The organism is Mycobacterium tilburgii (genome assembly GCF_902168065.1).
GTDB lineage: Bacteria > Actinomycetota > Actinomycetes > Mycobacteriales > Mycobacteriaceae > Mycobacterium > Mycobacterium tilburgii.
Genome location: NZ_LR655699.1, coordinates 1 through 84,874 on the forward strand (window position 1 = coordinate 1; position 84,874 = coordinate 84,874).

Here is an 84,874-nt window from a genome sequence, read left to right on the forward strand (position 1 = left end):
CTTTTTCGGCACGGTCCGGCTTACCCGGCGTACAGGTAGCCGACCGCCGCGGCGATCACACCGACACCACGAATTACAGCAGCGGCCAGGCCTTCTCGAATCGGTACTCGGCGTCGATGTAGCCGAACAGCGGATCGAAGCCAAGAAACGCGCCGAGTACCGCGTACGCCGTCCCGAGGTGATGAACTCGGGCAACAGGCAGCGGTAGTCGAAGTCGTCTCGATAGGTGATCGACGCGGCGGTCGGCTACCTGTACGCCCGGACTTTTTCGGCACGGTCCGGCTTACCCGGCGTTCTGGTGCTCAAGCCCGCGGCGGGTGGTCTGCTGGTCGGGTTGTTGGGCCTGTTGATTCCCGAGATCCTCGGCAGCGGCTACGGCTGGCGCAGCTGGCCGCCAACCGCGACGCGCTGCTGTACATCCCGCTCTGGATCGTCGCGGTGCTGCCGTTCGCCAAGATCGTCGCGACGTCGCTGTCGATCGGCACCGGCGGGTCGGGCGGCCTGTTCGGTCCCGGAATCGTGATCGGCGTCTTCGTCGGGGCGGCCGTCTGGCGGCTCGGCTAGCTGGCCGGCCTGCCCGGGGTTCCCGACGAACCGGTCATCTCGTTCTCAGTGGTGCCCGGCGCGATCATCGCGGTCGGTATCGCTGCCCTGCTACTGTCGCGCACCGCCGTCACGATCTACCAGGCGCAGCGACTCAACCGCGAGGCCGCCGAGGCCGAACGCGCACGCTCACGTCCGAAAGCTGGTTAAGCCCTGCGCGCGGTGGCGGCGGCACCCTTCTCGATCTTCTTACCCTCGTGCTGCAGCTGCCCGCCGGCGCTCTCCAGATGCGCGCGGACGAACCACTGGAACTTCTCCAGCGGTCCGGCCTGCCCGATCAGCAGGTCCTGGGTGACCTGGTCGAGTTCGTCGGTCTCGTCGATGGCTTGCCGGATGTCCTCGATCACGCCGGTGTAGACCAGGTCCAGCGCGGCCAGGTGCGCCTGGACGGTGTCGCGGCCGACCGAGTAGTCGTCCCAGGTGCGGTCCCGGATGATGGCGCCCGGAGTTCCTTCGGGCGAAGCGCCAAGGGCCGCAATGCGTTCGGCCACATCGTCGGCGAAGCCGCGCACCGCCTCGACCTGCGGGTCGATCATTTCGTGCACCCCGATGAAGTTAGGGCCCACCACATTCCAGTGAATGTGTTTCAGCGTCAGATGGAGGTCGTTGTAGGTGCTCAACTGCTTTTGCAACAACTTGGCGAGTCGCGCGGCCTGCTTGTCACTCAAGCCCGGAATGGTGAACTGCGTCATCGATCACTCCTGCGTTTCGTATGTGTAGCCGTTGATTTCCGACGAATACCCGAAGGCACCGCCCGAAAACACCAGCTGGTCATAGCGCGCGGAGTCGCTGAATCGGCAGCCGCGCGCCCCGGCGCGGCTCGTAGGCCAGGCCGCTGGCTTCCAACAACCGCACCACCCGGTGGCGGTGTGGCCGCATCGGCTCGAGCAACTCGAGCATCAGCTCGTCGTCGCCCGGGCACCCCGCCAGCGTCCAGCCGATTATCTTCGGGATGTGGTAGTCGCCGACCGACAGTACGTCGACGTCGCCGAAGTCCCGCTGCAGCGAGCGTCTCGGCGGCCGTCCACTCCCCCACTCCTGGCAGTGACGTCAGCGCTGAGCGGGCCTGCTCCGCGGGACGCGCACAGGCCACCGCCGTCCGGACCCGCCGCGGATCGACGTTGGCGCGCTGGAACTCCCATGACGGGATGCGGCGCCACACCTCGGCGGGCGGTGGCACCCGCATGCCGGCCGGGACCGGACCGGGAGCCGGTGTGCCATACTTGGACACCAGCACCCGCCACGACTTGAACGCGTCGGCGCCGGGCACCCGCTGCTCGATGATCGCCGGGATGCGGGCCTCCAGCACCTGCCCGGTGGGGTCCTGCCGCAGATGGGGGACGCGCCGGTGCGCGGCCGCCACGGTCGGGTGGGTCGGCACGAAATCCTCGGCGCCCTCGCCCCACGCCCGGCACCGCACCTCGTCGGAGGCCGCGCGGCCGATGTGCGCCGTGACGGGTCCGCTGGGCAGCAGGCTCGTCGCCAGGATGGTGCCGTCGCCCGGGAGGCGAAAACACGGTTCCCCGGCGCAGCGGCGCCAGGGTGTGCCCGAAGCTGACCGCCCTGGGGAAAGTCACCGTGCGTGCCGTGTTCACCACCAAACTCCGGATTCCCGCCGCCACCGACGCTGATTGACCGTTCACTGCCTGCCACGACACTATTGCGATGTGATGACGCCTTTTGACGCTCCCAATGCAGAGCTGGTCTGGATGTTCATCCAGAGCCTGACCGGAGGCGGCGACCTCGACGAGGGTTTCGCATTACTCAGCGACGACTTCACCTGCTGGAGCCTGTTCACCCGCGGCACCTACGACAAGGATGCGCTGCGCTGCGCCGCCGACCGCCGCAGGCACGGCCTGGATCTCACGATCGACCTGCTGCGCTGCATAAACGAGGGCGACACGGTGGTCATCGAGGCCTATGCCGCCGGCACCAACTCCGAGGGGATGCGCTACGACACCCCGTTCGTGTGTATCTTTGAAACTCGCGATGGGGTGATTGTGTCGATGCGCGAATACGGCGACACCCGGGCCCAGGCCAAACTTTTCGCCGAGTGACCGGCGGGCGTTACCCGGCCGCACAGGCTCCCACGCTGATGTCGGCTTTGTTCGGGTAGAACACGACGTGCCCGGCGATCTCGGCGACCGCCCTTGAACGGGCAGTAGCTGACCGTTTCGGTGCGGGTGAGCCGGTCCTGCGCCACATCGGCCAGCGGGGTGTAGTACACCACCGGGATGGGGGCTTCCCGCAATTCCAGTGCGGCCGCGGTGTCGCGATGAGCTCGCCGTTAACTTGCACCTGGACCCCGTTGTTGGGCCGGGGTGATGGTGATCGGGTGCCCGGCGTTGGGTTCCAGGCAACTTGCCGAACACCGCGCCCGCGATGAACGCGCCGTGCGGTGTGCCGCCCCCGTCACCGACGCCGTAAGTGGTGGACACGCACATCGCGACAGCGGGCAGGCCCGTGTCGGCGAGTTTGGGTTTGGCGCTCATGCAGCGCCCCCGTACTGCTGAAGGAAACGCGCGGCGTACTGGTCGAGGGTAGCCCAGTTCCTACGCCTTGCGGCACCACTTCAACGAGGCCTGCACGAAGCGCAGCGGGTTGTAGATGTCTTCCTGCCGACGCCACAGGCCGTCGCCAGCGTAGGTGATGATCGAGATGTTGGTCGCCGCGATGATGCTGCCGCCGGGATCCTTCATCGGGTTGTCGATTTCCATGATTGTTGGAATTTCTCGAACGCGGCAGCGAGTTCGCTGCGCGAGAACGGGCCGACGTTCATAGCGCGGCCTAGGTTTTCACTTTTGCAGCGCCGTTGCTGCTCATCGGCGGAATGTAGCCTGGCCTTGATCGTGCCCAAGCCCTGCCTGGATATGGAGGACAAGAAATGGCGGATACCCAAAAGGCGATTCTGGCCGGCGGCTGTTTCTGGGGCATGCAGGACTTGATCCGCAAACAGCCCGGCGTGGTCTCCACCCGCGTCGGCTACACCGGGGGCGACGTGCCCAATGCGACCTATCGCAACCACGGGACGCACGCCGAAGCCATCGAGATCATGTACGACCCATCGGTCATCGATTACCGCACCCTGCTGGAGTTCTTCTTCCAGATCCACGATCCGACAACGAAAAACCGGCAGGGCAACGACTGCGGCACCAGCTACCGATCGGCGATCTTCTACGTCGACGAGGAGCAGAAGCGCATCGCACTGGACACCATCGCCGACGTCGAGGCGTCCGGGCTATGGCCCGGGAAGGTCGTCACCGAGGTCAGCCCCGCCGGCGATTTCTGGCAGGCCGAACCCGAGCACCAGGACTACCTGCAGCGCTACCCCAACGGGTACACCTGCCATTTCATCCGTCTGGGTTGGAAGCTGCCGCGTCGCGCGTCGGCCAGCCAGCAGCCGGATTAGCGGTGCGGCACCGTAATTCGGCCCGCCGTCCTTGGGAAGAAGGCGACGCCGCGGCAGTGCCAGCGCTCAGCCGGTGCGTCCGGTGGTCTCAATGGAAGTGGCGCAGCACCGTTCGAGGCACCACATCCATCTCGACATTGACGAACGCGACGCCCACACACCGTCGGGTGCCGCCGCCGAACGGGACCCAGGACAGGGCGTCCGGTTTCGAGTGGATGAACCGCCACGGGTCAAAGCAGCCCGGATCGGGAAAACAGGTCGGGGTTGTTGTGCAGTTGCGTGATGCCGACGATCATCGAGTAGCCGCGCGGGATCAGCCACTCGCCGAGTTGGTAGGTCTCCGGGTAGACGTGTCGGCCAGCGAAATCGATTACGGATCTTGCCCGTTGGGCCTCCAGGAGGGTTGCCTGGCGTAATTCGTTGTCGTCCCCCTCGACCAGCACCGCCAGCAGCTCGTCGCCAATTTCCTTGTGTGACATCGCCGAACCGTCGTCGTAGCTGCTGCGCAGCAGCAGTGCCAGCACATCGTTGCGGTCGGCGAAGTTCGGGTCGGCCCGCTCGGCCGAGATCAGCTGCTCGATGACGGCGTCATACTGCTCGCGCCACCGATCCAGCCTATGCCACGGGCTGAATCGTCCGTAGTTCCGTTTCGGTTTGGGTAACGACGCCAGCCGCGAGCCCAGCGTGACCCAGGGCGGGATGAGCCGGCGCAACTCGTCGTGTTCGGCGCCGTCGGCGCCGAACACGGCACGCAGGATCGCGTTGAAGATGATCTGCATCATCGGGGTGAGCATGGCGAAGGACTGCCCCTCGGGCCAGTCGGTGGTTTCGCGCAGCGTCTCTTCTTCGAAGATGGACTCGTAGTTCTTGATGCTCTTGCCGTGGAACGGCGACGCCAGCAACCGGCAGCGGCGGTGTTCGTCGCCTTCCAGCGCGAAGACCGAACCGCAGCCGAACAGCCTGCTCAGGTTGGGCTGGATTTCGCCGAGTTCTTCTGGGCTGGTGGTGAAGATCTGCTTGGCCAGCTGCGGATCACTGACCGCAATGACCCGTCCGAACATCGGAAGCCGCAGCGTGAAAACGTTGCAGTAGCGCCGCGACAGCCGCCGGATCATCGTGCGGCACCAGCGCGAAGCCGAGGCCCTGCACCAGCCGGGGTGCCGGGACGGCCGGCGGCAACCTGACTGCGGATACCGGTGGGGTGGCGGTGACCAGTTCGCTCATGACGTAATTGCTCCAAACGTCTGCCGCGGCATCCGGGCTGGTACTGCGATGTACCACGGACCTGTCCCGTACAGGTATTTTAGTAGTATTGAGCTTGACAAGGGCGACTGACGGGCAGAATATGCGTCGAAAGGGCCGCCGATATGTCATCCGCACCAACGGCCACGGTGATTGTCGTCGACGGTGTGGATGCCGGTGCGGATAGCAATGCGGCTGCCTCAGACCTGTTCCGCATGCGGTCGCTTGACGGCCTCGCGATCGCGATCAACGAGCGCTGCTACCGCGCTAGCACGGTCGCCGACATCGTGCGTCACGCGCGGACGTCCAAGCGCGCGTTCTACGACCACTTCGCCAGCAAGGAGGAGTGCTTACTCGAGCTGCTGGCCAACGACCTCGAGACGCTCGGGGCGAGTATCGTCGCCGTCGTCGACCCGGAAGCCGACTGGCAGCAGCAGATCCGCCAGGCGTGCGATGCGGTTATCGACCCGAAACCAGCTCAAAGGGAGCATCGCCGAGGTTGACCTCGGCACCGTGATGGCGGTCGTCAAGATTCGGCTCGACGGTGATCAGGTCGTCACGTCCTCGATCACCAAGGCTGCGGCAGAAGATCTCGGCCTGGCCGTCGGCCCGCCCGCGACCGTGTTCCTCAAGTCCACCGAGGTCACTATCGGGATAGACTAGCGCCACGGCATGACCTCGACCATGCGCGCCGAGCGCTTCTACGCCGATACCAAAACGGTTGCCCTGGAAGACATTCCTATCCCCGAGCCGGGCCTGGCCGCCCTACGCCCCGGCGATCGTCACCTTGGACGAAGGCTACCAGATACTCACCAACATCGTCGGGGTGGCGCCGCGGAGCTAGCGATCGCTATGCGCGTGCGCGTGCAATTCCACGACGTCGGCCCGGACCTTACGCTGCCCTGCTTCACCCGCGAACGGTAGCCGGCCGTGAGTCCCCGACGTACGACCAACGGCCTTCCGGTGACGGCCTACCTGGTGTTTGGGTGTCCTGGCGGCCAACGACGAACGGCTGACCGCCGGCGAGATCAAGCTGCGGGCCGAGTCGTCGGTCGGCCACTTCTACTGGTCGCCGTCGGCTCGACGAGGCGCTCTGGTCACGCCAGCGGTCCCGCGAACTGGGCATCATCGGAGACTCCGAACAGCGCTTCCCGTTCGCCGTGCTGGACTACACCATCCGCGGGCTGTACGCCGAGATCTCCAACATCACGCAGTTGCGTGACGAGATCGCCGGCGGCACCAGCCGAGAACCGGTCAGGCGAGTGCCGCGGACGAAGCGACAGAGATTCGCCGTCGGGAACGGCGGGGTTAGCCGCGTAGGCGGTGCCGCGCGGCTCGCGCACCCACAGACTTTCGCCGGCACCGATCGTCGTGGCCTCGGCGATCAACTGACGTTTGAGGACCTTGTGCGTCGCGGTGCTGGGCAGATGTGCGGCCAGCCCGCACATAGCGGGGCCAGTCCTTCGGTGACAGGTCGGGCTGCGCGCCGAGGAAGGCCTCGAACTCGGCCGGGTTGAGGGTGTGGCCGTAATTGAGCACGATGGCCGCCATCACCTGATCGCCCACCCGGCCATCCGGGACGGTATAGACGGCGATACGGTTGATCGAACTGTGGCACAACAGGATTCGCTCGATCGGGGCTCGGGCGTGGCCAGGATGTTAGGCGGGCGGCGCGGCGACGTAGTTCATGTAGGTCGCGCCGTAGCGGCGGACGTCGTCGAGGAAGTTGCGCGCCGAGAATTTCGCCGGCACGATCGCGGCGTCGGAGCACACCGCGGGGGCCACCCCGCGACGACCGCGTTGGAGTAAAACTATCGTCATGGATACGTAGCAGGTTGCGCGGTCAAACCGAAGCGCTGCACCAGGTTAGTGCCGGCGAACATCGCCATCAGGTGCGACACCTGCACGGCCTTCGGGTTCCCGCTGGCTCCCGACGTGAAGATCATCATAAACGCGTCCGTCGCGGCGACCTCGCGATACGGCACCAGTTCACCTGCGGCCGCGAGGAATTCGGTCCACTGTGGCGTCGACGTGTCGAGGATCCGCACGGCACCCAGGTCCAGACCGTCCGGCAGCGCATGGTGTTCGGCGTCGGTCACCACGAATTGGCAGTCGGCGCGCGATGTCGGCGGCCAGCGCCGCACCCCGCCGGGTATCGTTAAGTCCGCACAACACATAGCCGCCCAGGCCGGCCGCGGCCATCTGGTTGAGCATCTCGGGAGTGTTCCCAGCAGCACGCCGACGTACATCGGATGCCCGGGCTCGTCGGCACCGATTAGGGCTGCTTCATCTGCTGGTCGATGAGCGCCCCCGGCGGCGTTCACCAGCACGTCGAGCCCGCCGAGCCGTTCAGCGGCGTGCTCGACCATCGCCGACACCGCGTCGGTATCGCGGACGTCGCCAGCTCGTGGTGGTTCGAGTGCCGCCCGCGCATGACCGAACAACCAGGTGCGGTAGGAGTGCCCTCGCAGCGTAGCCGACAACTCCGCGCACGCTAACTCGGCTTCCCGCGCGAGCCTGGAATCGGCAATTTGCACGGCGTCCACATCGAAGCGGATCGCCGCTTCCGAAATCCGCCCCAGGCCAACCTGATTCGTCCCATGGCGTTCGTCCGCTGCCCGACCGCGATCACCAGCACGAGACGACGCCGCTCGGCACGGGACAGCCCGCCGCCGGTGCGGCGCACCCACTCCAGGCCGCCGAGTCGCTGCAGATCGGGCCGGTGCACGGTCAATTCCGTTGCCGTCAGGGTGTTCTGAGGAACACGTCGTTGAGCGTGACGGTCCGGAGGTTCCGGTCGCGGATGATGTCGACCAGTTGCGAATACACGTGCGTGACTGGCAGGTGGTTGAGGTGCCCGATCACGATCGACTGGGGGGTGAAGTATTCGTCGGCCATCTTGAGGATGTATTCCTCGGTGATCAGCGTGGAGTCCGACAGCGAGCCCGACCACAGCGTGGGGACCGTGTAGCCGAGATAGGACGCGACGGCAACGACGGTGGCGTTGCGCTTGGCGTACGGCGGTCGGTAATATGGCTTTGCGCCGATGCCGTAGGTCTTCTTCAGGAAGTCGTCGTTGCGTTTGAGTTCCTCGGCGACCTTGGTTTCCGACACCGAAGTCAGATCCGGGTGCGACCAGGTGTGGTTGCCGAGCTGGATCTGTCCCGATTCCACCAGCGGTCGCAGCAAATCCACATTGTCGGTCCAGGAGCTGTAGATGCCGTTTACGAAAAACGTCATCCGAAGACCGGTGTCCTTGGCGAGCTGGGTATAGGCGCGCACGACGTCGCTGTTGACCCCGTCGTCCAGGGTGAGTGCGAGCAGGTCGCCATCGCCGGGGAGCTTCGTCAGCGCGCCTCCGCCGGGCAGTGGGATGCGGGCGCTGAGCGGCGGCGGCGGTAACAAGCCGGCGGGCGAGGAGGCCGCGGGCCCGGAGGTCGCGGCCGACCCGAGCGACGCCTGGGCGAAGGTTCGGGGTTGCGGATCGACGATCAGGCGGGCCGCGCCGACGGTGGCGACCGCGGCCGCGGAGAGTGAGCCCAGGAAACGGCGGCGCTTCATCTCCTCCATGACACGCCCCCATTTGCGGGGCGGTGGCGCGGCGGCGGGCCCGCGGTCGGGTTGCCTACCTTGCCAAACTTCGCAGCCACAGCAGCGAACCGTACCACCGCCGACGCCAATATGTCGGTTTCGTTACGGGAGGGTCAGCTGTGAATTTGCGGCGAAAACCGCGTAGAGCTGCGATGGTCTCGAGCCGGTCACGGATCAGTGCGGCTCGCCGGGGCCCCGTTGCGGCAACGGGGTTGGCGTAACACCGGGCGTCCCCAGCGTCGCGGCGAGCCACGGCAGCGACGCTTCGAATGCCTGGGCGGCGAACGGCCAGTCGTGGTTGCCCGGCTGGGTCACCACCGCGCAGCTGATTCCGTTGGCCTTGGCGATGACACACAGCGCGTGGGCGGCCGCGTCCTGGCCTTCCGGGTTGGCCGCGGTGGTACTGGCCAGGGTCGGGTCGGCGGCCTGCGCGACGTTGTGAGCGCCGGGCGGGGTGGGGATGTCGAACCATCCGGACACCCCAGTGTAGCGGCCGTGCCTGGTCATGACGGTGAGCGGATCGAATTCGATCCAGGCGGCGGTGTCACCGCCGAACAGCTGGGCGATGGTCTGGTCCTTGCCGCCGATGTTGGGCCGGAGATCGCCGGCGATGTCGACGAATGCGCTGAACAACTCCGGGTGCATGGCGGCCAGGTTGACGGCGCAGGTACCGCCCATCGACCAGCCGGCGACACCCCAGTTCGCCCGGTCTGCGCTGACGCCGAAGTTGGACACCACGAACGGCACCACCTCTTTGGTCAGGTGGTCGGCCGCGTTGCCGCGGCGGCCGTTGACACACTCAGTGTCGTTGTCGAACGCGCCGGTGGCATCGGGGAACACGAAGACGGGCGCGAAACCGTGATGGCGGGCGGCGAATCCGTCGATGGCGGTGAAGGCGCCACCCGGCCCGAGCCAGTCGGACGGCAAGTTGAACGCCGAGCCGATCATCATGACCGTCGGCAGCCGGGGTGGCGGGTTACTGTTGAACCACGCCGGGGGCAGGTAGACGAGTTCCTGCCGGTGCGGGAAGAGGGATTTGTCGGAATCGATGTTGACGGGCACGACGACGCCCTTGTCCGGCTTGGTCCCGGCCACCTGCATGGCGGTGACCTGCAACCGGTCGATCTGATCGGGCAGCGGCCCGGACGTCACGTGGCTCCACGCGGCGAACACGGTGGGGAAGTAGCCGACCCACAGGTTCAAGGACATACCCGCGCACAACACGCACAGTGGAACCGACGCCACCGCCAGGGCCCGGCGCCACCAGCGTGCGCCCCGCCAGCCCAGCAGCAGGACCGCGGCGGTGACCCCGCTCATCGCGATCCACAGCCACAGCGATTTCGGTGCCGGGTCACCGGCCACGCCGAGCGAGCCGATGTACCAATACGCCAATGCGGCGACGGCCACTCCGACGATCAGCGGCACCGGCAACGCGCGCCGCCGCCAGTCGATGACGACCACGGCCACGAACAGCGCCAGCGCCTGCGTCGCAAGCGGCAGCCAGCCGTGCAGCAGGGACAGTTGTCCGACTAAGTGGGGCAAGCGAGCGGACCTCAGAAGCTATGAAACCCGGTAAGCCAGACCAACTATCCCATATCGCCCGAACGGACCGCGCTCGCGAAAGACCGCAACCGCAAGCTGTTTGCGACGACGAAGACGCTGGAGAAGGCCATCGCGGCACCGGCCAGCATCGGGTTGAGTAGGCCCGCCGCCGCGAGCGGGATCGCGGCGACGTTGTAACCGAACGCCCAGAACAGGTTCATCTTGATGACGGCCAGCGTCTTGCGGGACAGCCGGATCGCATCCACGGCGGCGCGCAGATCGCCGCACACCAGCGTCAGATCGGCGGCCTCGATGGCCACGTCCGTCCCGGTGCCCATCGCCAGGCCCAGATCGGCGGTCGCCAATGCGGCGGCGTCGTTCACCCCGTCGCCGACCATCGCGACGACCTTGCCGTCGGACTGCAGGCGGGCAATGACGGCAACCTTGTCCGCGGGCAGCACCTCGGCGATGACGTGGGCGATCCGCAGCTCGCTGGCGATGCGGTCCGCCACGGTCTCGTTGTCGCCCGTGAGCAGGACAGGTGTGAGCCCGAGCCGCTTCAACTGCCGGACGGCCTCGGCGCTGGTGGGCTTGACGGTGTCGGCGATGACGAGGATCCCGCGGGCGCTGCCGTCCCACCCGACGACGACCGCGGTTTTGCCTTCGCTTTCGGCGCGACCCTTGACCGTGACCAGCTCGGGAATCAGCGCAGGGTCCAGGTACTGGGACCAGTCGGCCAGCAGGCTCTCCCGGCCGACGACGACAGTGTGACCGTCGACGACGCCGTGCAGGCCCTTGCCTTGCACATTGGTGAAACCTTCGACCGCGGGCAGCGCACCGAGCTCCGCGCCGGCGGCTTTCACGATCGCCTGGGCGACCGGGTGCTCGGAAGCGTACTCGACCGCTCCCGCGTAGCGCAACAGCGTCGCGCGGTCGACGCCGGGCGCGGTGACGACGTCGACAAGGTTCATCCTGCCGGTTGTCACGGTGCCGGTCTTGTCCAACACGATGGTGTCGACCGCCCGGGTGGATTCGAGCACCTCGGGTCCTTTGATCAGGATGCCGAGCTGAGCCGCACGGCCCGTTCCCACCAACAGCGCGGTCGGCGTGGCCAGCCCCAACGCGCACGGGCACGCGATGATCAGCACCGCCACCGCGGCCGAGAACGCGGCGGCGACACCGGACCCCGCAACGAGCCACCCCGCCAGGGTGGCCAGCCCGATCGCGACGACGATCGGAACGAAGACCCCGGAGACGCGGTCCGCGAGTCGCTGGACGCGGGCCTTCCCCGATTGCGCCGTTTCGACCATCCTGGCCATCTGCGCCAGCTGGGTGTCCGCGCCGACGCGGGTGGCCCGCACCACGAGGCGCCCACCAGCGTTGACGGTGGCGCCGGTGACGGCGTCGCCCTCGCCGACCTCGACCGGGACGGACTCGCCGGTCAGCATCGCGGCGTCGACGACCGACGAGCCGGACACGACGATCCCGTCGGTCGCGATTTTCTCACCGGGGCGCACCACGAACACGTCGTCGACCCGCAGCTGCTCGATCGGGATGCGCATTTCGGTGCCGTGCCGGTCGGGACGCAGTACCGCGACGTCCTTGGCGCCGAGCTCCAGCAGGACGTGCAGGGCCGCGCCGGTTCGCCGCTTGGCGCGCTTCTCGAAATACCGCCCGGCCAGAACAAACAGGGTCACCCCGGCGGCGACTTCGAGGTAGATGTTGCCGGTCGGGTCGCCAGGGGCGGCCGTCAACGTGAACCCGTGGTGCAGGTGCGAGTGGCCGGCCGTTCCGAAGAACAGGGCGTACAGCGACCAGAGGAACGCCGATAGCGTGCCGATCGAAATCAGGGTGTCCATGGTGGCCGCGCGGTGCCTGAGGTTGGTCCAGGCGGCGGCGTGGAACGGCCAACCCGCCCACCCGACCACAGGCGCGGCCGGCGCAAGTGACACCCACTGCCAGTATGGGAACTGCAGCGCGGGGATCATCGCCATCGCGATCACCGGCGTCGCAAGTGCTATCGAGACGACCAGACGGGTGCGCAGCGACGCTAGTTCCAGCTCGTCGGCCGGGGCGGCGTGCTGGTCCGGTTGCGGCAGCAGGGCGGTGTATCCGGCCTTTTTGACCTGGTCGAGCAACATCTGCGGGTCGTATCCGGCCGGCACGGCGACGGTGGCGCGTTCGGTCGCGAAGTTCACGGCGGCGGTCACGCCATCGAGGCTGTTGAGCGCTTTTTCCAGCCGGGCCGCGCAGGAGGCGCATGTCATGCCGCTGATGTTCAGCTCCAGGCTGCTGGCCGCGCTGGGTGTCATGGCACTCCTTCCTATACCCCCTGGGGGTAAGTTGACTAGCTCTCTTATACACTCGCAGGGTGCGCGCGCCAACAATCCGCGTCTCCCGATACCGAACGATTGTGCCTGTCCGCCGTAGGCGGGTGAGCGGCCGGTCAGGGCTGCGACAGCAACAACAGCACCTACCCGTCCGGAGACGGTTCGGGGAAGTCGCTCAGATCGAAGCCGTAGTACTCGCGTTCGGTCGGGGTGATGGTGTCGATGACCTTGCCTGGTGGCATCCGCCGGTAGTCGCCCGGGTGGTCGGTATCGGCCACGGTCATGGCGGGCAACGCGGCGATGGTGCGCTGTTCTTGAAACCACATTACGCCCAACGGGATACCGACGATTGCGTACATCATCAGCAGCAAGACGAGCACCGGTTCCCACGCGATCTCCCAGCCGAGCCGGCGTTGCGACATCGGCAGGTCTTCCAGTCGCACATCCAACTGACGGCGCCCGAGGCGAAAGACGTACCACGCCAAGATGCGGGCCACTACCATGCAGCTCAGGATGATCAGGCCTATGATGCCCGACACCCGGAAATAGAACGTGCTGTCACCCTGATTGGTCGTCGCGGCCAACATCACCGCTGGGATCGGCGCGGTGATCAGCAGCAGCAAGGCGTAGGACGGGTGGCTGGTCAGGTAGGGATACGTCACGGTCCAGGCGCGGTTGGCCCCGTACACGGTCACGGGGCCGATGTCGGCGTGCACCATCGGCCTCCACGGACCTTCCACCACCTGCGGCCGGACCAGTGAGCGCACGAACAGGAAACCGAAGATCACCGAGACGACGAGGGAGCCCCAAAACGCCCCGTCGAGCCGTTCGCCCGTCCCCGGCACGCCGAATGCCCCGTGAATATCGATGACTTTGCCGATGAAGAAGGTCAGCGGCATCACGAAGAACAGCTCGGTCAGCCAGATCGGAATAGGCTGCGGAATGCGCGAGCCGATTCGGTCAAATGCCAGGATGCGTTGCCAGATTAACCTAAGGACGCCCATAGCGGTGCATATTAACTGGGAATTGTCGCGATACGACCGTGTTCGGAGGCATTGCCGACAAACGCGATATGCCGCCCACTCACCGACCTGCCGGAGCCGGACGGCGCCCCGGTCGGCGTCCCCGGGAAGCGGAATGATGCTGTTGCTGCGGCGGATCGATCAGTTTGCTTGGTCGCGGTGTCCTGCCGCCGTTTCGTGTCCTCGCCCGGCTGGGCCCACACGTCGCGGCATGGCCCGATCGGGCGGGTCTACGCTGCCCGATAGCGGAAGGAGACACCATGACTGTCGTCATCGTCAACGCCGGACCTCACCAGGTGAGTCGATCGGTCGAGGTCGCCGCGCCAGCCGCGGAGCTTTACGAATTGGTCGCCGACCCGCGACGGCATTCCGAGCTGGACGGGTCAGGCACGGTTCGCGGCAACATCACGGCACCCGCGGTCCTGACGGAGGGCTCGAAATTCTCGACCAGCATGAAGATGCTGGGTCTGCCGTATCGCATCACCAGTACGGTGACGGCGCTCAAGCCGCACGAGTTGATCGAATGGCGCCATCCGCTCGGGCTGGATCTATGATTTCCTCAGCTTCACTAGCTTCACTGCCGTCGCGCGCATTGGGCACGATGGAATCATCGCCGCCATTCTCATTGCGCTGTACCCGATTTGGCCGCGCGTGTCGGCGCTCGGCAGCGCGTGGCGATCGTGCTGTTCCTGGGGACGCTGAGCTTTCTGTTCACCACGCCGGGCGTGGTCGCGCCGGATTGCCGGTGCTGTCGGCACTGCCGAGTCAATTTCTGCTCAAAGACCTAGTGCTGATCGGCGTGGCGTTATGGACGCTCGGCGAGGCGCTACGCAAACAGCGTTCCGCGGACCAGCCTCTTGGCTGAGCTCATCGCGGCCCGGTAGGTCTGCGGCCGCAGGATGTCCGCCTGCTCCGACAGACTCCGGGCCAGCGCGCAGATGGCCGCCACCGCCGACCGTGCGTCGGTCTCGGTGGACAGGCCGCCGCGCTTGCCGGCATCGGCGACGATTTCGGCGATGACGTCGCGCAACGTCTTGGATCCTGTGTAATCGGTTGCACCAAGGCCGAATTGGGCCGTGCTGCCGGCGCGCAGTGCGCGCAGGAAGCCGATCAGGTAAGGATAGTCGCGGATCAACCGAACGGACTTGTCCAGCACGGCGTCGATCCGGTCGGCGGCGTGGTCGTGGTGCGTGGCGGCCGCGCGCAGCCGCGGCGCGACGATCGCCTCGATCTCCTCGCCGGTCGCCGCCAGCAGCTCCGACTTCGTCGGAAAATAGAAAATAGTGGTACAGGCTGCCCGCTGGTCATGCCCGCCGTCCGGACGATCTCTCGGATGGTGGCTCGCGAGTAGCCGACCTCGGCCACGCAGCGCATGGCGGCGGTGGTGATCCGTCGTCGGGTCTGTTGACCATCCGCACCGATCGGACTGCCCAGCGTCGTCACGTGTCGTAGGGGCGACGCAGCCGATTACCGCGCCGAATCCGCCAGATGCGCCTGCGCCCGGATCAGGTAGTAATCGACCGTGAGGCTTTCGCCGAGGCGCCACCCGCGCCACCTGGCCAGCGGGCACAACCCCGCGCCGACCGCGATGCCGGCCAGTTCGCCGTACGGTGCGAGGCCGCAACGGGAGAGCAGCACCATCGTTCCGCTGGCGGCCACCGCTGGCGTCGCATATAGCGTGTTGCCGCCGAAGATCACCGGCGTGCGGTGCACCGCCAGATCCCGCAGCGCTCCACCACCGACGGCGCTCACAGTGCCCAGTAAAACCGCGGGGAACCAAGACAAGTCTTACAACGCACGCCGTCGTCGGTCGACGTGCGCGCCAATCGTGTCACGGATCCCCAGTGGGCCAGCACTTTACGACCCGGCTGGCAGCGCCGGCGCATCGAGAACTTCCAAATCCCTGATCGCCGGTGGCCAGTCATCGGAGGATCTGGTCGCCGACGCCTGGACGAGTATCACCCGCAAGCTGCCGTGATGCGCCACGACGGCGACGGCACGACGGATCCGGCCCAGCGCGGCCGCGACATCAAGCTGGCGGACTTCGACAAGATGGGAGGAGCTCGGGGCTCGGGTCGACGACGTCGTGACCGACCGGGCCACCGCCGAGGCGCTCAAACCGCGGTACGGCTATTTCTGCAAACGCCCGTGCTTTCACGACGAGTATCTGCAGGCGTTCAACCGCGACAACGTGACGCTGGTCGACACCCGGTCGAGGCGTGCAGTGCATCACCGAGTCCGGTGGTCGTGGTCGACGACCTACGAGCTGGACTGCCTCATCTTCGACACCGGCTTCAAGGGGGGCACTGACCATTGCCGTCGCACCGGGTTCGAACTGATCGGCCGCGACGGCATAACACTCACCGAGCGGCGGCGCGACGGTGTCCGCACCTTCCAGGGCCTGTGCGCCAACGGTTTTCCGAATTGCTTCATCGAGAGCATCGCCCAGGACGGGTTGACGGTGAACTTCCCGTATCTGGACAAATGGACCTTGTTGTGCGCGATACCACAAGCTCGGTTCTCACGGCGTTAACTTTGCTGCTGCACACTTGTAAAACAGCTGCGGTGCAATGTATGTGAAGTCGGCTGACTAGGTCGATAGGAGAGGAGGGGTTGACACTGTGGTGACACTGCAGACTTTGATCAACCAGGGCTCTACCAACCTCGACGTAGTGGCCCCCATCAAGGAGCGCGCGTGTGGCGCGCTGCAGGCAGTCCTGAGGAGCAGGTCACGCGAGCAGGCTGGTGAGGTTCGGGTCATGGCTCGAGGCGCGGAGCGCTGCTGACGCCCTGACCGGGTCGATAGAATCGCCGGCGGTGCCGCGGTCTCGTTGGCCCTACGCTGGCTGGCGATGGGAGTTTCGACGTGCCCCCGAGCGGATCTCGGTGACGGTCGGCGTCGTTTGCGCCATCCCGCAGGAGTGGGATTATCTGCGCAGCATTCTGTCGATCGATCATCACGAGCGGATCGCACACCTCGGCTTTGACGTCGGCACACTGGGCGCGCACCCGGTGGTGTTGGCGGCGGCGGGGATGTGCAAGGTCAACTCCGGATTGGTCGCGACCTTGCTTGCCGACCGATTCGGTTACCGGCCAATCGTTTTCACCGGTGTTGCAGGGGGATTGGATCCGCAGCTACGCTCGGTGACATCGTCGTCGCCGATCGCGTGGTGCAGCACGACTCGGGGGTCATCGAGGACGCGCGATTGCGCGCCCTATCAGCCCGGGCACATCCCGTTCATCAACCCGACCGAACGGTTTGGTTACCCCGTCGAACCCGGGCTTCTCGGCCGCGTGCAACGCCACCTCGCGGGGTTCACCCTGCCGGACCTGCCCGCTGCGGCGGGCGGCACCGGGGTGGCGCCGCGGGTCGCGTACGGGACGGTCCTAAGTGGCGATCAATATCTGCACTGCGAAGCCACCCGTAACCGGCTGCACGACGAATTCGGTGCCCTGGCCATCGAAATGGAGGGCGGTGCACTGGCGCAGGTGTGCGAGGTGTTCGCGATTCCGTGGCTGGTGATCCGCGCACTGTCCGACCTGGCCGGCGTCGACTTCAACCTGTTCGCCGAGGCGATCGCGAACAGCTCGGCGCGGGTGCTGCTGTACCTGTTGCCGGCGCTGGGCTGACCGGGCTGTCGCCGGCCGCGCGTTCGCGTTCCCGCCGCCGCGCCGGGAAGCCCGCAAATTGGCGACGTTGCCGCACTTCTTCGCGTTGCACCACACCCCCGCTGTTGTTCTTGGAGCGGTTGTAGAGGGAGGTGCCGCACGGGTCGTTGTGACATTGCTTGAGCCGTCGCCAGGTGTCGGCCTGCTGGCCCAGCAGAATCTCACCCCACAGCGCTGAGGCCAGCCAGCGCCAGCCACTGCCCGCGGGGTCCAGGCGCACCTGGCCGGCTGCGGACAACGCGAACGACGCGGTAATCGAATGCGGGCCCGGCCCGGCGGGTTCTTCCCGGCGCACCAACTGCGCGACGGTGTCGCGCAGCGTGCGCAGTTTCGGCAGATCCGCCGCGGACAGCCGCGGTGGTCCGACGGGCACGCCGCGACGGCGCCGTCGACCCAGTGCTGCGCGAGTGCGAGGTCGGCCAGCAGGTCCGGACCGTAGCGGGCCGACTCGGTTGCCGCGCTCGCGGTTCAGGCATCGGACGCCACCATCGTGGTCAACAACGCCGGCATCTCCGGCGCCACCCAACTGCTCGGCAGCGAACTGCACGAGTTCCGCGAGGTCTTCGAGACCAATTACTTCGGCTTACTTCGACGCCCTGCGGGTGGCGCAGGCCTCGCGTCGATCCTGGCCGAAAACGGCGGCGGCGAACTCGTCGACATCAGCTCGGTGCTGGCCTGGGTCGGCGGCTTCGGTGGTTACGGCGACTCCAAGACGGCCATCTGGTCGCTGACTAACTCGCTGCGGTCGAGCTCGACAAGCAGGGCACGTTGGTCACCGCGGTCCACCTCGGCCTCCACCGACACCGACATGACCGCCAATTTTGCTGTGCCGAAAAATGATCCGCGCGACGTCGCCCGCCAGATCGTGGACGGCACCCGGGATGATCAGGCAGAGGTGCTCGCCGACGAATCCAGCCTCCGGGCCACTGGTCTGCGGCGCCGAGCCGCCCGACGCCCTGCACGCGGCGCTGCTCACCGACGCGGAATGGCGACACCACAGGACTGGCTCGACTACCGGGACCCGTTCGGTGACTGGCACCGGGATCCGTGCGACGAAATGATCAGCGCCGCAGAAGAAGCCGCGCCCGACTCGGAGCGCCGCGAATCCTGAGCTAACGCCGCCGCGCCCCGTTTGGCCCGGACCGGTGGTTCCGGCTGTGCATGCCGTCTGGTAGCTGTAGGTTACGAGTCACGGACGTTAAGACGACAGCGTTACACCACGACTCGGCACGCCACCTCGGTGAAGCGCGTAAAGGTGAACTTGATAGCTCAGGCGTTGGCGCGGACGACCGACCGGCTGGCCAATCCGGCGCGGCTGTCGGACACCGACCGGCTGCGCGCCGCCGTCTCCGGCAAGACGGTGCTGGTCACGGGGCCTCGTACGGGATCGGCGAGGCGACAGCACGCCGCGGCCGGAGCCACGGTGCCAGTCGTCGCCCGATCGGCGGAACGCTCGACGATCTCGCAGCGGCGATCAATGCCGGCGGCGGCCGGGCCGTCGCGTACCCGACCGACCTCAGCGACGAGGCCGCCGTCGATGTGCTGACCAAGCAGATCACAGAAAACCACGGCCCGCTCGACATCGTGGTCAGCAAAGCCAGCAAATCGCTGCGCCGGTCACTGCACCAGCAGTACGACCGCCCGCACGACTTTCAGCGCACCATCGACATCAACTATCTGGGCCCGATCTGGCTGCTGCTGGGACTACCGCGGCGGTCATGTCGTGAACGTCTCAAGCGTCGGGGTGCGAGTGGTGCCTGAGCTATCGCGAGCTGCAGGTCAAGACCGAAGCGCTGGCACACCGGCTCGTCGACGCCGGGGCCGGGCGAAGCGGTCGGCATCATGTGCCGCAACGCCCGCGACTTCGTGGCCGCCGTATTCGCCACGGCCATGGTCGGGGCCGACGTGGCGCTGGAGAACACGGAGTTCCCCAGCGATGCGCTCGCCGATGCGCTCAGCGCGCACCGGGTGACAACGATGTTCTGTGACAACGAGTTTGCCGAACAGGTTCGCGATGCAGACCCGTCGATTCAGGTGATCGACCCGGCTGAGACCCAGCCACCTCGGGCGCCCCCGCGCCCCAAGGTCGCGCCGTCGGGTCGCATCGTGCTGCTCACATCGGGCACCACCGGTATCCCAAGGGTGCGCCGCGCACACCCCGGATCAGCACCAGACTGGGGGCCGGCGTGACGATCCTGGAAGGCACCCGCCTGCGCACCGGTGCACGGATTGCTTTGGCAACACCGATGTTTCACGGCCTCAGGTTCGGCATCATGACACTTTCGGTCAGCCTGGGCGCCACCATGCTGGCCCGTCGCCGCTTCGACGCCGAACACACTGGCGCAGGCGTCGCTGCAACGCACCGACGCGATGAGCGTGGTGCCGATCATGCTGGCGCGGATCCTGGGTCTGCCGGAGCGGGTGCGCTCCCGCAACCCGCTGGGATCGTTGCGGGTGGTGATCTCCAGCGGAGACCGGCTCGATCCCAGCCTGGCCCGGCGGTTCATGGACGAGTATGGCGACGTCCTCTACAACCTTTACGGCTCGACGGAAGGATCGGTGCCCTCGCGACCCCGCCCGAGCTGCGGGCCGCGCCGGAGACGGTGGGCATCCCGTCGGACCCCGGGGGTGACCGGCCGCATCTTCGTCGGCGGCGAGCTGGGCTCGAACGGTTACATCGGCGGTGGTGGCAAGACCGTCATCGACGGGCACACCAGCATCGGCAACATGGGCTATGTCGACAATGCGGGCCTGCTCTACATCGTCAGACGCGAGGACGACATGATCGTGTCGGGCGGTGAGAACGCGTATCCGCGGGCGCTGGAAAACGCCCTCGCCGAGCATCCCGACATCGCCGAGACCGCGGTCATCGGGGTGGCCGATGAGCAGTTCGGGCGACGACTGGCGGCGTTCGTCGTCCCGCGCCAGCGGCGCGACGTCGACGTGGCGGCGCTGCGAGAGTTCCTCAAAGGCAAGGTTTCCCGTTTCTAACAGCCCCGCGACATTCACCTGGTCGACAGCATTCCGCGCAATCCCGCCGGCAAGGTCATCCGCAGGGAGCTGGCGACCTAGCGGTCCGGCTCGTCCTCGGACTCATCGATCGGCTGCAGCACTCCGATCGTCTTATTCAGCCAGTTCGGCGCCAGCCAGGAGATCGCGGTGGCGCCCGCTGTCGCTCCGACCACACCCGACCAGGCGACCGGACCCAGCGGTGTGCAGCCGAAGAATTGGCTGACCACCGGGGTTTGGATAATGCCGACCAGGACGCCCGCACTGCCCAGCGCGGTCGCCACCACCAGCGGGCTGTGCTGGCGGGTCAGCAGGGTCTGCGCCAGTTGTGTGGTCACCAGGGCGGCCAATCCCATTGTCGCCGTGCGGCGTTCGCTGCCGGGGGTGTAGCGTCCGATGCCCCAGGCCGCCGTGGCGCCGGCCGCGGTGACCACACCGCGGCTGATGATCTGGCGCATCAGCGGGGCGTCGAGCGACGGCCGCGGTCCGGTCAGCACGGCGAGACGGTGTGCGGCGCGCGCGTTTTCGGCCTCCTCCTTGCTGTCATACTCCGCCTCGTTGGGCTCGACGTACTGCGATGTGACCGCGACCGCCAGCGCCGGGAACATGTCGGTGAGCAGGTTCACCAACAGCAGCTGGCGGGTCCCCACCGGTGCGCGCCCCTGACCGAAAGCGGTGCCGATGATGGTGAACAGCACCTCGCCCACGTTGCCGCCGACCAGGATCGTGACGGCATCGCGCACCCCGGCCCACATGCCGCGGCCCTCGACCAGCGCGTCCAGCAGCACGCTGAGATCGCGGTCGGTCAACACGATGTCGGCCGCACCCCGGGCGGCCGACGACCCGCGCCCGCTGACGCCGATGCCCACGTCGGCCATCCGGATCGCGGCGGCGTCGTTGGCGCCGTCGCCGACCATCGCCGTCACCCGCCCACAACGCTGCAGTGCCGCGACGATCTGCACCTTCTGCTCCGGGCTGACCCGGGCGAAGACCTGCACGTCGGCGACCACCTTGGCGCAGGCGTCCTCGTCGAGGCCGGCCAGCTCGGTGCCGGTGACCACCCGTGCATCGGCCGGTAGGCCCAGCTGACGGGCGATCGCCCGCGCGGTGATCGGGTGGTCGCCGGTGATCAGCACGACGTCGCGGCCCGCCGCCTCCAGCGCTTCGATCAGCGGACGGGACGAGGCCCGGGCGGTGTCCGCCAAGCCGACATATCCCAGCAGTTCGAGGTCATGGGCGGTGGCGGCGATGGCGTCGACATCGGTGTCCTCGTCGTGGGTGGTGCCGTTCGGCCACGGTCGGCGCGCCACCGCCAGCACCCGCAGGCCTCGCTCGGCGAGTCCGCGTACCACCGACTCCGCATGTGCGCGGTCGGCCGCCGGGTCAGTGAACCGGCAGCGGGGCAGCACCACCTCCGGAGCACCCTTGAGCATCAGCACCGGCGAGTCCGGGTCCGCGCCGAAGGTGCCGATCGCGGCGGCATAGCCACGGCTGGACTCGAAGGGAACCTCGGCGAGCAGCTGCCACCCCGAATTGTTCTTGGTCAGCAGGAAACTCGCGGCGGTGATGATGGCCTCGTCGGTGGCGTGCGCGTGGCCCTGCCCGTCCTGGGGCTGCGAGGACGCCCAGGCCGCCGCCCGCAGCACGGCCGCCGACCGAGGGTCCTCGGCTTCCGGGAAGGGATCGCGCGGGCGGGCGTCGTACGGCACCGCGCACAGCACCCGCAGCCGGTTCTCGGTCAGCGTGCCGGTCTTGTCGAAACAGACGGTGTCGACGCGGCCCAGTGCTTCGATGGTGCGCGGCGAGCGGACCAGCACGCCGCGCGACGTCAAACGTTGCGCAGCGGCCAACTGGGACAGAGTGGCCACCAGGGGCAGGCCCTCCGGCACCGCGGCGACCGCGATCGCGACACCGTCGGCGACCGCCTGCCGCAGCGGCGAACGGCGCAGCAATGCCAGCGCGGTCACCGCCGCACCGCCGGTCAGGGTCAGCGGCAGCACCTTGCTGGTGAGCTCGCGCAGCCGGGCCTGCACACCGGCGGACGTCTCGATGTCGGCGACCGCCGAAATCGCCCGGTGTGCAGCGGTATTCACCCCGGTGGCCACGACGATCGCGCGGGCGTGCCCGGCGACGATGGTGCTTCCCTCGAACAGCATGCTTGCGCGGTCGGGGTCGTTGACGGCGACCGGATCCACCTGCTTATCCACCGGCAGCGACTCCCCGGTCAGCAGCGACTCGTCGACCTCGAGGTCCTCGGCGATCAGCAGGCGCGCGTCCGCCGGGACCACCTCCGGCGCGGCCAGATCGATGACATCGCCCGGCCGCAGCGACTTGGAGGACACGGTCGCCGTGCGGGTCGCGTGCCGGGCCGCCTCCAGGCGGCGCCGGGTGGTGGCCACCGCGGGGACCACCACGCGGCGCACCAGCTGATCCTGTTCGGCGAACAGCTCGGCGGCCGCCGCCTCGGCCCGCAGCAATTGCGCACCACCTGTAATCGCGTTTACCGTCATCACGCCACCGACCAGCAGCGCATCGATGTTGCTGCCGACGATGGCCGAGGCGGCCGCCCCGACGGCCAGAATCGGGGTCAACGGGTCGCATAGTTCGACCCGGGTGGCCGCGGCCAGCCGGCCCAGGCCGTGCAGCGGTCCACGCAGGGCCGCGAACGGGGGGCTGTAGGACAGGTCGTCGAGCCGGCGCCGCCACGCCGGGGTCAGCGTCTCCACCGCCATCGGCCGGGCACCGCCGGCCAGCCGCGAATAGACGATCTCCGGATCCAGCGCGTGCCAGGCGGTCAGTGGTTGCGGGGTCGGGTCCGGCAGCCGCAACACCCTGCTGGCCGAGAAGGTCCCGGCAACCAGCGCCGTGGCCGCGGCGGCGTTGACCGGGTTGAGCCAGCGCCGAAAACCCATCGGGTTCTTGGATTGCTTCGAATCGGTTCCGGTGACCAACAGCAACCCGGCCAGCGTCGTACCGCCCTGAGCCAGGTGCACCGCCGATTCGCTGGCCGAGCGTGCCACCGGAATCGCCGACAGGATGCGAACCGCAGCGGCCAGGTCGGTGCCGGTGATGATGTCGGCCGTCCACGGCGTGGCCGCACGTGGATCATCAAGTGCCACACCAACATCGGCGATAGCCAGGGCGGCCAGGGTGTCCGTCGACGCGAAATCGCGGTGCAGTGCGGTTATCAGCAGTACCGGTCCGCGATCTGCCCGCAACTCCCGGACCACGCTGAACAGCGGCGTGCCCGAGGGATGTGTCGCGGCGACGCTTGCCGTCAGATCCTCGGTGCCGGCGACGTGGCGCAGTACCACGCGGGCCCCGGTCCGGTTCGCGGTCTGCAGCAATGGGATCGCATAGGGATTCACCTCCCAGCCGACCTCGACCCTGCCCACCCGTTCGCCGTCCACCATCAGGTCGGCGGTCTCCAGGCCCTGCGCCGGAGTCGCAGACGGGCCTTGTACCGGAGCCCATCTCAGGTACGCGCCGGTGGCGGGCAGCTCGTCATGGTCGGGCTCCGGCGCCTCCTCGCCGTGCAGGAGCGCGTCGGCCACCTCGTAGACCCGGTCGTCGTCCCAGCCGGGTGCCGCCCCGACGGAGCGCAGCACAGCGCGGTGATCGCCGCGCAGCGCCGCGCCGTCGATCACGACCACCTTCACCCGGTCCAACCGGCGCAGCGCTCCCGGGTCGAGGACGAGTTGGCCGTCGTCCGCGAGCCCGCGGCCCAGGGTCGCTGCGAAAGCCTGCCGCCCCATGTGCGCGGCCCGCGGCACGCCTGCCTCGATCGCCGCGGCGGCGTCTTCGGTACCGCCGCCGGCCACCAGCGCGCTAGCCGCGGCGATCAGCGAGCCGTTGGCCGCCGAGTCAACGTAACTTTCCACCGGCCCGGCCATCGAGCCCTTTTCTTTGTCCATCGCGGCGTCGATGGTGCCGCCGACCACGACGTGTGATGCCTCACCGGCCGCCGCGGCCCCCCAGGTGTGCCGTGGCATTTGCGAATTCACCCCGGCCGAGGAGATGACCGGGACCACCGGCGCCTGGGGCCGCTCCGGCGAGGCCAGCTGCGGCTCGCGCTCTCGCCACACCCGCCGGTGCGCCGCCGCCTCGGTGATTTGCAAGGTCCGCTGCGTCATGTCGAGCAGCGGGGTGCCGAATGATTGGGTCAGCCCATGCGCCGCCGCGGTCACGGCCGCCAGCGCGACGTCGGTCCCCACCCGGCCCAGCCGCGACTCCAGGATCGAGACCATGCGGGGTTGATGGTTGATCAGCGCCGCTACCGCCCGGGTGGTTTGCGGTGCCGCGGGCAGGCGGGCCACCCAGCCGATCAGTGCGGCGGTCATCGCGACCACATCCAGGGCGGCTGCGGTGAACGGGACCAGAATCGCCAACGGGTTGCCGGGGTCGGCGAAGGGTGCGGACAACGGCAGGTCGGATTTGATGGATGCCAGGTCGGCGGCGATGTCCGCTACCGTCCACTGAACGTCGTCCACGACAGCGTCGTGGTCGGCGCCGTCAACGAGCTCGACCACCAACCGGCCCAGGGCGCCCTCGACGTGGGCCTTGGCCACGCCCGGAATCCGGCGAACCGGCTCCTCGATCACCGCCGAATACTCATACCAGCGCGCGAACGGCAACAAAGGGTCCAGATCGAGGTGCACCCGCTGACCGCTGCGCCAGCGCAACGGAGGCCGGATGCGTTCCGGGGAACCGTCGGGCCAAGCGTGCATCCCCAGTGCGCGGCCGGTGGAACTGGCCACCGCCTGCACCACGGGGCCGGCTAATTCGACGGCCGGGCTTGCCAGCAGCTGTACCGCGCCCCCGGCGCCCGCCGCCGTGGACACCCCGGCTTTGACTAGCTGAACCGCTCCGCCGGTGACACCAGCGACCACGCTGGATACACTCGGAATCTTCATTCAGTCATCCTTCGAAGACGTCTACCGCGCTAATGATCCTGGGGTGCCGGTGACCTGTCTACACATGCGCCCGAAAGCAGGCCGGGCGATGACACCACCGCTCTGGTGAGTGGGGTTTCGCTGGGCCGTCAAGAGACCTGGGAGGATTGGCCGCCCGGTTACCCGCAGAGCGCGCCTACGAATGGTGGGACTGGCATAACAGCTACGGTCAGCACGAGCCGTCGCGGTGGTTCGGCGACCCTGACCCGAATGATCCCGACGACCCCGCGCAATGATTGATCGACGCCGGCGAAAAGATTCGGGCTGAAAACACAAGTGCGCGGTAGCCGTCGGACGGCTACTCGCGCACTATTCGGGCCGTGCAGAATTCGGTGGTTTGCCCGATCGACCTGGTATCCCGGCCGGAAATGACTTCTCGATGACCTGCAGCTGGTGGTCCATTCAGGACTCCAGCTCGAGCACTACTACCCAGCTGTCGCCGAGAGATTTCGACTCGAGAAGTATGTAGCGCTGACCACAATCGGTGATCGGGTCGCCCGAGTGCAATTTCTCGGCCGGCACCGACTCCGGAGTTGCCTCTGCCTTCCATCCATGCCACGGTAGGTCAATTCCGCGAGCGAGGGAATAGAACACTACGTGGCGGCGGGCCGGCGCTGCTTGAAAAAGACGCTGACCCGGCAAATCAGACCCTCGGTGTCCTGCTCGAACAGGATGCATTCGGGACAGGTCGTGGCGGCGCCGTTGGCCTCAAATGTTGCGGACAGCTCGGCGTAGGACAGGCGAGGATCCACGTGTGAAACCCGGTGCACCCGCAACCGGTGGGCCCGCCAGATTGGTGCACACCTTGCGTAGGTAGGCGACATAGTGGGCTTTGCCCGACGACATCGCAGAACGGCCCCTCCTGGGTCAAGCCTTCCGCGGCGATCGTGTCGGCCAGTCCGTCTCAGTCGTGCGCCGCCAGGCAGGCCAGGTAGCGCTCGACCCACGTGACCAGGTGCGCTCATGTCGTCTCCGCTCGCTCTGGGTCCACGGTAAGCGCGTCGTGGCCGTTGAAGTAGCTTGGGCCTATCACGAGATAGGTTCTTCCTATGAGTTGGTGGATCTGAGTTGGTGGATCGTCCACGCCGACCGGACGCCGAGAGAGCAGGTGTCGGCGCCACCCGACGCCGTCCATGGTTGTGTGGACCTGAACAACATCAAGCTCGTTCATCCGCTGATCGAGTCGGTGGAAACGTTGTCGCGCAGCGAGACTCGGGAAGGCTACCAACAGACCTATCGTGCTACAAGCACAGCGGAAACGGCCGCGAGTGGAGCGAGTTCGGTTTTCACGAGTATCTGGAAGTCAAGAGCACCCTGGGATACACGCCTGACGAGGGCTGAAGCCCGGCGCCCAATTCGAACCCCGGGGACGGCCGAAAACCACTGCGTGTCCTCCACCTGATCGTGCGCGGCCGCCTCTAAGCTGGCTGACGTCACGAGGAGGAGCGACGACGTATCGGCAGCAACTACCGTGCTGGGCGGCAGACTGGTCCGACCACGCTGAAGACGAAAACTGAGCCGGGCGGGGAGAATCCCGCGCCGGAATGTTTTGCTGGGCCGCGTCGATGGGTCGCCCCCGTGCGCCGTTCCGGAAGGCTCGTGGTCTGGGACAAACCCGAGCGCCGCAGCGGCATTCCCGCGCTGGACGGGCTGCGCGCCGTCGCGGTTGGCCTGGTCCTCGCCGATCACGGCGGCATCCCCGGTGTGAGTGGCGGGTTCCTCGGCGTCGACGTGTTCTTTGTCCTCAGCGGCTTCCTGATCACCTCGCTGCTACTCGACGAACTCGGGCGCACCGGCCGTATCGACCTGACGGGCTTCTGGATTCTCCGGGCCCGCCGACTGCTGCCGGCGCTGGTTCTGATGGTGCTCGCCGTCGGCGCCGGACGGGTACTGCTGCCCGCCCAGGCCCTCACCGGCTTGCGCGACGACGCGATCGCGGCGTTTCTGTGGGTGGCGAACTGGCACTTCGTCGCGCAAAAGACCGACTACTTCACGCAGGGCACCTCCTCACCGCTGCAGCACGCCTGGTCGCTCGGCGTCGAGGAGCAGTACTACTTCATCTGGCCGGTGCTGTTGATCGTGGTGACACTGCTGCTGGCGGCGCGGGCTAAGCGTTACTTCATGCACGCCACCGTCGGCGGGGTGCGGTTCGCTACCTTCGTGATCTCCACCCTGGGGGCGCTGGCCTCCGCGACGGCGGCCATCGTCTTCGTCTCCGACAGCACCCGGGACCGCATCTACTTCGGCACCGACACCCGTGCGCAGGCGCTGCTGGTCGGGTCGGCGGCAGCCGCTCTGCTGGTACGGGATTGGCCGTCGCTGAACCGCGGCTGGTGCATGATCAGGACTCGCTGGGGCCGGCGGGTCGCCCGCGTGCTCCCGGTCGTCGGTCTGGCTGGCCTAGCGGCGGCGGCTCATTTTGCCACCGGCAACATCGGCGATTTCCGCCACGGCCTGCTGATCGGCGTGGCCCTGGCCGTGGTCTTCGTCGTCGCCCCGGTGGCCATGGAGCAGCGCGGGTTGATCGCCCGTATCCTGGCGCTGCCGCCGCTGGTGTGGCTGGGGGCCATCTCCTACGGCGTCTACCTGTGGCATTGGCCAATCTTCATGGCGCTCAACGGCGAACGAACGGGGTGGGCGGGTTGGCCGCTGTTCGCCGCTCGGTGCGGGGCGACGCTGGTGGTCGCGGCCTCGTCGTACTGGCTGATCGAGCAACCTATACGCCGTTGGCGACCGGCCCAGGTGGCGTTGCTGCCGCTGGCCGCCGCGACCGTGGCCAGCACCGCGGCGATCACGCTGCTGGTGATTCCCGTCGGAACTGGCCCGGGCCTGCGTGAGGGGATGCCGCCCGGCGTCTCGGCCGTTGCCGCGGTGTCGCCGGCGCAGCTCGGCGGGAGTCGCCCTGTGGGACCGCGAAACCCCAACCGGCCGTTCACCGTTTCGGTCTTCGGCGACTCCATCGGGTGGACCTGGATGCACTACCTGCCGCCGACGCCGGGGTTCGCCTTCCTCGACCACACCGTCATCGGATGCAGCATGGTACGGGGCACCCCGTATCGGTACCTCGGCCAGACACTGGAACAACGGCCGGAATGCGACAGCTGGCCGAGCCGGTGGGCGGCCCAGGTCAGCCAGGACCAGCCAGACGTCGCGCTGCTTGTCATCGGCCGCTGGGAGACGGTGGACCGGGTCAACGAAGGTCAGTGGACCCACATCGGCGATCCGACCTTCGACGCGTACCTCAACGGGGAGCTGGAGCGGGCTCTGAACATCGTCAGCGCCAACGGAGTTCGCGTGGTGGTGGCCACGGTGCCCTATAGCCAGGGCGGCGAGAAGCCGGACGGCCGGCTATACCCCGAAGACCAGCCCGATCGGGTGAATCAATGGAACACCATGCTGCGCAAGACCGTTGCCCAGCATCCGAATGTCCAGATTCTGGATCTGAACAAAAAGCTCTGCCCGGACGGTGTTTACACGGCGAAGGTGGACGGCATCAAGGTGCGCAGCGACGGCGTCCACCTCACTCCCGAAGGGGTGAAGTGGTTGACTCCGTGGCTCGAAGAGTCGCTGCGCTAGCCACTAGATGCAGCAGCTGATCTCCATACTGTACGTTTTCCCGGGCGAGCAGATTGAAGCTGGTGTACCCGTTGGCGGGGTGCGTACCCGCCAGATAGGGCGTCATGTCGGCCGCGCTGGCATTGTCGGCAACGACCGAGCGCCTGTGCTAAGCCTCGGTTCGAGCAACGTAATCAGCGGGAGATATTAGGTCCTTCTAGCCGTCGAGCAGGACGAACTCAACCGGCCCGTCCAGGTCCTGCAGGGTGGTGAGGGCATCGCCCTCGAGGATGGTGATCACGTCGTCCAGCCCGGTCTCGGCGAACGTCTGCTTCGGGGCGGCGTTCTTGCTCGCGCTGAGCTCGGTGGTGATCACCCGGCCGACCCCGTTGTCGCGGACGTCCGGCGTCACGGGAATGTAAAACTCGCTCATCGCTTCGCTGCGTTCCGCGGCCGTCATCGGCCGAGTGAACTCGTCCATCCGTTCTCGCAGCAGCGACATCTGATTCTTCGTCTCGGTGTACATCCGGTCGAGGGCGGCCTCGACACGCGGATCTGGCAAAGTGTTGGCCATGCCGTCGAGGGTATGCCTCAACGTCGCCGCCGCGGCCGGCACCTGCGCAGATCGGCTGTGAGCCAGGACACCGCCGGCCCGATCCGTTTGACGAGCGGCGTTCCCGGTGCCAGCATGGATGGGCAAGCACCTCGGTAGGTGAGGCTTCTGCACGGATACAGGCCACTGACCCCGAACGTCGAGAGACGCCCCGGGTCAGGACAGCTCTTCCCGGACCCAAGGGTTGAGCCCAAGTGGCTTCTGGATATTTCAGATACGCCGTGTAGTGCCGAAGCTCCGACGAGAGGGGTGCGGTACGGCGGACATAGCGGGTCATCGCGATTGCCGTCCCTGCCCCTCCGCGTGTGAACGTAACGGCACCCTCGTGTGCCATGGCCGTAGGGAGGTGAGGGCGAGATGAGTCCCGGCGATAATTCCAATTCGAAATCCATCTTGTTCCGATCCGATTACGGCGCCTCCCGCTGCTGATCCAGCTCTGAATCCGCCTGTCCCACAACCGCATCAGCGGTATGTGGCGTTGCCTCTTGCTGGCTTAAACCCAGCGTGCTGGTGAGCCGATCGGACTTCCGGTTAAGGGGAAGATCATGATTTTTGTTGTTGCACACCGTGTTCACGGCGTCAGCTGGCGCCGCGGTCTGTCGATGCTGCGTGGCGGTCGGCTGCGGATCAACAACTGGTGCGCGATGCGTATCCCGAGCTACGACGAGCGACCGTACCGGTATGTCTCGCGGATGCCGGTCGCGGTCATTGCGTCCGCCCCGGACGCAATGACACCGCCCGGCCCAGGCCGCCACCGCTGACCCGTTCCACCTGTCCACCCGAGTTCAGAAATGAGGATCCGATGACGTCGGTTACTGCCGAGCAGAACACGCTGGATTCCGCGCACCTGGGCGATATCGTCGGAGCGTTCGGCCGCATCGGGCACGACGAGGCCGGCGCGCTGTCCGGCTGGTGGCGTCGGCTGCGGACCTTGATGGTGATCACCGGACCCGGGTTGATCGTGATGGTAGGCGACAATGACGCCGGTGGGGTGGCCACCTACGCGCAGGCGGGCCAGAACTACGGCATGGGCCTGCTCTGGACGCTGGTCCCGCTGATCCCGGTACTCTACGTCAACCAGGAGATGGTGCTGCGACTGGGTGCGGTCACCCGGGTCGGTCATGCCCGGCTGATCTTCGAGCGATTCGGAAAGTTCTGGGGCGCTTTCAGTGTCGGAGATCTGCTTGTCCTGAACGCCTTGACGATCGTCACCGAATTCATCGGCGTGGCGTTGGCGCTGGGCTTTCTGGGCTGCCCGAAGGTCGTCGCGATCCCGGCCGCGGCCGTGCTGTTGTTCGCGGTGGTGGCCGGGGGGTCGTTTCGGTGCTGGGAGGCGCTGATGTTCCTGCTGATCGCGGTGAACGTGGTGATCATCCCGCTGGCACTGCTGGTACGTCCGCGCGTGAAAGTGGCTGCCGCGGGGCTGATCCCGCAATTCCCGGGTGGGCTGGACTCCACCGCGCTGCTGTTGATCATTGCGATCGTGGGCACCACGGTGGCTCCCTGGCAGCTGTTCTTCCAGCAATCCAATGTGGTGGACAAGCGCATCACGTCACGCTGGATCCCCTACGCGCGGGCCGACTTGGTCATCGGGATCGTCGTGGTCATCGTCGGCGCGACCGCGCTGATGGCCGTGACCGCGTTCGGCCTGGCCGGCTCCGGTGCCGGTGGGTTCACCGACGCGGGCGCGGTGGCCAGCGGTTTGGGCGCCCACCTGGGTAAGACGGTGGGAACGTTGTTCGCGATCGTTCTGCTGGACGGGTCGCTGATCGGGGCCAACGCGATCGGGCTGGCCACCACCTACGCGATCGGCGATTCGATGGGCAAGCGGCACTCGCTGCACTGGAAAATCGGTGAGGCGCCGTGGTTTTACGGCGGCTACGCGCTGCTGCTCGCCGCGTCGGCGGCGGTCGCGTTCAGCCCCGACCACATCCTCGGCCTGGTCACCCAGGGTGTGCAGGCGCTGGCCGGCATCCTGTTGCCGTCGGCCACCGTGTTCCTGGTCTTGTTGTGCAATGACCGGGCACTGCTGGGGCCGTGGGTGAACACGTTGCGGCAGAACATCATCGCCTGGGCGATCGTATGGGCGCTGGTGCTGCTGTCGCTGGCGCTGACGGCCGCGACATTCTTTCCGAGCCTGTCCACCGCCACGCTCGAGGACGGGCTGCTGGCCGGCGTCGCCGTCGGCGTGATCGGAGGGATCGCCGCAGCCACCGGTGGCGCTCGCTCCCGCGGCAGTCGCGAACCCGAACTCGTCGCGCCGCTCGGTCGGGGGCAGCGCCGAGCACTTCGGCACCAGGACCGGCTGGACTGGCAGACCCCGGATCTGAGCTCGCTGGGTCGGCCGGTCATGTCGGCGGCGCAGCGGACCGGGCTGCTGGTGCTGCGCAGCTACCTCGTCCTGGCCGTCGTCTTCGTGGTCATCAAGGTTGTTCAGGCCGGCATGAGCTGACACGATCACGCACCCCGCCGGTGGGACGCGGGCGCGTATGTTCATATCCGCTGGCCCCGTCCCCGCTGGAAGGAATGCCCATGGACCTGCCCGGAGGACCGCCACCGGTTGGGTGGTGGCCGCTGCCCTCATCGGCGTCGTACTCACCGGCTGCGGTACCGACAGCAAAACCGCATCGCTCAGCTCAAGCGGCGCGACGCCGGCATCGACCCCGCCGGCCGGTACCACCCCAGGGCTACAGCGCGCTGCTGATCCAGCCCGACGACATCGGTGCCGGTTTCACCGCTCCCCAACCGCCGGTGCTGAAACTTCAACAACACCGTCGGCGCCGCACAGCTGTTCGTCAATCCCGACAACGGCCGCCGCATCGGCGACACCATCCTGGTGGTCGACAATCCCGCCGTCGCGGCGACCGGGTTGGAGAACACCAAGACGAACTACTTGCAAACGTCACCGGCGACACCTGGCAGCCGGTTGACGTCGGCGCCAACGGGGCGATGATTTCCGGTGTTGTCGCGCAGGACCCATTCGCAGGCGATCACTGTGCTGCTGTTCACCGAGGGCAGGGCACTGGTCAACCTGGAGTTCGACAGCGCGCCCGGCAACCCTACTGACCGGCGTTCGCCACCGAGATCAGCCAAAAGCAAGCCGCCGCGGTCAAGAACGGCCTGAACGACTAGCCGGTCGGGCTAGATCAGGCCGAGCAGCCGCAGGTCCGAGACGTACTTACCGATCAGCGCTTCGGACAGGTGCGGAATGTACTTGTCGGCACCGACTCCGGCCGCCTGCACCGCGCCGCGGAACACATCCGCCGGAGCCGGTGCGCCGCGCAGCGGCGTCGCGGGGTCCCGGTAAGAGTCCAGCAACGGCAACGCTGAGTGCGCCCGCTGCTTGTCCGGCAGCGCCCACAGCGCCGTCTCGAAGCGCGAACCACTCGTCGTAGTCCTCGATTCGCCGAATGTCGTGACCCGCAGCGATCAACCAGTCCACGAACACGTCCAGCGAGATGCCGTCCTCGTGCAGGTTCATCACATCGAAGGATCGGTATTCGCCACCCGTGGCGGCGATCTGGGCGCCCAGCGTGGTGACCGCCTCGGCGACGAAGTCCGCGCGCAGACCGGGGCGCGATCCCGGTCGCCAGCAGACTGAAGATCAAGCGGGTGAACGTATCTGGCAGGTTCAGTTGTCCGGCATAGCGGCTGTGCGCAAGGATCATGTCCGACCGGAACACCGCGACCGGCAAGCCGCACAGGTCGTGCGCCTCGCGCAGCAGCACCTCGCCTCCCCACTTGCTGTTGGCGTAGCCATTGGCATAGATGGCGTCGACCGGGCGTACCGCGCTCATGGTGCGGACGTCGCCGTCATCGGCGGCCAGGGTCTGGAACCGCGCCAATAACTGAGCGTCCCCGCTGCTGAACGCCGCCTGCAGCCGCTTGGTGGCTGCTTCGGTGTCCGTACCACGGATGATGGTGATGAGTTTCCCGCCGCTTTCGGCCAGCCGCTCCAGCCATTCCAGGGTCGGAAGCGCCCGACGTACCCGTTGGCGCCGGTCAGGAGCACCGTGTGCGGGGTGCCGGTCGCCCGGGGCAGCGACGGGGCCTGGGCCAACGTCGCGGCGTCGATGAACTTGTCCAACGTGAAGTCGGACGCGCGGACCACGGTCGCGCCGCGACCATGCACGGCGGCGAACGTCGGCCGCTTGGATCCCGATCCACGTTCTGATTCAACGTAATCCGCAATCTGACCGAGATCCAATGTCGGATTAATGATTTGGCCCATCGGGACCTCGACGTCGAAGATGTCGTGCAGCAGGTTGGAGAAGGTCAGCGCCGACAGCGAGTCACCGCCGAGGTCGAGGAATCGGGTGTCCGGTGCCGGCGGCCCGTCGGGCAGGCCGAGCAGCGCCTCGGCCCCGCGGGCCACGGTGTCGATCCCCGGCCGGTCCGCGGCACCCTCGCGCAGCGCCCGCGGTTCGGCGGTCCGGGTGGCGGCCAGCTCGGCGTACAGCTCCTCGAGCCGCTTACCGTAGTGCTTCTTCAGCTTGGGCCGTAACAGCTTACCGACGCCCGACAGCAGGCCGTTGTCCTCGCTGAACGGTTCGGTTTCCACCAGGAAGTCGGCGGGCACCTCGTAGGATTGCAGCTCGGCGAGTTTACCGGTACGGCGCAGGGATTCGGCCAACGCGGCCTTGAGCCCGTCGGGATCACCTGCGTACCGTTCCTGTGCCTTGGCGGTCGGAACGACAACGGCCAACAGATAGGGCCGTTCGCTATAATCATTCCCAGACTCTCGGTTGGATGACCCTTAAGCGCAGACTCTCCGCCCGTCGCGAGTCTTCCACCGATCGGTGTGAGCGCGGCCACTGGCCGTTAACTGGGCAGCCGCTCAGCGTGATGAGCGGGCGCCCGGGATCGTCAGGCGACGACCTGGATGGGGTCGCCCACATTCACGTTGTTGAAGTACCAGGCGGCATTGTCCGGGCTCAGGTTGATGCAGCCGTGACTGACGTTGGCATGCCCCTGCGAGTCGACCGACCAGGGCGCCGAGTGCACGTAGACGCCGCTCCAGGTCACCCGGACCGCGTATTGCGCCGTGATCTTGTAGCCGTCCGGCGAACTCAGCGGGATTCCGATCGTGCGTGAGTCCATCACCACACTGCGTTGCTTCTCCAGAGCGATGAAGTTACCCACCGGCGTTGGGCGGCTGGGCTTACCCAACGAGGCCGGCATCGTGCGCAGAATTTCCCCGTTGCGGCTGACGGTGAAGGTGTGGCCGGAGATGCTGGCAACGCCGAGGAACGTGTCGCCGGTGTCGAAACCCGTCGTCAGCTCTTGCACACCCACCGAGACATGGCTGTGCGAAGGCCAGTACTGGTTCGGAACCCATTGCACGACATTGTTCTCCGGCCACTCGAAGTGCCCGGTGATGTTGCTGGGATACGACACGTGGATGGACCGCTCGATAGCGGCGCGATCGGACACCGGTGCGGTGAATTTCACGACCACCGGGTGCGCAATGCCGACCGTGGCACCGTCAGCTGGCAAAACCGCGGCGATCGCGGGAGTCGGCTGGGGGACCGGCACCGCAGCGTCCGCGCGCGATCCCGACGCCACGGCGGCCAAGGCCGTGATCGCGACCATAACAAATGAATAACGAACCCCACGGACTATGGCGTCCACCCTTCGAGATGGTGCGATCAACACGACTATATTTTACGGGTTGTCCGGCTGATGCGGCTTTAGCAAACTTTCCGCCGATCCGCCGTCGTCCCTTCTGTGACACGGTGCGGAGCCGGTCGAGCGTTCAATTTCGTTCCGCCAACACGGCCCGCCGCCCCACTCGGGGGATCGTCGTTGCGGCCGGCCGTAACTCGCTGGGGGAGACCTAAAGCTGTTGGGCCGGAAGTGACCTGGCATGGAGCGGACCGCAGCAGGGCAACGGTGTCGTCGTAGCCGGTGCCCATCCTCGTGTGAAAGGTATAGCGGGAAAGCGGTCTTCGCCGGAATACATGCGGTCTTTCGTGCCCGAAGCGTGCCCGAAGTGGCGGAAGCGGGTTGCGGATCGGGAGCGCACGGCAGGATTGGCCGGCGGGCCGGCAACGGGTTAACCTCAGCGGAATCAGTGCGCGGTGGTCGAGGAGGTCCGGTTGCTCTTTCGTCAACTGGAGTACTTCGTCGCGGTCGCTCATGAACGTCACTTCGCTCGCGCCGCCGAGAAGTGCTTCGTGTCCCAGCCGGCGCTGTCCGCGTCGATCGCGAACTGGAGCGCGAGCTGAACGTCACGCTGATCAACCGGGGACACAGTTTCGAGGGTCTGACCACCGAAGGCGAACGACTGGTAGTGTGGGCCAAGCGGATTCATGCCGAGCATAATATGTTCAAGACCGAGGTGGATGCGGTTCGGTCCGGGATCACCGGAACGCTTCGGCTCGGCACGGTGCACACCGCCTCCACGACGGCGTCGCTGGTGCTCTCCGCCTTCTGTGCAACGCATCCGCTGGCGAAGGTACAAATCCATTCACGGCTGGCCGCGACCGAACTATACCGGCGCTTACGTGAATTCGAACTCGACGCCGCGATCGTGCACGCTTCTCGCAACGACGCCCAGGACGTGAGCCTGGTACCGCTGTATGCCGAGCACTACGTGCTGTTGCGTCGGCGGACATGCTGCCCTCCGGGGCGTCCACGCTGCCGTGGCGGGATGCCGCGCGGTTGTCGTTGCATTGATCACCCCCGATATGCGGGACCGTCAGATCATCGACGAGACCTTCGCCGGGCACGGCATCACCGTCGCTCCACAGGTCGAGACTGACTCCGTGGCTTCGCTACTCGCCCAGGTCGCCAGTGGTAATTGGGCGTGCATCGTGCCGCACACCTGACTGTAGATATCGTCGCTGGGCGGCGAAATCCGTGCTGTCGAAATGGTCGACCCGGTGGTGACCGCCGAGATTGCGATGGCCACCAACGCCACCGGGCCCGGATCGCCGGTCGCCCAGGCGCTTATCGCCGTCGCACATCAGCCCTCGCTGAACGACTTCTTCGACAGCCAGTTGCTGGGGGTCACCCGCCGGCGCTGACCGGGGTGGCGGTGCTGGTCGGGTTGAGCCCGGCCAGGTGGCCGCTCTCCACCCCAGCGGCGGGGTCGAGTGCACAGTCGATGACCGACGGCCCGTTCGAGGCCAGTGACTCGGTCAGTGCGGCCCGCAGCTCGTCGGGTGTGCTGACGTGATATCCCTTGCCGCCGAACGCCTCCGCGATCAGCTCATGCCGGGAAGCGGCGTTCAGCACGGTCGGCGCCGGCCGAGCTCCAGTGGGTTTCTCGTCGCCGCGGTAGACGCCGCCGTTGTTAAGGATCACGACCGTCACCGGCAGGCGGTAGCGGCAGATCGTCTCGACTTCCATGCCGCTGAAGCCGAACGCGCTGTCGCCCTCGATCGCGACGACCGGTTTGCCTGTCTCGACGGCCGCCGCGATCGCGTAGCCCATGCCGATACCCATCACCCCCCACGTCCCGGTGTCGAGGCGGTGCCGGGGCAGCTCCATGTCGATGACGTTGCGCGCCAGGTCAAGCGCGTTGGCTCCCTCGTTCACGACGTAGACATCCGGATTCGATTGCAGCACCGAACGAATCGCGCCCAGGGCGTTGTAAAAGCGCATCGGGTGGGGGTTTTCGGCGAGACGTTGTCGCATCTTAGCGTCATTGGTGGCCCGCCGATCGGCCAGCTCGTCGATCCATTCCCGTGGCACGTCGACGGGGCGGGTGGCCAGGCCGGCGCGCAGCGCAGCGACCACGGATGTGATATCGCCGGCCAGGGGTGCCGCGATCGGTTGGTTGCTGTCGAACTCCGACGCCGCAATGTCGACCTGGGCGAACTTCGCGTCGGGCGACCACTGCGGCGAATCACCGTGTCCGAGAAGCCAATTCAGTCGCGCGCCGACGAGCAGCACCGCGTCCGCGCGGCCGATGGCCAGCGAGCGTGCAGCCGCGACGGACTGCCGATGCGAATCCGGCAGCAGCCCCTTGGCCATCGACATGGGCAGAAACGGAATTCCGCTCGCCTCCACGAAATCCCGGATTTCGGCGTCGGCGCGGGCATACGCCGCACCCTTACCGAGCACGATCAGCGGACGGCGCGCCTGCGCGACCACGTCGAGCGCACGATCGACGGCCTCGGGTGCCGGCAGCTGCCGCGGTGCGGGGTCGACGACCCGCCACACTCCGGCGGCCGCGGCCCCGGCGGCCAACGCCTGACCCAGCACCGCGCCCGGAATGTCAAGATACACACCGCCTGGCCGGCCGGAGGCCGCGGTGCGGATGGCGCGTGCCACCGCCAGCCCGATGTCCTCGACCCGGTCGACCCGAAACGCCGCCTTCGCGAACGGCCGGGCCGCGTTCAGCTGATCGAGGTCCTGGTAATCGCCACGCTGCAGATCGACCAACGCCCGATTGCTCGAACCCGAGATCTGAATCATCGGGAAGCAGTTCGTGGTGGCATTCGCCAGCGCGGGCAGCCCGTTGAGAAAACCCGGCCCCGAGGGCGTCAAGCACACCCCTGGCCGGCCGGTGAGAAACCCGGCCGCGGCGGCGGCATTGCCCGCGGACGTCTCCTGCCGGAACCCGATGAAGCGCATACCGCGCGCCTGCGCGACGCGCGCGAGATCGGTGATCGGGATGCCGACGAGGCCGTAGATGGTGTCGATGTCGTTGGCCTGCAGGGCGTCGACGACGAAGTGAAAGCCGTCAGTCAGATCGGCGCTGGGGGTCATGTCCCGGCTCCTCCTCAGCGATGAACTCTGGTCACCGCGCTGCTCGGTGCATGGCGTAGGTTCGATAGCTGCCGATTATCAATCGTCAGGTGAACAGTATTGGACGGATGGGAAGGTTGCTCGGCATCCTAGAATCAAAATTGGAATCATGTGTTGTCACGCGGTCGACGAGGCGGAAAGATCACGGCGATGTCTGACTCGACGACCGAGCTCCCGGCAGCGGAACTGGCCACCCAGGCGCCGAGCATCGCCGACCTGGTCGCCGCGGCGGCCGGTCGCGGCCCGAAGGCGACCGCGCTCGTTGTCACGTCCGAGCGAATTCCGATGAGCTACGGCGCACTGACCCAGCTGGTCGACGATTTGGTCAAACAGCTGATCGACGCCGGTCTGCGGCCCGGGGACCGGGTGGCGCTGCGGTCGGGCAGCAACGCCAAATTCGTGGTCGGCCTGCGGCCACCTCCCGCGCGGAGCTGATCGCGGTTCCGTTGGAACCCGCCTTGCCAGTCGGCGATCAGCGCGCGCAGCGAGGTCGTAGGAGCCGGTGTGGTGCTGGTCGACGGGACCCGGACCCGAGGAGACCGCCACCGACGAGGAGCCGGGCGTGGCGTGGTGGCCGTTCACGGGGACCGTCGACCGCGACGGCGCGGCCGCGGTGCGGCTGGACGCGTCGGCGAAGCCGGACCGCGCGGTCGCGACGCCCGAGGGCCTGCGTGACGACGACGCGATGATAATGTTCACCGGCGGCACCACCGGCGCCCCGAAGATGTTCCCCTGGACGCGCACGAACATCGCCAGCGCGGTGCGGGCCATCATCGCCGCCTATCGGTTGGGCTCACAGGACGCCACGGTTTCGGTGATGCCGCTCTACCACGGCCACGGCCTGGTGGCCGCCTTGCTGTCGACGCTGGCGTCCGGTGGCACCCTGGCGTTGCCCGCGCGCGGAGAGTCTTCGGTGCACAACCTTCTGGGACGACATCGATGCCGTCGCCGCCACCTGGTACACCTCGGTCTCCACCATTCACCAGATCTTGTTGGAGTGGGCCGCGACCGACCGGTCGGCGGGCGAGCACGCCGCGTTGCGCTTCATCCGCATCTGCAGCGCGCTGCTGACCCCGGAAACGGCCAGCGCCCTGCAGGACACCTTGGGCGCGACCGTGGTGAGTGCGTTCGGCATGACCGAAGGCACCCACCAGGTCGCCACCACCAGGATTGATCAACCCGAGAACCCGGCGGGAACACGGGGTCTTGTCGGAAAGTCGACCAGCCCGGAGATCCGCATCGTGACGCCCGACGGAGAACCGCTGGCCGCCGAAGCCATCGGCGAGGTGCGGCTGCGCGGCCCGACCGTGGTGCGCGGCTACCTTGACCCGGCGATCACCGCCGCCCACTTCACCGACGGCTGGCTGCGAACCGACGATCTCGGTTCGCTGTCGGCCGCGGGTGATCTGCGGATCTGCGGGCCCATCAAGGAACGCATCAACCGCGGCGGGGAAAAGATCTCGTTGGAGCGCGTCGAGGGCGTGTTGGCGAGCCATCCCGATGTGCTGGAGGTCGCCGTGTTCGGGCGGCCGGACAAGATGTACGGCGAGATGGCGGCGGCAGTCGTCGTCCGGGGTGCGGCGGCGCTGGACCCCGACTAACTCGTCGAGTTCTGCCGTGAACGATTGGCGCCCTACGAGGTGCCCGCGACGTTCCTGCAGACCAGCGCACTGCCGCACACCGCGAAGGGGTCGCTGGACTGCCGCGCGGTGCAGTTCGGCGGCTGACGCCGCACCCGAAAAGAGCTGTGCGACAGGCGATTACGGAGTTGACGTCACACTGCCCCACGCGGCGCGGGCGCCCGAATCGCCGATCCGATAGGTCTGGACCAGGGTCGCCACCGCGGCGGCCACCACCAGCACGCCGACCAGGATGTGCAGCGGCACCTTCACGGTGTCGCCGCGCTCCTGGCGGACATGGATGACCGCCAGAACCGCCACGGTCGCGGCCAGCGCCGCGACGATGTAGATCAGCGTCTCGCCGAGCTCCTCATGCCGGGTCAGGATCGGGGCCGCCCTGACCCGCGCGGCCAGCCAGGTACCCGAGCTCTCGGTCAGCGGTGTCACGACGAGCGTGCAGATCGCCAGCGCCACCACCACCCAGATCAGCCTCCGGCGCACCGACGGCCAGAACGCGCACAGGATCGCCAGGATCGCCGTGAGTGGGCCCAAGACCACGACGAAATGGTTCAGCAGGATATGCGCAGGCAGTCCGTTGAATGTCGACATGATCGAATCCGGGATCCCAATCTGGCTGATTCGCAGGTGCTCAAACACTAACCTTCATTTTGGCTGCCGCCGTCTCGGGCATCGGCTCGTACCGGACGGACGACCGGGTAACGATGCGGCTCCATGGGCGAGTGAGCGCAAATCGATCGCGTACCGGGTCAGCTCGACCTGGGGCACCTCCGCCCGCACCACCGTGCGGTCCTGACCCGCGGTGTCGGTGCCCAGCACCCGGCCACGGCGGCCGGACAGATCACCCATCACCGCGCCCACAAAATCGTCGGGCACCAACACCGAGATCTCGTCGATCGGCTCGAGCAGGGTGACCTTCGTCGCGGCCGCCGCCTCACGCAACGCCAGCGCACCCGCCATCTGAAACGCGAAATCCGACGAGTCCACACTGTGGGCCTTGCCGTCGAGCAGGGTGCCCCGAATGTCGACGACGGGATAGCCGGCATGCACTCCCTTTTCCATCTGCGCTCGGACGCCCTTCTCCACGCTCGGAATGAATTGACGCGGCACCGCGCCGCCGACCACCTTGTCTAAGAACTCGAACCCGGTGCCCTCGGGCAGCGGCTCCACCTCGATGTCACACACCGCGTACTGGCCGTGCCCGCTGGACTGCTTGACGTGACGGCCGTGGCCTTTGGACTTGCCGGCGAACGTCTCCCGCAGCGGGACGCGCAATTCCACGGTGTCGACCGTGACGCCGTACCGGTTGGCCAGCGCCTTGAGCACCTTCTGCTCGGTCCGCAGCGTCGGATCCTCGGCCGCCAACCGGGCCAGACCGACCGAGAGCTTGTCCTCGTCGGTCTTGGCATGCGCCGCAATGGCAGTCGGCAACAACGGCTCCGACATGGCCCACGGTTTGAGCACTAGCGGTTCGGCCTTGTCGGAGAGCGTGTCCCTGGCGCGACTCAGCTTGCCGATCGCGCAGATGTCGCCGGCGACGACCTCCGGTGCGGGCCGTTGCTGCCTGCCCAGCGGGAACGACAGCACCCCGATCCGTTCGTCCTCGTCGTGATCGGGATGGGTGGTGCTGTTTCCCGACGCCCCAGCGGCACCGCCGAAGAACGACGAAAAATGGCCCGACACGTGCACCGTCGTGTTGGGCCTGATGGTCCCGGAGAACACCCGGACCAGGCTCACCCTGCCAACGTAGGGGTCTGACGTCGTCTTCACCACCTCTGCCAGTAAGGGCGCGTCGGCGTCGCAGGCCAGGTCCGCGTGCCTGGCGCCGTGCGGGGTGAACACCTCCGGGAGCGGATATTCCATCGGCGACGCGAACCCCCGGGTGGGTGACCTCGAGCAATTCCTAGGGTGCCGACTCCGGTGCCGCTGCACACCGAGATGACCGGGAAGAACGATCCGCGGGACACGGCCCACTCCAACTCCTCGATCAGCAAGGATTCGTCGATCGATTCGCCGCCCAGGTACCGCCCCATCAGGGACTCGTCCTCGGATTCCTCGATGATCCCTCGATCAGCGCGCCGCGGGCCTCCGCGATCCGGTCGGCGTCTGCGGGGTCGGGAGGCTCAACGGTGCGCCGACCGTCGGTATCGGTAGCGCTGCTGCGACAGCAGGCCGATCAGCCGCGTGCAGTTGTTCTCCGAGGTCGGCAGGTAGAGCGGTAAAACCTTGTCGCCGAACGCCTTCTGCGCAGACTGCAGGGCCTGCAGGTAGTGCGCCCGGGCGTGGTCGAGCTTGGTGATCACCACGGCGCGGGGCATCCCGACCTGGCTGCATTCCTGCCACAGCGACTTGGTCGGCTCGTCGATACCGTAGCAGCCCTCGTTCGCCCACGAACAGCGCACAGTCCACCGCGCGCAGGCCGGCCCGCAGCTCGCCGACAAAGTCGGCGTAGCCGGGCGTGTCGACCAGATTGACCTCGATGCCGCCATGTGCCAAAGAGGCGACTGCAACACCCATCGACCGCTGCCGGCGGATTTCGGCATCGTCGTAGTCGCAGATGGTACTGCCCTCGATGACCGAGCCCGGTCTGGTCAGCACCCCGCCGGCCTCCACCAGTGGTCGTCTTGCCGGCACCCGACCAAGACGATGTTGCGGACATCGCCGGGACAGTTCGCGGTGGGGGCGGCTCCGGCGCCTTGGGAAGTGTTTGCCTTGTCCGCCATGAATTTTTTAAGTTTAATCGGCCGACGTTCAATTGGCCGGCCATGTGTCGTGGTTCACAGAACGTATAGGCAACCTTTCTCCCAACTGCCGCCCAACATAAGGCCGCAATCACGGGCCCGATGCTCACCTGTCAGGCGTGCCAGCTGGACTAACGGTGCACGGTGATCCGGTGCACGGTGATCGCGATGACCGGCCCGTTCAGCGAAACCTCTTGGTACTGGGAATATTTGGCGCGGAGGAGCCGATACCCGGTGCGCAGCGGTTCGCCGTCGTGATGAATGGTCGCCACACCCCGACCCGGACCCACCACAACTGCGCCCAGTCGTCGGCGTAGTGGTCGAGCAGCAGGCTGACCCGCGGATTGCTCGTGTTGTTCGCCAGCCGGCGTAGCTGAAGCGTGCTTTTCGGCTTCGCGTACACCACCTCAGGCGGCCCGCCGGGTTCCGCGGCGAGCGCGAAGACGACCGGCACCAGGTGCGGTCTCCCGTCCGGCGTGCTGGTGGCCAGCAGGGTCACCGGGGCCAGGGTGAGGCCGATTTTGGGGTCGAAATCGCCCACCATGCCAGCTTAGGGGCCGTTAGTGGGCCGCCATTTTGTCCCGGCCGGAACCGGCTACCTGCATTACGGTGAGGTACACAAAGCTGTGCGGTCCAGAGATCAAGGCTGGGCCACTTGTGATTCAGACCCCGACGCAGGGAGGTACGGGATGGGCAACTGGCGGCACCGCTCGGTCTGGTGGTCACGGTTGGCCGGTTTGCTGGCTGCGCTCGGCCTGAGCCTGACCCTGACCGGGGTCCCGGCCTCCGCGGCGCCGCCGAACCTGGCGCTGGACCGGTACGCGGACGCGCCGTTGATCGCGCTCGACCCCGCGGCGATCGCCGCGCAGGTCGGACCGCAGGTCGTCAACATCAACACCCGGTTCGGCTACAACAGCGCGGTGGGCGCCGGGACCGGCATCGTCATCGATCCGAACGGCGTGGTGCTGACCAACAATCACGTAATCTCGGCCGCCACCGACATCAGCGCCTACGACGTCGGCAACGGCCAGACCTACGCCGTCGACGTGGTCGGCTACTCGCGCAAAGCCGACGTCGCCGTGTTGCAGCTGCGCGACGCGGCTGGCCTGCCCACCGCCACGATCGGCGGCGGGGTTGCCGTCGGCGAGCCCGTCGTCGCGCTGGGTAACACCCACGGCCAGGGCGGCGCGCCCAGCGTCATACCCGGGCGTGTGGTCGCGCTCAACCAGACCGTGTCGGCGAACGACACCCTGACCGGTGCCAACGAGACGCTGGGTGGGCTGATCCAGGCCGAGACGGCGATCAAGCCCGGCGACTCGGGCGGGCCGCTGGTCAACATGGCCGGACAGGTGGTCGGGGTGGACACCGCCGCCACCGACAGCTACAAGATGTCGGGCGGTCAGGGCTTCGCCATCCCGATCGGCCGCGCGATGGCCGTGGCCAATCAGATCCGAGCCGGTGCCAGCTCCAACACCGTGCACATCGGGCCCACCGCCTTCCTCGGTCTCGGTGTGGCCGAAAACGGCGGCACCGGGGCAAGGGTGCAACGCATCGTCGACGGCGGTCCGGCCGCCGGCAGCGGAATCGCGCCCGGCGACGTCATCACCACGGTCGACAATGTGCCGATCAGCGGTCCCACCGCGATGACCGACGTGATGGTCCCGCATCACCCCGGCGACGTCATCACGCTGCACTGGGAGTCGGGTCAGGGAGGCCAGCGCAGCGCGCCGGTGACGCTGGGCGACGGGCCGCCGGCCTGATCCGGCCGGCGAGGATCGCCTGGTCAACAATCAATTCGATTGCTACCGCAGCGGATTAGCGGCGTGATTCCCGGCTGCCGGGCTCGGGTACACGTGGCATCGTGGACTTGATGAACGACGTAACAGACGCCTCGAAAAAGGATCCTGAGCACGATCCCGCGGAAGGCAGTCACGTCGAGGGGGGTGTCGTCGAGCACCCCAACGCGGAGGATTTCGAGAACGCGGCTGCGCTGCCCGCGGACCCGACCTGGTTCAAACACGCCGTCTTCTACGAGGTGCTGGTGCGAGCATTCCTGGACGGCAACGCCGACGGGTCCGGTGACCTGCGCGGTCTGATGGAGCGACTCGACTATCTGCAGTGGCTCGGCATCGACTGCATCTGGCTGCCGCCCTTCTACGACTCCCCGCTGCGCGACGGCGGATACGACATCCGGGACTTCTACAAGGTGCTGCCCGACTTTGGCACCGTCGAAGATTTCGTCGCGCTGCTCGATGCCGCACACCAGCGCGGCATCCGCGTGATCACCGACCTGGTGATGAACCACACTTCGGAGTCCCATCCGTGGTTCCAGGAGTCCCGTCACGACCCCGACGGGCCGTACGGTGATTTCTACGTGTGGAGCGACACCAGCGAGCGCTACGCCGACGCCCGGATCATCTTCATCGACACCGAGGAGTCGAACTGGACGTTCGACCCGGTTCGCAAGCAGTTCTACTGGCACTGGTTCTTCTCGCATCAGCCGGACCTGAACTACGATAACCCCGTCGTGCAAGAGGCGATGATCGACGTCCTGCGGTTCTGGCTGGACCTGGGCATCGACGGCTTCCGGCTGGACGCGGTCCCGTACCTCTTCGAGCGCGAGGGCACCAACTGCGAGAACCTCCCGGAGACGCACGCGTTCCTCAAACGGGTCCGCAAGGTGATCGACGACGAGTACCCGGGCCGGGTGCTGCTCGCCGAGGCCAACCAGTGGCCCGCCGACGTCGTCGAGTACTTCGGCGACCCGAGCACCGGCGGCGACGAATGCCACATGGCGTTCCACTTCCCGCTGATGCCGCGCATCTTCATGGCGGTGCGGCGCGAATCGCGTTTCCCAATCTCGGAGATCCTCGCGCAAACCCCGGAGATCCCCGAGATGGCGCAGTGGGGCATCTTCCTGCGCAACCACGACGAGCTGACCCTGGAAATGGTCACCGACGAAGAGCGCGACTACATGTACGCCGAATACGCCAAGGATCCGCGGATGAAGGCCAACGTCGGGATCCGGCGCCGGCTGGCCCCGCTGCTGGACAACGACCGCAACCAGATCGAGCTGTTCACCGCGCTGCTGCTGTCGCTGCCCGGCTCGCCAGTGCTGTACTACGGCGACGAGATCGGCATGGGCGACGTCATCTGGCTGGGTGACCGCGACGGCGTGCGCACGCCGATGCAGTGGACACCGGACCGCAACGCGGGTTTCTCCAAGGCCAATCCCGGTCGCCTGTATTTGCCCCCGAGCCAGGATCCGGTGTACGGATACCAGGCTGTCAATGTCGAAGCGCAGCGAGACACCTCGACCTCGCTGCTCAACTTCACCCGGGTGATGCTGTCGGTGCGCCGCCGGCACGAGGCGTTCGCCATCGGTTCGTTCGAGGAGCTCGGCGGGTCGAACCCGTCGGTGTTGGCGTTCCTGCGCCAGGCGCCAGGTGACGGCGACACCGTGCTCTGCGTCAACAATCTGTCAAGGTTCCCGCAGCCGATCGAGCTGCGCCTGCAGCATTGGAGCGGCTACACGCCGATCGAGCTCACCGGGCACGTGGAGTTTCCACGGATCGGACACCTGCCGTATCTGCTGACACTGCCTGGGCATGGCTTCTATTGGTTCCAACTGTGCGCATCAGAGGAGAACGCATGACGACCCGCGCCCACAACGATGCAAAGCGAAGCGATGAGGAGGAGTGGCGCAGATGACCCAGTTAGTCAAGCTGCCGTGGATCGATTGGCTGCCACAGCAGCGCTGGTACGCCGGGCGCAACCGCGACCTGGTCAGCGCCGAGCCTGCGCTCGTCGTCCCGCTGCGCGACAACCTCGAGCTGGTCCTGGTCGATGCCAATTATGTCAGCGGGCCCGCCGAGCGTTATCAGGTGCTGGTCGGGTGGGACGCCGAACCGGTCACCGAGTATAATATGGTGGCCACCATCGGCGCCGCCGGCAATCGGACCGGCTACGACGCGCTGTACGGCACCGATGGACCGCGGTTCTTGCTGTCGCTGCTCGACGAGTCGGCCGACCGCGAGGCCGCCGGCACGCACGTGGTGTTCCGCAAGGAGCCGGACATTGCGCTGCCGCTGGACGCGGAGCCGCGCGTCGCCGACGCCGAGCAATCCAACACCAGCGTGATTTTCAATCGGTCCGCCATCTTCAAGGTGTTTCGTCGTGTCAGCAGCGGAATCAACCCCGACATCGAATTGAACCGGGTGCTCGGCCGCGCCGGCAACCCGAACGTCGCCCGACTGCTCGGCACTTACGAGATCGCGGGGGGGGACGATGCCGAGGACACCGCGTGGCCGCTGGGCATGGTCACCGAGTTCGCGGCCACCGCCGCCGAAGGCTGGGCCATGGCGACGGCCAGCGTGCGCGACCTGTTCGCCGAGGGCGACCTGTACGCCCACGAGGTCGGCGGAGATTTCGCCGGGGAGTCTTATCGGCTCGGCGAGGCGGTCGCGTCCGTGCACGCCACCCTCGCCGAAGCTCTCGGCACGGCGGAGGTGACTTTCCCGCTGGACATCATGCTGGCGCGGGTGGCGTCGGCGGTGGCGCAGGTTCCCGAGCTGGCCGAGCACGCGGCCACGATCGAAGAGCGCTTGCAGAAGCTGTCCGGCGAGATGATCACGGTCCAGCGGGTGCACGGCGACCTGCATCTGGGGCAGGTGCTGCGCACCCCGGAGGGCTGGCTGCTGATCGACTTCGAAGGTGAACCCGGCCAGCTGCTCGAGGAGCGGCGGGCACCCGACTCGCCGCTGCGTGACGTGGCGGGGATGCTGCGGTCGTTCGAGTACGCCGCGTACGGACCGCTGGTGGACAACGAGGGGGACAAGCAGCTGGCGGCGCGGGCACGGGAATGGGTCGAGCGCAATCGGGCAGCGTTCTGCGACGGCTACGCGGCGGCGTCGGAAACCGATCCGCGCGATTCGGCGTTGCTGCTGGCGACCTACGAGCTGGACAAGGCCGTCTACGAAGCCGGCTACGAGGCGCGGCACCGGCCGAGTTGGCTGCCGATCCCGCTGCGGGCGATCAGCCGGCTCACCGGGGCCGCATGAGTCGGCGCGGCGCCGGGCCGGGCTTTTAAAGCACGTGCGCGTGGTGAGTGAAATTTTCGACAGCGAAGCACGGCTGTCCTGGGTGCTGGCCGGGATCCTGACGGCAACCGCGTTCACCCACTCCGAGGGATACTTCGTCACCTTTATGATGGGTACCGCCCAGCGCGGTGCTGGGGTTCTTCCGCCACGATGTGTTGCTGGCGATTTCGGCGGGCGTGCTGATGCTGTGCTTTCTCACCGGGGTCGTGGTCGCCTCGGTCTGCCGGCGCGACGATCGGTGGCTGTATCAGCGTGGTCGTCAACGGCACCTGGATGCTCATCGTCGCGTCCGGTGTGCGCGCCGACCACCGCCGTTACGTACCTGCACCTGGACCGGCGCGCGGTCCTCGACTAGTCTCCCGGCGACTGATCCCGGCGCACCAAAAGCATCGGCAGCAGCGCTTGACCGGTGCGCTGCTGCCGATGCTCGTTCCGGGCGTCAGGCCGCGGGAGCCGCCCCCGTGTTCAGCACCTGCAGCATGTCCGGCTTCATCGCCATCAGCTGCTGGTTCCAGTAGGGCCACGAGTGCGTCCCGTTGGCCGGGAAGTTGAACACGCCGTTGCGTCCACCCGAGGCGATGTAGGTGTTCTGGAACTGCTGGTTGGTGCGCAACGTCAGTCCCTCGAGGAACTTCGCCGACATGTTGTCGCCGCCGAGATCGCTCGGGGTGCCGTTACCGCAGTAGACCCAGACGCGAGTGTTGTTGGCGACCAGCCGCGGAATCTGCAGCATCGGGTCATTGCGCTTCCAGGCCGGGTCGGTCGACGGACCCCACATGCTGTTGGCACTGTAGCCGCCCGAGTCGCTCATCGCCAGGCCGATCAGCGTCGGCCACCAACCCTCGGACGGGTTGAGGAAGCCGGACAGCGATGCTGCGTAGGGGAACTGCTGCGGGTAATAGGCGGCCAGGATCAGCGCGGAGCCGCCCGACATCGACAGGCCGACCGCGGCGTTGCCCAGCGGCGAGACCTGCTTGTTGGCCTGCAGCCACAGCGGCATCTCCTGGGTCAGGAACGTCTCCCACTTGTAGGTGTAGGTCTGGCCGTTGCTGGCCGATGGTTGGTACCAGTTGGTGTAGAAGCTGGATTGGCCGCCGACGGGCATGACCACCGACAGGCCGGACTGGTAGAACTCCTCGAACGCCGGGGTGTTGATGTCCCAGCCGTTGAAGTCATCCTGTGCCCGCAGACCGTCGAGCAGGTAGACGGCGTGCGGGCCGCCCCCCTGGAACTGCACCTTGATGTTGCGACCCATCGACGGTGATGGAATCTGGAGGGTCTCCACTGGAAGACCCGGCTTGGAGAACGCCCCCGCAGTCGCCGAGCCGCCCACAACGGCGACCAGACCGGACAACAGGGCAGCGCCTACAACCGCGATAGCCAGCCGGCGCGGCATGGTTGACGCAGCGCACCGTAACTTCTCAACGAATGTCATAGCTCTTAACCCATCCCAACTTTCATCTGCCGCGAGATGCGGTGGAATCTGTTCTCCCGGAGTCAAACACGGCGGGTGGGTCGGATTCGTTCGTCGCGGCCGGGTGGGTAGGTCGCGGTTGGCTAACGATTGAGAGTCGGCCAGAACTCGTAACATTCGGGTCACGATCCGCGCTCGATACCGTGCCGCGGTCTTGTGCCGCGAGTGTGCATCCGCTATCTGTGAGTGCGGCTGTCAGGCGACTAGGAGACGCAAAAGCGTTGACGCCGTGGCTATTCCGATCACCGCGGCCACCAGCAACACGACGACGTCCAGCGGATTCATCGGGCTGCCGATCAGCAGCACACGCAACGCGTTGACCACGTGGCTCAGCGGGTTGATGGTGTTCAGGGCGCGCAGCCCACGCGAGCATCACGTCGATCGGATACAGCGTGTTGGACGCGAAGAACAACGGCATCGTGATGGCCTGCCCGATACCCATCAGGCGGTCACGGTTGCGGACCAGCCCGGCCAGCGTAATCGACAGACACGCGAAGAACGCGACGCCGAGCATCACGACGACCATGGCCGCCAGGATGCGAAACGGATTGGGGGGTCAGGCCGACGCGCATCAGGTACGCCAGCGCCATCACACCCACCACCTGCGCGGCCGACCGTACCCCGGCGGCGAACGCCTTCCCGGTGATCAACGCCGAGGCCGGGGCGGGCGTCACCATCAACTTGGCCAGCACGCCGGAGTCTCGATCCCAAATGATCTGGATGCCATAGAAGATCGAGATGAACAAGGCCGACTGGGCGATGATGCCCGGCGCCAGGAAGGCGAGATAGGACAGTAAACGTAGGCCGCGCAATGCGGCCCGGCGGCAACTGGTTAGTGCAGCTTGGGCAGCACGTAGTCGCGATAGAAGTTGATGGCGGCAATCGGATCGCCCTGCGGGAAGTGCAGGAACGGTACGGCGCCGCCGTCGAGAACCCACTGCACGGCGGTGATGTGCGTGTTGGGGTCGGTCCCGACAGTCCAATTGGCCAGCACCTTGTCGATCGGGTTGGATTCGGCGGCACGCTGAATCTCGACCGGATTGGGCTGGTCGACCACGCCGGCGGTGAATCGCCACAACTCCGCCGCGCGGGCGGCTTCGTCGGGCTCGCCGACGAAGGCGAACAGTTCGGCGCGCTTGCCCAGGGTCGACGGATCACGCCCGGCGGCGTGGGCGCCGTCGTTGAGCGCGCCCAGCAGTTTGAGATTGGTGAGGTTGCGCGCTGGGGTGATCCAGCCGTCCCCATACTGTCCGGCCAGCCGCGCGCTTTTGGGGCCGTGGGCGGCGACGAAGATCGGCGGCGGCGCCGCGGGGAGGTCGTACAGCTTCAGTGAGTCGGTCTGAAAGTAGCGCCCCGCGAACGAGATTCGCTCTCCGCCCCACAGCTGACGAATCAGGGAAATCGCCTCGACCAGCCGGTCGTGCCGCTCGGTGTACTTACCGAACGTTTTCGTGGCGGCCTGCTCGTTGAGGCGTTCGCCGGTACCGAGCCCCAAGAACACTCGGCCGGGGTTCAGGATCGCCAGCGACGCGAACGCTTGAGCCACCGAGGTCGGGTGATAGCGGTAGATCGGACAGGTGACACCGGTGCCGAAGGAGATGTGACGGGTGCTGTTGCCCACCAGCGCCAAGGTCAGCCACGGGAACATGGAGTGACCCTCGTTGTCCTGCCAGGGCTGCAGGTGGTCGCTGGCCCAAACGTATTGGAACCCGGCCCGTTCGGCAGCCCGGGCTTGTTCCACCAACTGATCGGTCCGAAACTGCTCGTGGGACAACACGATTCCCACACCTTTGGTGATCGGCGGCGGACTGGCCGGGATGCGATGCTCGTCGACGCGGTAGCACGCCGCCGCGCCGCCGATGCCAAGCACGCTCGCGCCGGCCGCCAGCTGACCGAATGTCCGACGTGAGAGACCCACCACCTAACCAAGGTACCCAACGCCGATACCAGCACGCCCGGCGCGCTTTTGGTGTGCATTGCCGGCGCCACCCGTTAGCCTGGCGTCATGGCTCCCCAGGCGCGTCCGGCGCGGAAGGCCGATCTGCGTGCGCTGTCGGTGACCCTGAGCTGGGCCTTTTCGACTACCCGGTGATGATGTGGATCTTTCCCGACAGCAAGACGCGAGCCGGGCATCTAACCCGAATGTTTGCGGCCATGACCCGTCACTAGCATCTGCCGCGCGGCGGCGTCGAGGTGTCCGGCACGGGCACCAGCCCCGAGGCAGGCGGTATCGGCGGTGCCGCCCTGTGGGATCCGCCGAACCAGTGGCAGGAATCGCACTGGACGCAGTTGGCGATGATGCCGGCCTTTTTGCGGGTGTTCGGCCTGCGGTCGGGGACGGCCCGGGCCATCCTGGAAACGATGGAGCGCAAACGTCCCGAGGAGCCGCACTGGGTATCTGGCCGCGATCGGCAGCGATCCGGCGGTGCGCGGCCAAGGCTACGAACAGGCGCTGATGCGATCACGGCTGGACCGCTGCGGCGCCAAGTACTGCCCGGCCTACCTCGAGTCGAGCAAGCGCAAAAATGTGCCGTACTAAACAGCGTTTTGGCTTCAGTGTGATGGAGGAGATCCCGCTGCCGGGCGGGCGGGCCGCCGCTGTGGGCGATGTGGATCCGCGCTGACGGTCAGGGGTGCTCTACCCACCCCGCCATGGCCGACGGCGATCATGCGCAGCTGTTTGACGGCCAGCCGGCGGATGTCCTCGATCCCCTCGGCGGTCTGGGTGTCCTCGATTGCCTCGGCGATGACGATCATCGCGTTGACGAACAGCGTCGCCAGCACGTTGAGGTCTTCGGTGCTCCACGCGTTCAGCCGCGGGAACCGGGCCAGGTCGGTGGCCAGCTCCGAGGTGATCAGCCGATCTCGGTGCGGATCGCGTAACGCAGCACGCTCAGCCCGCTATTTGCGCTCGCGGCCGATCAGCCGCCAGTGTTCGCGCCGCTCGGCGACTCTTGGGTACCGCGCTGTGGTTGTTCAGCGACGAGCGGGTGGCGGGCGCTTTGGATCGCCGTAGGTGGCCATGAACTGATTCCAGACCACCAGGTTCCAGAACCGGCACGACAGCGGCCGATGCGTGATCACCAGCGCCTCGTCGTCGTCCAGCACGAAACTACCGTACGAGTAGCAGGCGTCGCGCACCTGCCAGCCGAAATTCGCGCCGGGAACCTGGCATGGGTCGGCTAATTCGTTAGCGGGGCGGACGGTTTCGTGCCCCAGGCCGTGCTCCTAGTCGACACGCGTCCCCCACCGCCAGCGGCACGATGGCGAAAATTATCCGCATCCAGGCCGTCGCGGCCCGCAGGCTGGCCGCGGTCTCGGTGTCGCCGTGCCGGATCGGCTCTAGCTCATCGAGCGCCTCGATGCGCCAGCCGACCGTGCGGCCGGTTTGCGGGTGTGCCTGATAGTCGCGGGTCCTCAGCACCGCCGCATCGGGAGTCACGGGAAATTCGAAGGAGAAGTTGCCGTCGGTGTTGATGTCGAGATCAGTGTCGCGGATTATGGCGACAATGCGGTCCGACCAGGCTCCAGGTGATGGCTCGTTGTAGGCGGTCACCAATAAAGTACACGCTGTCGCTCTTGTTGCCGCTGATGCGATAGCGGCGCGTCGGATCGACGGGGCAGATGAAGTAAAACGAGTCGGTGTTGTCGCAGCCCCATCGGCGGTCGCGCCGAAACGGCGTGTTGACCGCGACGAACTGCGGCCGGCCGGGCTCGGGGAACAGGTAGGTGTCCAACGCCACGCCCAGGGTGGTGGCCAGGATGCGATATCCGTCGGCGACGTGGCGGTCGTAGGTGACCGCACGGTCACCGTCCAGAAAGGTGCGGTCCAGATCCCCGAGCGTGGACAGCGGTTCCCGCCCACGCGGTCGTCGATTCGTGCGTCCATGTGCCGATTCCTTTCAGGAGTAACATCGTGGTGCGGTCGATCCAGGTGTAGTGGTGGGCAGGGTTGAGGTCGTCGAGCCGGGTGAGCAGGCTGATTAGCGTGATGCCGGCGAGCACCTCCGCCAACTCGGCGGCCGTCATGTCCGGCCTGACCTCGCCGCGGGCCGCGGCGAGGTCAGCCAGGCGGCGAGCCCGCCGGCGATGATGTCGGTGAACCGATCCAGCAGTGCGTTATGCAGGGTGGGATCGGCCGCCATCTCGCTGACCGGTGCCCGTTGGATGCCGACGCGCTGCACGCGCAGGCCAGCGCCGCAACGAGGCTACATGACTTCGGGCCGGACGACTACCGAGAACGCCTCGAGTTCTACTGGCTGCGCTGCACGAGATCGACGGCCTGCATGGCGCGAGCCGGGTGAACTTCTACGACCAACTGCTGCAGGTGCTCAAGAACCGCCTGCTGTTGGCCGACCTGCTCAAGCGGCACCCCGAGATCAACGACATCGCGCTGCGCTCACCGGTGGTGATCGCCGGCCTGCCCCGCACCGGCACCACGCATCTGCACAACCTGCTGGCGGCGCCCCGACTTTCCGCACCATGCCGTACGGGGAGAGCGTCGAGCCGTTTCTATTGCCGAATTAGGTTGTTATCCAACCAGATCCGCGTCGCACCCGAATGGATTTCGCGGTCGGAGTGTTCAACACGGTGATGCCGCATTTCGCGCTCATGCACGAGATGACGACCGAGCACGTGCACGAGGAGATCCAGCTGCTGGCCAACGACGTGTCCACGATGCTGCTGGAAACGCTGGCCGAAATGCCCCGCTGGCGAGACTACTACCAGGCCCACGACCAGACGCCGCACTACGAACCTCGCCACGCAACTCAGAGCGAGCAGTTCTTGCGCGGTGGTCAGCGCTGGCTGCTCAAGTCGCCCCAGCACCTCAAGCAGGTGCGGGTGTTGGATCGCGTGTTCGGCGACAGCATCGTCGTGTTCACCCACCGTGATCCGGTGCCATTGTCGATGATCGCGATGATCACCTACTCCGCGCGCATGCACCGCACCCCGGTGCCGGTGCAACAGACCGCCGAGTCCTGGATCGACCGACTCGATCACATGCTGAGTGACTGGTCCGCGATCGGGACGTCATCGGCCCGGACCGCTCCATCGACGTCCGATTCGACGACTTCATGGCCGACGAAATGGGTGTTGCCCAGCGGGTTTATGCCCTGGACGGCGAACCGTTCACCTACGAGGTCAACAAAGCGGTCGCCGACTACCTGTCCGGGCACCGGCGTGGCCGATTGGGCAGCGTGGAAACGTCATTCGACATGTTCTGGCTGACGAGGGGGCGATCCATGCTCGGTTCGCCCCCTATGTCGAGCGATTTCTGGCCTAGCGCAAACCGCTGGAACTGCAGGGGTATTGCCAGATCCGGTACGCAGCACGCCCACCAGGTACGGGTACTATAATATATATTCTTTAATATCGTATATTGTCTAAATCGATTAGGCAGGACGACACACCAATGGACATCGGCAAATGGTCCGACACTCTCGACCGGTGGCTGAAGGGCAGTCTGTCGCCGGATGACCTGCACCGATGGCAGTGTGCAACCTTGCGTGAGGTTGTTGCCCACGCTCAGTGGCATTCTCGTTTCTACGCCTACCGCTTGGTCTGGGTGCGACCTTCCACCCTGACGTTGGACAACCTTGCCCTGCTCCCCTTCACCACTGACGACGACGTCCGGGACGCCATGTTCGACGTGCTCCGCGGATCAATCGGTGACGCTCACTTATTTCGAAAGCCTGGGAAGCACCGGCCACCCTAACCCGTTCCCCCAGGACGGTTTTGAATTCGACCTGAATTGCCAAGTGGTAGCCCACGCATTGCGCTCGGTAGTCGATCGCCACTTCGGTGAAGGGCCAGAAATCGATCCTTGCCGTTGTGGCTCCGAACGAACTGGATTCGATTTGCAGCACCATTGCGTACGCGGCCAAAGAGGTCGGAATCACTCGTCTCGACATCTTTCCGCTATCCGACGGTGGGTGCCCCGTCGCTGCTGCTGGAAGTGGCAGAGCTGAGTCAAAGCTACGTGTCGAGGTTTGCGACGACCTTGACATTCGTTGCGTGCTCGGCACAGGTGAACCCGTTTCCGGTGCGATGAAGGTGTTGGTCGGCCAGGCTTGGGGAGCGACGGCGTACAATTTTTTTGTACGGCTTTCCAGAGATGGGGACTTTTGCGGTCGCCACGGTAACCAGAGCGCTCGCCGCCTGTCTCTCCCAACTATCTTCGAGGTCCTCAACCTTTTCGAGGTCCTCGACGCCGATACCGAACCCCGCGTCGATGAGGATGGCATCGTCGATCTCCGCGGTGGTGCGCGGCTGTCCGCGAATGCTCACCCGAGCACTGGCCTGACCGAGGATTTCGACGGTCATCCGGTCGGACGTACTATCCCGCGCGACGGTGACGAGATCGCCTGTGCGGTAACAATAAATGGCTTTATTCCTGGGATGAGGCTAGTCAGACACAGTTCACCGCTTCCTTCGAATCCCAGCGACTGCAATCATCTCGAGATTCGGCTCGAGACCACGATTGCAGGCGATTACCGACATCTCGAAGCCAGAGTTCACGAGAGGACGTCGACGTCTTTGGTGTAAGCGCCGATGTGACGATCGCTCGCGCACCGCACCTCGCCGAGCCGAAGCAGGTCAGAGCACACGGCGGTCGGGCGAGTGGAACGCCTGGAAAAATCCGCGACTTGAGAACAATCACGGTCGACAACGGCTCCGGCCCGGGCTGCACCGGCTCATCATGCCGACGGCATCGGATCAAGCATGGACTGCTGTTGGCGGCATCACGGTACCGGCAATCTCGCAGCAGACCCCCTCTTCGGTGACGGCCGATTTCGAGTTGTCATCGCGGTGGCCACCAAAGGGGCACATCGCAGGTGCGGTTGCCGGTTAGCCGCTCTACTGCTCGAAGGACTTCAGCATGATGTTGATCACGCGATCTAGGTGCTCCGTGCGCACCCGCGCCGCCCGATCAGAGTCGCCCTTGCGGATTGCAGTCACAAGCGCCCGATGGTAGCGGTTCGCTTTGACCGCCAATGCTGGGTCGTCTCGCATCATCTTTGCCACGGGCAACATCGAGCGGTTTCGCAAAGTCTGGATCATGTTGAACAACAGCGGACATCTGGTACGTAGCGGTTCTACAAGACAAGCGTGCAGATTGTGATTCAGCGTCGTCCAGGCCCCCATGTCCTTCTTGCCGTCCATTTGCTTGACCAATTTGGAGGCGATGGTACAGGCGACGACACGGTCTTCTTCGGTGAGCGCGGCCACCTCGGCCATTGCCCGTGATTCAAGCAGCGACCGCAACGCATAGATCTCGGTTAGCTCGGCAGCGCTGGATTCGTGTACCCGGGCACCCTTATGTGCATCGATGTCGACTAATCCCGACGCGGCGAGGTCACGGAGTGCTTCGCGTACAGGAGTCACGCTCGTCCCGATCCGTTGCGCAACGTCGGCGAGGATCACACGACTACCGACGCCAATTTCTCCCCGCAAAATCATGTCCCGCACTGTTTCGCGGGCAAGGTCAACCCCAGTGCGAGGAGTGTCAGGATCCACGTCGCTCTTGCGAGTGGCGTAAGATACGCTGCGCATTTTCGTATGTATTCCTTGCTCCGGCGTTGTTCACAGAATATCGTATATCGTCGGCACCGTTGATACCTATTCATACTGCATGACAATATCGGATTGATTTGTAAATTTCTTGTGCCGTGCAGTGTTCCAGGACTGGATGCCAGTGATAGACTTGATTGCTGCGCACAACAGTCGTTCTGGACCGTCACGCTGCTTGGTTAGTCCACCGCGAACAGTGTCGTCGACGAGCGGGAAGCGACCCGTCGAAATCTCCAGCGACGATATTACCGTCGTTCATGCCAAGGCGCGCCGACGCATCGACGGGAGGACAGATGCAGCGCCCTGCCTGGCTAGCAGGAGGCGGCACTAGTCAATCGGCTGGGCGCAAAGATCGCCTCTGGCAAGCCGACCCCCGACATATGCAACGTCCGCTACCGCTCCGAGTACGCCGACCAGGCTACGGCAGGCAAGCCGAAGCGAGAGATCGTTGCATAGCCGCAGAGCCCGACGCTGGTCAGGGTCCAGAACGTGACAAGGGCTGCGGCGATGATCAACGATAGCATGTACCGGTTGAGCATCGGTGACGGCGTGCTTGCTCGACCTGTCGGCTTAGGAGAAGAGCAGTGCACCCGCGTGCGTGGTCCGGCCGGGAGGATATCCACAACGGCTATGGACGACATGAGTTGAACACCGGCTGCCACCATGAAGGCATCCCGCCAGGACAACACGGAGGCAATCACCTCACCCGCTGTAATGGAGGTGAACACACCGACCAGCGTTCCCGTCAGCATCACCCCGATGGCGCGGGTGCAGTGGTGGCCGGTGGTACCGAGGTCAACACAATCGCAATGTGGGGAACGTTCGCACCCCGACGGTTCACGGGACATCACGTCACGACCTCGATCGAGCATCCGTCTGTCCTTAAGAATGCAAGTGCGCTAGCACAACTCGGGGTCGAAATAACTCTGGTGGACCCGTCCCGTTCAGGGCGCATCGACACGCCTGCAATCGCTCACGCGCTGCGGCCCGATACGGTGCTGGGTTCGGTCATGCATGCAAACAACCATACGGGTGAGATTCAGCCGGTCGACGAGATTACTGCGTTGACGGCTCGCAACGGGGTGCCGTTTCATTTCGACGCCGTACAAACCGCGGGCAAATTCGACCTGTCGACCCTCGGCACCGGTGGGGTACTGCTATCCATATCCGCACACAAGTTGGTGGCCCGCGCTGCATTGGGGCACTCACGATTGGTTCAAGACATCGCGGGCTATTACTACGCGGGGATCGGCGGAAAAACAGAAGACGACCAGGCACGTGTCGACGCGGCGCAGAATGACCTGGACAGCTGCCCGGGTATTCTCTGTCGTCACGGCACGTACCGGTAGGGGTTGCCGCACTGGCAATCTCGGTCTGCAGTTTCATTGTGTTCGCCTATCGTCTGCCATACTTGAGTTCTCAGGGGGTCTTCAACCTTGCGATGTTGCCCACGGTCGTCGATGCGACAACCTCCCGGAAATAACATACGTATATTATACCACTAATAATATATATTATCCACACGGCGGTGACGTCGGGGTCATATCTCAAGCGTGTGATCGTGCTCGGGAGGCGGCGTGCAGGACCGAGGGCGTGACTACGCCGTGGCCACTGGCAAACCAATAAAATATTGCAATGGTCACATATGTTCAGCACGGGCTAACGCTGACAACCTTTGCGCTTAGGGGATGGCTTCCATGGCTGCAACTACACAGGAGTAGGGGACGTCCGAGAGAAGGACGGCAAAATGAGTGTAATTGTCCCGGTAGCGATCTCATCAATCGAACGATGCTGGCGACCCGCCGGACGCTTTGTGGCTCGTCAATGCGGGTCCGATCGAATCCCGCCATTAAGGTTGGCGACCAGGTAACACGGCCGAGAAAATGCGACTGCCGAGCAGATCGCTGAAGTTCGGGCCAGTGACGATACCACGACTTTGCCTGGACTGGAATGCCTTTTGTACAAAGATGAGTGGGGGCACCGCCAATGTCCCCGGATCAGGCTGGGGTACGCTGGCGTGGGACCCGGCCAGGGAACGCCTTGTGACGCAACAGATACAGGACCACCACTTTGACTTGGCCATAACAAGCATGCCGCTTCTCGTCTTCGACGTGTGAGAGCACGCTTTTTATACCACGCTTTTTATACACAGTACCGTTTCAGAACTGACTACATCGAAGGGTTGTGGTCGGTCGTGGACTGGACTGACGTCGCCAGGCGGTTCGAGGCAGCCCAGGCAGGCCAATTCACGGAGTTCGTCGATTGCGCTAGGATACGTGCCCACATTGATCGTCATATGCATACGTAATCAACCGAACTGAGGAACCGGCCGCTAACCCATTAAAGCGTCCGGAATCTGGCCGGGATAGTGAACGGGCATCTCCGGCGCAAATAGCATCATATCTTATGTATCATATATACTATGACTAAGGCCACGACTTGACACTCGGAGCGTTGAGCTAAGTCCAAATCATTCGGGAATCGACAGCCTGCAATATGGTCGAGATGTAGTGCGGTGAGACGAATATCGCTGTGGGGGAGCTACGTACGGCTGCGGATAACCATCTGCCGGGTCTGCAGGCCTACCGAGGTGGCGGAGCCGGGTTTCGCGGTTTACCGACTGGATAGCTAAACCGGGCTACCAAGAACCTTGGTCACTAAAGACGGATGCGGACGTTACGCGGCCGATTCACGATATCTGTTGGTGAGCCTAGTCGTTGCAACCGTCCTGTTACTACTCCCGGCTAGCCTGTCGGCGATGCTCACCGCAGAACCCCACGTCCGTTTCTTCGGGTGGCGCTGGGTGGTGATCGCGGTCGCCTTACCGTCCGTTACCTGGGCGGCGTGGCCACTGCATAGGTTCGCGATTAGCCATCCGCGCCCGCAGCGTTCCGCGCACTCTATGACGTTATGTTGAATCGGCGACCCGCCTCGGAGACCGGGATTCGTGCAGCGCTGATCGGAAACGATGCTTTTTACTTCGATATCGCTGCTCTGATTGGTGTAATCATGTTGGCACAGAGTTATTTTGAGTCACGTGTGAAGTGCAAGATGGCCAGGGCGATACGGGAGCTGGCCACCAACCACAACCCCCAAGACGTGGCTGTGGTTGGTACCGACGGGTCGGAAACGGTTATTCCGGCCGTTTAACTCCTGGTGCAGCAACGTTTTCGAGTCCTTACCGGCCAGACCATCGCTGCCGACGGTCTTGTTGTTGCCAGTTCGGCGACCATAGACGCCAGTGCGTCGGAAGGTGCGTTGAGTCCAGCCCAGGTCCACCCGGGTACGCATGTCGTCCGCGGTACCGAGGTGCTTGACGGCAGATTGATCGTCGAAACCGCCGAGGTGGGCGGTGGCACTCACCTCATAAATGTGGACCGCATAGTTAGGCATGCGCGTGGGCAACTGCCCGATGTGCACCGATTCTCGGCTCGGCATTCGTACCATTCGTGTTCGCCGCGGCGAGCCTGCGTTTTCTTGAGTGGGTGTTCGTCGGCGGCAACTTCGTGAGGGGCATTCTCGACAGCCCTCGATGTTATCGTTGTTGGGTGTCCATGCGCGTTCAGCTTGGCGGTCCCCATTGCCGTGACAATCGCGGCGATTCGCGGTGATCGGTCTGGGATTCTCGTTCGGCGCTATCGCTGGCTGCGGGCTGCCCGGACAGTAGACACCCTCGCGCTCACCGAAATCGATGAAAAGCCTTCCGGCCTTCCGGATTGGTGATCACAAACCCGACAAACGACTCTGAGTCCAGCTCATTGCGACGACCACGATCACGGACTACGGTGTGTGCTCCTCACCGAGGCCACTCCAACAGTGCAGCCCGGCCGTCTCGAATTTGACGAGGTGTTCGCCAGCAGTACGCCCGAAACTAAAAACCATGCAATCAAGCAGCTACACGACCGGGGTTGGATGATTGTGATAGTTGGTGCGCGCGACAATTACTCCCGCGCGGCTTGCTTGCGTGGACATCGGGATCACCATCGGTGGTGGCGCTGACGGCGCGACGGAGTCCGCTGACATTGTGCTGTTCCGTGACGATCTCGACGGTGTACTTCTCATCATCGACTTGGCGACGGCAATGACGCGTACGGTCAGAGGGAACGTGTTGTTGGCGCTTGGGTACACCATCGCGGCAATCCCTATCGCTGTTGCCGGATCGCTGAGCCCGCTGGGCGCGGTGGCAAGCAGGGCGTTGTCGGTGCTGCTCGTGGTGGCTAACAGCCTGCGGTTAAAGAGGTTTGGCGACTCGCATGGCGATGCCGATCAGCGCCGTCACGTGCGAAAACGCATGATGCGCCAGCACGCAGAGTCGGCCGACACGGTTGGAGCCGTGTGTCGTTAGCTAACCAGTCGAAGGCTGCACGCGATAACACCAGATGTGGCCGTCGCGCAGTTCGGGGTTGCCCTGTTTGCGCGCGGAATCGTGTCTAACCAAGCGAGGCCGACCTTCATGGTTGTACAGAACGACGGAATGCCACGGTGTCGTCCATCCTCCGCCCGATTCTGCCGGCGGAATAAGGCTCACACCGAACTTATCCGCTCCGAGAGGTTGCGGATGGATCGAGAGCCGCACTGCCCGCGGCATACGGTTGTGCACAATCGCACTCCAAGCCCTGGACCGTGCCAGAACCAGGTACGCACGTCGTCTGGCATCGCGCTGCCGCTGAGAGGATGTCGTGTCGCTGTCCACCGAATCTTCGCGCAAGAATCGGGTCAGTCCGGCGAGGACTCGCGCAACTTCATAATCGGTTCGAGCTTGGCGGCGAAGGCTTTCCACCGATTCTGCCCAACCCTGTTCCAGGCGTGAACGTTTCGTGCCGATGTCAGCTGCACCCCACATGTCGTAGAGGTCGAATGTCCGTAGGCGACCAAGTCGCTCCACCCGTATCAATCGGTGCAGGTTGTCCCTGTACTCGACTACGGTGCGGTCGGAAACACCGATGATGTCGGCGAATACGTGGCCATCCGAGCAGATTGTCAGCCGAGCACCGGGAGCATACACAGCCGCGATGTCGTCACACAGTCCTTGTAGGGTCCTCAGTGCCAGCAGCTCGCCCTCGTCCGGTAGCGCTCCGGCCACCTTGTTCATATTCGGTGATTTGCAGGGAAACGCAGGTAGCGCGAATTCGACAGGCTCGTCGGCCAGTACGAAGTCAAGAACCCGTATCCACTGAGGCCGGGCCCTGACCCACAACGGTGTCACGGATCCAACGGGCCGGTGGTTGCACAGTTCTGCACCCGCGAATGCGCGCCGATACTCCAGTAAGACCTCGATAACGCGATCGGCAATATCGGCCAACTTCGTGGTGCGCAAACGGTAGTGGTCAAGATTACCGACGGTCACGGGCGCTCCAGTTTGGTGGAATAGGTTACTGGAAGCTGGCTGACGGCTCGGGTCAATGGCGCGGTTGACCACTGCAGTTCGTCGCGCCGCGCCGCGATAGCAAGGTCGGGCAGGCGATTCAGCAGTGCAGACAGTGCCTCGTGCAGTTCAATGCGGGCAAGCTTTGCCCCCGGGCAGGCGTGTGGCCCAAATCCGAATGCCAAGTGTGGATTGGTTTTTCGGTCAATGTTGACAACGTCAGGATCGAGAAAAACGCGAGGGTCGCGGTTGGCCGCCCCAAGCGCAACAATGACCGAGTCGCCGGCCGGTATCTGCTTTCCGAACAGACTCGCTGGTGAATCAAGGAAGCGCCAAGTGGTCAGTGAGAATGCACTATCGTGGCGCAGAAGTTCTTCGACCGCGCGCGGCAGATCGGGTGTTCGTGTCCTCAGCCGCTCGGCCAGGCCAGGGGTCTCAAACAGGTCAAGCAGGCACAGCTGCAACTGTGCTGACACGGGATCCTGGCCCGCAACCAGGAGTTGGAAGATCATCGAATCACGCTCCGCAGCCGTGATGTACCCAGCGTCTGTAGCGCGGACGATGTTCGCCAGGACGGTCCGATCATCGTCGGAGGTCCTCATCGTCGAGACCACCTCGGCGATATAGGCCTGTAGTTCGTGCAACCTCCGCACATATGTACCGCGATCCGGGTGGTGAGGGCCGACCGGGGCGACGACCGAACCCCATCTGCGGTCGAACTTCCTGCGCAGTGCTGTGGGTAACCCGATCGCGCGAGCGAGCACCAGCAGAGACAGTGGAGCGGTGAACGCCGATACCAAATCGACGGTTACTAGACCCGATACCGGGCGTGGCAGGTCATCGATGAGGTCGTTGACCTCAGCTCGTATGGCAGCGCGTAAGCCTTCCGTCCGCCGCGGTGACAATTTCCCGGTGACCAGGTGGCGCATACGCCGGTGGCGCTCACCGTCGGAATGGAGCAGATGGACCTGGAGCGCGGAATGCTGCGGTTCGGGCATGATCGATCCGTTTGCCAGGAAATAAGGACTTGCCCGCCGGTGGTCCTTACCCAGCCGGGGATCCGTACACGCACGACGGGCCGCGTCGAAACCGGTGACAAGCCAGGCATGCACGGCGGGAAACTGGACCGGGTGTATCGCACCGGTCCCGGTCAGATGGTGAAATAAGTGGTAGGGATCTTTATGGTAGGCAACGGAATCCAGGAGAACGCGAGGTAATTCTGGGTCGGGCGCTCCGGAAAGCAGGTGTCCGGTGGTGCTCGAGTTGAAGGACATAGGCTGTGCCTCTTTCGTCGCTGCTGTCTAATTCAGTAGGGTCTGGGGGACCGGCTAGCTACGAGAGGCTTTCGGCGAAGCAGTACCCGCGGCCTGCCGGTGACCTCGTCGCGAATCAATGAACCGTCCACTCCGAAGACATTGCGAAGCGTCCTGGGAACGAAAACCTCTTCGGGCGTGCCGATGCTGTGGACGGCGCCGTCTTGCAACACAACGACTTTTGTTGCGTACTGCGCGGCTAGGTCAAGACTGTGCAGAGCGGCGACTACGCCAATTCGAAGGGACACGCAGAGTTCCAGCAGCTCGATCTGATGCGCTGGATCCAGGTGATTGGTCGGTTCATCGAGTATCAGAACCTGTGGTTGCTGGGCCAGCGCCCGTGCGAACAGGACGCGCTGGCGCTCACCGCCGGAGAGCGTGGACACGCACCGGTCCGCCAAGATATCGCACCGGCATTGACGCAGGCTTTGATCAATGATCTGTTGATCGCGTGAGCTGTGTCGGCCGAACACTCCCAGATGAGGGGACCGGCCCATGCTGACGGCTTCGTATACGGTGAAATCGTATCCGCCGTCGTTGTCTTGTCGCAGTGTTCCGATAGTACGCGCAATGTTACTGTGGCGCAGGTCTTTCCATGCATCATCGCCGTCAATGAGGATACGTCCCGATCGCGGCCGCATTGCCCGGTAGACCGTCTTGAGCAGCGTCGATTTTCCACTGCCGTTGGGCCCGACCAGCGCCACAAACTCGCCCGCATCAACGGTGAAGCCGGCACCTGAGACCGCGGGCTGATGCGAATACCCGGCTGTGATGTCATCGATTGTCAATTTCATGCCAGACCCGTCAAACCTGCGCGGCGGCAAAGGATTGTGAGAAACACGGGGACACCGATGCCCGCTGTCAAGATGCCGATCGGCAGCTCGCTGGGGGCCAACACCAGTCGCGCCGCGTTGTCCGACCACACCATTAGCAAAGCACCGAGCAAGATGGTGACCGGAACTGATCGACGGTGGTCGGCGCCGACCACAAGGCGAGCGAGATTAGGGATCACGAGCCCGACAAAGCCGATGGTTCCTGCGGTGGCTACCACGGTTCCGGTCAACAAGGTGATCATCGCGAGTAACGCCAGGCGGGTTCGATGGGCGTTGAGACCAAGTGCGGCAGCGGCGTCGTCGCCTAACACCAACAAATTCAGCACCTTGCCAAGGACGCCGGAGACCGCGCATACGACTGTCACCAGTGCGGTGCACACCAGCGCCGGCACCCACCGGGCGCCTGCGACGCTACCGAGCAGCCAGAACAGCACCTGCTGTTGTGCATCGGCTTGTCGGGTGTGTAACAACAGAAATGACGTCAGTGCGGCAAGAAACTGAGCGATCGCACATCCGGTCATCACCAACTTTCCCGGCATCAGCCGTCCGGCGGACCTGGACAAGCTGACTACCAGCAGGGCCGCAACCCCGGCCCCAAGGACGGCCGCGCATGGAACTGTGAGCCCGCCGACCCCGACGACGCCAGTGGTGATTACAAGTACCGCTCCCACACTGGATCCGGATGAGAGTCCGAAGATGAACGGGTCGCCTAAAGGATTGCGAATCGAGGCCTGGCTGAGCAGCCCCGCCAATGCCAGCCCCGCTCCCACCGCACCACCCTCTATCACCCGCGGAGCGCGCAACTGCCAGACGATGAAATCGTCGGCGCCGCCCCGACTTTCCTCGCCGCACAGGTGGACGGCGAGGACGCGCACCACCTTCGCCGGCGAAATCCAGATCGCGCCCAAGCCGACCGAAACGACCATTGATGCAACCACTGCGGCAAGCAGCACCACCGCCAGCGCCCAAATGGGAAGTTTCGCCATCACAAATGGCATCCGGTTGCCAATTTGGCGCGCTCTCATGCTGGCTGCTCCCGGAGCGCGCGGGCGACGCGGACTACGGCCTCGCCGTTGAGGACGCTGGGGGACATCGCAATGCTTTGCGGCACAGCGACCACTCGCCCCTCGCGCATCGCAGTAGTGCCGGCCAAGGCGGGACTTTCCCGGATCGCCGCCGTGAGTTCCTGTTCGCTGAGCGGAACGAAGCCGATCATGACGACCACAGCTTGCGGGTCGCGTGCCACTACCGTTTCGGAACTGATGCTGGTGAAGTCCGCGTCGGCGTCGCCGGCGATGTTGCGTCCGCCGGCCAACGCGACCACGCCGTTGGCAAGACTCCATGCGCCTTGGGTCACGATCGGTTGCCCGGCGATGGGCACCGCCGACAGGATAAGAACGCGCATGGGGCCGGAACCTGGTGCCGGCGCAACGCTGGCGAGTTGCCGGCGGATTCGTGCGTTCAGGGCATTGCCGCGCTGCGTGATGTTGAAGAGTTTCGCCACCTCATCGATGAAATTCGTGGTGACCGAGAGGTCTGTGACCGGTCCCGGCCTTTGCGTGTTCTGGCAGGCCACCATCACCTGTGCCCCGGCTGCGTGCAGCTGCGGCACCGTGGGCGTGCCGTCAAAGCCACCAAAGCTATACGCGGATACTCCGACGACCAGGTCAGGTTTCGCGTTGATCACCGCTTCGGCGGAGCCACGTTGTGAATCAATCACCCGGATGTGGGCCAGGCGCTGGCGTTGTGGTTCGGGGAAGGCATCAAAGAAGTCCGGGCTCGCGGTGCCGACAATGCGGTCCCCTACGCCCAACTCGTCAAGGATGGCCGCAGCGCCGCCGTCCATCGTCACAATGCGTTGCGGCGGTGCCGAAAACGACGGCGCCGGAGGGCATGGCGGGGCGTGGGGATGTGCGGCACGCATCGATTCGGAGGCATTGGAGACAGTCTCATACCGGAGAGGGTTGGGCGCGCATGCCGGCAGGGTGAACGTCAGCAGTACCGCTGTCACGGCCTTACGCCTCGACAGTCGTGGTCTCAGCAGCATGGTTCATCGGACGGTGGTCGGCGCTTCGCGAGGCTACACATCCTCACCTGCTTGGGACTGGGGTAACAGCGGAACGATGCGGGCCGCGGCGCCGATGGGGGCGTCGAACACCAATCCACGAGGTCTGTCTCCCACCGGTTCGGTGCCGGATGAACCGATCACACCGGCTCCTTGTGCGGACGGCCACAATTCGTGATGACCAGCCGGTCCGTCTTCTGGGGCACACTCGAGGTACTCGTGCCGGTGGGCATAGTCCCTGGTTCCGGTCTTGGTTCGCCGGCGCGATCTCGGTGGCAGCACAGCGGTGGTCGCCGACTGCTCCTCGCCTCTGGACACCGCAGCCGCCGCCACGCTGGTGGTTGGTGGCTCCAGCCAGCCGCCGGAATCGGGGGTGGCGGCCGCGGCGTAAAGCGATAGGGCGCCGGAGGCCGGCGATGCGGCGCCCGGCGCCGGTGCGTCGGTGTGGAGGGCGGTCGGTTGCGGGGAAGATGGGCTGCTCGTTGGGCCGGTGAAAGTGGGCGGAGTGATCGGCGGCGTCAGCCGTTGAAAAGCCGGCGCACTCGGGACGGGTGGAGCCAGCGCTGCCACCGGCGCCGTACCCACCCCGGTCGGGATGGCTCCGAGTGTCCCCAGTCCCGTGAGGCCCGCGGCAGCTAACACGGCCGGAGCCACCAACGGGGCGAGATAGGGCAAGGCCACAATGAGTAACTGGCTGGCATGCACCAGGGCCATCGACACATAGACGAGGACGAGGAAGAAACTCCCGATGCTCGGATGTAGGAGCAAGTCCGGGATCAGTTGAAACAGCAGTGTCTTCAATGTGCCGATGAGACCATCCAGGATCTGCTGAGGAGTGAAGCTTGCTGGATCCAGTAGCCACTTGATGAAGAATTCGTACTGCTGCAGCAGGGTCTGTAGCAGCCACTTAATCTGGTTCCACAGCCCCTGCGGCGGCGTCGGTGGCCCCATTCCACCGCCCATGCCGGAGGCGCTCGACTGAGCGTGGGCAAGAATCCCTGGTGGCGGCGGGATTACTGGTACCGATGTCAGCGCCGCAGCGGACGTCATTTCATAGACAGACATCGCTTGCGCAGCCTGAATCCACATCCGAACGTAATCGGCTTCGTTGAGGGCAATCGGAATGGTGTTGATGCCAAAGAAGTTGGTGGCTACCAGTGTCGCGTGTGCGGCGTGATTGGCGACTAATTCTGGTAGCGTCGGCATCTCCGCGAACGCGGCGACGTATGCGGCCGCCACCGTCTCGTGTGCGGCGGCCGTCACGGCGCTCTTGGCGGCGGCTCCTTCCAGCCAGGCGAGATAAGGCACGTGCGCCAACACGTACAAGGCGCTGCTCGGCCCCTGCCATGAACTGGTTTGGATTTCGGTGAGCACGCAGCTCAACTCGATGGCGGCTTGGCTGTAGTGGCCACTGAGGTTCTGCCACTGCGCCGCAACCGCAAGCAACGGTCCCGGCCCCGGGCCGTTGGTCAGCAGACTCGAATGCACCTCGGGAGGAAACGCCAGCCAGATGGGCGATGTCACAGTGCTTCCTCCCCGGGTGATGTCTGCATAGCCAGCTTACAGTGAGAATATATGATTAGCATCATCGCATATTATATTCTATAATGCACCACTGGTGCTCAGGTCAGTAGTCAGCATGACAGCCCCAGAAGTTCCCTAGCTTCGCATCTAAGTTGGCGAGAGATGGTTATTTCAACGGGTTGTCGAAACTTCGATCCTTGATACTGTGGGCAACCATGCGTACCGATACACACTCGTGGGACATTGCCACCGGAGTCGGTGCAACCGCGCTTTTCGTCGCGGCAGCGCGAGCGCTGGAGGCCCGCAAACTTTCTCCGCTCGCTGTTGACCAGTACGCCGAATCCTTCTGCCGTGCCGCAGGGGGCGAACTGGCGCAACTCCTCGACGGCGCCGCCCCGGATCACAAGCTGTGCACCCGTGACTTCGGCCTGCACTTTGTGAACTACCAAGGTGCTCGGACCAGCTACTTTGACAACTTTTGCGCTACTGCGATCGCGGCCGGAGTGCGTCAGGTCGTGATCTTGGCGGCCGGATTGGATTCTCGCGCCTTCCGATTGCCGTGGAATCCCGACACCGTGCTGTTTGAACTGGACCGCCCTGCGGTCCACTCTTTCAAACGACAAGTGCTGGCAGGGCTGGGCGCCGCCACACGGATCGGTCGACGTGAGGTCGAGGCAGACCTGCGCGACGAATGGTGGGAACTCCTCCAGAACAATGGTTTTGATCCGAATCGCCCCACGACGTGGCTCGTTGAGGGATTGTTGATGTATCTAGGCGGCGATGCGCAACGGCAACTGTTTGAGGGAATCGCCGCGCTGTCTTCACCGGGTAGCTGTGTCGCCATCGAACAAATGGCGGCACAGTCGAACGTGGTCATGACCAAGTTGTTTACCGACGCCAGCAGGCGCCGTGATTCGGGCGCGTTGAAGTTCCTGTCGTTGATGTGCAACCAGTGGCGCGACGAAGCTGCCACCTGGTTTCGATGCCATGGCTGGCAGGTCGACCGTATCGAGCTGTTGGACCTCTTGAAAAACAACAACCGGCCGGCCCCACAAATCGGCCAACACGCATGGTTCACCTTCAGTGCGATCAGCTTCGTCACCGCCAGTCGGTCCACGGCATTCGCGCCCTACAGCGAGCGATTTCTGGCCTAGCGCAAATTCATCGATTCGCACGGCTAAGTGGGAACCCTACAAGCTGCCACGGCTAACACGCCGCCCGCCGTGGACAAGCTGGATTGAGTACCCATGAACCCGGATGGCCGGGCTGAAGGAAATTTCATGGCTGACCAAGGCAAATCCGGCCAGGCGCGCGAGCGACTGCTAGACTTTAATAAAGGGCAAGCTGAAAGAATTTGTCGGTGCCGTGAGCGGCAACGACTCGCTGACCGCCGAGGGGCAACTCGAGCAGGCGCAGAAACGCCGGAAGGCCAACGGGATCGACGCGGTGGCCGAGCAGCAGGCCGAACGGGCACGGGCGCACGAAGCCGAGGCGAAAATCGAAGGGGCTTAACAACGTGCAGCGGCCAATGCCCAGGCAGCCGCGGCCGGGCGGCCCAGCAGCGCGCCGCCGACCAGCTCAGCACAGCGCATCGGTGCAGCAGGCGCAGGCCAATGCGGACGCCGAACGCCAGATACGGCAGGCCAAAGCCGAGGAACGGGCGCAAATGCACGCCGCCGCAGTCGAAGCCACCGAAGCCGCGGCGGAGCATCACAGCGAGGTGCAGGTGGCCGCCAACGAGAAGCTGGCGGCCGAACGACTGCGCCGGAATCCGAATCCGACAGCTGAGCACCGAGGACGGCTCGGCTAAACCCAGGAGTACGCAATGAAATTGATCGACGTCCCGTTCGCAGTTGTGCGCTTCCAATATCACCCTGCCCGGTTCCCGTTGCAGTTGATCGAGGAGCGAGTGGTCGCACGGATCGGTACCGAAGCTCCGGCCCGGCTGATGTACGAACGATCCCTCGGTGCGCTGGACGCGGCCATCGGCATGGCGCTCAGGTACGCAGATCTCGCCGAGCGTGGCGCCTCGCTCGCCCGGCGTTCCGAAACCCTCGGCAAGGCCGCTGCGCTCGATGCGCGGGTGACCCGCTGGATCGACAAGGCCGACGTGAAGCTAAAAGCGCGTCACGACACCACGATTGACGACCGGCAGGATGCCCGGGCGGCTGCCGAGCAGGAGATCAAATCAAGGAGGCTCGCGAAACCGCGCAGGACAAGTGGGCGGCCGTGCCCAAGTAAAGAACTGGACTGGATGCGGCGGCTGAGCGGCGAGGATCGACCGGCCGGTGTCGTTCGCGCTGATCCAGGTCGACACCGACCCGCACTTGTGGCGCGAGATGCTGGACCTGTTTGCGGACGCGCACGCCGCCGGCAGCTGGTTGTACCCGCAAGTCGCCGCGCGTCCATTCGGCATGATGATCGGGTTCCAGAGTCACCACGGCTTCAGCCACCGCCCCACCTATCGCCGGCTGAAGTCCGAGTGCGGCGCGAGGAGCTTGCCGCAGCGCCTGGCCGATCCGGCGGTCAATTCCGCAATCCTGGCCGAGGACGACCCGCCCGCCGACCCGCTCCTGTTGTTCGACGGGCTGTTAGCGCTGGCGCAACATTCGCTGGGGCGGCTGTTCGCCCTCGGTGATCCGCCCGACTACGAACCCACGCCCGACCGCAACGTCGCGGCCATCGCCCGGACGCGCGGCGAGGATCCGCTGTCGACGCTGTACTACCTGATGCTCGAGCGGAACGCGACCGCGATGCTGATGCTGCCGCTGTTCAAAAGCGCCGACGGCAACCACGACACGATCCGCGAGATGCTGTTGCATCCCGCCGGGGTGCTGGGTCATTCCGATGGCGGTGCCCACTGCTGAATGATCTGCGCCGCATCCTATCTCAACTTCCTTCTCACCCACTGGGCGTGCGACCGGCACCGCGGCGACAAGTTGGCGCTGGAATATGTGATCCGCAAACAGGACCGGGACACAGCTTATCTGTTCGGGCTGACCGACCAGGGCAACATCGAGCCCGGCAAGAAGGCTGACCTCAACGTCATCGATCTCGATGCGCTGACGCTGCACCCCGCTGGGCGATGGACTTCGACCTGCCCGCGGGCGGTAACCGGATCCTGCAAGGCTCAAGCGGTTACGTGGCGACCATAGTCAGCGGCGTGGTGACCCGGCGCAACGATGTCGACACCGGGGCCCGGCCCGGCCGGCTTGGTGCGCGGGGCGCGCTGAGGACCGGTCCGGTGAAAGCGGCCCCCGGCAAGTCGGCACGAACCCGCTCGCATGCCCAGGAGGACGCGATCGGCACGCCGCCCGACGGTCCGACCCTGGGTCCCGGCCGAGCGGTACTACTAGCCCGCGTTCGCGCAACTCAAAACCGAACAAATGTGGCCGAAGGTGTGGCAGGTGGCCTGCACAGTCGACCATGTCGCGGAGCAGGGGAACTGCTTCGAGTACCGCTGCGGCCCGTACGCGGTGCTGATCGTCCGCGACCCGGCGGCACCGAGCGCCGGGCTGCGCGCGTTTCAGAATGTCTACCACCACCGCGGTAACTCGCTGTGCGTGAATTCGGGTTCGGGGTTGCGCGAACTCAAGTGCGGCTATCACGGCTGGACCTGGGACCTGGCCGGCATGCTCAAGCGAGTGCCCAACCGCAGAGGTTTCGGCGCGTTGCGGCTGTCCGAGTTCCCGCTGTTGCCGGTTCGGGTCGACACCTGGGCGGGGCTGGTCTTCGTCAACCTGGACGCCGACGCGATGCCGTTGCTGCACCCGGAGTTGCTACGCTGTGTCGACGACATCCATGCGCCGCAACAGATCTGGGACCATACGGGCAAGTCCGACCAACCGTACGGTGTGCAGAGCCCACGCTTCGAAGGCGCGCTGTCCGACGAAGAGGTTTGGGAAGCCGGACGCGCCGCGTAGCAAGCCGACTGACGTCCGGATGCCGGCCGACCAGTCCGAGCCCGGCGTGGTGCTGACCCAGGACATCCGCGTCCTCGCCGGCGTGCAGCGCAGCATGCACCAACCCGGGTTCACCCACATCGTGCTCTCGGGTGAGGAGCGTCAAGTGATCAACATGCACCGCAATCTGGAGCGGTATTTCGACCTGCCGGAGGCGGATCGGATGCGTGGCGGCATACCGGAACCCAGCGAATTCACCCGGTTGATTTAATCGGTGGGCGGGCCGCGGAAAGTCACGATCGGGTCTAGACTTCTGGCTTGTGACGACCGCGTCGAATCCCTGTGGTAACGGACGAGGACAGCTGCCGCATCGGTTGCATATGCGATATCAGATTGTCGGCGGGCGACGGGCGAGGCGCATGTGTCGGTCTTTTGCAAACGTCGGGGTGGACACCGGTCCAGTGCGGCTGCAGCAGATGCTCGCGGGTATGCCGGTGAGCGACGAGGAAGTCACCGACGTCAACTTCGCCCTCATCGCGACCCGGATGAAGCGCGACGAGCGCAACGCGAAGCTGCAGCAACTAAAGCGTCAGGGCACCCGCTCGCTAATGTTCGCCGGGATGGTCCTACTCGTGTTGAACTTCCTGTTCTGCCTCGCCTACGTGATGCTCAACCTGACCGACCAGGCGCCGCTGTAGAGGGGTCGCCGGCCTTCATGGCTGATTCGAGGTTCGTCGGCGTTGTATCTCAAATCTGTCGCGGCGCCAGCTGTTTCGAACGAACCGAGTCAAGCGGGGACCCCGGCCGTCCCCTGCCAGCTTGGGTAGCAGCCGCGACCCGCCCAGCGGGCTCGCGTGCAGAGATGCCGACCCGCCGTGTAATTTGGGCTTGCTGGGCCACCAGCGCCAGTCCCAATCCCGAACCCGATCGTGATGCCGTCGAACCACGCGAAAAGCGGGCGAACACCGCGGTGCGTTCGTCTTCGGGAACGCCGGTGCTGTTGTCGTCGATGGCGATTTCCACGCTCTCGCCGAACTACTCACGGTGAGTTGGATCTTGGACGCGTTGCCGTGTTTGACGGCGTTGGTGATCGCGTTGTCGATCACTAGCCGCAGTCCCGTGGGCAGACCTACCATCAGCACGGTCGGCGACGGCACCAGCGGTACCTCCACGTCCGGGTAGACCCGAAGCGCGTCATGCGCGTAACGGTCCAACAACTCGGTGATGTCGAATGGGACGAAGTCATCGACGGTCGTCAGCCCCCTGCGCCAGGCGTTCCAGCGCCGTCAAGGTCGCTTCGATGCGACTCTGGGTCCGGATGACGTCACCGATGACCTCCTCGCGCTGCTCGGCGGCGAGCTCGAGCGTGGACAGCACCTCCAAATCGGTGCGCATCGCCGTCGGCGGGGTGCGCAGTTCGTGGGAGGCGACGGCGGCGAAATCGCGGGCCGATTCCAGCGCCGCCCTGGTGCGCTGTTGCTCATTGCCGATGCGGGCCAGCATCTGCTCGACGCCTCCCGCACCCCGCTGACTTGGACCTCGTCCGGACTGGATTGGGCGTTGATGGCGCGGGCTTGCCTGGCGAGCAGCACGAAGGGATTCACCATGATCAACGAGATTACCCAACCGACTAGGAACGTGCCGCCGATGACACCCGCGCAGATCAACAGCACCCGCAAGTGCAGTTCGTTGATCCGGTGCTGGGCTTCGGCCAAGGGTGCGGCGAGTGCGATCGAGGCCGCACCCGCCTCGAAGGTGCGGACGCGGTACTGCACGCTGTTGATCGTCGTGTTCGCATACCCGTTGGCGAGTTTGGGCAGGACGATGTCGCTGGGTAGCGACACGGTCACGGGGCCGACGCGCGCCATGTAGACCAGGTTGCCGTCCGGCGTCTGGCGATCGGGGTTGGTTTGGTGTGCGCTGTTGAGCAGCGTGTTGATGTCGCCGAGGCTGCTCACGGAGTCCAGGCGGCGATTGAGCTGGCTGTATTGTTTGGTGACCCCGACCCAGACCCACACATCGAGCGTGACGACCAGAGCGATCACGCTCAATTACGCGACGATGACAATCGTGCGCAACGACAGCACACGTATCGGCAGCCGGATCTTTATCAATGCGCGGATGTGGGGCTCCCTTGCTGATTGGCGGCGATCACGACCCGTTATCATGCACCCGATGAGCCGGCCGGCTCGGGTCGACGACGGGTCGTTGCGGCATCGACTCTCGATTGGATGAGAGGTTGGTCACCATCTCCGGGGTGTAGCGGGCGTAATGCCGCTTGAGGATCTGGAACACCGTCCGCGGATGCTGCAGGGTCTCGTCGCGCAGCACCCGGGCGTGCGCCAGCGCGGGCCCGCCCATGCCGTGCTGGTCGCCCGCCGCGCGCCGACGCTGACGCGCCGTGCTCGTACCCGTCGTCCGGACCGGCGATGCTGCTTTGGCGCCGTCACCGTCGGCGGTGGCGTACGCCCACGTCGACAGGTCGTACTGCCCGGTCGCGGGATCGAAGCCGGAGAACAAGCCGCCGAGGTTTACGGTGTCCCTGAAGTCCTCGTTGATCAGCGTGGCCGCGTTAGTGAAGGCGACCACGTACTCCTTGAACCATAGGTCGTTGCGCAGGACGAGGTTGAGCAGTACCACGTCCGAGCCCGCCTGGAACGGGATGTGCTTGTCCGATACCGCCGACGTGCGGATGAAGCGCGGGTCGACGTAAATCAGCTTTGCGCCACGCGTTTTGGCTTCCTCCACCCACTGGAATCCCACCGGATGGCACTCGGCCATGTTGGAACCCTGGATGATGATGCAATCGGCGTTGGCCATGTCTTGCAGTGGTTGGGTGGCGCCGCCGCGCCTGAACAAGGCTCCCAGGCAGGGAACCGTGGAACTGTGTCGATAAGGGCTTGGTTCTCGATCTGAATCGCGCCGGCCGCGGTGAAGAGTTTCTTGATCAGATAGTTCTCTTTGTTGTCCAGCGTCGCCCCGCCCAGCGCGGCGATCCCCATGGTGCGCCGCAGCAGGTTGCCCTTCTTGTCGATGTCCTGCCAGGTGTGGCGGCGGGACTCGACGAACCGGTCGGCCACCATGTCGATCGCGGTGTTGAGGTCCAGCCGCTGCCATTCGGTCGCCCGCGGTGCCCGGTTGAGCACCTCCAGCTGCCGTACCGGCGAGTTGACCAACTGCCCACTCGCCGACCCCTTGGGGCAGGGTCGACCACGCGAGATCGGCGAATCGGGGTCCGCCCCCGATCTGTGCGACCTTCTCGTCCTTGACGAACACCTTCTGGCCGCAGCCCACCGCGCAGTAGGGGCAGACGCTCTGCACGACCCGGTCCGTCGTCGTGGTGCGCGGCGTGAGCGCGCGGGTGTGCCTGGAAGTGACCTCCGGGCCTCTGCCGAACACGTCGCCCGACCGGAGCTGACGCAGCACGGGCCATTCCAAACGATCTTCGGCTAGGGCAGTTTTCCAGGCATGACCAGCAGCCTAACGGTCGGGCCTAAGTGATTGACGCCACGTAGATGTCCTCGATATTAGACCCGAGTTTCTCGTCGAATTCGGCGTCACCCTGCTGCGCGGTCAGCCCCTCCGTCAGAGCACGAGAGAAGCTGGCGATCAGGCCGTGATTGCTGCGCAGCACCCGGCAGCTCTCGGCCAGGCTGTAGCCGCCGGACAGGGCGACCACCCGCATCACCCGCGGATGCGCGATCAGTGGCGCGTACAGATCGTCCTCGTCGGGAAGGGTCAGCTTGAGTATGACCTGCCGATCGGCCGGGAGGCCGTCGAGCCTGGTGCGCAGCGCCGAGACCAGCAGGGCGTCCGCCGTCAGTTTGTCGGGGCTGTCGATACTGACCTCGGGTTCGATGATCGGCATCAGTCCGCTGGCGGCGATCTTGTCGGCGTACTCGAATTGCTGGTCGACGATGACGTCGATGCCTTTCTCGTTCGGTTCCTGAATGAACGAGCGCATTTTGGTGCCGAAGACGCCCTTGCTGACCGCACGTTCCAGCAGCGAGTCGAGCTTCGTCATTGGCTTCATCAGCTGAACGCCGTTGTCGGCCTCGCTCAACCCCTGGTCGACCTTCACGAACGGCACGATGTGCTTCTGCTTCCACAGTAACGCGGCGGAATCCTCACCGTTGATGGTGCGGTCCATGGTCTGCTCGAACAGGATCGTCGCGATCACTTTGTCGCCGGAAAAACTCGGGCTGGTGATCAACCGGGTACGCATCTGGTGGATGAGGTCGAACATCTGCTTGTCGCCGTCGTAGGCGTCATCCGCAATCCCGTACAGCTTGAGAGCTTTCGGCGTGCTCCCGCCGCTTTGATCCAGAGCGGCGATAAAGCCCTGCCCCGACGCCATCGCATTGCGCTGCTCTTCGTTCATTGCCTTCCCTCCGTCGTCGCTCGGTCCGGGCGCGGGCCCGTTCACCCACACCCCAGCATTGCGCACCGCCGCCCCTTCCGGCTACCGCCCCGGTGCGGCCGCGCGGGACCGCACGGGTTTGCCACTCTAGTGGTGAGTGAGTACTCTCTACACCGTGGCCGATTCGGGACGCGCCCGGCTACTGGCCGAGGCGCTGAAACTTTTCGCCGCGAAGGGCTATGTGGCCACGTCGGTCGCCGACATCCAGCGGGTGTCGGCTTGGCCCCGGGGTCGGGCGCGTTGTACAAGCACTTTAGTCTCCAAGCGTGAACTGCTCGAGGCCGCGGTGACACACCGGATCGACAACATCGTCGCCGCGTGCGAACAGTACGGCGCCGGGTAGCGTCGAACAGGCGGTGCGCACTGCGGGTCAACTGATCTAGAGCAATCTAAAACCATAGCGAGGATTTGCTCATGGTCATGCTGCGCGAACCCGAAGCGCTCGACGAGAAAACCTGGCAGGTGATCACCGACAACGCCTACCAGCGGTTCGCCGACGAACTGACCGCGGCCAATCGCGCCGGACGCACCAGCATCCCCGATCCCGAGGCCACCGCGGCCGTGGCGATCGCCTCCCTGTCCTACGCGGCGACGCTGCGGGCGCTGTCGGGCCGGCTGCCGGGCAACGTTGACGAGGACCGCTACTTCGGAGGCGTGGGTCGACCAGACGGTCAGCATCCTCGCGTAGCACATCAATCCCCGAAAACACTGACCGCAACCGTCTTTACAAAACCGACCGTGACTTTAACTCCCTGCAATTGAGCGACGACGTGATCGCGGTGCGCGACTGGGTATACCGGTTCGCCGCCGACACGATCCGCCCCGCCGCGGCCGAATGGGACGAACGCGAAGAGACCCCGTGGCCGGTGATCCAGGAGGCCGCGAAGGTCGGCCTCTACTCCCTCACTTCTTCGCGCTGCAGGCCGCCGAGCCCACCGGGCTGGGTTTTCTCACCGCGTTCGAGGAGATGTTCCGGAGCGACGCCGGCATCGCGCTGTCCATCATGGGCACCGGACTGGCCGCGGCGGCCTTGGCAGGCAACGGAACTCCCGAACAGCTGGGCCGTTGGCTGCCCGAAATGTTCGGGACGGCCGGCGACCCCAAGCTCGGCGCGTTCTGTTCGTCGGAACCCGACGCGGGCTCGGACGTCGGGGCCATCCGCACCCGGGCCCGCTATGACGAGGCCACCGGCGAGTGGGTGCTCAACGGCACCAAGACCTGGGCGACCAATGGCGGTATCGCCAACGTGCACATCGTGGTCGCGTCGGTCTAGAACTCGGCGCTCGCGGGCAAGTGTCGTTCGTCATCCCGCCCGACACCAAGGGCCTGATGAGCCAGGGCTAGAAATTCAAGAAGCACGGGATCCGTGGGCGGGGATGCCCGCGGCCGCGGTGGACAACCCCGTCTGCACGACCTCGACCTGCGCGTTCTGTCGCCGTCCCGTAACATCAGCTGCGAAATCAACTATCAGCGTGAGCCAGCCGTAGCCGACGAAGCCTATTGCCAGACGAACGACCCGCCGCAGTCCGTGCGGTTGTCGGCCACCGGTGTGGTCACCAACTGCACGGGTGTTTCGTGTCTGGGCAACGCCTGCGAAAACACGCCGACCCTGGGCTGCGACCAAACCGCCGGCATCGGCCCGTTCAGCTGCACACCGAAGCCCGACGGTGTCGCTTGCACGGTCACCTCAGACTACAGGCACGATCGCCGCTTCGGGTGTCAAGACACTCGGATAGGGCTGCGCGCCAACCGGATACATCGCGTGCCGCAAATGCGACGCGTTGGTGCCCGCCGCAATTTCGGTTCCTGTCCGTTCTGACGACGTAAACCATCCAGACCCGCATCGTCCTGCGCGACCGCTCCGTATTCCTTCATGCAGGTGTACGCGTCAGAAAGGCCCGCATGCCGCGCGTCGTGTCGACCAAAGTCGGACTATGATTCGGCTTACCTCCGCTGGTGTTGGGCTGACCTGGGTGGAGTACGTCATCTATCTGTCGCGCCTGGCCGCGTAGGCCGGGATCAAACCCGGCGTCGTCGGTTGGCTGTTGGTCTTCGATCAACTCGCGGTGTGCGACTGCGCGGCCGACGTGGCGACCGACCGGGTGCCGCGGGTGATCGGGCGGGTGGGCAGGATCGCCGCGGTGCTGACGGCGATCTCAACGCTGGCGTTTCTGCTAATTCCCTTCGTATCCCGTTCCAGCGCACCGCTGTTCGTCGGCCTGATCGAGGTGGGCGATCACGTCCTCGGCCCTGCGCGCGCCTCCGCTGAGCAGTTCCTGGGTGGTCTGCAGAAAAGCCTTGGCCCGCTCGTATCGTTGGCCTTCGGCCAGGAAGCCACCGCGCTGAAAGTTCTCGCCGGTAAAGGCATCCCACGAGGTGATGACGTTCCACGCGGCACGTCCGCCGGAGGGATGTTCCAGGGACGCGAATTGCCGGGCCACCTAGTAGGGCTCGTTGAACGTCGAGTTGATGGTGCCGGTCAGCCCCCAGCCGGTCGGTCACCGCAGCGAACGCGGCGAGGATGGTGAACGTGTCGGGACGGCCCACGTCGAAGTCGTAGATCTGGCCGTTCTGCTCACGCAGCCGCAACCCCTCGGCCAGGAACAAGAAATCGAACTTGCCGCGGTCCGGGCGAACTGCGCGAACGAGCTGAACTCGATGTGACTTCCGGCTGCCGGGTCGCTCCACATCGTCGTGTTGTTGACGCCGGGGAAATGCGCCGCGAGGTGGATTTGCTTGATAAGCTTGGTCATTCGTAAATCCTCGACTGTATCACGTGGTCGCGTATCGGTTGGCGTGTCTTGCCAACCCGAGCAACCCACGCAATGTGTTGTCGCCGTATGTGTCCCGGAACAGCCCGCTCCGACGCAACTGCGGCACCACCGCATCGGTGATCTGGAGCAGGTCATGTGGCAGCGCGGCCGGGCGTAGCCGGATCCGGAAAAGTCCGCCCGCGTGCCAGTCCACCAAAAATCACGCCAGTTCCGCCGGCTTCCTGACGAAAACCTCGGCTTCGCAGTGGTATTCTGTGCTGGCACGGGTGTCGAGTCGGTTACGACGAGCTTGCGCGGCTGCGGCAGAGTCGTCGAGGAATACCAGCAGATCCGCGAAGACGAGGACCGGGTCCGCTCGTCGCCCGCAGTGCACTGTGTTGATCTCGGCGGCGATGTCGGCCGCCTGCGCGGCGGTGTGCGGCGTGACGAAGCCGACGTCGGCGATGAGTCGATACGACGAGGAAGCCGTGGCTCAGGGCGGCGACGATCGGCTGGCCTTGGGGTGGGCGGGGCGTGATCGAGGGACCTTTGACCGAGAACCACCGGCCGGCGAAGTCGATGTAGTGCAGCTTGTTCCGGTCGATGAACCGTCCGGTCGTGACGTCCCGGATTTCGGCATCGTCCCCCAGCTGTCCCAGAGTCTGCGTACGACTTCGACGTAATCGGCGGCCTCGGCCAGCAATTCGCCGATGTGCTGCTGTGCAGCGGGGTCGTCGGCCGCGCCGGCCAACAGGTGAGGCAGCGGGCGGCGCCCGAAACGAGCTGCCACGTCGGGGCGTCCCGAGACCAGGATCCGCCCCCCCCCCCGTGCAGACGTAGTCAAGGGTGGCGATCGCCTTGGACACGTGGAACGACTCGATATGGGTCACAATCGCCGTCGGCACCAGCCTGGTTCCTTTGCGGGGAGACCGTGGACCCGGTCGGTGCGATCATCCGGGTCGAAGGGATCGTCGGACTGCAACGCCAGCGCGTCCTCGATCGTCACGAAGTCCAGCGCCGCCTGTTCGGCCTCCACGACCAGATCGGCCCCGTAGCCCGCGCTGAACAGCTCCCGCGGGCGTGCGTCCTCGCGCCAGGCCGCCGGATGCCAGCCGGCACCGTTCAGGGCCACGGCAAGGTGAATCAAGAGTCGACGAATCGGGCATCAGCAGAACCGCTTTCGTATTTGACGCGACCGGATACCCGTCAGGGAGTCGCCCGTTTGTCCTAGCTAGCCGACGTGCACGCGGGACGTGCCGGCAGCCTACGATACTGCGCGATCCGCATGGTGCCGCCCGCTTTGTGCTTGTCGCTGTTTTTAATTAGTTATAGCCATAACGACCGGATCGTGCCGCCCCGCGTAAGCGCCGCACCCACCCGCTACGCAGCGGTGGTGTTGAAATCATGCGGAACACAAATCGCGGCCGGCAACCCGCCGAACGTGTTCCCGCTACGCCGAAGCGCGGCGCAGATCGTCCCCAGCCAGCAGGGGAAGCACACCCTCGGCAAACCAGTACGCCTCTTCCAGATGCTGGTAGCCGGACAGGATGAATTCGTCGAAGCCCAGCGCGTGGTATTCGCGGATCGGGTCGGCGACTTCGCGATGACTGCCGACCAGCGCGGTCCTGTCCCCACCCCGGACCAGCCCGATTCCGGCCCGCAGATTCGGGTAGATCTCCAACCTGTCCAGGCGGCAGCCCGTGCAGCGCGGTCATTCATCGCTGCCCTTCGGATTCGGATTTGGCGTGCAGCGCGGTCGCTTTGGCGATCTGCTCCGCGGTGAGATCGGCGAGCAGCTGGTCTGCGACGGCCCAGGCAGCGTCCGAGGTGTCGCGACTGATGGTGTGCAACCGAATCCCGAACCGGATCTTGCGGCCGTGCGCGGCGGCCTCGGCCCTGACCTTGTCGATCTTGGCCGCGGCGGCCTGCGGCGGTTCGCCCCAGGTCAGGTAGACGTCCGCGAACCGTCCCGCGACCGGCAGGGCGGCGGCAGACGAGCTGCCAAAGTAGATACACGGCAGGGGAGCCGGCGGGGCCCGACACCCGAGCGTCCTCGACGGTGTAGTAGGTGCCGCTGAAGTTGACCGTTCCAGGGTACACACGGAGGTGACGATCTGAAGGAAGTCGGCGGTGTGCGCGTACGTTCTTCATGACCGAGGTAGTCGCCGAAGCGGCGTTGTTCGGCGTCGTTGCTGCCGCTGACGACGTTGAACAGCACCCTGCCCTCGGAGAACTGTGCGGTGAGGTGGTGGCCTCGTTGCGGGCGTCGGAAGTCACAATTTACGGGCGGTACGGATCCGGCGTCGCCAGCTCGGCGCGCACCGTTGAAGTTCAGACGCGGCGGACCGCGTTTCGCCCGGGCGTCGGTTCCGGTGGTCCAGTGCGCTTGCTGTCGCCCACCGAAGCCTGGGACAACCTGCCGCTCATCTATGACGCCCGTCGTCCGTTCCTGCCGGGCACCATCGCCCGCTCAGCTGTCTGGCGGGAGGGCGTACGGCTGCGCACTGAATCATCTTCAGGCGCCTGGTATGTCGCGGTGCATGGCGAGCCCGGCGCCAAATCGGGAACGGAGAGGTGGTTCGTCAGCGACCAGCAGACTATCGTCGTCGAGGACTTTCGCCCCCACCACCGACGCGTATCTCGGTCTGTTGCGGTTCCTGTTCGTCCTGGATTTCATTGACCGGGTGAAGTTTTGGATGCTACCCGTCGACGACCCGCTGCCGTCGTTGCTGGTCGATCGGCGCGCGGCCAGGGTGACCGCGATGCTCGATGAGATCTGGCTGCGGGTAATCGACGTCGAGCGGGCGCTGACGACGCGCACGTACGCCGGCGACGGCGAGGTCACGATCGCCGTCGATGACCCGTTGCTGCCGAAGAATTCGGCAACTTTCGCGATCACCGGCGACGGGGCCGTGTCGACCGGGCGGCAGCCCGACCTGCAGGTCGGCACCGAGGGCCTGGGCGCCGTTCTGCTCGGTGGCACCACCTGGCGCGGTCTCGCCCTGGCCGGGCTGGCCCGGCCAGGGGATCGGCACGCGCTGGCCGTCGCCGATCGACTCTTCGCGGTGCCCGACGTACCCCACGCCGGAACGTTTTTCTGACGGCGGTTACCCGGCCGGACTGGATCTTTCAGCGGGCAGCGGCGGACCGCTGCATGACCAGATGCACCCCGGACGCAACCAGATCGGGCTGATGAAGCTGGATGAAATGGTCGCTGCCGGTCGCGATCAGATGCGGTGTCTGCGGGCGCAGCCCGATCAACGCCGCCGCGCCGCCCCGCCACGCATCCTCCAACTGCGCACTTTGCTCGGCCGAGGCGGTGCCGGGAACGGCGAACGGCTCCGTGCGGGTCAAAACCACGGTGGGAACGGGCGGGAACGGGGGTGCCGCGGCGACCTGGGCGACGCTCTTGTCGATGTCGATCACTTCGAACGAGGGCGCAGTGGCGAACTGCGGCAACGGTTCATCCAATTGCTGGCGATAAATCGGCCAGGCCGGTCCCAGTAGACCGGGTATCTCGGCGGCAAAGGCATCCACGAACACCACGCCCCGCACCTGCTCGGGGTAGGTCTGCGCATACAGCCGGACGAACAGCCCGCCCAGCGAATGCCCGGCTAGGATGTAGGGTCCGGGAATGTGCGCGGCGGCCAGCAATGCGTGCAGGTCTTGCACCACGTCCTGCGCGGTGCGCGGCATCGGGACCGGGGAACTGCGGTCGGTGATGCTGGGCGGGTCGGGGTAGCGAAGCGTGCCCGGCCGGTCGTAGGCGCAGACCCGATGTTCGTCGGCGAGCGCGGGCAGCACGGCCGGCCCCACCGCGGGTGCGGCGGCGTCGGACTGACTCCAGGGATCCGATGAATTGTGATAACCCGAGTCCAAAATGACTGTCGGCGTGCCCCTTCCATGACATTCGAGGTACAAGTGGCGGCCGTTGCCGATCTCGATTGGCCCGGCGAAATCGCTGCCACCGGATGCCGATCCGCCGCCGTGGTTGACCGCACCGCATCCGACCAGCGCCGCCAGCAGCGCGACACACGCGCCGGTTCTCCAGAGCTTCCCAACTGCCCGCATCGCGCTATTGTGCGGCCAACTGCGGCGGACGGCGGCATAGTAGCGATAATCGACGGCGGCACCCAACCAGCCGTCCGCCAGAGCACCGATGCGCCGATATGCCGCCGGCGCGGAACCCCCAACCAAATATCCAGTGGCGGGTGATGGTTTCGGGGTGATCGCGACCCCGCTGACGGTGAATAGCGGCCCTGGTAACTGGCGGAATCCTCGAACAGCGCCGCACGGAGCACCTGCAGCAATTCGTCGAACACCGCCGCGCGCTCGCCGTCGGAGACCGTGAAGATCTCTCGCTCGGCGGGGATCGCCGACCGCAACCCCGAAGACCGGAAGGACCCGCTTGGGCGCGATGGCCGCTAGCGACGCCCGCTGTTTGGCCACCAGTACGGGATGGCGGCCGGGCAACACCGCCACCGAGGTGCCCGCCTTCAAGCGGGTTGGTCCGGGCGAGTGAGTAGGCCATGCCGCCCACGGGGTCCACCGTCGGGGCGTAAACCAGTTCGGAGAACCACAGCGAGTCGACCCCCGCGGCCTTCCAAATGATCGACGATGGCCGACAGCTGGCCGGGGGCGCTGTCCGCCCCCCCCCCCAGGGTTACCCCGAAGCGAATCTTCACCGGCGTCTCCGTCCGTGTGTGGTCCACATAACCTACGCCAACACGCCGCGGGCCTCGCTTGTGCCGAGTGTCGCTCGTTACTTTGCCGCGAACTCTTCGGCCAGCTCCACCGCTTCCTGCTGGATGCGGTCGAATTGCGCGGCCATCGCCTCAGACAACACCGTCGCCACCGACAGCGGGCGCGCCATCACCATGAAGTCATCGATCAGGCCGTCGTCGTCGACATGCAGAAATCGCAGCCGTTGACCTTCTTGCCCGCCACGACGGCCTCGAACAGCAGAGCGTGGTCGCGGCCCGTCGGCGCCGGTGATCTCCCGAACGTAGAGGAAATCCTCGAAGATCCGCATCACTCCACGCAGGATCGCCGCGGTGATCGGCTTGCCGACATACGGCTTGAACGCCACCGGGCTAGTGAACACGACATCGTCGGCCAGCAGCGCCTGCATGGCCGCCTCATCGCGGTCCTCGACCGCCTTTTAGAACGGGTGCATCAAATCCATGGTGCCGGATCGGCGAGGTAATGCACGAACACCGGTCGCAGCCATTCGACGAGGCGCGCGTCGTCCATGTCGACCAGGGGCGGGATGCCCAGGATGTAGCGAGCCGTCGCCAGACCCCAGAATCTGCGATCCGACCAGCGCGGACCGCTCGGCAGCACGATTCGCGACCACGACGCCCGGCGTCGGCGCCACCTGATCGACAAACACCGCGAGCAACGAGTCGGAGGCGGTCCGGTTGGTGGCCGCCGCACGCAACATCGGCAGCGGTCCGTGCAGTCCCCCGACATCAAAGAACAGGGGCAACACCAGGTCGGCGACGCGGTCTGGACCGGCGCCGAACGGCTCAGCTGCGAGACGCGCTGACCCCGTTGACCCCGAGCAGATCCGCCAGGTTGGGAAGCGGTGTAACGCCCCGGGTCGCGACCGTCTCGCACCGTCGCGCGCGCCGCGCCATGGGCGGTGTTCAGCGGGGCCGCCACGCCGTGTTGATAGGCGATGCGCACGATCTCGCAGTTGAGGAAGTCGGTCTCGACGTATCGAACTGATTCACCGAACCGGTCGCTCGCGAAGGAAGTCTCGGTGTGCCGTAGTGAAATACGTTTTCCGCGACGGAGATCAGCACAGCGCGAGCCACAATGAAGGCGGCCAGCATCCAAGGTGCGGGCCATAGGGCTACGCCCACGGCCGCGTCCAGGAG

General features: G+C 65.5%; 54 protein-coding genes, 38 pseudogenes and 1 riboswitch. Of the genes and pseudogenes, 41 read left to right on the forward strand and 51 right to left on the reverse strand.

Annotated elements, in window-relative coordinates:
- Positions 1–229 precede the first annotated feature (229 nt).
- Positions 230–753, forward strand: a pseudogene (locus FQ389_RS06400) (chloride channel protein); the annotation flags it as partial.
- On the opposite strand, the gene FQ389_RS06405 reads toward FQ389_RS06400, so the two are convergent.
- Complete coding sequence (locus tag FQ389_RS06405) at positions 750–1,295, reverse strand: Dps family protein (RefSeq protein ID WP_144206413.1); 546 nt, start codon at positions 1,293–1,295, stop codon at positions 750–752. The pseudogene FQ389_RS06400 and the gene FQ389_RS06405 overlap by 4 nt on opposite strands.
- A gap of 79 nt (positions 1,296–1,374) precedes the next feature.
- Positions 1,375–2,213: pseudogene (locus FQ389_RS06410) on the reverse strand (DNA-3-methyladenine glycosylase family protein).
- A 57-nt stretch (positions 2,214–2,270) separates the two neighbouring features.
- Between FQ389_RS06410 and FQ389_RS06415 the strand changes: the two are divergent.
- Positions 2,271–2,660: a nuclear transport factor 2 family protein gene (locus FQ389_RS06415; protein WP_144206414.1), complete on the forward strand. Its 390-nt coding sequence runs from the start codon at positions 2,271–2,273 to the stop codon at positions 2,658–2,660.
- A gap of 10 nt (positions 2,661–2,670) precedes the next feature.
- On the opposite strand, the pseudogene FQ389_RS06420 reads toward FQ389_RS06415, so the two are convergent.
- From FQ389_RS06420 to FQ389_RS06430, 3 pseudogenes are all read right to left on the reverse strand, one after another.
- Positions 2,671–2,959 (reverse strand): annotated as a pseudogene (locus FQ389_RS06420) (DUF427 domain-containing protein).
- Positions 2,946–3,071 (reverse strand): annotated as a pseudogene (locus FQ389_RS06425) (NAD-dependent epimerase/dehydratase family protein); the annotation flags it as partial. The pseudogenes FQ389_RS06425 and FQ389_RS06420, both read right to left, overlap by 14 nt.
- 20 nt (positions 3,072–3,091) lie before the next feature.
- A pseudogene (locus FQ389_RS06430) lies at positions 3,092–3,323 on the reverse strand (nuclear transport factor 2 family protein); the annotation flags it as partial.
- A gap of 164 nt (positions 3,324–3,487) precedes the next feature.
- On the opposite strand from FQ389_RS06430, the gene msrA reads away from it, so the two are divergent.
- Positions 3,488–4,012: a peptide-methionine (S)-S-oxide reductase MsrA gene (gene msrA / locus FQ389_RS06435; protein WP_144206415.1), complete on the forward strand. Its 525-nt coding sequence runs from the start codon at positions 3,488–3,490 to the stop codon at positions 4,010–4,012.
- Here msrA and FQ389_RS06440 read toward each other — a convergent pair.
- A pseudogene (locus tag FQ389_RS06440) lies at positions 4,009–5,236 on the reverse strand (cytochrome P450). The gene msrA and the pseudogene FQ389_RS06440 sit on opposite strands and share 4 nt — an antisense overlap.
- Positions 5,237–5,469: 233 nt before the next feature.
- On the opposite strand from FQ389_RS06440, the pseudogene FQ389_RS06445 reads away from it, so the two are divergent.
- From FQ389_RS06445 to FQ389_RS19250, 4 genes and pseudogenes are all read left to right on the forward strand, one after another.
- Positions 5,470–5,733: pseudogene (locus tag FQ389_RS06445) on the forward strand (helix-turn-helix domain-containing protein); the annotation flags it as partial.
- On the forward strand, positions 5,708–5,917 hold the full coding sequence (locus tag FQ389_RS06450) for a TOBE domain-containing protein (protein WP_144206417.1): 210 nt from the start codon (positions 5,708–5,710) through the stop codon (positions 5,915–5,917). The pseudogene FQ389_RS06445 and the gene FQ389_RS06450, both read left to right, overlap by 26 nt.
- A gap of 97 nt (positions 5,918–6,014) precedes the next feature.
- Positions 6,015–6,178, forward strand: a pseudogene (locus FQ389_RS06455) (Zn-ribbon domain-containing OB-fold protein); the annotation flags it as partial.
- 6 nt (positions 6,179–6,184) lie between these two features.
- Positions 6,185–6,566: pseudogene (locus tag FQ389_RS19250) on the forward strand (hypothetical protein).
- Here FQ389_RS19250 and FQ389_RS06460 read toward each other — a convergent pair.
- The 5 genes and pseudogenes from FQ389_RS06460 to FQ389_RS06480 all read right to left on the reverse strand — a co-directional run.
- Positions 6,547–7,944, reverse strand: a pseudogene (locus FQ389_RS06460) (SDR family NAD(P)-dependent oxidoreductase); the annotation flags it as partial. The pseudogenes FQ389_RS19250 and FQ389_RS06460 sit on opposite strands and share 20 nt — an antisense overlap.
- A 55-nt stretch (positions 7,945–7,999) precedes the next feature.
- Positions 8,000–8,815: a polysaccharide deacetylase family protein gene (locus tag FQ389_RS06465; protein WP_144206451.1), complete on the reverse strand. Its 816-nt coding sequence runs from the start codon at positions 8,813–8,815 to the stop codon at positions 8,000–8,002.
- Between the two features lie 204 nt (positions 8,816–9,019).
- On the reverse strand, positions 9,020–10,387 hold the full coding sequence (locus FQ389_RS06470; protein WP_144206418.1) for an alpha/beta hydrolase: 1,368 nt from the start codon (positions 10,385–10,387) through the stop codon (positions 9,020–9,022).
- Between the two features lie 44 nt (positions 10,388–10,431).
- Entirely contained in the window at positions 10,432–12,699 is a 2,268-nt protein-coding gene (locus FQ389_RS06475) for a heavy metal translocating P-type ATPase (protein ID WP_144206419.1), read from the reverse strand.
- A gap of 161 nt (positions 12,700–12,860) precedes the next feature.
- The gene (locus tag FQ389_RS06480; protein ID WP_144206420.1) at positions 12,861–13,721 is read right to left on the reverse strand and encodes a hypothetical protein; all 861 of its coding nucleotides are present in this window, start codon (positions 13,719–13,721) and stop codon (positions 12,861–12,863) included.
- 278 nt (positions 13,722–13,999) lie between these two features.
- Here FQ389_RS06480 and FQ389_RS06485 point away from each other — a divergent pair.
- Positions 14,000–14,281, forward strand: a pseudogene (locus tag FQ389_RS06485) (SRPBCC family protein); the annotation flags it as partial.
- Between the two features lie 284 nt (positions 14,282–14,565).
- On the opposite strand, the gene FQ389_RS19260 reads toward FQ389_RS06485, so the two are convergent.
- The 3 genes from FQ389_RS19260 to FQ389_RS06500 form a co-directional block, all read right to left on the reverse strand.
- Positions 14,566–14,895, reverse strand: coding sequence for a hypothetical protein (locus FQ389_RS19260; RefSeq protein WP_260860545.1), 330 nt, complete (start codon positions 14,893–14,895; stop codon positions 14,566–14,568).
- Complete coding sequence (locus FQ389_RS22205; protein WP_407662785.1) at positions 14,871–15,113, reverse strand: hypothetical protein; 243 nt, start codon at positions 15,111–15,113, stop codon at positions 14,871–14,873. The genes FQ389_RS19260 and FQ389_RS22205 overlap by 25 nt, the downstream gene beginning before the upstream one ends.
- Before the next feature lie 93 nt (positions 15,114–15,206).
- Positions 15,207–15,524, reverse strand: coding sequence for a trimeric intracellular cation channel family protein (locus FQ389_RS06500; RefSeq protein ID WP_144206421.1), 318 nt, complete (start codon positions 15,522–15,524; stop codon positions 15,207–15,209).
- A gap of 301 nt (positions 15,525–15,825) precedes the next feature.
- Here FQ389_RS06500 and FQ389_RS19265 point away from each other — a divergent pair, with 301 nt between their 5' ends.
- Together FQ389_RS19265 and FQ389_RS06510 are read left to right on the forward strand one after the other, a co-directional pair.
- Positions 15,826–16,272 (forward strand): NAD(P)/FAD-dependent oxidoreductase, encoded by a 447-nt coding sequence (locus FQ389_RS19265; protein WP_260860546.1) that lies wholly within the window; start codon positions 15,826–15,828, stop codon positions 16,270–16,272.
- 353 nt (positions 16,273–16,625) lie between these two features.
- Complete coding sequence (locus FQ389_RS06510) at positions 16,626–17,369, forward strand: 5'-methylthioadenosine/S-adenosylhomocysteine nucleosidase (protein WP_186296290.1); 744 nt, start codon at positions 16,626–16,628, stop codon at positions 17,367–17,369.
- On the opposite strand, the gene FQ389_RS06515 is transcribed toward FQ389_RS06510, so the two are convergent.
- A complete protein-coding gene (locus tag FQ389_RS06515; protein ID WP_260860547.1) occupies positions 17,296–17,781 on the reverse strand; it encodes a CGNR zinc finger domain-containing protein in 486 nt (161 codons plus the stop codon). The genes FQ389_RS06510 and FQ389_RS06515 overlap by 74 nt on opposite strands.
- Positions 17,782–17,889: 108 nt before the next feature.
- Here FQ389_RS06515 and FQ389_RS06520 point away from each other — a divergent pair.
- The 4 genes and pseudogenes from FQ389_RS06520 to FQ389_RS19275 form a co-directional block, all read left to right on the forward strand.
- Positions 17,890–18,519, forward strand: a pseudogene (locus FQ389_RS06520) (SDR family NAD(P)-dependent oxidoreductase); the annotation flags it as partial.
- Positions 18,520–18,569: 50 nt separating this feature from the next.
- Positions 18,570–19,169 (forward strand): SDR family NAD(P)-dependent oxidoreductase, encoded by a 600-nt coding sequence (locus tag FQ389_RS06525; RefSeq protein ID WP_260860548.1) that lies wholly within the window; start codon positions 18,570–18,572, stop codon positions 19,167–19,169.
- 81 nt (positions 19,170–19,250) lie between these two features.
- The gene (locus FQ389_RS19270; RefSeq protein ID WP_260860549.1) at positions 19,251–19,598 is read left to right on the forward strand and encodes an AMP-binding protein; all 348 of its coding nucleotides are present in this window, start codon (positions 19,251–19,253) and stop codon (positions 19,596–19,598) included.
- Between the two features lie 180 nt (positions 19,599–19,778).
- Positions 19,779–20,399: an AMP-binding enzyme gene (locus FQ389_RS19275; protein WP_260860550.1), complete on the forward strand. Its 621-nt coding sequence runs from the start codon at positions 19,779–19,781 to the stop codon at positions 20,397–20,399.
- Positions 20,400–20,476: 77 nt separating this feature from the next.
- On the opposite strand, the gene FQ389_RS06535 is transcribed toward FQ389_RS19275, so the two are convergent.
- Positions 20,477–25,330 carry a cation-translocating P-type ATPase gene (locus tag FQ389_RS06535; protein WP_144206423.1) on the reverse strand — a complete coding sequence of 1,618 codons (4,854 nt, stop codon included), beginning with the start codon at positions 25,328–25,330 and terminating at the stop codon, positions 20,477–20,479.
- A 117-nt stretch (positions 25,331–25,447) separates the two neighbouring features.
- On the opposite strand from FQ389_RS06535, the pseudogene FQ389_RS06540 reads away from it, so the two are divergent.
- Positions 25,448–25,605: pseudogene (locus FQ389_RS06540) on the forward strand (DUF899 domain-containing protein); the annotation flags it as partial.
- Between the two features lie 87 nt (positions 25,606–25,692).
- Here the strand turns inward: FQ389_RS06540 and FQ389_RS21175 are convergent.
- Together FQ389_RS21175 and FQ389_RS06550 are read right to left on the reverse strand one after the other, a co-directional pair.
- Positions 25,693–25,939, reverse strand: a pseudogene (locus FQ389_RS21175) (hypothetical protein); the annotation flags it as partial.
- Positions 25,940–25,962: 23 nt separating this feature from the next.
- Positions 25,963–26,324, reverse strand: a pseudogene (locus tag FQ389_RS06550) (nuclear transport factor 2 family protein).
- A gap of 623 nt (positions 26,325–26,947) precedes the next feature.
- Between FQ389_RS06550 and FQ389_RS06565 the strand changes: the two are divergent.
- Positions 26,948–28,945 (forward strand): acyltransferase family protein, encoded by a 1,998-nt coding sequence (locus FQ389_RS06565; RefSeq protein WP_144206425.1) that lies wholly within the window; start codon positions 26,948–26,950, stop codon positions 28,943–28,945.
- A gap of 3 nt (positions 28,946–28,948) precedes the next feature.
- Here FQ389_RS06565 and FQ389_RS06570 read toward each other — a convergent pair.
- A pseudogene (locus FQ389_RS06570) lies at positions 28,949–29,498 on the reverse strand (O-methyltransferase).
- A gap of 123 nt (positions 29,499–29,621) precedes the next feature.
- A riboswitch (M-box (ykoK) riboswitch) is annotated at positions 29,622–29,793 on the forward strand.
- Between the two features lie 546 nt (positions 29,794–30,339).
- Here FQ389_RS06570 and FQ389_RS06580 point away from each other — a divergent pair.
- Positions 30,340–31,989 (forward strand): NRAMP family divalent metal transporter, encoded by a 1,650-nt coding sequence (locus tag FQ389_RS06580; protein WP_144206427.1) that lies wholly within the window; start codon positions 30,340–30,342, stop codon positions 31,987–31,989.
- A gap of 179 nt (positions 31,990–32,168) precedes the next feature.
- Here FQ389_RS06580 and FQ389_RS06585 read toward each other — a convergent pair whose 3' ends face one another.
- Complete coding sequence (locus tag FQ389_RS06585) at positions 32,169–32,417, reverse strand: hypothetical protein (RefSeq protein ID WP_144206428.1); 249 nt, start codon at positions 32,415–32,417, stop codon at positions 32,169–32,171.
- An 82-nt stretch (positions 32,418–32,499) separates the two neighbouring features.
- Between FQ389_RS06585 and FQ389_RS19280 the strand changes: the two genes are divergently transcribed.
- Positions 32,500–32,661: a hypothetical protein gene (locus FQ389_RS19280; RefSeq protein ID WP_260860551.1), complete on the forward strand. Its 162-nt coding sequence runs from the start codon at positions 32,500–32,502 to the stop codon at positions 32,659–32,661.
- Positions 32,662–32,678: 17 nt separating this feature from the next.
- On the opposite strand, the pseudogene FQ389_RS06590 reads toward FQ389_RS19280, so the two are convergent.
- Positions 32,679–34,260 (reverse strand): annotated as a pseudogene (locus FQ389_RS06590) (SDR family oxidoreductase); the annotation flags it as partial.
- Between the two features lie 143 nt (positions 34,261–34,403).
- The gene (locus FQ389_RS06595) at positions 34,404–35,159 is read right to left on the reverse strand and encodes a L,D-transpeptidase (RefSeq protein WP_144206452.1); all 756 of its coding nucleotides are present in this window, start codon (positions 35,157–35,159) and stop codon (positions 34,404–34,406) included.
- 476 nt (positions 35,160–35,635) lie between these two features.
- Here FQ389_RS06595 and FQ389_RS06600 point away from each other — a divergent pair.
- Positions 35,636–36,565 (forward strand): annotated as a pseudogene (locus FQ389_RS06600) (LysR family transcriptional regulator).
- Here the strand turns inward: FQ389_RS06600 and oxc are convergent.
- On the reverse strand, positions 36,549–38,255 hold the full coding sequence (gene oxc / locus FQ389_RS06605; protein ID WP_144206429.1) for an oxalyl-CoA decarboxylase: 1,707 nt from the start codon (positions 38,253–38,255) through the stop codon (positions 36,549–36,551). The pseudogene FQ389_RS06600 and the gene oxc sit on opposite strands and share 17 nt — an antisense overlap.
- A gap of 189 nt (positions 38,256–38,444) precedes the next feature.
- Here oxc and FQ389_RS06610 point away from each other — a divergent pair.
- A pseudogene (locus tag FQ389_RS06610) lies at positions 38,445–40,021 on the forward strand (FadD7 family fatty acid--CoA ligase).
- Between the two features lie 33 nt (positions 40,022–40,054).
- On the opposite strand, the gene FQ389_RS06615 reads toward FQ389_RS06610, so the two are convergent.
- From FQ389_RS06615 to FQ389_RS06625, 3 genes and pseudogenes are all read right to left on the reverse strand, one after another.
- Positions 40,055–40,522, reverse strand: coding sequence for a DUF2231 domain-containing protein (locus FQ389_RS06615; RefSeq protein ID WP_144206453.1), 468 nt, complete (start codon positions 40,520–40,522; stop codon positions 40,055–40,057).
- Positions 40,523–40,562: 40 nt separating this feature from the next.
- Positions 40,563–42,654: pseudogene (locus FQ389_RS06620) on the reverse strand (elongation factor G-like protein EF-G2).
- A gap of 149 nt (positions 42,655–42,803) precedes the next feature.
- A pseudogene (locus FQ389_RS06625) lies at positions 42,804–43,213 on the reverse strand (TIGR03668 family PPOX class F420-dependent oxidoreductase).
- Between the two features lie 148 nt (positions 43,214–43,361).
- On the opposite strand from FQ389_RS06625, the gene FQ389_RS06630 reads away from it, so the two are divergent.
- From FQ389_RS06630 to FQ389_RS19285, 4 genes and pseudogenes are all read left to right on the forward strand, one after another.
- Complete coding sequence (locus tag FQ389_RS06630; protein ID WP_144206430.1) at positions 43,362–44,432, forward strand: S1C family serine protease; 1,071 nt, start codon at positions 43,362–43,364, stop codon at positions 44,430–44,432.
- Positions 44,433–44,542: 110 nt separating this feature from the next.
- Positions 44,543–46,327 (forward strand): maltose alpha-D-glucosyltransferase, encoded by a 1,785-nt coding sequence (gene treS, locus FQ389_RS06635; protein ID WP_144206431.1) that lies wholly within the window; start codon positions 44,543–44,545, stop codon positions 46,325–46,327.
- 52 nt (positions 46,328–46,379) lie between these two features.
- Positions 46,380–47,732: a maltokinase N-terminal cap-like domain-containing protein gene (locus tag FQ389_RS06640; RefSeq protein ID WP_144206432.1), complete on the forward strand. Its 1,353-nt coding sequence runs from the start codon at positions 46,380–46,382 to the stop codon at positions 47,730–47,732.
- Between the two features lie 40 nt (positions 47,733–47,772).
- Positions 47,773–48,001, forward strand: a pseudogene (locus FQ389_RS19285) (DUF1275 family protein); the annotation flags it as partial.
- A gap of 209 nt (positions 48,002–48,210) precedes the next feature.
- On the opposite strand, the gene ag85C reads toward FQ389_RS19285, so the two are convergent.
- The 3 genes and pseudogenes from ag85C to FQ389_RS06660 all read right to left on the reverse strand — a co-directional run bounded on the left by ag85C (position 48,211) and on the right by FQ389_RS06660 (position 51,106).
- Positions 48,211–49,206, reverse strand: coding sequence for a diacylglycerol acyltransferase/mycolyltransferase Ag85C (gene ag85C, locus FQ389_RS06650; RefSeq protein ID WP_144206433.1), 996 nt, complete (start codon positions 49,204–49,206; stop codon positions 48,211–48,213).
- A gap of 234 nt (positions 49,207–49,440) precedes the next feature.
- Positions 49,441–50,183, reverse strand: a pseudogene (locus FQ389_RS06655) (ABC transporter permease).
- Positions 50,078–51,106: a F420-dependent hydroxymycolic acid dehydrogenase gene (locus tag FQ389_RS06660; RefSeq protein WP_407662786.1), complete on the reverse strand. Its 1,029-nt coding sequence runs from the start codon at positions 51,104–51,106 to the stop codon at positions 50,078–50,080. The pseudogene FQ389_RS06655 and the gene FQ389_RS06660 overlap by 106 nt, the downstream one beginning before the upstream one ends.
- Before the next feature lie 144 nt (positions 51,107–51,250).
- Between FQ389_RS06660 and FQ389_RS06665 the strand changes: the two are divergent.
- Positions 51,251–51,858: pseudogene (locus FQ389_RS06665) on the forward strand (GNAT family N-acetyltransferase); the annotation flags it as partial.
- Positions 51,859–51,876: 18 nt separating this feature from the next.
- Here FQ389_RS06665 and FQ389_RS06670 read toward each other — a convergent pair.
- The 3 pseudogenes from FQ389_RS06670 to FQ389_RS19290 form a co-directional block, all read right to left on the reverse strand.
- Positions 51,877–52,197: pseudogene (locus tag FQ389_RS06670) on the reverse strand (TetR family transcriptional regulator); the annotation flags it as partial.
- Positions 52,196–53,160: pseudogene (locus tag FQ389_RS06675) on the reverse strand (DUF1214 domain-containing protein); the annotation flags it as partial. The pseudogenes FQ389_RS06670 and FQ389_RS06675, both read right to left, overlap by 2 nt.
- Positions 53,140–53,399 (reverse strand): annotated as a pseudogene (locus FQ389_RS19290) (TetR/AcrR family transcriptional regulator C-terminal ligand-binding domain-containing protein); the annotation flags it as partial. The pseudogenes FQ389_RS19290 and FQ389_RS06675, both read right to left, overlap by 21 nt.
- Positions 53,400–53,545: 146 nt before the next feature.
- Here FQ389_RS19290 and FQ389_RS19295 point away from each other — a divergent pair.
- Both FQ389_RS19295 and FQ389_RS19300 read left to right on the forward strand, forming a co-directional pair.
- The gene (locus tag FQ389_RS19295) at positions 53,546–53,839 is read left to right on the forward strand and encodes a sulfotransferase (RefSeq protein ID WP_260860552.1); all 294 of its coding nucleotides are present in this window, start codon (positions 53,546–53,548) and stop codon (positions 53,837–53,839) included.
- Complete coding sequence (locus tag FQ389_RS19300) at positions 53,806–54,474, forward strand: sulfotransferase (protein WP_260860553.1); 669 nt, start codon at positions 53,806–53,808, stop codon at positions 54,472–54,474. Before FQ389_RS19295 ends, FQ389_RS19300 begins: the two co-directional genes overlap by 34 nt.
- Before the next feature lie 747 nt (positions 54,475–55,221).
- On the opposite strand, the gene FQ389_RS06685 is transcribed toward FQ389_RS19300, so the two are convergent.
- Positions 55,222–55,569 carry a hypothetical protein gene (locus FQ389_RS06685; RefSeq protein ID WP_144206435.1) on the reverse strand — a complete coding sequence of 116 codons (348 nt, stop codon included), beginning with the start codon at positions 55,567–55,569 and terminating at the stop codon, positions 55,222–55,224.
- 534 nt (positions 55,570–56,103) lie between these two features.
- Positions 56,104–56,799: a GntR family transcriptional regulator gene (locus FQ389_RS06690; protein WP_144206436.1), complete on the reverse strand. Its 696-nt coding sequence runs from the start codon at positions 56,797–56,799 to the stop codon at positions 56,104–56,106.
- Between the two features lie 602 nt (positions 56,800–57,401).
- On the opposite strand from FQ389_RS06690, the gene FQ389_RS06695 reads away from it, so the two are divergent.
- The 5 genes from FQ389_RS06695 (at position 57,402) to FQ389_RS06720 (ending at position 61,162) form a co-directional block, all read left to right on the forward strand.
- A complete protein-coding gene (locus FQ389_RS06695) occupies positions 57,402–58,166 on the forward strand; it encodes an aminotransferase class V-fold PLP-dependent enzyme (RefSeq protein WP_144206437.1) in 765 nt (254 codons plus the stop codon).
- Positions 58,167–58,784: 618 nt separating this feature from the next.
- Positions 58,785–58,934, forward strand: coding sequence for a Fe-Mn family superoxide dismutase (locus FQ389_RS19305; protein WP_260860562.1), 150 nt, complete (start codon positions 58,785–58,787; stop codon positions 58,932–58,934).
- Positions 58,931–59,125 carry a Fe-Mn family superoxide dismutase gene (locus tag FQ389_RS19310; RefSeq protein ID WP_260860554.1) on the forward strand — a complete coding sequence of 65 codons (195 nt, stop codon included), beginning with the start codon at positions 58,931–58,933 and terminating at the stop codon, positions 59,123–59,125. The genes FQ389_RS19305 and FQ389_RS19310 overlap by 4 nt, the downstream gene beginning before the upstream one ends.
- A gap of 848 nt (positions 59,126–59,973) precedes the next feature.
- On the forward strand, positions 59,974–60,327 hold the full coding sequence (locus FQ389_RS22210) for a P-type ATPase (RefSeq protein WP_186296292.1): 354 nt from the start codon (positions 59,974–59,976) through the stop codon (positions 60,325–60,327).
- Between the two features lie 415 nt (positions 60,328–60,742).
- Entirely contained in the window at positions 60,743–61,162 is a 420-nt protein-coding gene (locus tag FQ389_RS06720) for a cation-translocating P-type ATPase (protein WP_186296293.1), read from the forward strand.
- Here FQ389_RS06720 and FQ389_RS06725 read toward each other — a convergent pair whose 3' ends face one another.
- The 6 genes from FQ389_RS06725 to FQ389_RS06750 all read right to left on the reverse strand — a co-directional run bounded on the left by FQ389_RS06725 (position 61,163) and on the right by FQ389_RS06750 (position 67,917).
- Positions 61,163–62,164 carry an L-tyrosine/L-tryptophan isonitrile synthase family protein gene (locus FQ389_RS06725; RefSeq protein ID WP_186296294.1) on the reverse strand — a complete coding sequence of 334 codons (1,002 nt, stop codon included), beginning with the start codon at positions 62,162–62,164 and terminating at the stop codon, positions 61,163–61,165.
- Positions 62,161–63,456 carry a cytochrome P450 gene (locus FQ389_RS06730; protein WP_144206441.1) on the reverse strand — a complete coding sequence of 432 codons (1,296 nt, stop codon included), beginning with the start codon at positions 63,454–63,456 and terminating at the stop codon, positions 62,161–62,163. The genes FQ389_RS06725 and FQ389_RS06730 overlap by 4 nt, the downstream gene beginning before the upstream one ends.
- Positions 63,457–63,488: 32 nt before the next feature.
- The gene (locus tag FQ389_RS06735; RefSeq protein WP_144206442.1) at positions 63,489–64,289 is read right to left on the reverse strand and encodes an ABC transporter ATP-binding protein; all 801 of its coding nucleotides are present in this window, start codon (positions 64,287–64,289) and stop codon (positions 63,489–63,491) included.
- The gene (locus FQ389_RS06740; protein WP_260860556.1) at positions 64,286–65,314 is read right to left on the reverse strand and encodes a FecCD family ABC transporter permease; all 1,029 of its coding nucleotides are present in this window, start codon (positions 65,312–65,314) and stop codon (positions 64,286–64,288) included. The genes FQ389_RS06735 and FQ389_RS06740 overlap by 4 nt, the downstream gene beginning before the upstream one ends.
- A 35-nt stretch (positions 65,315–65,349) precedes the next feature.
- Complete coding sequence (locus FQ389_RS06745; RefSeq protein ID WP_260860563.1) at positions 65,350–66,174, reverse strand: ABC transporter substrate-binding protein; 825 nt, start codon at positions 66,172–66,174, stop codon at positions 65,350–65,352.
- Positions 66,175–66,408: 234 nt separating this feature from the next.
- Entirely contained in the window at positions 66,409–67,917 is a 1,509-nt protein-coding gene (locus tag FQ389_RS06750; RefSeq protein WP_186296295.1) for a PPE family protein, read from the reverse strand.
- 215 nt (positions 67,918–68,132) lie between these two features.
- Here FQ389_RS06750 and FQ389_RS06755 point away from each other — a divergent pair, with 215 nt between their 5' ends.
- From FQ389_RS06755 to FQ389_RS06775, 6 genes and pseudogenes are all read left to right on the forward strand, one after another.
- Positions 68,133–69,071 (forward strand): SAM-dependent methyltransferase, encoded by a 939-nt coding sequence (locus tag FQ389_RS06755; RefSeq protein WP_144206445.1) that lies wholly within the window; start codon positions 68,133–68,135, stop codon positions 69,069–69,071.
- A gap of 211 nt (positions 69,072–69,282) precedes the next feature.
- Positions 69,283–69,429, forward strand: coding sequence for a hypothetical protein (locus tag FQ389_RS19320; protein WP_260860557.1), 147 nt, complete (start codon positions 69,283–69,285; stop codon positions 69,427–69,429).
- Positions 69,430–69,511: 82 nt separating this feature from the next.
- On the forward strand, positions 69,512–69,727 hold the full coding sequence (locus FQ389_RS19325; RefSeq protein ID WP_260860558.1) for a hypothetical protein: 216 nt from the start codon (positions 69,512–69,514) through the stop codon (positions 69,725–69,727).
- Positions 69,728–70,150: 423 nt separating this feature from the next.
- A pseudogene (locus FQ389_RS06765) lies at positions 70,151–71,146 on the forward strand (amidohydrolase family protein); the annotation flags it as partial.
- 15 nt (positions 71,147–71,161) lie between these two features.
- Positions 71,162–72,090, forward strand: a pseudogene (locus tag FQ389_RS06770) (aromatic ring-hydroxylating oxygenase subunit alpha).
- 148 nt (positions 72,091–72,238) lie between these two features.
- Positions 72,239–72,517 (forward strand): hypothetical protein, encoded by a 279-nt coding sequence (locus FQ389_RS06775; RefSeq protein ID WP_186296296.1) that lies wholly within the window; start codon positions 72,239–72,241, stop codon positions 72,515–72,517.
- 96 nt (positions 72,518–72,613) lie between these two features.
- On the opposite strand, the pseudogene FQ389_RS06780 reads toward FQ389_RS06775, so the two are convergent.
- From FQ389_RS06780 to FQ389_RS06795, 3 genes and pseudogenes are all read right to left on the reverse strand, one after another.
- Positions 72,614–73,870: pseudogene (locus tag FQ389_RS06780) on the reverse strand (sensor histidine kinase); the annotation flags it as partial.
- 184 nt (positions 73,871–74,054) lie between these two features.
- Positions 74,055–75,257: pseudogene (locus tag FQ389_RS19330) on the reverse strand (molybdopterin-dependent oxidoreductase); the annotation flags it as partial.
- 55 nt (positions 75,258–75,312) lie between these two features.
- On the reverse strand, positions 75,313–76,200 hold the full coding sequence (locus FQ389_RS06795; RefSeq protein ID WP_144206448.1) for a fructose bisphosphate aldolase: 888 nt from the start codon (positions 76,198–76,200) through the stop codon (positions 75,313–75,315).
- Positions 76,201–76,354: 154 nt separating this feature from the next.
- Between FQ389_RS06795 and FQ389_RS06800 the strand changes: the two are divergent.
- Positions 76,355–76,927 (forward strand): annotated as a pseudogene (locus FQ389_RS06800) (TetR/AcrR family transcriptional regulator).
- Positions 76,928–76,934: 7 nt separating this feature from the next.
- A pseudogene (locus FQ389_RS06805) lies at positions 76,935–77,580 on the forward strand (acyl-CoA dehydrogenase family protein); the annotation flags it as partial.
- An 890-nt stretch (positions 77,581–78,470) separates the two neighbouring features.
- Here the strand turns inward: FQ389_RS06805 and FQ389_RS06810 are convergent.
- The 4 genes and pseudogenes from FQ389_RS06810 to FQ389_RS17785 form a co-directional block, all read right to left on the reverse strand.
- A pseudogene (locus tag FQ389_RS06810) lies at positions 78,471–78,992 on the reverse strand (LLM class flavin-dependent oxidoreductase); the annotation flags it as partial.
- A 19-nt stretch (positions 78,993–79,011) separates the two neighbouring features.
- Positions 79,012–80,124 (reverse strand): annotated as a pseudogene (locus FQ389_RS06815) (LLM class flavin-dependent oxidoreductase).
- Between the two features lie 318 nt (positions 80,125–80,442).
- Entirely contained in the window at positions 80,443–80,673 is a 231-nt protein-coding gene (locus FQ389_RS17780) for a hypothetical protein (protein ID WP_186296298.1), read from the reverse strand.
- Between the two features lie 34 nt (positions 80,674–80,707).
- Positions 80,708–81,094, reverse strand: a complete 387-nt coding sequence (locus FQ389_RS17785; RefSeq protein ID WP_186296299.1) for an LLM class flavin-dependent oxidoreductase — start codon at positions 81,092–81,094, stop codon at positions 80,708–80,710.
- A gap of 137 nt (positions 81,095–81,231) precedes the next feature.
- Between FQ389_RS17785 and FQ389_RS22215 the strand changes: the two are divergent.
- Positions 81,232–82,093, forward strand: a pseudogene (locus FQ389_RS22215) (sterol carrier protein domain-containing protein); the annotation flags it as partial.
- A 28-nt stretch (positions 82,094–82,121) separates the two neighbouring features.
- Here FQ389_RS22215 and FQ389_RS06830 read toward each other — a convergent pair.
- From FQ389_RS06830 to FQ389_RS17790, 4 genes and pseudogenes are all read right to left on the reverse strand, one after another.
- A complete protein-coding gene (locus FQ389_RS06830) occupies positions 82,122–83,063 on the reverse strand; it encodes an alpha/beta fold hydrolase (protein WP_144206449.1) in 942 nt (313 codons plus the stop codon).
- A 75-nt stretch (positions 83,064–83,138) separates the two neighbouring features.
- Positions 83,139–83,474, reverse strand: a pseudogene (locus FQ389_RS22220) (TIGR03854 family LLM class F420-dependent oxidoreductase); the annotation flags it as partial.
- 280 nt (positions 83,475–83,754) lie between these two features.
- Positions 83,755–84,123: pseudogene (locus FQ389_RS06840) on the reverse strand (nuclear transport factor 2 family protein).
- 44 nt (positions 84,124–84,167) lie between these two features.
- The gene (locus tag FQ389_RS17790; protein ID WP_186296301.1) at positions 84,168–84,335 is read right to left on the reverse strand and encodes a TetR/AcrR family transcriptional regulator; all 168 of its coding nucleotides are present in this window, start codon (positions 84,333–84,335) and stop codon (positions 84,168–84,170) included.
- Positions 84,336–84,874: the final 539 nt, after the last annotated feature.

What these genes read in the sequence shown, in the direction of transcription:
- FQ389_RS06405 (WP_144206413.1), bottom strand. Translation starts at nt 1,295, where the DNA reads ATGACGCAGTTCACCATTCCGGGCTTGAGTGACAAGCAGGCCGCGCGA.
- msrA (WP_144206415.1), top strand. Translation starts at nt 3,488, where the DNA reads ATGGCGGATACCCAAAAGGCGATTCTGGCCGGCGGCTGTTTCTGGGGC.
- FQ389_RS06450 (WP_144206417.1), top strand. Translation starts at nt 5,708, where the DNA reads ATGCGGTTATCGACCCGAAACCAGCTCAAAGGGAGCATCGCCGAGGTT.
- FQ389_RS06465 (WP_144206451.1), bottom strand. Translation starts at nt 8,815, where the DNA reads ATGAAGCGCCGCCGTTTCCTGGGCTCACTCTCCGCGGCCGCGGTCGCC.
- FQ389_RS06475 (WP_144206419.1), bottom strand. Translation starts at nt 12,699, where the DNA reads ATGACACCCAGCGCGGCCAGCAGCCTGGAGCTGAACATCAGCGGCATG.
- FQ389_RS06480 (WP_144206420.1), bottom strand. Translation starts at nt 13,721, where the DNA reads ATGGGCGTCCTTAGGTTAATCTGGCAACGCATCCTGGCATTTGACCGA.
- FQ389_RS22205 (WP_407662785.1), bottom strand. Translation starts at nt 15,113, where the DNA reads ATGCGCTGCGTGGCCGAGGTCGGCTACTCGCGAGCCACCATCCGAGAG.
- FQ389_RS06525 (WP_260860548.1), top strand. Translation starts at nt 18,570, where the DNA reads ATGCCGTCTGGTAGCTGTAGGTTACGAGTCACGGACGTTAAGACGACA.
- FQ389_RS19270 (WP_260860549.1), top strand. Translation starts at nt 19,251, where the DNA reads ATGTGCCGCAACGCCCGCGACTTCGTGGCCGCCGTATTCGCCACGGCC.
- FQ389_RS19275 (WP_260860550.1), top strand. Translation starts at nt 19,779, where the DNA reads ATGAGCGTGGTGCCGATCATGCTGGCGCGGATCCTGGGTCTGCCGGAG.
- FQ389_RS06535 (WP_144206423.1), bottom strand. Translation starts at nt 25,330, where the DNA reads ATGAAGATTCCGAGTGTATCCAGCGTGGTCGCTGGTGTCACCGGCGGA.
- FQ389_RS06580 (WP_144206427.1), top strand. Translation starts at nt 30,340, where the DNA reads ATGACGTCGGTTACTGCCGAGCAGAACACGCTGGATTCCGCGCACCTG.
- oxc (WP_144206429.1), bottom strand. Translation starts at nt 38,255, where the DNA reads ATGACCCCCAGCGCCGATCTGACTGACGGCTTTCACTTCGTCGTCGAC.
- FQ389_RS06615 (WP_144206453.1), bottom strand. Translation starts at nt 40,522, where the DNA reads ATGTCGACATTCAACGGACTGCCTGCGCATATCCTGCTGAACCATTTC.
- FQ389_RS06630 (WP_144206430.1), top strand. Translation starts at nt 43,362, where the DNA reads ATGGGCAACTGGCGGCACCGCTCGGTCTGGTGGTCACGGTTGGCCGGT.
- treS (WP_144206431.1), top strand. Translation starts at nt 44,543, where the DNA reads ATGAACGACGTAACAGACGCCTCGAAAAAGGATCCTGAGCACGATCCC.
- FQ389_RS06640 (WP_144206432.1), top strand. Translation starts at nt 46,380, where the DNA reads ATGACCCAGTTAGTCAAGCTGCCGTGGATCGATTGGCTGCCACAGCAG.
- ag85C (WP_144206433.1), bottom strand. Translation starts at nt 49,206, where the DNA reads ATGACATTCGTTGAGAAGTTACGGTGCGCTGCGTCAACCATGCCGCGC.
- FQ389_RS19300 (WP_260860553.1), top strand. Translation starts at nt 53,806, where the DNA reads ATGGATTTCGCGGTCGGAGTGTTCAACACGGTGATGCCGCATTTCGCG.
- FQ389_RS06685 (WP_144206435.1), bottom strand. Translation starts at nt 55,569, where the DNA reads ATGACCGTCGAAATCCTCGGTCAGGCCAGTGCTCGGGTGAGCATTCGC.
- FQ389_RS06690 (WP_144206436.1), bottom strand. Translation starts at nt 56,799, where the DNA reads ATGCGCAGCGTATCTTACGCCACTCGCAAGAGCGACGTGGATCCTGAC.
- FQ389_RS19305 (WP_260860562.1), top strand. Translation starts at nt 58,785, where the DNA reads ATGAGTGGGGGCACCGCCAATGTCCCCGGATCAGGCTGGGGTACGCTG.
- FQ389_RS06730 (WP_144206441.1), bottom strand. Translation starts at nt 63,456, where the DNA reads ATGTCCTTCAACTCGAGCACCACCGGACACCTGCTTTCCGGAGCGCCC.
- FQ389_RS06735 (WP_144206442.1), bottom strand. Translation starts at nt 64,289, where the DNA reads ATGAAATTGACAATCGATGACATCACAGCCGGGTATTCGCATCAGCCC.
- FQ389_RS06740 (WP_260860556.1), bottom strand. Translation starts at nt 65,314, where the DNA reads ATGGCGAAACTTCCCATTTGGGCGCTGGCGGTGGTGCTGCTTGCCGCA.
- FQ389_RS06745 (WP_260860563.1), bottom strand. Translation starts at nt 66,174, where the DNA reads ATGGACGGCGGCGCTGCGGCCATCCTTGACGAGTTGGGCGTAGGGGAC.
- FQ389_RS06755 (WP_144206445.1), top strand. Translation starts at nt 68,133, where the DNA reads ATGCGTACCGATACACACTCGTGGGACATTGCCACCGGAGTCGGTGCA.
- FQ389_RS06775 (WP_186296296.1), top strand. Translation starts at nt 72,239, where the DNA reads ATGTGTCGGTCTTTTGCAAACGTCGGGGTGGACACCGGTCCAGTGCGG.
- FQ389_RS06795 (WP_144206448.1), bottom strand. Translation starts at nt 76,200, where the DNA reads ATGAACGAAGAGCAGCGCAATGCGATGGCGTCGGGGCAGGGCTTTATC.
- FQ389_RS06830 (WP_144206449.1), bottom strand. Translation starts at nt 83,063, where the DNA reads ATGCGGGCAGTTGGGAAGCTCTGGAGAACCGGCGCGTGTGTCGCGCTG.